A 114,711-nucleotide genomic window follows, 5' to 3' on the forward strand; every position below is an offset into this window, starting at 1 on the left:
TTTTGCTATCTGCGATTCGTGAAGGATTTGAACCTGCACAGGTTCGGGTTAAGCAAAGCGTAACAACCTTGCCTGCAACGACAGGAACCGCCATTCAGCGTCAATACGGTCTGAAGATGATACTTGCGTTAATTCTATTGAATGGATGGATAAAAAGAGTATCGTAAATGGTGTTAACCGGAGGTGAGCAACATGTTACGTGATTATTTGAAGATTAATGATAGCGATCGTTTAATCGAGCAGAGTGTGTTACAGCTCAAAAATCGTGGTCAGGAAGAAGTCACTGAGTGGTCGATTGTCAGTGCGAACGGCGAACAAAAAGGCCGTGTAGCGCTATTTGATAAGCTCAGTAACCGTCGTTCTTATCGTGTCAGTTACAGGATTGTGCAAACGGATCCACAGGGAAAAATTGTCGTCGATCATTTGACCGACATTCTGTAACCTTGCGTGGAATAACACACTGTCTCTGTCTTTCAGCTGAAAGGCCCGTTGCCTGTAAGGCTGAGTAGTCAGGTCAGGGAGTGTGAACCAGTATAAAGACGCCGTGAACCCCTCCAGGGGCTCAGCTGCGGCGTCTGTGCCGCAGCTGCTTTGCTTATCCGCCAACACTCAACGCTTCTCTTTGGCCGGTGCCAGATTTTTCCAGATATGCATCACCGCATAGCTGCGCCAGGGACGCCAGTCTTGCGAAAGACGCTCCGCTTCTTTCGCCGTCACGTTGCCCAGATTTTTCCTCACCACGATATCGCCACCGGGAAACGCGTCCGGCCAGCGCAGCGCCCGCATGGCAATGTACTGCGCCGTCCATTCGCCGATACCCGGCTGCGCCATCAGGATCTTAATGGACGCTTCTGGCTGCGTGGCGGCATCCAGCCTGATCTCCCCGTTATCGCAGGTCCGGGCAATAGCCAGCAGCGTGCGTGAGCGCGCACTGATAATGCCAAGGCTTGCTACCTCGTCCAGCGTGGCGGCTGCAACCCTGGCTGGCAGCGGCGTAAGCCTTGTCAGATCGGGGAAAGGTGTCTGAATGGGCTCACCAAAGGCTGCGGCGAAACGCCCCCCAAGGGTGGTAGCGGCTTTAACCGTAATCTGCTGGCCCAGTATCGCCCGGACCACCATCTCAAAGCCATCAAACGCCCCCGGCACCCGCAGGCCCGGATCTTTTTCCAGGCTTGGCTTCAGCAGCGGGTCTTGCTGTAGATGCGCAGCAATCAACTCCGGATGCGCATTCAGGTCGAACAAATTCCGCAAACGGCGAAGTAATGCTGGAAGTACCGCCGTCAGGGAGTGGGTGAACGCCACATTCAGGCCGTGCTTATGGCTGGCCTGCGTAACGCGAATCCAACCCGTATGCTCCCCCAGCCGTACGGTGCGGGCATAACTCCCCTCATCCACATGTTCCACGCCCTTAATGGCACGAAGCCGGAGAAAGGAGAGCAGGGCCGTCCAGTTAAAAGGGGGACGATAGCTCAGCAGCAGCGTGGAGGTTTCGCTGCCAATCGGCTTACCTTGTTCACTGACTGTTTTGCGTAACCTGCTGGGCGGCATGCGATACTGTCGGCTGAAGACTTCATTAAAGCGCCGCAGGCTGGTGAAACCGCTGGCATAGGCAATCTCAGTAACCGACAGAGTAGTCTCGGTCAGCAGCTGCTTGGCCAGCAACAGGCGGCGCGTTTGCCTGAGTTCAAGTGGCGAAACGCCAAGTTCCTTATGCACAATGCGTCGAAGCTGACGCGAGCTGAGAGAGAACTGCGCGGCAATCTCCTCAAGGCTGTCAATATCTTCTATCAGCCCCTCTTCAATCCGCTGAATAAGCAAATCGGCTATGCGGTGGCTACTGTCGACCGGAGCATTGCCAGGGGCCAGCTCCGGGCGGCAGCGCAGGCAGGGGCGAAAAGCGGCTTTCTCGGCCGCTTCGGCGCTGTCAAAAAACAGACAGTTTTCCAGATACGGAGGTTTGACCGGACAAATCGGGCGACAGTAGATCCCTGTTGAGGTCACGCCGACATAAAATACCCCGTCAAAACGCGCGTCACGCGAGGTCATCGCCCGGTAAGCAATCTGTTTATCAATCATTATCTGTTCCTGACTCGCTGGCTTTCTTGCCAGGTTAAGGGCATTTTGTTATCGCCGCTAGCCATTTTCGGACGGCTAACTTCTTTAACCTGATGTCCGAAAACGGCTAGCTTACCACTCCCCGATACGGATAATAGGCCAGACCTTTGCAACAGATCGTGATACAGGAAGGAAACTGATGAGCTATTTCTGCAAAATAATGCCTTCACCCGTAGGCGCACTGACCCTGATCGCCAGTGATAACGGACTGGCTGCCGTGCTCTGGCCGGATGAAAACCCTAACCGCGTTGTCCTGCCGGAACTAAAGGAAGATCCTGCTCATCCGGTGCTGGTTGAAACCGAGCGGCAGCTGAATGAATACTTTGCCGGAGAGCGGACGGAATTCACCCTCAAGCTGGATTTTGTCGGTACAGCGTTTCAGAAAAAAGTCTGGCAGGCGCTGGTGGCGATCCCCTTTGGCGAAACGCGCAGCTATGCCGATATTGCCCGCGAAATCGGTAATCCCAGGGCGGTGAGAGCCGTCGGCGCGGCCAATGGTAAAAATCCGATCTCCATTATTGCTCCCTGCCATCGGGTGATCGGATCTAACGGTAAGCTGACCGGCTTTGCCGGTGGTCTGGAGGCCAAAGCTTTCCTGCTGAAGATTGAAGCGGGTGGGGAAGGCGAAAGGGAATTTGTCCTGAAGTGATCCGGGTCACATCCTGATAACGTCGTGAGAAATTTAGCGACAGAGGCGACTATTTCGACTATCGTGTTTAGCATATAAAACAAACCGGCGCATAAGTCGGCGCGGAAGAGGCTGTTTCCGCTAATTTGGTTAAGTTAAAGAAACGAGAGTTGCACTATGAGCCTGATGTTCGATCCTGAAACTGCCGTCTATCCCTTCCCGCCGAAGCCTGCCCGGTTATCCGCCGATGAAAAGCAGGTTTATCGGGGAAAAATCAAAAGGTTGCTGAAAGAGCGCAATGCGGTGATGGTCGCCCATTATTACACCGACCCTGAGATTCAGGCGCTGGCGGAAGAGACCGGCGGCTGCGTGGCGGATTCGTTAGAGATGGCCCGCTTTGGCAGCCAGCATCCGGCCAGCACGCTGCTGGTCGCTGGCGTGCGCTTTATGGGCGAGACGGCCAGCATCCTCAGCCCGGAAAAAACTATTCTGATGCCAACGCTTCAGGCGGAGTGTTCACTTGACCTGGGCTGCCCCATCGACGAATTCAGTCGTTTTTGCGATGCGCACCCCGATCGTACCGTGGTGGTGTATGCCAACACCTCTGCCGCAGTTAAAGCGCGTGCGGACTGGGTGGTGACCTCCAGCATTGCCGTCGAACTGATCGAGCATCTGGACAGCCTGGGTGAGAAAATTATCTGGGCGCCGGATCGCCATCTGGGCCGGTATGTCACCCGTCAGACCGGTGCCGATATCCTCTGCTGGCAGAGCGCCTGTATCGTGCATGACGAGTTCAAAACTCAGGCTTTGCAGCGCATGAAGGCGCTCTATCCGGATGCGGCGGTGCTGGTGCACCCGGAATCGCCTCAGGCGATTGTCGATCTGGCCGACGCGGTCGGTTCCACCAGCCAGCTTATTCAGGCTGCCAAAACGCTGCCGCATCCGCAGATGATCGTCGCTACCGATCGCGGCATTTTCTACAAAATGCAGCAGGCCTGCCCGGAGAAGGAGCTGCTGGAGGCGCCCACGGCTGGCGAAGGAGCAAGCTGCCGGACCTGCGCGCACTGTCCGTGGATGGCGATGAATGGCCTGAAGGCGATAGCGGAAGGGCTGGAGCACGGCGGCAGCAGGCATGAGATCCATGTTGATGCCGCGCTGCGCGAAGGGGCGTTGATCCCGCTGAATCGTATGCTAACCTTTGCTGCAAGTTTAAAAAGGTAACGTCGGACTCTTACTGCACAGGACAAAGGTGCCAACATGGATTTTTTTAGCACGCATAACATTCTGGTTCATATTCCCCTCGGCGTCGGCGGTTACGATCTCTCCTGGATCGAGGCCGTCGGCACCGTGGCGGGGCTGCTCTGCATCTGGCTTGCCAGCCTTGAGAAAATCAGCAACTACGCCTTCGGCCTGATTAACGTCACCCTCTTTGCCATTATTTTCTTTCAGATCCAGCTGTATGCCAGCCTGCTGCTGCAGGTGTTTTTCTTTGTCGCCAATATTTATGGCTGGTATGCCTGGAGCAGGCAAACCACGGATAACCAGAACGTGCTGCAAATCCGCTGGATGACGTTGCCGAAAGCGCTGGGCTGGCTGGCCGTCTGTGTGGTGGCGATTGGCCTGATGACACGCTATATCAACCCGGTCTTTGCCTGGCTGACCTCGGTAGCCGTCAGCCTGATGCAGGGCGTTGGGCTGTCGGTAGCGATGCCGGAACTCCAGCCGGATGCGTTTCCGTTCTGGGATTCGTGTCTGATGGTGTTATCGATTGTGGCGATGATCCTGATGACGCGGAAATACGTCGAGAACTGGCTGCTTTGGGTGATTATCAACGTGATCAGCGTGATGGTCTTTGCGCGTCAGGGTGTTTATGCCATGTCGCTGGAGTATGCGCTGCTGACGCTGATTGCCCTGAACGGCTGCTGGCTGTGGATGAAAAGCGCCCGCGAACAGGGTTCACGCGCGCTGTCTTAAGGTTAATGATGGTGGCGGGAATTGAACACGTTCATTCCCGCCTTTTCTCTGGCTCAGCGCGCCTTCATCGACATCATGCGATGAAACCTGAAGAGATTGAAGTATCTGAGCAATCAATTCTCTTTCCGGTATACATTTACATTCCGTTGGCTCTCAAAAACCACCCCTCATTTTTTTGTCGGAGTGAGTAACCATGTAAAACATGCCAGGAACAGGAATATTCCGGCATCAAGCCAGTAAATATCATTCAGTGAAAGCAGTTTACTATGAAAACTGATTTGATCTCTGATGTACAACAACGTTTCCTGCTGATTTAATCCCAGTAATTTAAATTTTTGATAAAAATTTTCGTATTCTAAAGAGCCAGCGTAAACTTTTTCGCTGAGTCTCGATGTATGAAAAAAAAGCCTGTTATTCCAGAGTTCAGAGGTCAAGATTGTCCCGAAGGCTGTGGAGAGTGTTCTGCAAAGCTGTCTCAATGTCGTGGCTGCGGTTAAGTCATCTTTTGAAATGTCAGAAAATAATTTTTCTGTTAAAGGAATATAGAATAAGGTTGAGGCGATACCGATAAAAAATTGAGAGGAGGCAAACATCAGAGGTGTCATACCCAGTGAAAAATAGCAGGCTCGCCAGTAATAGCACATCGCAAATATCAAAAAAGAGATCGATATCAGAATCCGGGAGTCTACATATTTACACATTCGTCCTGATAATTTAGATAAAAATAAAGGTGCAATGCCTGCTGGTGAGCACAGTAAGCCAATGGTAACAAGGTCGTAGTTATAGATATTAAATAAGGTAGAGGGAACCAGTGAGCCGAAATTAATAATGTATGAGAAAAAAATGCAAAGTGTACCTATAGCATAATTTCTGTTCAGAAAAAAAGATAAATCCAGTAACGTGTTTTTACGACACATTTGCGATATCAGAAAAAATAACAATAATAGCAAGGATATTATAACAAGAAAGCCGTTATCATTCCCTGAGTTTTTCCTGAAGGAGATATATTGCCACAGGGCCACAAGCAAACAAATTAACAGGTATCCTGTGAAATCAAATTTCTTATCCTGCGTATTTTTGCTGGTATTTGATATCGTCTTTCTACACATAACGACGACCAGTATGCCTAAAGGGAGATTAATCAGAAAAACGAAATTCCATGCATAGTAACTTGTTATTATGCCTCCGATAACAGGGCCAATAACAGGAGCGACTACGGCTGTCATCGACCATATTGCTAAAGCATCACGTTTTTCATCACTTTTATAAAGTTTAAGAAGGAGAGACTGAGAAAGTGGAATAATAGGGCCGGCACTTATCCCCTGAATTACTCTAAAAAATATCAGCATCAAAAAATTGGTAGAAACACCACATCCGCACGAGGATAGCGTAAAAACAGATAACGCAGCAATAAACAAGTGGCTCTCACCGATCCGCAAAGCCAGCCAGCGTGTAAGAGGAACTGATAATGCGCAAGCCGCGACAAATGAGGAGATGATCCACGCACTTTGAGATTGAGATGCACCAATATTTCCTGCAATCGCGGGCAGTGCAACATTCGCTATCGTGGAATCCATAATAACCATAAAAGCTGATAAGGGTAGACAGAATCTCAACGGTTTCATGTTTTTTCCATGGATCATAAAATTCATCCTTATGATGGTTCTGACTTATTATATTTATTCTTCAATACGCATGATGATAATGATCCTGATTAGCAGGATAGGCGCTTTCAATGTAAAGCCGATAGCTTTCTTATTGCTGTTGACGGAGGTCAAACCTGGTATTTATGGGCGATCGTTATGGCGGGTGTTTGCGGTGCGTATTAATATGTCGTCACAACATCCAGGCAGATTTATCGCTACAGACACCTGCTTTATCATGATGTCTTTTTTTATGACATAATTTATTCCTTTTTAGTTTTGACGTTACTCCTCATAAAAATCTGATTATATTTATTTAATAATCTTATTTCAGACAACTTATCCTGAATGGCGGTGGAAATCAAATGGCTGCAATTAATTTTAAGAAAAAAAATCCTTAAATTTTATTCCTTAATGCCTGAACGTAGACGCGCCGTACGGCGGCGGCATTACGCTTGGCGTTCAGGAGGTGGGTGTTGACATTTTCTGCTGTGTTCATCATCGCAGTGTGTATCTTTGGAGGAAAGAAGGGCTGGCAGAAGGCTGGGCTCTCATTTTGCTGCCGTCAGGCAGCGCTGTTCTGTATTGCTTTCAGCTGATCGAATGCTTAACGAATTTTTTACGTTTACGGGAGCAGCTCAATACCGCAGACATGTGAATAATTGAGCTACAGCCGTACACACAGAGCATTGTCTTATGTAAGAACGAATCCGCAAACGCTATAATTAATGACCAGGAACGATGATAACATTGCCATCAGGCAGGATACCCCATGTCGTTCCCGCTGGACCCGCACAGGCAGATAACATAATTGCTACAATTACTATGAAAATTTTCATCTTAATGACTGCTCAATTTAAAGCGGGGATAATATTTGACCCGCTTTAAACGATGACCAAACAACTTCGCAAATAATGTGATGGCGTTCTGTCAGACAATAATTCAATGACGTAATTCCGAGGCTTAATCTGTCGGTGTTCAACGTCAGGCGGGCATCGACCTTCGCGTTTAAGCAGTGCAAGCGTACGGCCATAGGTGGGCGCTTTATCCGTGTTGATAAAACGGGGGAACTGCCACTCCTGCATCTTACGGTAGCTGTTGCAGTACCAACGTACCGCCCAGAGGAAGGATGTCACGCTGAAAATGCCGGCCTTTGAATGGGGTCATGTGCTGCTCCGTCAGCAAAAGGTGACGATGAGTTTATCACCTCCAGATTTTTGCAACAGTGCCGTGATCGGTTTGGGGTAGGTTGTGCAACTCTTAAATTTAATTAGATTTTCTTAAATTAATGATAATTAGTTTGAGTATTTCATTCAGACGTATACCATGCGTTATATGAATGGGTTTTTCTATTTGGTCTGAAAAAAGGAAATTTAATTACTTTCTTTTTTTTAAAATTTTCTCATCGGCGCTGTAATGAGTATGTCTAAATGATACAGTCTGGGGTTCTTTATGGTAGCTTCAGTATGCTGTGTTACTGAGGGTAGTATTCAAAGTCAATTTTTTTCATTTTTATGTACCGTAAAAAGAGTATTACCCACTCTATGATATATCTTTAATTTTTAAAAAATGGATACTACACCAGGCTAATCTCTGTCGCCCTTTCACTTAATGATTTAACTTACTCTGAAGCTAAAGGGCGTGCAGTGAGTGTTAATATTATTTTTTATAAAAACTTTGGCATCTTTTAACGAAAGAATGAAATAACATTATCTCCATCCTGCGTAAATTTACAACGCTTACCAGTTCCGGTTACAAGTAAAAACTGTAAATATATGGAAAACTCGTTCGTTTCCACCAGTGAAAAGTAAGTATAGAAAAAGGAAAAATAATGGAATATTCAGTTTATCACCAATGCCAGTCGATGAGGACGGCTATGAGGAATTCACAGAAAATACATGCCTGTTTAGCGGGATCATTGTTATCAGCGCTGCTGAGTGCTCTGCCAGTTTTTAGTGCGGTTGCTTCTGAGTGGCCGGTTGCTGGTAACGTGACTGAGAAGGTTTCCCAGTCATCACGTCCTGAGGGAAAAGAAACGGCCAGGATTCTTACAGAAAACTACAATCGGGTTGTGGAGGATTGTGGCAATGGAAAACCGGCGTATCTGTGTTCTGGTGTTACCCTGAGAGCAACAAGCCCTAAAGAAGGGCGTTTCGCACTGGATCCCAGTCCGGCATCAATAGAGTCTGGTGGCGTTTCCTTCTCCTGGCTGAGAAAGGATCAGAAACTTAATCAGCTTGTATGGAAGGAGGGAAACGGCTTTATTACCTTCAACCGCTCAAACACGCCTTCCGGTATTGATAATACGCTGGATTACATGTGTTTTTTCCCTGAGGACGCTGGTTCTGGATCCCGGCTGGACAAAGGATGTGGTGCTCATAAAAATTTTCCAGATACCAGTCAGCAATGCCAGCTTCAGGGAATCATGACGGCGGAACAGTGGGTTGAACATTTTAAAAAATCGTCCAACTTGCACAATCAGTGTGGCTTTATAATCAGTGAAAATCAGTCTGAGTATAATTCCGTAGACGGTTTTTATCAGGGGATACGGGCATCGATAATTGAACGGGGTAGCGGACTCAGTGGCCAGAATGAATTCAGGATTGCCACCTGGAAGACGTCAAAGGAAAGCGGCTATCCGGAGCGGTTCCCCGTTCAGTCTTTTTTTTATATCAACCAAAGCGACCTGAGATGGGCTCAATATGACCAGGCGTTCTTTTATAACAGAACGGGTCTGTGGATTCCGATTATCAAACTGACTCTGCCTAAGTCTACTGCGGATGATGCTAAATTTGAATATCTTTACTCGGATCAAAATTTGTCAGTGAAAGTACCAGAAGCAACCGGAGATAAGGGTAGCAAGCTGACACAAAAAGACTATTACCGGATGAATGAACTCGGAGTGGATACCGTTGTTCATTCCGGAATTAGCGAAGGCGATGAGGTGACCCTGAAATGGGATGCCCCCCGTAATCATTATGAGACAACGAAAAAAGCTACGAAGCAAACAGATAGCTTACACTTCACTGTGCCACGAGCAGAGTTTATTGATGCCATTGGCAGTCGTGTGAAACTGTCTTTTCAGGTAAAAAAAGCACATCAGGAAGAGCAAATGGAATCAGAAGTGACTTATTTGGACGTTGAGGGACAGCATCTTCAATTACCTGAACCGACGTTCAGTACAGAACTTAGAAAAATAACGGTCAGATACAGTGGAATGTCAGTGCATGACCGTATCTCCATTAGGGTCGAAGGAATAAATCTTCAGAACTCGCCTTTAATACCCGGCAAGGATTCAGGCGAGGTTACGTACATTGTCCCGGAAGAGTGGCTCAAAGAGAATAAAGGGAAGGAGATCTATATCACTTATGCTGTAGGTAATGATAAAGGCGAACAATATCAATTCTCGCAAGTTTTAAGATTAAAAACTCCAGATATAAAATGTCTGCGATTCTGTGAGTAATCAGTGAGTGCGGCTGTTTGCTATTTATCTCAAGGGTTATGTCGCGTTAACGGCAGCAGGTTGGTAAAAAGTGCATTGCCTGTTTTTCAGGCATCCAGCAGGTAAAACGGGTTTGCCGGGGATAATTCTTCCCCTTTGGGATGCTAATACTGCCCTTTGTGTAGTATGTGGACCAACTCAATGCCTGCCAGGACAGCCTGTGCGCACCTGAACGATTTGAACCCCGTGATCAGCTTTACCTGCCGTTTGATGTCGCGGTGGTCCTGCTCAACAAGATTGACTTGATTTCAGGTTTGACCGACCTGAAATCAGATCCTCATCTATTGTCAAAGGAGTGGTTAATAATGAATAGATACATGATAGCGTTAGGCATTATTCGGCCTCGATGGATGTAGGTTATTACGTCACCCCTAACTACCTGGAGCAGATACTCTCAGGGTAAAGGGGGGACGCAAATAATTGACCGTGTGAGTGGCGAATCGGGCCATGAACTATGGCAATGAGGAGCACCATGTGGTGCAACCTGTCGCGTGGTAATACGTATAAATGTCATTTTTGCTGTTTTTTTAAGCAAAATTGTAATTAAGTTATAAAATAGAATATACAATTTTTGTCGTTTGAGATAAAAAACAATCAATAAGGAAATTATATGCATCGTATCTCCCGGTTAAGCTTCCTGTGTTTAACGGTTATTACTGCTTCCTCAGCTACGGCAAAAAACTCATTCGAAATCCCGGCCATGGAAAATGTTCCAGGTCCGTTTGCGATAACTAAAACAGACATCGATATGTTCTCGCTTCCTTTACAGGGGGATAGCCGTAAATGGAAAATAACTACGAATGAATTTAAGGAGTTAACTGTAACCCTAAGTGACATTCTTTTACCAAAGGGAGCATGGATAGAAGTAAGTGATATTTCAGGGGAAAATAGTGAAATATATAATCAAAAATCACTTTATGATGGAAGTAAACCACAAATTATAACCTCTCCAATTAACGCTGAAGGTGTAGTCATAAAGCTTGTTACACCTGGTATAAGTTCAGGTAATGGTAGTTTGATTTTAAAGAATTATAGTTCAATTCAAATGAAGCCGAGAGCTATTATTGGTGCTAATCAGATGAAACAGGCAGCCTGCTATGAATCGATTAATCCAGCGTTTTTTTCAAAAAGTAATGCTGTAGTGAAAGCCAATGGCGCATCTGGATGGAATATTGCTGGTGGTCCTTATGTGATAACCAATCATCACGTTGCTGGCAATGTTGGTAATAAAATACATAGCCTTAATTACAATTATCAGTATCCAGAATGTGATAAAACTACACCGCTAAATATTTTGTCAATAAAGACGGAAAGTGTTGTTATTGCAGGAAACGGCGGAGACCAGGATTTAGCCGTCTATAAAGTCGATTCACTGGCCTATGAAGAGGCTGGTGTCGAGAAAATTTTTGGCACGTTGACGATTAATTCAAATAATACTAAAAATCAGCTAATTGAGAATGTGCCTGTATATATCGCGCAACATCCTTGGGGGGATTATAAACGTATTGCTTCCCTACATGATGATGGCGGTCCCTGCCATACCTTATCTGGTTACGGTAGCAATACTCTGGCGTATAATTGTGATACCGATGGTGGCTCATCAGGCTCCCCGGTACTGAGTCAGGATGATAACAGAGTTGTAGCTTTGCATCGTGCAGCGGGGGCAGCTAATATAGGTGTGTTAGGTTCATACCTTTACAGTTTTATAAAGGATCTATTGCCTTATTCAAATCAGGCTGAAACGGCAACTCCAGGTGAAGGAAAAGCTATGGTAAGAGAGCTAAAAATTTTCCCTTATATGCCGAATCCCCCTGTTAATCTGGATGTTTCTGATGCGATTACACTGTCATCATTGTACGAAAACAGATTAACCAATTATGAACACTACACGCTATTTAGGGCCAGAGGCCGTGTATCCGGAGGAGATATTGTTGATGTGAATTTTCGTTTCAGTCTGGCTTCCCCTTGTGGTGATATTAGCTTTGCGGAAGCGAAAAATTGTAGAATTCCGGGTAACTGGTATCTCAATAGCTCGGTTCTTGCTGAGGATAATCCTGAAATAAGTACTTCTTCAGGCTGGATAACTTTGCAAATAAGCAATGAAAAGGGTGAGCGCCTGCATAATCTTATTCTACCTTTTAATATCGTGAAGTATGATCCCTTTACTTCACCATTTGGTAACAGTAATGAGGTCAAACAATATGATTTTACAGGAGATAAAACCCTAATAACAGAGCAGGTAATGTATCACAGTAATTTTGGTTTTGTATCCTTGTATGGTGGTCAGGGGCCTGTTAATACAATAAACGGAGGCACTGGATACACAACATTGAAAGTTCAAGTAAAAAACCATAACGATGGCAATATTTACATTATGAATATACGAGGAAACAGGAAAACGACTTGTACGCCATCATTACGCCCAATAAACTCGATCACAGGTTGCGGTAGTACAAAACCAGCATCACTAGTTCTCGATTATGTAGCCGAAGATAATGAAGAATTACCAGAAGGCACCTATTCAGGTATACTCCCTGTCATGGCTACACGGGATAATAAAGCAATAGCGCCAATATTAATTAATATTAACATTAAAAAATAAAGCCAATAATAACTACTTTTTTAGTGGTGGCTGAATGAGCTGATTAATAATATGGTAAACAGGAGTATGTAGTTAATACGCCCCTCTTTGCTGAGGCCTGGCCTTTGTGTGGTACACGCATCACCTCAATACCTTCGATTGTGGCGTAAGCTGCCCAGAGGGTGATGTCACGCTAAAAATGCCGGCCTTTGAATGGGGTCATGTGCTGCTCCGTCAGCAAAAGGTGACGATGAGTTTATCATCTGCAGATTTTTGCAACAGTGCCATAATCACCGGGTGAGCATTTCCCTTCACTCTTCAGCAAAACCAGACATAAGCCCGTATTTCGGCGCTGTGTCAGGAGTTAATGATGGTGGTGGGAATGAGCATGTTCATGCCCGCCTTTTCCCCAGCTCAGCTCGCAGTCGCCATCATCGCAGTTCTGATACTCCATCTGCACCGTAGCGTGCTCAATCTGGTAACGTTCGTGCAGCCAGCCGTGAATGCGGTGGAGCAACGCATCGTGATCGTAGGGCGGAATGACGTGAACGTGCAGCGTGATCACCGGTTTTTCTCCGACCTGCCACAAATGGATATGGTGCACGTTGCGAACTTCCGGAATACCTCGCGTAAGCGCCCGTTTTAGCTTGTCGACGTCAAGCGACCCCGGCGCGCCCTCCAGCAGCTCATGAATGCTCTCTTTCATTAACGTCCAGGCGCTGCGCAGAACCAGCAGCGACACCAGAATCGACAAAATTGGATCGGCAGGCGTCCAGCCGGTAAACATAATGATCAGCGCGGCGACAATTGCCCCCACGGAACCCAGTAAATCCCCTAATACGTGCAGCGCCGCAGCGCGTACATTGAGGTTTTTCTCTTCGCTGCCGCGGTGCAGTAGCCAGAACGACAGCAGGTTAGCCAGCAGTCCCGCAACGGCAATCCCCAGCATCATCCCGCTGGCTACGGGTTCGGGGTGGCGGAAGCGCACGATCGCTTCCCAGACGATTAATACGGTAATAACCACCAGCGCGATGGCGTTAACGAACGCCGCCAGCGTCGTCAGTCGCAGCAGGCCGAAGGTGTGGCGGGCATTGGGCCTGCGCTGGGCGAACTGTACGGCAAGCAGGGCCATTAACAGCGCGGCGGCATCCGTCAGCATATGCCCGGCATCCGCCAGCAGCGCCAGTGAGCCAGAGAGTAACCCTCCGGCAATTTCCGCCACCATAAAGACGGCGGTGACAAGGAAAGCGGCCAGCAGGCGGGTGCGGTTGCCCGTTCCCTCAGAGTGGGTATGCGCCATAAGATTCCAGTTCAGTGAGTAAACTATCCGTTAATGATATCAATAAATTCAGGTTAGCAGCAGGCTGTTGCCGTTTCCGGCACTGCTCAATCATCTGCTGGCACAGCCGCTCGCCCGCGTCATAGCCTAACATCTGCCAGCTCCCCTTCAGCCGGTGGGCGGCTTTTTCGGCCTTTTCCCACTCCGCATCCTGTAGGGCGCGAGTCAACTGGTCCCGGTCATCCGCCAGCGTTTGCCGCAGCGTTGTCTGCAATTTGCTGAAAAAAGCCTGGTTTTGCCCGGACAGCTGCCAGAGGCGGGAAGCCAGATCCCTGAAGGTCGGATCGGCGGCGTGAGCGAGCAGCGGGCCAATCTCCCGCAGGGTGACTGGTTTGAGGAGTACCCTGTCGGTCAACGCTACAATCTGTGGTTTAGCCAGAATGTCGGCGTCCGCCGAGCACATCACAATGCGGCAGCGCTGCACTTTGCTGCGCTCACGGCGACGAATGATTTTCGCCACGGTCAGCCCGTCAGGATGCGGCATGCTGAAATCGATAAACAGCAAATCGTACAGCGTGCCGCTCGCCAACAGGGCTCTGCCGTCAGGGTAACTATCCGCCTCAATGCCAAACCAGGCAAGCTGCTGCTGCATCACCAGCAGATTGGTCGGGTGATCGTCTACTACCGCCACCCGCAGCGGGCTGGCCGCAAGAGCGCTAAAGCGGGCGGGAGCGTCTTCAGTGACGGCTGAATCTCGGGCTAGCGGCTTCAGCGGAAGAAGAACGGTCAGCGTCGTGCCTTTGCCTGGCATCGAGTCCAGCTGGATTTCCCCGTCCATCCTCGTGACGATCTCTTTGCAGATCGACAGGCCCAGGCCGCTGCCCTGCACCGAAAGCTGGCGGCCGGAAGGCGTCTGATACCAGGGTTCGAACAGCCGTTCTTGCTCCTGCCGGGGGATGCCGCTACCTGTATCGATCACCTGCAAACGTAGCCGCTCGTTTTCCGCGCCCAGCGTGACGCGGATCGCCCCGTGACGGGTAAATTTGATCGCGTTACTAATCAGGTTATTGGCTATCTGCTGGAGCCGCTGTCCGTCAATCAGCACCAGCGAGGGGAGCGGCGGGATAGCCTCAACGCTGAACACAGGCCCGTTTTTGCGCATCAGAGGATGATAGAAATCGGCCAGGCGGCTCAGCCATTTGGCTGGATCCAGCGGCTGAGGGAGTAGCGTAAAGCTGTTGCTCTCCAGCTTAGCGTGGTCCTGTAAATCGTTCAGCAGAGTAAGCAGCGTTGAGGCGCTGTTGTGAATGACGGTCAGGTTTTGGCTGGCCGGCTGGCGCGACACCTCAACCTCCAGCAGCCCGAGGATCGCCTGCATCGGCGTCCGCAGCTCGTGGCTGACGGTAGCCAGAAACTGGCTTTTCATCTGGTTAGCCCGCTCTGCTTCTTCCCGCTGCTGCTCAAGCTGTCGGCGCTGAAAGCGCTCGCGGCGCTGCTCCAGATAGCGTCGCAGCAGCAAAATCAGCAGGAAGACAATGGCAAACAGCGCAGCGACCAGCACAAACAGGGAGATAGGGCGCATCTGATTTTCCCTTTCCCCGCTAAGCGCCGAACTGTTGTTGCTCCAGGTCTCACGCATACGCTGCTGCGTATCGGCCGGAATCTGTTGCAGGCTGCTGTTAAGCAGGGTGCGCAGCAGGGGAAATGAGGGACTGACGCCGAGTGCGATCGGCCAGGCCGTATCGCTGGCGGCAAAAGCCAGGCGCAGCGCATCGCTGTAGCGTGACTGGATCAGCCAGCGCGCCGAGATGACGTTGTCGACCAGCGCCTCAATTTGCCCGTTCGCCAGCGCGTCATACAGCGTTTTACTGTCTTCAAAGGTCACCACCTCAATGCCCGCCGGCACCAGCTGTTGGGCGATATCGCCACGGCGGATACCCACTTTACGTCCTTTCAACTGCTGCCAGCTGGTCACCGGACGGGAGGTCTGGCTAACATACACGCCCCAAAGCGCTCGCCAGATTGGGAGGGTATTGCTACGCATGGCATCATCGCCGGTGAGCGGCAGCGTCAGCTGAATCATCGCCCGGCCCTGATCGACCAGCGCCTGAGCCTGTTGCGCATTACTTACCCACCAGGGCTGAAAACGCAGCCCGGTATTCTGGCCGATAATGTTCAGCAGTTCCACGCTGTAGCCGCTGGGCTGCCCGTTTGCCGCCCGGTAGCTCCAGGGAGAGTTATCGCTGATGGCGGCGTAGGTCACCACGGGGTGCTGCTCCATCCAGCTTCGCTCCATCGGCGACAGGTGGGCGGTATTGGTATCCTGATAGCGCGGCAGCTGGCTGCTCCAGCGTCCCTGAATCCCATTGACCACTTCCATCGGCAACTGGCGGATGGCGCTGTCGAGCTGCGCCGTCAGCGTCGGGCTGGTGGTGATGGCCTGGAGCTTTAGTTCGCCGGGCTCAAGCGGAGAAGCCAACTGATAGATTTGCCCCTGCTGGAGCTGGCTGAGCAAAAAACCGGCGCTGGTTTCATCGGCCACCACGTAATCGCTCTGATTGTTTAGCAGAGCGTAAAGCGCCTGTAGATCGTTATCCACAACCTGCCAGTGATGTCGCTTAGCAAAGTCCGCAGTGACAAGCGCCAGTGCGGATCGGCTAAGGGTAATGCGCGCATCGGCAGAGTTAAACATCACCGGGCGCAGGTTGTCGCGGCTGCGATAGATACGCAAAGGGCTGGTAAACCACGGCTGGGTGGCGCTCATTCCCTTATCCATCGTCTGCTGAGGAACGCCGAAAGCCATATCCAGCTGTCCCTGATGCAGCGCCTGCCGCAGCGCAGGCCAGTCGGCATAGGCCTCAACCTCAAATTTCATTCCGCTGGTCTGGGTGAGCGCCACCAGATAATCTGCATTAATACCGTAGAGGTCATTACCCACGACCATGTTCCAGGGCGTGCCGTTATCCCGCAGGATACCAACGCGCAGGGGGTTTTCCTGCCAGAAGACGGAGTGCTCCAGCGGCATCATTTCCTGCGGCAGCGTCACGCTGCTGATCGGTCTTAGCGCGGCACCGGCATGAAGGCAAAGCAGCAAAAGCAGTGAAAACAGCAGGCGGTACTTCACCGTTGGGACTTCCACAGCCCGGCCAGTTCCACTACGGAGCTGGCGCCGGTTTTATCCATGATATTTTTTTTATGGGTGCTGACCGTTTTATTGCTGATGTTCAGTTGCCCGGCGATTTGTAAATTCGACAGCCCTTTCGCCAGCAGCCCCAGAACCTGCAACTCTTTACTGGTCAGCGCGCTGGCAGGCTCTTCCTCACCGCTGGCAGGGGGAAATGCTTGCTGGCCGCCAAGCACGGCCAGGATCGCCGAGAGCAGTTGCGGCATTGGCTGCCGTTTAGCGACGTAGCCCGCCGCACCAGCCGCTGCCGCCAGTCGCTGATACAGCCGCTCTTCCTGAGCGGAATAGACGATCACCGGCAGCGCGGGGAAATGGCGGCGGATAAATTTCAGCAGTTGCAGGCCGTCGCTGTCGGGTAAACCGATGTCCAGCACCACAACATCTACAGGTTGAGAAGCAAGCACTTCACGGGCACGGTTTTCATCTTCGGCTGACAGCAGAAGGAAGGGGAAGGGAGCACGCGCCAGGGCCGCTTCCAGCGCGACCTGCACCAGCGGGTGATCGTCTATCAGCAACAGCGTTACCATGAATTTATCCGCGTAAAATCAGAGCGTTCAAGAATAGCGCAATGACCGTGGGAAGCAAAGGTGGACAAAAAAAGGAGAGCGGGCGCTCTCCTTATTCGTTACGCAGTCAGGCGGTAAATTATTGCGTTGTGCCGTCCGTTTTGGTTTTCGCGCCAGGCCCGACCTTCTTATTGATGTCAGGGCATTTACCGTCTTTACACTCGCTGTTTTTATGAATCTGCGAAGCGGTCATCTTTTTATGATGCTTCATCGTGGTACTGGTGTCACTGGTGGCATCGCCAGTATTGTTAATTTTACTGTTGCTGACGTTGTTCGGCGCAATTTTCTGCGCGGCGCCGCCAGAGGCCGCACCGGCATCAGCGGCCTGATTCGTCGTGCCATTGTTGCTACTTTCAGCCATTACCGCGCCGCTGCCCAACGTCATTGCTGCGGTCAGAAATACGATTGCAAACTTATTCATCATTATGCTCCGTTAACTTATGAATATTGCTCAACCAAACCACGATAAAAAAGCGGTTTGAATAAAATTCAAGAAAAAACGCAATACTGTCCCCGCACAAGGTTCACCCAATCTAAAGTGAGTGATCTTTATGCGTTTTTTTTAAGTGTTTACAAAATAAAGTGTAGTTCAGAATAGTAAAACAGCAACTCTGAACCGCAATTAAGTCAGCAAAGTCGATTTACAGCACGGTAAGCACAAGATAAATTGGAGGGGATGCGCCCGATGTGCAGAACGGCTTTTAAATACTGGAAAGATTATGAATTATCAGAATGACGACCTAAGAATCAAAGAGATAAAAGAACTTCTCCCCCCTGTAGCTTTGCTTGAAAAGTATCCTGCCACGGACGCGGCGGCGAAAACCGTTTCCCTTGCCCGTCAGGCTATTCACAATATTCTTAAAAAAGCCGACGATCGCTTATTAGTGGTGATTGGCCCCTGTTCCATTCACGATACTCAGGCAGCGAAAGAATACGCCGCGCGGCTGCTTAAACTGCGCGAAGAGCTTAACGATTCGTTAGAACTGGTAATGCGCGTTTATTTTGAAAAGCCGCGTACCACCGTGGGCTGGAAAGGGCTGATTAACGATCCGCATATGGACGGCAGCTTCCAGATCAACGACGGCCTGCGCATTGCCCGTAAGCTGCTGGTGGACATTAATGATACCGGTCTGCCTGCGGCCGGTGAGTTCCTTGATATGATCACCCCGCAGTATTTGGCGGATCTGATGAGCTGGGGAGCGATTGGCGCAAGGACCACCGAGTCGCAGGTCCACCGCGAGCTCTCTTCAGGCCTTTCCTGCCCGGTAGGCTTTAAGAACGGCACCGATGGCACCATCAAAGTGGCCATTGACGCAATCAACGCGGCCAGCGCGCCGCACTGCTTCCTGTCGGTGACCAAATATGGCCATTCTGCCATTGTTGAAACCAGCGGTAACGGTGATTGCCACATTATTTTGCGCGGCGGCAAAGAGCCGAACTACAGCGCCCATCACGTCAGCGCGGTCAAAGCCGGTCTGGAAAAGGCCGGACTGGAGGCTCAGGTGATGATCGACTTCAGCCATGCCAACAGCAGCAAGCAGTTCCAGAAACAGCTGGAAGTCTCTGATGACGTGGCGCAGCAGATTGCCGGAGGCGACAAAGCGATTATCGGCGTGATGATTGAGAGCCATCTGGTAGAAGGAAATCAGAGTCTCGACAGCGGCGAACCGCTGGTTTATGGCAAGAGCGTAACCGATGCCTGCATTGGTTGGGAAGACACTGAGAAAGTTCTTCGTCAGCTGGCGGAAGCGGTAAAAGCGCGTCGCGGTTAGGTGCAGGGAATTTATTCCAGCCGCTGTCGCCAAAGTCAGCATAAAAAAATCCGCCGAAAGGCGGATTTTTTTATGCTCAGCGTTCAGTTGCCTTCAAATGGAAGGCGAGCGAATTACTTCGCTTTGCCCTGGTTAGCTACGGCCGCCGCTTTCGCCGCGATCTCGTCAGCATCACCCAGATAGTAATGTTTGACTGGCTTGAAGTTTTCGTCGAACTCATACACCAGCGGCACGCCGGTAGGGATGTTCAGTTCAAGGATCTCGTCTTCGCTCATGTTGTCCAGGTATTTCACCAGCGCGCGCAGGGAGTTGCCGTGGGCGGCAATGATCACTTTCTCGCCGCTTTTCATCCGCGGCAGGATGGACTCGTTCCAGTAAGGCAGCACGCGATCGATAGTCAGCGCCAGGCTCTCGGTGGTTGGCAGCTGCTCAGCGGTCAGTGACGCATAGCGCGGGTCGTGGCCAGGGAAACGCTCATCGGCGCGATCCAGTTCTGGCGGGGTAACCGCGAAGCCGCGACGCCACTGTTTCACCTGATCGTCACCGTATTTCTGAGCCGTTTCGGCTTTATCCAGACCCTGTAGCGCACCGTAGTGACGCTCGTTCAGGCGCCAGGATTTTTCCACCGGCAGCCAGACCTGATCCACCTCGTCGAGGATGTTCCACAGAGTGTGAATGGCACGTTTCAGCACGGAGGTATAAGCGAAATCGAAGGTAAAGCCTTCTTTTTTCAGCAGCTGACCTGCGGCTTTCGCTTCGGTACGGCCTTTATCGGACAGGTCAACATCGTACCAACCGGTAAAGCGGTTTTCATTATTCCACTGGCTTTCGCCGTGACGTACCAGAACCAGCTTAGTTACAGCCATAGCTTAACTCCTTAATAATCTGACGTTTCTATGATAATGGTAAACCGCAAATTGCCCGTAACACCCTGGCGGCAATTTTATAGGCCATTACCATAGCGGAAATCTGCGCAGCGCGTAAGCCTGCGGCGTCTTTGATGCGCGTTTTTCATGCGCTGAATCAAACCGCCGTCAGGCGATAGCGCGTGACCGACTGATACGATTCACCTGGTTTAAGCCAGCAGTCAGGCTGCGGCCACTCGGGGTGATTCGGCGAGTCGGGTAAGAACTCGCTTTCCAGTGCGATCCCCTGAAAGGCAGTATAGACGCCCTGCTCGCGGGCTGGGGTACCCTGAAGATAATTGCCTGAGTAAAATTGCAGCGCCGGGGCGGAGGTAAACACGCTGAGCTTCAGCTTTCCATCCGCTGACCACAGCTCGGCGGCCGGTTTCTGCTCATCGCCCCCGTTCAGCAGGAAGGCATGATCATAGCCCTTCACCGCGCGCTGATCGTCATCCTGCAGAAACTCCTTCGCCACCGTTTTCGGCTGGCGGAAGTCAAAGCTGGTGCCCGCAACGGCCTTGAGATCGGCATCAGGGATGCCGCTGCTGTCAACTGGCAGGTAGCGATCGGCATTCAGTTGTAATTTATGACCGCGCGCATCGCCATGCTGAGCGTCAAGATTGAAGTAAGCATGGTTTGTCAGGTTCACCGGACAGGCCTGGTCGGTGCTGGCGTGATAGTGGATCGACAGCGTGTTGTCGTCTTCAAGCCGGTAGAGCAAGGTAACCAGCAGGTTGCCCGGATAGCCCTGATCGCCATCCGGCGAGTCCAGCCGGTATTCCACTTCCTGTTCCGCCTGGCGAACGATCTGCCAGCGGCGGTTATTAAACCCTTCCGGACCGCCGTGAAGCTGATGCGGCCCCTGATTGGCCGCCACGCTGAAGGTTTTCTCCCCGGCGCTAAAGGTAGCGTTCGCAATACGGTTGGCATAGCGGCCGACGGTGGCGCCCAGGTAGGCAGACTGGTGTAGATAATCAGATGGGGTGGCGCAGCCGAGCAGCGCCTCCCGCACATGGCCGTCTTTCATCGGCACGCGAGCGGAGAGCCAGGTCGCCCCCCAGTCCATAAAGGTTACCACCATGCCGCCCGCGTTACGCAGCGTGGTGATATGCCACGGCAGGCCATCTGGCGCATGGGAAGTCTGTTCTGTTAGCATTGACCCGCTCCCGCCGAAGCTTTGCAGACGTAAAAGGTTTCTTTGATGCCGGACTTCGCCTGGTACTGCTGCGCGACGGCAGCCTGCACGCTGTCGACCAGATCCAGCGGCATCAGCGCCACGATGCAGCCGCCGAAGCCGCCGCCGGTCATGCGTACACCGCCACGGTCGCCAAGCGTCTCTTTAACAATCTCCACCAGCGTATCGACGGGCGGTACGGTGATTTCAAAGTCATCACGCATGGAGGCGTGAGATTCCGCCATCAGCACCGCCAGTCGCGCTAAATCGCCTTTGGCTAACACGTCGGCGGCTTCGAGCGTGCGGGCATTTTCCGTCAGTACGTGGCGCACGCGTTTGGCAACGATGGGGTCCAGCTTGCTTTCGGCATCGCTGAACTGCTCCAGCCCGACATCACGCAGTGACGTTTTACCAAAGAATTTCGCCCCCGCCTCGCACTGTTCGCGGCGAACGTTATACTCGCTGCCCACCAGGTTGCGACGGAAGTTGGAGTTAATAATTACCACGGCAATGTCTTCCGGCATGGGAACCGGGCGAGTACTCAGCGTGCGGCAGTCCAGCAGCATGGCGTGATCTTTTTTGCCCAACGCGGAAATCAGCTGATCCATAATGCCGCAGTTACAGCCAACGAACTGGTTTTCCGCTTCCTGGCCGTTAACGGCAATTTCCGCACCGTCTAATTTTAGTCCATAAAGCTGCTGGAAAACGGTGCCGACCGCCACTTCCAGCGAGGCGGAAGAACTGAGGCCCGCACCCTGCGGCACGTCACCGGCAATCACCATATCTACGCCGCCAAACGTACTGTCGCGCTTTAGCAGATGTTTTACCACGCCGCGAACATAGTTCGACCACTGCTGATCTTTATGCGGTGCAATCGGCTCGTCCAGCGAGAAGATATCCTGCTGGTTTTCGTAATCGGCGGCAATCACGCGCACCTGGCGATCGTCACGCTTAGCGCAGGCAATTACCGTCTGATAGTCGATAGCGCAGGGCAGCACGAAACCATCGTTGTAATCGGTGTGTTCGCCGATTAAATTCACCCGGCCCGGCGCCTGAATCGTATGGTCAGCGGCGTAGCCAAATTTTTCGTTGAAAATCTTATGGGTAGAGGTCTGTAAAGTCATTGTTATGCTCCCGTCTCGCGGAAATGAATATCACTGACGGAACGCAGGCGCTCGGCTGCCTGTTCCGCTGTTAAATCGCGCTGGGTCTCGGCCAGCATTTCATAGCCAACCATAAATTTACGCACCGAAGCGGAACGCAGTAGCGGCGGGTAGAAGTGGGCGTGCAGCTGCCAGTGGTCGTTGGCCTCACCGTTGAACGGCGCGCCGTGCCAGCCCATTGAATACGGGAAGGAGCACTGGAACAGGTTGTCATAGCGGCTGGTTAGTTTTTTCAGCGCCAGCGCCAGATCGCTTCGCTGGGCATCGGTCAGATCGGTCAGGCGTTTGATGTGCGCCTTTGGCAGCAGCAGCGTTTCGAAAGGCCATGCGGCCCACCAGGGCACCACGGCCAGCCAGTGTTCGGTGTCGACTACGCTCCGGCTGCCATCCTGCACTTCGCGTGCGGTGTAGTCCACCAGCATCGGCGAACCGTGCCGGACAAAATAAGCACGCTGCAAATCATCTTCGCGTTTGGCTTCGTTCGGCAGGAAGCTGTTGGCCCAGACCTGGCCGTGGGGATGCGGGTTAGAACAGCCCATGGCCGCGCCTTTGTTTTCAAAAACCTGCACCCAGAGATAGTGCTGTCCCAGATCGGCGGTCTGTTCCTGCCAGGTTCTGACTACCTGTTCAAGGCCGGAGAGCGTCAGCTCAGGCAGCGTTTTGCTGTGATCGGGAGAGAAGCAGATCACCCGGCTGGTGCCGCGTGCGCTTTCGCAACGCATCAGGATATCGTCACTTTCCGGCGCATCCGGCGTGTCGCTCATCAGCGCGGCGAAGTCATTGGTGAAGACATAGGTGCTGGTGTAGTCGGGATTTTTATCGCCGGTGACGCGAGTATTGCCAGGACACAGGAAGCAATCCGGGTCGTGAGCAGGCAGTTTTTCCTGAGAGGCAGCTTCCTGCGCACCCTGCCACGGGCGTTTGGCGCGGTGAGGAGACACCAAAATCCACTGATCGGACAGTGGGTTATAGCGGCGATGCGGATGATCGACCGGATTAAATTTTTGCATGTTGAGTCCTGATAACCTTCTTTATGCGTCGATAGCCTGTCAGAAAAATAGCACAGAGCGGAGGAATAAAGCGTGATCAAGTTTGGATAAATGGAATCGTTTACACAACTTGAATAATCCGAACTCTCAGTAAAACCGCTAAATTAATCGATGGGGTTGTGGCGGGAGCGGGGTATTGGTGGTAACGGTTACATTACGTCTGGCGCGCGCAAAGAAGGTCCGCTGTCAGCCATACTCTGTGGCTGACGGGCCGGGCTACGGCGCAGCGATCTCTGCGCTGAAGGTGATGGCTGGCGCTCAGGCAAGAGCATCAAGCTGGTAGCGATAGCTGTCGCCTGCTGGCACAAAAGTCAGGCGATGGGTAATACATTGCGGTGCGTCTTCAGCATGGTGCGACACAAACAGCAGCTGGGTTTCTCCCTCGCTAATCAGCACATCGACAAAGCGGCGTACCAGCAGACGGTTGATCGGGTCCAGTCCCTGTAGCGGCTCATCCAGAATCAGCAGCGTCGGATGCTTCACCAGCGCGCGGGCAATCAGCACCAGACGCTGTTGCCCCCAGGAAAGGCCGTGGAATGGCGCATCCGCCATCCTCTCCATGCCCAGTAGCTTCAGCCACTGCCCGGCCAGCGCCTGCTGGCGATCGGAAACGGCCTGATAAATGCCGATGGAGTCGAAATAGCCGGAGAGAATGACGTTACGAACGCTGCTGCTGACGCGATAGTCCAGATGCAGGCTGCTGCTGACGTAGCCGATATGCTGCTTGATGTCCCAGATCGTCTCTCCGCTGCCGCGGCGGCGGCCAAACAGCGTCAGGTCGTTGCTGTATCCCTGCGGATGGTCGCCGGTCACCAGGCTCAGCAGGGTGGATTTCCCCGCGCCGTTAGGGCCGACAATCTGCCAGTGCTGGCCTGGATGCACTTCCCAGCTCAGGTCATTGAGGATCGGCCTGTCGTTATAAGAAACCCTGCCGTTGCGCAGCACGATCAGCGCAGCCCCAGGTTCTGGCTGCGGTTTTGCCGCCGGGTCATCCGACTCCGGCAGCGTCATGCCCGCCAGCTGCTCGCTGTGCGCCAGCTGGGCGACTAAGGCCTCGGCCAGGATCGCCTTGCGCGGGCCAACGTGGGTCAGCGTGCAGTCTGCCAGCACGCCAACCCGATCGATAAATTCCGGAATATCATCAAAACGGTTCAGTACCAGCACTACCGTGCAGTTTTGCTGGTGAAGTCCGGCCAGTACCTCCGCAAGGTTGGCGCGAGATTCGACGTCAAGCCCGTCAAAAGGCTCGTCCAGCACCAGCAGATCGGGCTGAGACATTAACGTCTGGCACAGCAGCGTTTTACGGGTTTCGCCCGTCGACAGGTATTTAAAGCGGCGATCCAGCAGCCGCGTGATGCCAAACAGCTCGGCCAACTGCTGGCAACGGGCGGCGTCCTGGTGATTTTCCTGCACGATCTCGGCGGTGGTACGGCCAGTATCGTCCTCGCCTGGGCTGAGCAGGTCGGTGTTGTTGCGTTCCCACTCCTCCGCCACCAGCTTCTGTAACTGTTCAAGCGAGAGGCGGGCAGGGCGGACGAAGCTGCTGGTCACCTGGCCTTTGGCGTTTTGCAGCTCGCCTGCCAGCGCGCGGGCCAGGGACGACTTACCGCTGCCGTTGGCGCCAACAAAGGCCCAGCTTTCGCCTGCCTGGAGTGATAACGCCTCAAGGGTCAGAGTATGGTTTGCGCTAAGGTGAAACGTGCCTTGCGAAATATGCAACGTTGACATTGTTCATTCCATTTTATGCATTGTACCCAAACTATTAATCCTCAACGCAGCCGATGTCAAATGTCGCGATCCGATTCAGAGCAGCGTGGCGATAATCACCTTGTCGGCATTAAAATGTGCTGTGACCGGCGCATTCAGCTGCAATTTTTGCTCTGCCACGCGCGCATTGCTCAGCGTGGCACACAGCGTCTCGCCGCCGGGCAGAGCGATCAGAACTTCACTCTGGCTTTCACCCTGCTCAATTTTGCTGAGCGTGCCGCTCAGCTGATTATCGGCGCTGGAGGACGCGGTGGTGACGTCGATCCAGGGAGCCTTAATCAACACCAGCACCTCTTTGCCGCTGGTCAGCGCAAGGCGGTTGGCGCTCTGTTCGGTCAGGGCCACTTTAATCCGGGTGCTGCCGTCGGCCAGCAGCACTTCGACATGTTGCACCACGGCCCGATCGTCGCGGGCGATAACGGTGCCGAATAGCTGGTTGCGGGCGCTGGTTTGCAGCGAGAAGCGCGCAATCGCGCCCAGCAGGCTGCCCAGGGGAACATCGTCCTGCAACACGTCAAAAGCTTTCTGCTGGATCTGCTCCATCAGCGCAAACAGTTGGATCAGCCGCTCGCCGTAGGGCGTGACCTGCGCGCCGCCGCCGCCTTTACCACCGGTCGCACGCTCGACCAGGGTACGGTCGGCCAGCGTATTCATCTCGTTAATAGCATCCCACGCGCTTTTGTAGCTGATCCCGGCGAGTCTGGCGCCCTGGCTGATCGAGCCGGTTTGCTTAACCTGCTTCAGCAGCTCAATGCGCCTTGGGTCGGCAAACAGCCGCTGCTGTAGTTTCAGGGTCAGGGAAAGTTCGGCCTGCATAATGCGTCGCTCCGGGAAAGGAAAGGGTTGGGTAAATTGTACACCTTTGTCGGCCCCGAGCGTAAAAACAGGTAAAACGCACATAAAGGCAGTGCACTTTTTTTCGCTGTGGATACAATGGTTTTTTTCATCAGCAACGAGGCTTTTATGCTGGAATTACTGATCGGCCTGGGTGAGGCGATCCTGATGGTCCCGGTGGTCATGGCGATTATCCTTGGCCTGATTTACGGCCTGGGTGAAGTGTTCAACATCATCTCGAAAATTGGTCATTCGAAAGACCAGCCGGCGAAAGATCGCCAGTAACCTCTCCTGATACGCCCGGCGCCTGCCGGGCGTGCGTTTTTTTCTTGCGTTAGCTCAACTTCTTGTCCCGCCTGACGATAAACTTCATGACACTGTTTTTGAACTCGTTATAGTATCAGCCACATAACGATCCCTCTGGAGAACATCATGTCTGTTAAATTGCGTTATTTCTTTGCCGGCGCCGTGCTGAGCGCCAGTTTCGCGGGCCATGCGCTGGCCGCTGAGAAGATTACCGTGTTTGCGGCCGCCTCATTGACCAATGCCCTACAGGAAATTGGCGATCAGTACCAGAAAGGCAAAGAGGTGCAGATCGTCTCCTCCTTCGCCTCCTCCTCTACTCTGGCGCGTCAGATTGAGCAGGGTGCGCCAGCCGATCTGTTCATCTCTGCCGATCAGCAGTGGATGGACTACGCCGTGCAGAAAAAGACCATCGATGACGCCAGCCGCTTCACGCTGTTGGGGAATGAATTAGTGCTGGTCGCGCCGACCGAGACTCACCCGCAGCAGGTGACGATTTCCAAAAGCACCGACTGGAAAAGCCTGCTGAAAGGGCAGCGTCTGTCGGTCGGCGATCCCGATCATGTCCCGGCCGGTATCTACGCGAAAGAAGCGTTACAAAATCTGGGCGCCTGGGATACATTATCCTCGCAGCTGGCGCCGGGAAACAGCGTGCGTGTAGCCCTGTCGCTGGTGGAGCGTAACGAAGCCCCTTACGGCATTGTTTACGGTTCCGATGCGGTAGCCAGTAAAAAAGTCACCGTTGTCGGCACCTTCCCGGAAGAGAGCCACAAGCCGGTCGAATACCCTATGGCGATGGTGAAAGATCGTAATTCTGCCACCGTCACCGCTTTCTATAACTATCTGAAAGGGCCCGAAGCCGCGGCCGTGTTCAAACGTTACGGATTCACGCCTGAATAATGATCCTCAGTGACCCCGAATGGCAGGCTGTTGCCCTGAGCCTGAAAGTTTCCTCAGTGGCGGTTTTTTGCAGTTTGCCCTTCGGGATCCTGATGGCCTGGGTGCTGGTTCGCTGTCGTTTCCCCGGTAAAACGCTGTTAGACAGCCTGATCCATCTGCCGCTGGTGCTGCCGCCGGTGGTGGTGGGTTATTTACTGCTGATTGGATTTGGCCGTCGCGGCTTTATCGGGGCGTACCTTTACGACTGGTTTGGTTTTACCTTCGCCTTCAGCTGGCGCGGTGCCGCGCTGGCTTCCGCCGTGATCGCCTTCCCGCTGATGGTCAGAGCCATTCGGCTGGCGCTGGAGGGCGTTGACGGCAGGCTGGAGCTGGCGGCCCGCACGCTGGGAGCCGGCCGCTGGCGAGTGTTCTTTACCATCACGCTGCCGCTGACCCTTCCGGGCATTATTGCCGGCACGGTGCTGGCGTTTGCCCGTTCGCTGGGCGAGTTTGGCGCCACCATCACTTTTGTCTCAAATATTCCCGGCGAAACCCGCACGTTGCCCTCGGCGATGTATACGCTGATTGAAACGCCCGGTGCAGAAAATGCGGCGGCGCGTCTGTGCGTCATCGCCATCGTGCTGGCGCTTTTGTCGCTGCTGATTTCTGAATGGCTGTCCCGCTGGGGTCGTAAAAGGCTGGGGATATAATGCTGGAACTGAACTTCACCCAACGGCTTGGCAACCATACGCTGACCCTCAACGCACAGCTTCCGGCGAAGGGGATTACCGCTATTTTTGGCGTCTCCGGGGCTGGGAAAACCTCGCTAATTAACGCGATTGGCGGGCTAACCAAACCGCAGCAGGGCAGCATTACGCTGAATGGGCGGGTGCAGAGCGACGCGGAGAAAGGTTTGCATCTGGCGCCGGAGAAACGTCGCATTGGCTACGTATTTCAGGACGCGCGTCTGTTCCCGCACTACCGCGTGCGCGGCAACCTGGAATATGGCATGGCGAAAAGCCTGCGGCCCGAGTTCGACACTCTGGTCCGGCTGCTGGGCATTGAGTCGCTGCTTTCGCGTTTCCCCGCCTCACTTTCCGGCGGTGAAAAACAGCGCGTGGCGATTGGCCGGGCGCTGCTGACCGCGCCGGAAATTCTGCTGATGGATGAGCCGCTGGCCTCGCTGGATCTGCCGCGCAAGCGTGAGCTGTTGCCCTACCTGCAAACCCTGGCAAAGACGGTAGAAATCCCTATTCTGTACGTCAGCCACAGCCTGGATGAAATTTTGCAACTGGCGGACAACGTGCTGGTGCTGGATAACGGCCGCGTGAAGGCGCTGGGCACGGTTGAGAAAGTGTGGGCAAGTAGCGCAATGCGTCCCTGGCTGCCGCGTGCGGAGCAGAGCAGCGTGCTGCGGGTACAGGTGCTCGATCAGCATCCGCATTATGCGATGACCGCGCTATCGCTGGGCGATCAGCATATCTGGGTCAGCCGGGTGGATGCGCCCGCGAAAACGCCGCTGCGCCTGCGTATTCAGTCCGCCGACGTCTCGCTGATCCTGCAACCGCCGGTGAACAGCAGCATTCGCAACATTATTCCCGCGCAGGTGGCGGAACTGCTGGAAATAGAGGATCAGATCGAGGTGAAGCTGATGGTCGGACAGAGCGAGCTGTGGGCGCGCATCACGCCCTGGGCACGCGATGAGTTGATGATTAAACCAGGCATGTGGCTCTATGCCCAGATTAAAAGCGTTTCGATTATCGCGCCAACTCACAGCACTTCGCGGTAGATTGTTTCGGCAATGCCCGGCTCAAGATTGGTGCCGATAACCCGGCCCGCACGGGCTTTGATCGCCTCGTCGGCATTACCCATCGCCACGCCAAGCCCGACCGTTTCCAGCATACTCAGATCGTTATAGTTATCGCCAAACGCCAGCACGTCGCTCATCTGATAGCCTTCCGACGCCACCCACTGTGCCAGACGCTTGCCTTTGCTGTTGCCCGCTTTGGCAATGTCGACCTGATCGTGCCACGACCATTCGCAGGCCAGCCCCATATCGTTTTCTACTCGCTCAGCGAACTGCTGTAATGCGCGGGTGTCAGGATGGGAAAGGGCAAACTTCCAGATAGAATCCGCTTGTTGCGCGGCCTGGGCCAGGCTGTCGACCTTGTTGATTACCGGACGCTGATGCTCAGGCAAAGAGAGGCCCCAGTTGATGGAGCGGGTGACATGACCGGTTTCGGTCTGGTAAAGCATCGCATTGTCGACGTACAGCAGGCCATGAATCGCCGCTTCGTCCAGCATTTCAATTACCCGCAGCGCCTGCTCTGTGGGGAGCGGATCGGCCTGAAGAACCTTTTTTGCCTGATAATCATACAAATAGGTGCCATTACAGCAGATTGCAGGTGTATCTAACGCCAGCGCCTGATAAAAAGGGTGGATGGCGACATGATGACGGCCGGTGACGATAGCGATCTTCACACCGGCCTGCCGGGCTTTTTTCAGGGCTTCCAGCGACTCAGGAAGAATGGTTTTTCCCGGCGTTAACAAGGTGCCGTCCAGGTCCAAAGCAATGACGCGATAACTCATACACAGTTCCGAAAGTGGCTAAATGAGAACCGGAGAGTGTACACCCTGTGACGGGGTTAACAAAATGACCCGTCACAAATCCCCCGTCGTGGGAAAGAAAAACAGGCTACGCTTTGCCACAGGTCAGCTTATGCAGAAAAAGGAGTATTCATGAAACAGGTTGTTTATACCGCCAGCCCCGAAAGCCAGCAGATCCACGTATGGGATCTGACCGATACCGGTGCGCTAACCCTGCTACAGGTAGTGGATGCTCCTGGCCAGGTTCAGCCGATGGTGGTCAGTCCTGACAAACGTTTTCTTTACGTCGGCGCGCGGCCCGATTTCCGCATTGTCGCTTATCGCATTGATGAGGAAGGCAAGCTGAAGGAAGCCGGACACGCTTCGCTGCCAGGCAGCCCGACCCATATTTCGACCGATCGCCAGGGGCGCTTTATTTTTGTTGGCTCTTACAACGACGCCTGCGTTAGCGTCAGCCCGATTGGTGCCGATGGCCTGCCGGGCGAGCCGCTTCAGGTGATCAACGGCCTGGACGGCTGCCACTCGGCTAATATCGACTTCGGCAACAAAACGCTGTTCGTCCCGGCGCTGAAGCAGGATCGTATCTGCCTGTTTGACCTCCAGCAGAGCGGCAAACTGCTGCCGCATAAGCAGTCGCAGGTGACCACCGTTGAGGGCGCAGGCCCACGTCATATGGTGTTCCACCCTAATCAGCAGTACGCCTACTGCATTAATGAGCTGGACAGCACCGTAGACGTATGGAACCTGAAGAACGCCCACGGAGAGGTTGAGCGGGTGCAGAGCCTGGACATGATGCCTGCCGGTTTCAGCGAGACTCGCTGGGCGGCTGATATTCACCTGACGCCGGACGGCCGCCATCTGTACAGCTGCGATCGCACCGCCAGCATTCTCAGCGTGTTCAGCGTCAGTGAGGATGGCGGGCTGCTGACGCTTGAAGGGCATCAGCCGACGGAGACTCAGCCGCGCGGCTTTAATATCGACAGCACCGGTCGCTACCTTGTTGCCGCCGGGCAAAAGTCGCACCACGTTGAAGTGTATAAAATTACTGGCGAGCAGGGGTTACTCCAGCCGCTGGCGCGCTATGCGGTCGGTCAGGGACCGATGTGGGTAGTGATTAACCCGCTATAACCGTTTGGATTTTTTCCGCAAAAAAAGGGGCGAGAAATCGCCCCTTTTCGATCGTTTAGCTGTACATCGCGGTTAGCGAAGCGCTGCCCAACTGATGGAAATGGACGTTAAAGCCGAGATAAGCGCCGCTGGCGTTTTCATCGACGTCCAGCTTTTCCACGTCGATGGCATACACGGTAAAAATATAGCGGTGGCTTTCGCCAGCTGGCGGTGCTGCGCCGCCGTAGCCGCTGCTGCCAAAATCTGTCCGGGTTTGTACCGAGCCGGCGGGCAATTCAGCCTTGCCTGACCCGGCGCCCTCTGGCAGGGTGCGGGCGTCCGCTGGCAGGTTTGCCACGCCCCAGTGCCACCAGCCTGATCCGGTCGGCGCATCAGGATCGTAACAGGTGATCACGAAGCTTTTGGTGCCCGGCGGCACGTCGTCCCAGGCTAAATGGGGAGATAAATTCTCACCCTTGTATCCCATTCCGTTGAATACCTGGCGTTCGGGAAGCTTATCGCCGTCGTTAAAATCCTGGCTAAACAGTTTCATTCCATCTCCTGAAGTGATTATTGATGAAGCAGTTTCAGCAGCTCTTCGGCTGCGGCTGCGGAGGAGGCCGGATTTTGTCCTGTCACCAGATGGCCGTCGGTCAGGACAAAAACGCCCCAGTCATCGGTTTTCTCGTAGTCGGCGCCCAGTGACTTCAGCACATCCTCAACCAGAAAAGGTACCACATCCGTAAGCCCAACGGCTGCCTCTTCGCTGTTACTGAAGCCAGTCACGCGTTTTCCGGCAACCAGCGGCGTACCGTCAGGCTTTTTCACATGGCGTAACACGCCGGGAGCATGGCACACCGCGCCGACTGGCTTGCCGTTGGCAAAGAAGTTTTCAATCAGATCGATGCTGACCCGCTCTTCGGCCAGGTCCCACAGCGGGCCGTGGCCTCCGGGATAAAACACCGCGTCAAACTGCGTGCTGTCGATATTCTCCAACTGCTGAGTGTTTGCCAGCGCTTGCTGCGCAGCAATATCCTGGCGAAAGCGTTCGGTGTCCGCCGACTGGGCGTCCGGCTCGTCGCTTTTAGGATCGAGCGGAGGCTGCCCGCCCGCGGGCGAGGCCAGCACCACATTAATACCGGCATCACGGAAGATATAATAAGGGGCGGCAAACTCTTCCAGCCAGAATCCCGTTTTTTTGCCGGTCTCGCCCAGACGGGCGTGTGAGGTCAGCACCATAAGCAATTTCATTAGCCAGGCTCCTTCAGGGTTTATCGCCAGCGACCCGAATCAGGACTTTACCGAAGTTGCGGCCTTCCAGCATTCCGATAAAGGTTTCCGGTGCGTTATCCAGTCCGTCAATGCAGTCCTCGCGGAAAACGAAGCGATCCTGTTCCACCCACTGGCTCATCTGACTGAAAAATTCGCCAAAGCGATGGCCGTAATCCTGGGTGATGATGAAGCCCTCCACCCGCAGACGCTTGCGTAAAATAGCGCTCTGGAACTGGGGCAGAAGATCCGGCCCTGGTGAGGATTCGGTGCTGTTATAGTCTGCAATCAACCCGCACACCGGGATACGTCCTTTGGTATTCATCAGCGGCAGAACGGCGCTAAAGACTTTACCCCCCACGCTTTCGAAATAGACATCTATCCCGTCGCGGCAGTAGCGTTTGAGCGCTTCGGCCAGATCGGCCGCACGGTGATTAAGACAGCGGTCAAAGCCCAGCACCTGTTCAGCGTAGCGGCACTTCTCCTCGCCTCCGGCAATCCCCACCACATAGCAGCCTTTCAGCTTGGCGATTTGCCCAACCATTGAGCCAACGGCTCCGGTCGCGGCTGCCACCACCACGGTTTCCCCTGGCTGGGGGGTGCCGATATCCAGCAGGCCCATATAGGCCGTGAAGCCGGTCATACCGAGCAGGCCAAGCGCCCAGGAGGGATGTTTCAGTACCGGGCCGGTCAGCTTGAAGAGATCTTTACCGTTTGATACGGCGAAATCCTGCCAGCCGCTCTGGCTGACGACCCAGTCCCCCGGCGTGAAGTTTTCATTATTTGACTGTTCGACAATCGCTACGGTTCCGGCTCCCATCACTTCATTGACGCCGACGGGCGCAACGTAGGATGGCGCGTCGCTCATCCGACCACGCATATAGGGATCTAACGATAGCCAGACGGTACGAAGCAGAACTTCGCCTTGACCAGCCGTTGGAACGTGTTGGCTCTCAAGGCGGAAATTCGCTTCGGTTGGCGCACCGTGCGGGCGTGAGGCCAGCACGATGCGGCGGTTAGTTTGTTTATCTTGCGGCATAAAATTTCTCCTTTACGAGATGTTGCCCCGTAAAAGAGTAGTGCATCAGCAGGCTTGCTGCTTTGTGGCGCTTCGCAAATGTGCAGCCAGAGCGGGCGAAGAGGCTTCGCCACTCTGATAAAAAATGGTCCTGGCGGTAGCGCGCTGCACTTACTCAGGCAGAAACAGTTCAGGGCGTTCAATGGCCCCGGCGATAGCATCGGTAAGCTGAGCCAGCGCCTCCGCCTGAATAATATAAGGCGGCATCAGGTAGATCAGCCTGCCGAAGGGACGTATCCACACTCCGCGCTCAACAAAGAAGGCCTGAAGCTCTGCCATCCTGACTGGACGTCGGGTTTCAATCACCCCGATCGCACCCAGCACGCGAGCATCGGCGACTTCCGGCCGCTCGCGCAGCGGAAGCAGTGCTGCTTTCAGCTGCGCCTCGATAGCCGGAACCTGCTGCTGCCAGCGATTTTCCTGAAGTATCGCCAGGCTTTCACTGGCGACGGCGCAGGCCAGCGGATTGCCCATAAAGGTTGGACCATGCATAAAGCAGCCCGCTTCGCCGTTGCTGATGGTGTCGGCCACCTCACGGGTGGTGAGGGTGGCGGAGAGCGTCATGGTGCCGCCGGTCAGCGCCTTGCCCACGCATAGTATGTCAGGGGAAATTCCGGCGTGCTCGCAGGCAAACAGCTTGCCCGTACGGCCAAAACCGGTGGCAATCTCATCGGCAATCAGCAGGATGCCGTGGCGATCGCACAGTTCACGAACCCGCTGCAAGTAAGTTGGATGATAAAAACGCATTCCTCCTGCACCCTGGACGATGGGCTCCAGGATGACGGCCGCCACCTCACCGTTATGACTGCCGATCAGCCGTTCAAACTCCTCCACGTCACGTTCCTGCCACTCTGCGGAAAAACCACAGGCTGGGGCCGGAGCGAAAAGATGGCTGGGTAGATAGCCCTGATAGAGGCTGTGCATGGAGTTTTGCGGATCGCACACCGACATGGCCGCAAACGTATCGCCATGATAGCCGTTGCGCAGCGTGAGAAAACGCTGGCGGCGTTCGCCCCTGGCCTGCCAGTACTGCAATGCCATCTTCATGGCAACTTCAACCGCCACCGATCCTGAATCGGCCAGAAACACACACTCCAGCCCCTGCGGCGTCATCTCAACCAGCTTACGACACAGCGCCACGGCGGAGGGGTGCGTAATCCCACCAAACATCACATGGGACATCCGATCGATTTGTTGCGTCATCGCCCGGTTCAGGCGGGGATGGTTATAGCCATGAATCGCTGCCCACCAGGAAGACATGCCGTCGACCAGGCTGCGGCCATCGGCCAGCTGGAGGGACGTATCCTGAGCGGCAACCACCGGATAGACCGGTAGCGGCTGGCTCATTGAGGTGTAAGGATGCCAGATATGGTCACGGTCAAAGGCAAGATCGGATGGCGTCATAAATTACTTGTAAACCAAATTCAAAAAATTTAGTTTACAAGTATAACCAGGCAAAGACCCTAAAACGACCTTTTTTTTGGAGCAAGCAATGGCAACTCAGTGGACTCTCTCGCAGGCTAATGCCCTGTTCGAAAAACCCTTTCTTGAGCTGATGTTCGAGGCGCAGCAGGTGCACCGTCAGCATTTTGACCCTCGCCAGGTACAGGTTAGCACACTGCTGTCGATTAAAACCGGCGCCTGTCCGGAAGACTGTAAATACTGCCCTCAAAGTTCACGCTACAAAACCGGGCTGTCCTCCGAGCGCCTGATGGAAGTGGAAGCGGTGCTGACCTCGGCGCGCAAAGCCAAGGCGGCAGGTTCGGACCGTTTCTGTATGGGCGCGGCCTGGAAAAATCCGCACGAGCGCGATATGCCCTACCTTGAGCAGATGGTGAAAGGTGTGCGGGCGATGGGACTGGAAACCTGTATGACGCTGGGAACGCTCAGCGAAGATCAGGCCCAGCGTCTGGCGCGCGCCGGGCTGGATTATTACAACCATAACCTCGACACCTCCCCGGAGTTTTACGGCAGCATTATCACTACCCGCAGCTATCAGGAGCGCCTGGACACGCTGGGTAAAGTGCGCGATGCCGGGATTAAAGTCTGCTCCGGCGGCATTGTGGGTCTGGGGGAGACCGTCAACGATCGCGCTGGCCTGCTGGTGCAACTGGCGAACCTGCCCACTCCGCCAGAAAGCGTGCCGATCAACATGCTGGTTAAGGTGAAAGGCACGCCGCTTGCCGATAACGAGGACGTGGACCCGTTTGATTTCATCCGCACGATTGCCGTGGCCCGCATCATGATGCCAGGCTCGCACGTTCGTCTCTCCGCCGGGCGTGAGCAGATGAGCGAGCAGACCCAGGCGATGTGCTTTATGGCCGGTGCCAACTCTATTTTCTATGGCTGCAAGCTGCTGACTACGCCAAACCCGGAAGAAGACAAAGATATGCAGCTGTTCCGCAAGCTGGGGCTGAATCCTCGCCATACCACCACGGAAACCGGGGACAACGAGCAGCAGCAGGCGCTGGCTGGGCAACTGCTCACCGCTGACACCGAACAATTCTACAACGCGGCCGTGTAAGTGAGCTGGCAGCAACGACTCGACGATGCGCTCGCCGCGCGTCGGGAAAAAGGGCAGTTTCGCCAGCGTCGTGTCAACGAGCAAAGCGAGGCGCGAACGCTACAAATCGGCGGATCGCGTTACCTGAATTTCTCGGCCAACGATTATCTCGGACTGAGCCGCGATCCTGACATCGTCAGCGCCTGGCAGCAGGGAGCCGAACGCTATGGCGTGGGGGCTGGAGGGTCTGGACACGTCACCGGTTATCACCTGGCGCAGGCTGAGCTGGAGCAGCAGCTGGCTGACTGGCTCGGCTATCCGCGCGCGCTGGTATTTATTTCCGGCTTTGCGGCGAATCAGGCGGTTATTGCCGCGCTGCTGGCGAAAAACGACCATATTTTCGCCGATAAACTGGCCCACGCGTCGCTACTGGAAGCGGCGGCGATGAGTCCCGCTACGCTGCGGCGTTTCGCGCATAATCAGCCCGCGGCGCTGGAGAAACTGCTGGCAAGCCCGGGAGAGGGTGAAACGCTGATCGTCACCGAAGGCGTATTCAGTATGGATGGCGACAGCGCGCCGCTGGCCAAACTCCATCAGCTGTCGCAGCTTCACGGCGGCTGGCTGATGGTTGACGATGCTCACGGTATCGGCACCACCGGCGAGCAGGGGCGGGGCAGCTGCTGGCAGCAGCAGGTGAAGCCGGAACTGCTGGTAGTGACCTTCGGCAAGGCCTTTGGCCTCAGCGGCGCGGCGATCCTTTGCGAGCAGCCCACGGCTGACTATCTGCTGCAATTTGCCCGACACCTGATTTACAGCACGGCAATGCCGCCAGCTCAGGCTTTTGCCCTTCAGGCCGCGTTGCTGCGTATTCAGCAGGGCGACGATCTTCGCCAGCGGCTACAGAACAATATCGCGCATTTTCGCGAGGGCGCTCAGGCGCTCGGACTGGACTTATTACCCTCTGCCACGGCGATCCAGCCGCTAATTGTCGGCGAAGAGCATCAGGCGCTGGCGCTGGCGGAGTCGCTGCGCCAGCGCGGGCTGTGGGTCACCGCCATTCGTCCGCCGACCGTGCCGCCAGGCACCGCCAGGCTGCGGATCACCCTGAGCGCGGCCCATCGAGCGGACGATATTCAGCAGTTGCTGGAGGGGTTGCATCATGCAAGCCGTCAATAAGCAGGCTATCGCTCAGGCCTTTGGCCGGGCAGCTCAGAGCTACAATCAGTATGCGGAGTTACAGCGCCTTTGCGGCGAAACGCTGGCTGGCTACGCCAGCAGGCAGCAGGGGCAGAGAGTGCTGGACGCTGGCTGCGGGCCGGGCTGGTTTAGCCAGCGCTGGCGAAGCGCAGGGAACCACGTCACCGCCCTCGATTTGTCAGCGGAAATGCTGAGTCAGGCCCGGGCGTCAGACACTGCCGATCGCTATCAGCATGGCGACATTGAAGGCTTGCCCTTCACAGAACCGCAATTTGATCTGTGCTGGAGCAACCTTGCGGTGCAATGGTGCAGCGATCTGCGGCTGGCGCTGACGGAACTGTACCGGGTGACTCTGCCGGGCGGTCAGATCCTGTTTTCAACGCTGTCCGACGGATCTTTACACGAGCTTGCCGAGGCCTGGAAACCGCTGGATTTATCCGCGCCGGTAAACCGCTTTTTGCCGCCCGAAGCCATCCGGCAGGCGGGAGAAAATCTTCTGCTGACCCTGACGCAGCAAACTCTGACCCTGGGGTTCCCTGACGTGCTCAGCGCCCTACGGTCGCTGAAGGGCATTGGCGCCACGCATCTGCATCAGGGACGCAGCGGCGGTCTGCTCAGCAGGCGGCATCTGCACCAGCTGGCGCAGTGCTGGCCGCAGGACCAGCGGGGCTATTTGCTCAGCTATCATCTGGTTTATGGAGTTATACACTGTGAGTAAACGCTGGTTTATTACCGGAACAGACACCGAGGTTGGCAAGACGGTCGCCAGCACGGCACTGCTACAGGCCGCCAGCGCAGCAGGATTCCGCTGCGTGGGCTACAAGCCGGTCGCGTCAGGCTGTGACATGACGCCTGAAGGTTTGCGCAATGAGGACGCGCTGGCGCTGCAAAAGAACAGCGTGCTTAAGCTGCCTTATGACAGCATCAATCCACTGGCCTTTGCCGAGCCTACGTCACCGCATATCATCAGTGCCGAAGAGGGCAGGCCCATCACCTTTGAGCGGCTCTCGGCAGGCCTGGCGGCGCTGACGCAGCAGGCGGACTGGGTACTAACCGAAGGGGCGGGGGGCTGGTTTACGCCGCTTTCTGCGAGCAGCACCTTTGCTGACTGGGCGCGGCATGAGCAATTGCCGGTGGTGCTGGTGGTTGGGGTGAAATTGGGCTGCATTAACCATGCGATGCTGACCGCTCAGGCCGTGCAGGCCAGCGGGCTGCGTCTGGCAGGCTGGATAGCCAATGGGATTCAAGCGCCGGGAAAACGTCACGCCGAGTATCTGGCGACGCTTAAGCAGCGCTTGCCAGCCCCCATGCTGGGTGAGATACCCTTTTTGACCCAGCCGCAGCAGTTTGAACGGCTGGGGCAGTACCTGCAGCTGCCTGAATAACCTTCCGCCATCGGGAAATGGCCCTGAAAAGGGCCGCTATCACTACACCGTCATCCAGGTATTGAGCATACTGTCGTCCAGCTGTGCGACCTTGCCGTGGGCCACATTGCGCCCGCGATGCAGCAGCAGGAAATAGTCGGCCACCTTACGGATAAACGAAATCCGCTGCTCAAGCAGCAGGATCGTCAGGCCGAAATCATGATTCAGACGATGGATCAGGTTACCCATCTCTTCTTCCAGCCATGGCGACATGCCTTCCGTCGGCTCATCAAGAATAAGTAGCTTAGGCTGTAGCACCAGCGCTCTGGCCAGCGCCAGCTGCTGCTGCTGGTCAAGCTGCAATTCGCCGCTGCGCTGATGCCGTAAAGAGTAAAGGGCAGGAAACAGGTCGTAGACCATTTGCGGAATGGCCCGGTGCCGCTCCATCCCCGCCCCCGCCAACAGGGCAATTTGCAGGTTTTCCTCCACGCTGAGCTGAGAGAAAATCTGTCGCCCCTGCGGCACGTAGCCAATGCCTAACGCCGCGCGCTGCTCCATCGGCTGTAGCAGCAGATCCTGCGGGGGGAGGTTAGCCTCCTGCCAAATCATCGAGCCGCTGTTGATCGGCAGGTGACCCATAATGCAGTTTACCAGCGTGGTTTTGCCCATGCCGGGTCGTCCAAGAACGCCGGTGCAGGTGCCTGGGGGAAGATCCAGATCGACATCCCACAGAATATGATGTTGTCCATAAAATTGGTTGATAGAACGTAAGCTGAGCATCTGACACTCTCCTCCAGACAGTTTTCGATCGCACCTGGTTGCATCCGCTCTACGTCGTGTGGCAAACAGTCGTCAACGTTTCTGATGAAACGCCTGCGGCTTCGTGCTCCTCGCTCTGGTGTTATGAAAGCGTGAGGCGGTTACTCCTGTCTTGCAATAGCCAGGCCAACCTGGCGAAACGCTGAGAAATTACCGCATGGCCTGGTGATTAGCACCAGTAATTAGTAACGAAAGTTAAACAATTGCACCGGGTAATATTCTTCTGCACTCTGGGGGTGCCAGGGAGTAATCGATTGTGGTGCAATTGCCTGCCGCGAAGGCAAATGGGCGCTGTCACGAGACTGTAAAAAACGCGGAAAAAATGCTAGCCGCGGCGGGTGAAATATGCCTTTCAGGTCCATGAATCCTCGGGCGTCAGGTTAAAATAATGCAAAAAAAATTATTTGCGCGGTCGATCGCAGGTCAGCGCTGATTTATACACATCAGACGGTTCGGGCGCTGAAATCAGTTATCCACCATTCCTGTGGATAACCATGTGTATGAACGTCTGAAAACTTACGTAAAGCTAGAGCGGGCGCGGCCTGAGCACGAGTTGCTGTGAAACTCGGCTTCCAGTGTAACTGTTAATAAATCAACACGTTAATGAAAATCAAGCGCAAGAAAATTCCCATATATGCTGGCCACCGCATTTTGTCTGTGGTGCTTGACAATTGTTAAAGTTCATCTCCTTTTGGGGATAACCAACACCGGCTGGCGACTGGCTTTCTTTCACGCTGGGCTGCGGAGGAGCAACGCTGCTGTCTTGCAACGCATCATGCAAAATAACTGTGATTATATCCAGTCTTTTTTGCTGGTAAAATCGTCTGGTACGGGTAAAATTAGAATCCTGTCCGCGCGAATCATTACCAGGTAGCCATGCAATGAGCAAAGTCTTTAAACTCAACTCCGAATTCAAACCCGCAGGCGATCAGCCTGAGGCGATCCGTCGGCTCGAAGAGGGGCTGGAGGACGGGTTGGCGCATCAGACGCTGCTCGGCGTAACGGGTTCTGGTAAAACTTTTACCGTCGCCAACGTGATAGCCGACCTTAATCGTCCAACGATGGTGCTGGCGCCAAATAAAACGCTGGCGGCGCAGCTGTACGGCGAAATGAAAGAGTTCTTCCCCGATAACGCGGTCGAGTACTTCGTCTCTTACTACGACTACTATCAGCCCGAAGCCTACGTGCCCAGCTCTGATACTTTTATCGAAAAGGATGCCTCGGTAAACGAGCACATCGAGCAGATGCGCCTGTCGGCCACCAAAGCGCTGCTGGAGCGACGGGATGTGATTGTGGTGGCTTCGGTCTCCGCAATTTACGGTCTGGGCGACCCGGATCTCTATCTGAAGATGATGCTGCACCTGACGCGCGGCATGGTCATTGACCAGCGCGCCATTCTGCGTCGGCTTTCGGAACTTCAGTACACGCGAAACGATCAGGCCTTCCAGCGCGGCACTTTCCGCGTACGCGGCGAGGTGATCGATATCTTCCCGGCAGAGTCGGACGACTATGCGCTCCGCGTGGAGCTGTTTGATGAAGAGGTGGAGCGCCTGTCGATCTTCGACCCGCTTACCGGCCAGGTTAGCTCGATTGTCCCGCGTTACACTATCTACCCTAAGACGCACTATGTGACCCCGCGCGAGCGCATCCTTCAGGCGATGGAGGAGATCAAGGTCGAGCTGGTCGAACGTCGCAAGGTGCTGCTGGACAATAACAAGCTGCTGGAAGAGCAGCGTATTTCTCAGCGTACTCAGTTTGACCTGGAGATGATGAACGAGCTGGGCTACTGCTCAGGCATTGAAAACTACTCGCGCTACCTTTCCGGGCGTGGGCCAGGTGAAGCGCCGCCCACGCTGTTTGACTATCTGCCGGCGGATGGTCTGCTGGTGGTTGATGAATCCCACGTCACCATTCCGCAAATTGGCGGCATGTATAAGGGCGACCGCGCGCGTAAAGAGACGCTGGTGGAGTACGGTTTTCGCCTGCCTTCCGCGCTGGATAACCGCCCGATGAGGTTTGAAGAGTTTGAGGCGCTGGCGCCGCAGACTATCTATGTCTCCGCCACGCCGGGCAACTATGAGCTGGAAAAATCCGGCGGCGAGGTGATTGATCAGGTGGTACGCCCAACCGGTCTGTTGGACCCGCTGATCGAAGTACGTCCGGTAGGGACGCAGGTTGACGATCTGCTCTCTGAAATTCGTCAGCGAGTCGCCATCAATGAGCGCGTGCTGGTTACGGTGCTGACCAAGCGCATGGCCGAAGACCTGACCGAATATCTGGAAGAGCACGATGAGCGGGTGCGCTATCTGCACTCGGATATCGATACCGTGGAACGGGTGGAGATCATCCGTGACCTGCGTCTGGGGGAGTTCGACGTGCTGGTAGGGATTAACCTGCTGCGTGAAGGGCTGGACATGCCGGAAGTGTCGCTGGTTGCCATTCTGGATGCGGACAAAGAGGGCTTCCTGCGCTCCGAACGCTCACTGATCCAGACCATTGGCCGTGCGGCGCGTAACCTGAACGGCAAGGCGATCCTCTACGGCGATAAAATCACGCCGTCAATGGCCAGAGCCATCAGCGAAACCGAGCGCCGCCGCGAGAAGCAGGAGATCTACAACGCGGAAAACGGCATCGTACCGCAGGGCCTCAACAAGAAAATTGCCGATATTCTCGAACTGGGGCAGGGCATTAACAAGAACAAAACCAAAGGGCGTGGCAAATCCTCTCGCAGCATTGTGGAAGACGATGCGCCGTATCTCGATCTGTCGCCGAAAGGGCTGCAGAAGAAGATCCACGAGCTGGAGGCCAAAATGCAGGAACATGCGCAGAATCTGGAGTTTGAAGAGGCCGCCAGTGTGCGCGACCAGCTTCATCAGGTTCGCGAGCTGTTTATCGCGGCATCCTGACCTGAGGCAGCAGAGGCGGGACCTGTTCCGCCTTACTTTATCGCCTGAATCGCGTGCTCCAGCGCAATATGCAGCAGCTGGCGATCGTGACGGTATTTTATGTCTGCGGCTTCCAGCGGCTCCTGAATAATCAGCCGATCGGTGACGTGGCTGGTATCGGCCGCTGGCCCGACGACGACGGCGTCAATCACCTTTTTACCGATGTATTTTTCCATCATCGCCAGCTTACCCGCCAGCGGCAGCTGCGCGGCGGCGGGGCTTAGCTCTTTACCCAGATTACCGATAAATACCATGGTGGCCGGCGTGCGGCGCAGCGCCTGCGCCATATCCGGCATCAGCAGCACGGGCATCAGGCTGGTATAAAAGCTGCCTGGCCCAATCAGGATCAGATCGGCCTCGGCCACCGCCTCGATCGCTTCGCGGGTCGCGCTGACGTTGGGGGAAAGCATCAGCTCCTGCGGCGGGAGCTGCATCTGGTCAATCTCCGTCTCGCCATAAACCTGATGGCCTTCGCTGTCGATCGCCACCAGATCGACCGGCTGTTCCGACATCGGGATCAGGAAAGCATCGACCTTCAGCAAGTTGCGGATCAGATTAATGGCTTCAAAGGGGCGAACGCTAAGATGATCCAGCGCTTTCAGCATCAGATTGCCCAGATTGTGCCCCGCCAGCTCGCCATTGCCGCTAAAGCGATATTCGAACATCGCGGAGGCCACGCTGGGTTCTGCAATCAGCTGGTTGAGGCAGTTACGCATATCACCCCAGGCAATGCCGCCTTCCGAGCGGCGGATGCGCCCCGTTGAGCCGCCGTTATCCGTGGTAGTGACAATGCCGGTCAGGCGAGAACCCAAAGGAGAAAGGGCAGACATCACGCGGCCAAGACCGTGTCCGCCACCTAAAGCCACCACTCTGTCGAGATCGGCTAACGTGCGATTACGCATAAAAATCCTTGATTGTGTTTAAGCCTGGTTAATACGAGACGCAACGCATTGGTACACGGACTATTTTAGCGTAGTCCACGACAAAGCCAGGGGTAAAAATCGTTATATATCATAATACATAGCGAAACTCAGTTCTGGTAAGACCCTTACTTTGGCGGTAGAATTCTACCACCAAGATTTACCGGCGTGCGGTAAATCACACTTAGCCCTGACGCCTACGTCTTTTGATACGGTGTCCTGGCCGCAACCTTGAGTTGCCAGGGTGCAGAAAGAAATGCCTGCATCTCCCGATTTGGAAAGGTGTCCTGGTGTCACAATTTACCGATAACTTCGACCGCAAGTTCTATTACCTGCGACTGTCGATCACTGATGTCTGCAATTTTCGTTGTAGCTATTGCCTGCCTGACGGCTACAAACCGCAAGGGGCGAATAACAAAAGTTTTCTGTCGCTGGATGAGATCCGGCGGGTTACCCGTGCCTTTGCCGCGGCGGGAACCGAAAAAGTCCGTCTGACCGGCGGCGAACCCTCCCTGCGCCGCGACTTTACCGACATCATTGCCGCCGTACGCGAAAACCGCGCCATCCGGCAGCTGGCGGTCACCACCAACGGCTATCGTCTGGCTCGCGACGTGGCGCAGTGGCGTGACGCCGGGCTGACCGCGCTCAACGTCAGTATAGACAGCCTTGACCCCCGTCAGTTTCACGCCATTACCGGCCAGGATAAATTCCATCAGGTGATGGACGGTATTGATGCGGCGTTTGCCGCCGGTTTCAGCAAGGTGAAAGTCAACACCGTGCTGATGCGCGACATTAATCATAACAGCCTGCACACCTTTCTTGAGTGGATCCGTACCCGGCCCATTCAGCTACGCTTTATCGAGCTGATGGAAACCGGCGACGGCGGCGATCTGTTCCGCACGCGCCACGTATCGGGGAAAGTGATCCGCGATCGTCTGCTCTCGCAGGGATGGGTGCGGCAAATTAGCGAGCGCAGCGCCGGGCCAGCGCAGGTGTTCTGCCACCCTGACTATCAGGGCGAAATTGGCCTGATCATGCCGTACGAAAAAGATTTCTGCAGCACCTGTAACCGCCTGCGGGTCTCGGCAACGGGCAAGCTGCATCTTTGTCTGTTTGGCGACGGCGGCATTTCACTGCGCGACCTGCTGGAAAGTGACGACCAGCAGGATCAACTCCAGGCCCGCGTTGCCGCCAGCCTGAGCAGCAAAAAGCAGACGCATTTCCTGCATCAGGGCAATACCGGCATTACGCAAAACCTCTCTTATCTCGGTGGTTAACATTAAGGACGTTAAAAATGGGTAAACCCTCAGCTGAATTTAAGTCGCTCAACGTAGCGGTACTCACCATCTCTGACAGCCGCGATGCGGCCAGCGACAGCTCCGGTGACTATCTGCGTGAGGCGGCAACCGAAGCCGGTCATCAGGTGCTGGACCATGTACTGATCAAAGACGATCGCTACCAGATTCGTGCTCACGCCTCCCGCTGGATCGCCAGCAGCGATGTTCAGGTGGTGCTGATTAACGGCGGCACCGGATTCAACAGCAAGAACAGTACGCCCGAAGCGCTGCTGCCGCTGTTTGATCGTGAAATTGAAGGATTCGGCGAGCTGTTCCGCATGATCTCTTATGAAGACATCGGCACCTCGACGATTCAGTCCCGCGCGGTTGCTGGCGTGGCCAACGGGACGGTGATTTTTGCCGTGCCGGGTTCAACCAGTGCCTGCCAGATGGCGTGGGAAAGGATTATCCAGGATCAGCTGGATGCGCGCACCCGTCCCTGTAATTTTGTCTCGCATGTGAAGAAGCCCTAACGTTATGTCGCAACTTACCCACATCAATGCCTCCGGCGAGGCGCATATGGTGGATGTTTCCGCCAAAAACGACACCGTGCGTGAAGCGCGTGCCGAAGCCTTCGTGAAGATGCATCCTGAAACCCTGAAGATGATTGTCGACGGCAGCCATCATAAAGGCGATGTTTTCGCTACCGCGCGGATCGCCGGTATTCAGGCCGCCAAGCGCACCTGGGAACTGATTCCGCTCTGCCATCCGCTGCTGCTCAGCAAAGTTGAGGTTTCGCTTTTTGCCGACGAGGCGAACAGCCAGGTGCGGATTGAGTCGTTGTGCCGCCTGACCGGCAAAACGGGCGTGGAGATGGAAGCGTTGACGGCGGCCTCCGTGGCCGCGCTGACCATTTACGATATGTGTAAAGCCGTGCAGAAAGACATCAGCATTGAGCGGTGCCGCCTGCTGAGTAAAAGCGGCGGCAAGTCCGGTGATTTTCAGGCGGTGTCCGATGATTAATGTGCTGTTTTTTGCCCAAATCCGCGAACTGGTCGGCACGGGAAGCGTGACCATGACGGAGGAGTACGCCACGGTCGAGGCGCTGCGTGCGGCGCTGGCCTCGAAGGGCGATCGCTGGGCGCTGGCGCTGGAGTCCGGCAAGGTGCTCTCTGCGGTAAACCAGACGCTGGTAGCTATGCAGTATGAGCTGAAGCCTGGCGATGAGGTCGCCTTCTTCCCGCCGGTAACCGGAGGATAAATAAATGGAAACGCGGATCAGAGTAGGGCAGGCCCCTTTTGATATGGGCGAAGAGTACCGCTGGCTGGCGGCCTGTGATGAAGATGGCGCGGTGGTGACCTTCACCGGTAAAGTGCGCAATCACAACCTTGGTGACAATGTTTCAGCACTGACGCTGGAGCACTATCCGGGGATGACGGAAAAAGCGCTGGCGGAGATTGTGGCCGAGGCGCGTGAGCGCTGGCCAATGCAGAGGGTGACGGTGATTCACCGCATCGGCGAACTGTTCCCCGGCGATGAGATTGTGATGGTTGGCGTCAGCGGCGCGCATCGCTCCGGCGCGTTTGCCGCCGCCGAATTTATTATGGATTACCTGAAAACCCGCGCGCCTTTCTGGAAGCGGGAAGCCACTCCGGAAGGCGAGCGCTGGGTCGAATCTCGCGACAGCGATCGCCAGTCCGCTGCGCGCTGGGAATAGCCCAAACCGGCAGCGGCTTTTTTTCCGATCCAGGCCGATTGCGGGCCGTTCCGATGGATTATTGCCGCTGCGCTCTGTACCCTCAGGCCATTAGCTTTATCATAAACAAGGAAAGCAATGACCGCCTGTAAACGTCTTTCTCTGCTGGCGCTGATGGTGCTGGCGGGCTGTACAAGCCAGCCTGAAAAGTCGATCCCCGAGCGCCGTCCGGCCGATGTTAAAGCGCAGATTGCCCAGTTGCTTCCCCCCAAGGTCAGCGATCGTCAGGGATGGAGTAACGATATCTTCGCTGCATTTAACGGCCAGGGGTTGGATCCTTCGCTCACCAATCTCTGCTCGGTGATTGCCGTCACCGATCAGGAATCTACCTTCAGCGCCGATGCTAACGTCCCCGGTCTGCCGGGCATTGCCTGGGGCGAGATCGATCGTCGGGCGGGCAAGCTGCATATTCCTTCCTTCCTGGTGCGCACCGCGCTGATGATCAAATCCCCTGACGGCAAAAGCTATGCGGCCCGACTGGACAGCGTGCGCAGCGAGAAAGAGCTGAGCGCAATCTTCGATGATTTTATTGATATGGTGCCGATGGGGCAGAAGCTGTTTGGCAATCTGAACCCTGTTCACACCGGCGGGCCAATGCAGGTGAGCATTGAGTTTGCCGAAGCCCATGCCAAAGGCTACCCGTATCCGGTAGACGGTTCGATTCGACGGGAAGTGTTCAGCCGTCGCGGCGGCGTCTGGTTCGGCACGATGCACCTGCTGGGCTACCCGGCAGATTACAGCCGACAGGTTTTCCGCTTCGCCGATTATAACGCCGGATGGTACGCCAGCCGGAATGCGGCCTTCCAGGCGGCAGTCTCAAAGCTTAGCGGAATAAAGCTGGCGCTGGATGGCGACCTGATTCTCTACGGCTCGGATGCGGCAGGCTCTACCGAGCTGGCGGTAAGGACGCTGGCTAAGCGTCTGGATATGAGCAATGGGGCGATCCGCAGCGCGCTGGAAAAAGGCGAAACGCAAGCGTTTGAAAAAACCGATCTGTGGCAGCAGGTTTTCGCGATGGCGGATAAAAATGCCGGCAGGCGCCAGCCGCGCGCGGTGCTGCCGGGTATTAAGCTGGAAAGCCCGAAAATCACCCGTAATCTGACCACGGCCTGGTTCGCCCAGCGGGTTGACGGGCGTTATCAGAATTGCCTGGCGCGCGGCAGATAACTCTTGCTCTGGCGCCAGGTTTCCAGCGCATTCCCTGGCGTGCTGTCAACGCTTCCGCTTGTGGGGTAAATCTGTCCGTCTCTCCCTGATAAGGCTGCCAGCCAGAGAGAGTGTCCCCTCTTTCTGACCCTGAAATGTGTAAAATATAAAATGACTGTTCAAAAATCAGGGTTATCCGTGAATCAATGTTAGGGTAATATTTGTACTTTAAATTTTATCTCCATGGAATGGATATGAGCTTCAGCTTACCGGGAACGGATTTATATTATCTTGCTGCTGATAACCTTGATCCCGAGCGTTATGAGTGGATCCTCCCCCCCTTCAGAGCCTGGTCCCGCATTGGTCGTGAATATGAATTTGACGATCGCCATACGTATACTGGTTACGTTGTTAACATGCGAAAGCGTGACGGGAGGACATATGCTTATCAGCAGCCGCCACATGGGCCACGGCAAAAAGAAAAACTCGAAAGAATGATTTTTTCTGGCGAGGTGGTGATGCTGGATGTCAGACAGTCACCGGGCGCGCTTTTTTATATTAACGAGGGTGGTTTGCTGATTTGCACGGATCGTCATGCGTTTCGTTTCAGCGGCGCGGAAAGAATTCTCCGCGAATATACTGCCTCGGTAAGGCGCAGAGACTATCGCAGCCGGGGAGGGAAACCACGACCAACGTCACTGAGTGTCGGAGGATATAGCGTCGCGCCAGAACAGCGCGAGCAGGCGACAAAAAAACCGGAAACCTTCGCTACCCTCAACAGCAAGGCTGTAGGGCGCTTGCTGGCCGCAGGTGGCATTTACCACCAGAATCCGGAGATGTTTGCGGATACAGCCCGTAAGCTGGGCGGAGAAGCGGCGGAGGGATTTGACCAGGTACTGAATCAGCAGACCGCTGGCTCTCTCATCGCATTAAGCTCACTGGCCGCTATCGGGCGCGGAGCGGTACATCCTGCCTCTGTTACTGAACTGGAAAAACTGAAAAGCTTTCTGGGAACGTACAAAGGAGAAAAAAAACTCCTTCAGAATATTGATATAGTAAAAATGGACTACGTTAAGCGGAGTAATTCTGATTTGGCTCTGATGCGACGTGAGTTCAATAATGGAATACGTCGAGACTTTGTTAACAATGTTGCGAATCATCCGGACGTAGTGGCCAGGGTAGACTCGTCACAATTACAAATCATGAAAACAGGTAGGGTACCTTCTGGCTACCAGGTTCACCATAAATTACCACTTGAAGATAGCGGGACTAATGATTTTTCAAACCTGGTTCTGATTAAGGACTCCCCTGAGCATCCTGTTTTTACGACAGTACAGCGGCAAATTAGCAGAAGCCTGACGCCAGAAGGAAGTAACATTGTACTGTGGCCTGTCCCTCGAGGCGTAATTTATCCGTGAGAAGCCAATGACAAACTTAGAAAAAGCGGTCTGTGAGTTTAATTGTATTAGTAAAAGCATGGGCTATGAAATCACTCCTCCCTATACCGGGGAGTTTATTCAATATGATTTTGGCCGGGGAATTGAACACGGACAGTCTGATTTTTGGCATCAATACTATGCTTTTGTGAGCATCAGCAATGGGCTCTTTGCTGATGGGCATACGTTTTATGGTGTTAACGATAGCGGCGATCCAGAAACTGGTAAATTAATTGAGTTTAATCAAGCTCTGGAAGTTATGGGACTTGAAGATGAAAGCATGATGGGCAGGATAGTCATAGGCGGCAACAATACCGATACTTTTTACTACGATACCCGCTCAGGAAAATGGGAATCCTGCGATCGTATCGGCACAAATAACATATGGGAGTCCTGCGACACCCTGGCTCAACTTATTGAAACACAGAATAATATGCTGAAAGATAGTCAATAACTCTGACATTTTTCTGGCAAGGCCGCTATTCTCCCGGCCGCCGTTTCCGCATTTTTCATTGCGGTTTCGGCGCGGCCAGGCATGAAGAATTCCCCGATGTAAAAAGATAACGTGTTGCTAACTTCCTGTGTAGAATTCTCCCTGTGCTGTTTTTATCGGCGAATCTGGCGCAAACTTTACCGACGGCCGAAACGATTTCGCCTGCCGTCAGCAACGCCAGGTAAACTGTCAGGCAAAAAGCGCGGGGCAGGGCTGGCTTATCTTCCCCTGACTGTGCCAGACTTAACCTTGAGCGGGCGACCTCCAGCGGCCTTCACTCCGCTGAGATCGCTTCATTTATTTGAGATTCAGGAGAGCATCATGGATCGATATCCACGTTCCAACAGTTCTATGGTTACAGGGGCCCGCACGGGTCTGCAAACCTACATGGCACAGGTTTACGGCTGGATGACCTGTGGACTGCTGCTGACCGCATTCGTCTCGTGGTTTGCCGCCAATACGCCAGCGGTGATGGAGCTGGTCTTTGCCAACCGTATCACCTTCTATGGCCTGATTATTGTGCAGCTGGGGCTGGTGTTTGTGCTCTCCGGCATGGTGCACAAGCTGAGCGGGGCGGCGGCGACCGGGCTGTTTATGCTCTATTCGGCGCTGACCGGTTTAACCCTGGCGAGTATTTTCCTCGTCTACACCTACTCCTCGATTGCCAGCACTTTCCTGGTCACCGGCGGGATGTTTGGCGCGATGAGCTTCTGGGGTTACACCACTAAACGCGATCTTAGCGGCATGGGCAGCATGCTGTTTATGGCGCTGATTGGTATCCTGCTGGCCTCGGTGGTAAACATCTGGCTGAAGAGCACGGCGCTGATGTGGGCGGTGACCTATATTGGCGTGGTGGTGTTTGTCGGCCTGACCGCCTATGACACGCAGAAGCTGAAAAATATTGGCGAAGGGATCAACGTTGAAGACAAAGAGAACCTGCGTCGCTACTCAATCATGGGGGCGCTGACGCTGTATCTGGACTTCATTAACCTGTTCCTGATGCTGCTGCGGATTTTCGGCAACCGCCGCTAACGGTGAGGGGGCGAACAGCGTCGCCCCCTGCCTTTATGGCGTTTTTGCCATTTTCTCTTCGTTCTTCTCCCTCAGCGTTTTCGCCCGTCCTTCCAGCCAGAGATAAAGCACCAGCGCCAGCAGCAGCGGGGCAATAAAGTAAATCACCCGGTAGGCGAGCAGCGCAGCGATAATGGCGCCGTGAGACAGATGTTCGCCGGCCAGCAGTGCCAGGAACACCGCTTCCAGCACGCCAATCCCGGCCGGAATATGAATAATCACCCCGGCAATACTGCTGATCAGCAGCACGCCCAGCACCTGGGGATAGTCCACTTTCTGCGCCAGCAGCAACCAGATAATGGCGCCCATCACCAGCCAGTTGGCGCTGGAAACGGTGAACTGGAGAAGGGCCATGCGCAATGAGGGCAGCGCCAGCTTGTGGCCTTTGATCGTCCAGCGGCGGCGCTTTGAGAAGGCGCACAGCGCCAGGTAGACCACGACAAACGCCAGCAGCGCCACGCCGATGATTCTCAAGGTTCCTTCGCCAATAAACCAACCTGAAGGAATCGGCACCAAGCCGACGCTGAAGACCACGCCAGACACCAGCACGTATCCCAGCCAGTTAGTGGCAATGCTCAGCGAAAAAATGCGCGTGATAGTGCGGCTATTCAGGCCGAGCCGGGAGTAGAGGCGGTAGCGCATGGCTACGCCGCCAACCCAGGTGCTGAGCGTCAGATTAAAGGCGTAGCAGATAAACGACACCAGCATCACCTGGCGCTTTTGCAGCTTGTGGCCGCAGTAGGCCTGGCCAATCAAATCGTAGACGCCGTAGGTCAGATAGCTGACGACCGCCAGCGCCACGGCGGCCAGGATGGCAAAGCGGTTGTAGTGGGTGATGACCTCGATAACGTCATGCCAGTTGACCTTACGGGCGTAGATCGTCAGCAGAACGGCGACGGCGATGAAAAACAGCCAGGTAAGGATCTTCTTTAGCCATTTCCAGCGTGAATGTGCAGCAGACATCAGGATTTTACTCGCTTTTTCTCAGGCTCAAGGCGATCCTGGGTTTCCAGTTCGGGCTGAACGGGGGGCGGAACCTGCGCCAGCTTTGGCGTATGCGCCGGAAGCCAGCCGGCAATCGCCGGGAAGTGACGGAGGAAATGAAAGACCAGCACGCTTTTCGCCAGCTGCCGCCAGTTTTGCTTCGGCAGATGGCTCTCTTCGACGCGCTGACAATCTTCTTTCAGCAGGCGGTTCAAATTTCCTCTTACCGTTTCGTTAAACGTCCGATCGTGGATCATCAGATTGGCTTCAAGGTTTAGCGACAGGCTGAGCGGATCGAGATTGCTGGAGCCAACGGTTGACCAATGGCTATCCTGTACGGCGATTTTGGCGTGCAGCGGGCGGCGGATATATTCATAAATCTCCACGCCGCCGCTCACCAGGTAATTATAGAGCAGCTCTGCGCCGACCTTAACGATCGGCATATCAGGCTCGCCCTGCACAATCAGCTTTACCGACACGCCGCGCTGAGCCGCGCTGCGCATCTCTCGCAGCAGCCTGTAACCGGGGAAGAAGTAAGCATTAGCGATAATCACTTCCCGCTTTGCGTCGCGCAGCATATCGATGTAGTGCTGTTCAATGTCGTTACGGTGCTCATCGTTATCGCGCCAGACCAGCAGCACCTGGGCATCGCCTGGCGTGGCATTCTTTGCCGGGCGGTGAGAGCTGCCGCCCCACCAGCGTCGGGTGATCTGCTGGCTGTTGATGGCCTGCTGCACATAGCGCGTAATATCCTCAACAATCGGTCCTTTCACCTCAACGGCGTAATCCTGCTTGGCCTGTGGCCCGTAGCTTGAGTTGTGCTCGCTGGAGTAGTTGATCCCGCCGACAAAGGCAATCTGCCCGTCACAGACCACGATTTTACGGTGCAGACGGCGGAAGATGTTGGTTCTCATGCCGAAGATCAGCGGGCGCGGATCGTAATAAAGAAAGCGGACGCCAGCCGACGTCAGGCTGTTAATGAAGCTGTCGGAGAGATCGTTCGAACCGTAGCCATCCAGCATCATTTCCACTTTTACTCCCCGGTTTGCCGCCTCCAGCAGCACCGTATGCAGCTCGTTACCCACCTCGTCCTCAAATAAAATAAACGTTTCCAACAGCACGTTCTCCCGCGCCCGCCGGATCGCTTCAAAGACGCGGGGGAAATATTCTTCCCCGTTTTCCAGCAGGTGCAGGCGGTTGCCGTCGCGCCATTCCATGTTCATAGGTGGATCTCCACGGCGAGAGGGGCGTGATCGGAAAGATGTGACCAGGGGCGCAACGGTATCGTCTGCGGATGGCTTATCGCGGCATTTTTCACGTAGATACGGTCAAGCCGCAGCAGCGGAAAACGGGCCGGGAAAGTACGCGCCGGGCGACCGGACTTCCGGCTGAACACTTCGTCCAGCGCTGCGCCTTTTTTAAGAATGGCGTTGGCCTTTTGCTGCCAGTCATTAAAATCACCGGCTACCACCACCGGCGCATCCGGCGGCAGGCTGTTGACCAAATCGCAAAGTAATTTCAGCTGCGCATGACGATGGGCATCACGCAGGCCAAGATGGACGCAAATAGCGTGCAGCGGCTGAGGCCGATCCGGAATGCTAACCTGACAGTGCAGCAGGCCGCGTTTTTCGGTGCCCTCAACGGAAATATCTAAATTGTTATATTCCACAATCGGTAAGCGCGACAGGACCGCGTTACCATGATGCCCTTCGGGATAAATCGCGTTGCGTCCGTAAGCGTAATCATTCCACATGGTGTCGGCCAGGAATTCGTAATGAGGTGTGTCCGGCCAGTTCTCAATCTCCAGCTGATTGACGGCGTGGGTGCCCATCACCTCTTGTAAAAAGACCATATCGGCCGAGGTTGCCCTGACCGCATCACGCAGCTCAGGCAGGATAAAACGTCGGTTAAAGGCGGTAAAACCCTTGTGCGTATTGATCGTCAGGACTTTTAATGAAAATCCCTGCGCGTTTTGTGACATACTGTGCGCGCTCTCCTTTTCAACTGATGAAGAGTAAAGTGTAGTCTTTGTCACAAAAGAGTGCCCTGAAACGGCGTTCTTTGCGGCATTATCCGAAAATTGCGTTAGTCTGAGGAAATTCGTTATCACTTGCTGTGTTAACAAGGCTGGGCGACCTGTGTTGGGTCTGCCAGGAGAAGAAAATGAAATGGTCTAACCGTATTCAGATTGTCACCGGACAAACCTGTGTACATATCACGCTCCACCTCCTGCTGATTGCCGGGCTGGTGTGGGGATGGAAACACCAGGCGCTGCTCCAGGTCAGCACGGTATTTCTGGCGATGTATGCCAGCGTATTTGCCGCCATGCTGCTGACTCAGCGGATGCCGCGTCTGCGCCGGGTAGGCGACTTCTTAGAAGATGTCAGTACTACCTACTATTTTGGCGCGGCGATGCTGGTGCTGTATCTGCTCTCCCGCGTGATCCACAACAACCTGCTGTTAGGTTGTATTGGCGTGCTAATGCTGACCGGACCCTGTGTGGTCTCTCTGCTGGCTAAAGAGCCTGTTCGCGCTCGCCAGCGTCATCGCTAAGCATAACGGGCCACGCAAGTGGCCCGTTTTTTATAAAAACCCCCTCCGTTAGAACAAAACGAACTGAATAAAATCCCGCGCTGGCGTGTTAACCCTGTAATCACTCACGGGGAATTTCATCATGCGTCAGACCACCGCTTCTGCTCACTACGACTGGCTAACCATCACGCTGCACTGGCTGACGGCGCTCGACGTGATCTTTCTGTTTGCCAGCTTTCAGGTCTGGTCACGGCTGGAGAGGGGCACGCCGCTGCGCCATGACCTCCAGTCCCTGCACATCTCCTGCGGCATTTTGCTGGCGCTGCTGATGGTGGTGCGGATCTTCTGGCGCGTCAGCAAAGGCCGTCGCCTGCCGCCCGCCAGCGCATCGCGAGTGGTGCACATCGGCGCTAAGTCGGTACATGGCCTGCTCTATCTGCTGCTGATCGCGCAGGTTGCTTTAGGGTTTCTGTTCCGCTGGGCCCAGGGCGAACCCTTTGCCTTCTTCGGCTTTGGCGATTTATCCGATCTGGTCTATATCGAAGGTTCACTGCGTAAGTTGTTGGGATCGCTGCACTATTACAATGCCTGGCTGATTATCGCGCTGGCAGGCGGCCACGCCGTAGTGGCGCTGCTGCACCATTACGTGCTGCGCGACGGCACGCTGAAACGCATGATCCCAGGGGCCAAATAATCCTCAGCCGTACTCTACCGGAGTTGCAAAAATGAAGACAAAAATCAGTCGTGTGTTATGCCTGGCCGCGCTTTCCGTCGTGCTGGTGAGCGGGATGGCCCACGCAATGGGCGATGATGATGACAAGCCGCCAACCTGCCCAAAAGGGCAGATCTACGATAAAAAAGCCAAAAGCTGCGTGGCCGATAAAACCAGTATGATTAACGACAGCGATCGCACCGATTATGCCTATGCGCTGGCGAAAGCCGGGCGCTATGATGAGGCGCTGCAAACGCTCAATCAGCTGAAGCAGCCCAACACCGCGAAGGCGTGGAACTATCGCGGCTACGCTACCCGCAAGCTGGGGCGCACCGACGAGGGGATTGGTTACTATCAAAAATCTATCGCGCTGGACCCGCACTACGCACAGGTCCGTGAGTATCTTGGCGAGGCGTACATGATCAAACGGCAGCCCGATCTGGCGCGCGAGCAGCTAACGATTATTAAAGGCATTTGCGGCACCGGCTGTGAAGAGTACCGCGATCTTTCGGCAGCCATTAACGGCCACCCGGAGTCCTGATTAAGGTGAGAGACAGACAGGCTAAGGAGCACGGATGAGCCACAGCGTGGATCTTCGCGGCGAACTCCCTCTCTATCTGGCGCGCTTGTGGCGCTATGGGTTGGTGCTGTCGCGAAAGCGGGATGTGGCGGAAGATTTAGTGCAGGCGACCTGTCTGCGGGCGCTGGAAAAGAGCAGCCAGTTTGTGCCGGGTACCCGCCTGGACCGCTGGCTGTTCACTATCCTGCATTCGGTGTGGATCAATCAGGTCCGCGCCACGCAGTTAACCCAGCAGCAGAATATCGACGAGTCAGACGAACTGGCCTTTCAGGTGAGCGACAGCGATGCCGATCACCTCTGGGCGCAGCAGGTTCGCGAGCGAATCAACCGGCTGCCCGAAGCCCAGCGTAACGCCGTCTTTCTGGTCTATGTCGAAGGGTTTACCTATCAGGAAGCCGCGGAGACGCTGGCGGTGCCGGTCGGCACCATCATGAGCCGACTGGCTAACGCCAGACAGGCGCTGGCGAAGGCGGTGGTTCCCGGCGTCAGGCAGACCAGAAGGAGAGAACGATGAGCCAGTGGCAGAAGGGCGCACCGGTTTCCGACGAAATGCTGGTGGCCTGGCTTGATAATCAGCTGGACGAACGGCAGCATCGGCAGGTAGAGAAGATGCTAAAAGATGATCCCGAACTGAGCGAGCGTCTGGCCGAACTCGATCGTGCCAGCGTTGATTTCTCCGCGGCTTTCGCCCCGCTACTGGAAGAGGCGCCAACGGCTCGTTTGCAGCAAAAATTCTCTGCAGCAGTCGCACGAGCGGAGGCATCGCAGCCGCATGGCGTCAGTCGCAGGGCGCTGATAGCGGCGACCGTCTCGGCACTGGCGCTGGGCGTGGTGGGCGGGTTAAAGGGCAGGCGGCTGTTTGATAATGACGACGGCTGGCGGGATACGGTGGCGCAGTATATGGCGCTTTATACCCACCAGAGCTTTGAGGACGTTGATCCTGGTCCCGAGGCTATGCAGCAGCAGTTGGCCAGCGTCAGCAGCCATCTCGACCTGCCGCTGTCGGTCAGCGCGCTTACGCTCGCGGGCAGCGAGTTTAAGGGCGCGAGGATGCTGCGCTACGATGATAAATCCATTGCGCAAATTGTCTGGGACGACCCCCATTCCGGGCCGCTGGCGCTCTGTATCACCGCCTCGTTGCGGCCTGCCGAAGGCGGGTTAGCGCAAGAGAAGCGGCGGGGAATGAACGTGGTCTACTGGCAGCGGCAGCGGCACAGCTTTATGCTGATTGGTCACAAGCCTGCTGGCGCCCTGCTGGCGGTGGCTAAAGCGCTGTCGGCTTCGGTCTGACGGTCAGCGGATTGGGCTGGCCGTTACTCTGGGGGGTGTCCGATAAAAGAATAACTCCCGGTAACGACACAACATCTGTTATAATCCGCCACTTACGCACCGTGGTTTGTGCACCCTTTCAAACGTCAGGCGTAGCCTGGCGTCATATTCTCCCCCTGGAAACTACACCGCTTTACGCGGTCAGGGCGGACCCGGAGTCAGTCAACTTTATGTCATTTGATTCTCTCGGCCTCAATGCCGATATTTTGCGCGCTGTTGCAGAACAGGGCTACAACGAGCCAACGCCTATTCAGCGTCAAGCTATCCCGGTAGTACTCTCTGGCCGCGATCTGATGGCCAGCGCCCAGACCGGTACAGGTAAAACCGCAGGCTTTACGCTGCCGCTGCTACAGCTGCTGAGCAGTGCCTCGCCTCATCCCAAAGGTCGTCGCCCGGTTCGCGCGCTGATCTTAACGCCGACCCGCGAGCTGGCCGCTCAGGTCGGGGAAAACGTCCATGATTACAGCAAATATCTGGATATCCGGTCGCTGGTGGTCTTCGGCGGCGTCAGCATCAACCCGCAGATGATGAAACTGCGCGGCGGCGTTGACGTACTGGTCGCCACGCCGGGCCGTCTGCTGGACCTGGAGCACCAGAACGCGCTGGACCTTTCAAAGGTTGAGATCCTGGTGCTGGATGAAGCCGATCGTATGCTGGATATGGGCTTTATCCATGATATCCGCCGCGTGCTGGCAAAACTGCCGGCCAAACGTCAGAACCTGCTGTTCTCCGCGACCTTCTCTGACGAGATCAAAGGGCTGGCGGAAAAACTGCTGCACAACCCGCAGGAAGTTTCCGTGGCACGCCGCAACACGGCCTCAGAGCAGATCACTCAGCACGTTCACATGGTCGACAAAAAGCGTAAACGTGAGCTGCTGTCGTTCCTGATCGGACGCGATAACTGGCAGCAGGTGCTGGTTTTCACCCGTACCAAGCATGGTGCTAACCATCTTGCCGAGCAGCTGAACAAAGATGGTATTACCTCAGCGGCCATTCACGGCAATAAGAGCCAGGGCGCCCGTACTCGCGCGCTGAGCGATTTTAAAGACGGTAATATTCGGGTGCTGGTCGCAACCGATATCGCCGCGCGCGGCATCGATATCACCGAGCTGCCGCATGTGGTGAACTATGAGTTGCCAAACGTGCCGGAAGATTACGTGCACCGTATCGGCCGTACTGGCCGTGCGGCGGCGACCGGTGAAGCGCTGTCTCTGGTTTGTGTTGATGAGCATAAGCTGCTGCGTGATATTGAGCGCGTGCTGAAGCGGGAAATCCCACGTATCGCCATCGACGGCTATGAGCCAGATCCGACCATCAAAGCCGAGCCGATTCAGAACGGCCGCCAGCAGCGTGGTGGAGCGGGCGGCGGCGGTCGCGGTCGTACAGCGTCTGGCAGCGGTCCTCGCGGGCAGGGCGGCAACCGGGGTAACGGCGGCGATCGCAGCCAGTCTGCCGGCGGCCAGCGTCGTCAGGGCGACAGCGCACGCTCAGCGAAGCCGGAAGGCAGCAGCAGCGGCGCAGCTCGTAACAAAACTCGCCAGCGCCGCTCTAATCCAGCGTAAGATAACTTCTCTTCCGGGGGGCCGTCAGGTCCCCCTGCTCAACGCTACCAACAGGTTGTGACATGCGCGTTTTACTTGCCCCGATGGAGGGCGTGCTGGACTCTCTGGTGCGCGAACTGCTCACCGACGTTAACGACTACGATCTCTGCATCACAGAGTTTCTCCGGGTCGTCGACCAGCTTTTGCCCGCCAAATCCTTCTACCGCCTTTGCCCTGAGCTGCATCACGCCAGCCGCACGCCGTCCGGCACGCTTGTGCGCGTCCAGCTTTTGGGGCAGTACCCGGAATGGCTGGCGGAAAACGCCGCGCGCGCGGTAGAGCTGGGATCGTGGGGCGTGGACCTGAACTGCGGCTGCCCGTCGAAAACGGTTAACGGCAGCGGAGGAGGCGCGACGCTGCTGAAAGATCCTGAGCTGATTTATCGCGGCGCGAAGGCCATGCGCGAAGCGGTTCCGGCGCATCTTCCGGTTACCGTGAAGGTCCGGCTAGGCTGGGAGTCAGACGCGAAGCAGTTCGAAATCGCCGATGCCGTCCAGCAAGCTGGCGCTACCGAACTGGCGGTGCACGGGCGCACTAAGGAAGACGGCTATAAAGCCGAGCGGATTAACTGGGCCGCAATTGGTGACATCCGCCAGCGTCTCAGTATCCCCGTTATCGCCAACGGCGAAATCTGGGACTGGCACAGCGCGCAGGCCTGCCTGCAGGCAACGGGATGCGATGCGGTGATGATTGGCCGCGGAGCGCTTAACGTGCCCAATCTCAGCAGGGTGATCAAATACAACGAACCGCATATGCCCTGGCCTGAGGTGGTGGGGCTGCTGAAAAAATACGTCCGGCTTGAAAAGAATGGCGATACCGGACTTTATCACGTTGCCCGAATCAAGCAGTGGCTAAGCTATTTACGCAAAGAGTACGCTGAGGCCACCGACCTGTTTGGTCAGATTCGCGCGATGAAAACCTCGGCTGAGATTGAGCGGTATATTACTGCCTGTCCGATCTTAACCCGCTGAAACCCGCTTTTTTATCGGCCGACGCAAAAAAATTTTATCCTGATGCACCGTGCTGGCGGAGTGAAAGATAGTGCCTTTTCGCCCGACACTGCTACAGACAGGACGTCATTCGTGCCGATCCCTGCGGCGAAGATAACCTTTCCTGTTTATTGCCATTCTTCGCAGGATATCTTAGCTTGCTAAGGGTATGATGTGACTTACATCACACCTATTTTTTTGGCTCCGACATGTCCCCGACCCCCGCATTATCCAGTGCACAGCTCAACAAACGCATTATCTCTGTGGTGGTTTTCACCTTCTTTTGCTATCTCTCAATTGGCCTGCCGCTGGCCGTGCTGCCGGGCTATGTGCACAACCAACTGGGCTACAGTTCGTTTATGGCCGGTCTGATTATCAGCCTGCAATATTTCTCGACGCTGATCAGCCGTCCGCAGTCAGGTCGCTATGCCGACCTGCTGGGGCCAAAGAAAGTTGTGCTGGTCGGCCTGGTTTTGTGCGGGGCCAGCGGGCTATTCACCCTGCTGGCGGTGCTGTACCAGGCCAGTCCGCTCACCAGCCTGATTTTGCTGGCGACAGGCCGGGTATTTTTGGGGTTGGGTGAAAGCCTGACCGCTACCGGTTCGATCCTTTGGGGCATCAATATTGTTGGCACCGTTCAGAGCGCCAGAGTCATCTCGTGGAACGGCGTGGCGACCTATCTGGCGATGGCGGTCGGTGCGCCGCTGGGCGTGATGCTTAATTCGCTGGCTGGCATTCCAGGTTTTGCCGTGCTGATTATACTGATGGCCGCATTCGGCTTCTGGCTGGCGACCCGACGCGAAGGCGTACTGGTCACCGTAGGGCAGCGAATTCCGTTTAATCAGGTGTTCTCCCGCATCTGGCTTTACGGCCTGTGTCTGGGGCTGGGAACCGTCGGCTTCGGCACTATCGCCACCTTCATCACGCTCTATTTCTCCAGCCACGGCTGGAGCGGCGCCGCCTTCTCACTGACGTTGTTCAGCTTGGGTTTTGTGGCGATGCGGCTGGTGTTCAGCAACTGCATTGGGCGCTTCGGCGGCATTCGCGTCTCGCTGGTCTCTTTCGCCATTGAGTGCGCTGGGCTGCTGCTGATCTGGTACGGTGGTTCGTCATTGATGGTTGATTTGGGCGCATTCCTGACCGGGCTGGGCTTCTCGCTGATCTTCCCGGCTCTGGGCGTCGGGGCCATCAGGCAGGTTGCGCCGCAAAATCAGGGCTCTGCGCTGGGGCTTTACTCTGCCTTCCTTGATTTTGGCCTGGGAATTACCGGACCCGTCGCCGGTCTGCTGATTGGGCACTGGGGTGTGGATTCAATCTATCTGGCCGCCGCCGTGGTGGTGCTGTTTGCTTTTGCGCTGACGTTGAGATTACGGCTGACCACGCGCAGCCAGACAGCGGTTAGCTAACGCGGCAACCAGAAGGCGGGCGGAGAAGTCCCCGCCCGACAGGTTTAGTACAGTTCCGGTACGATCATATTTTCCGGCACCGGAGCGCGGTGATAATCTTCGTGATGCTCGCGCGGCGGCAGGGCGATTTTCTTCTCTTCCGCTTCCTCATAAGGGATTTGGCGCAGAAGATGACTGATACAGTTCAGTCGCGCCTTCTTCTTGTCCACGCCCTGTACCACCCACCACGGCGCTTCGGCAATGTGGGTTCTCGCCAGCATAATTTCTTTCGCTTCGGTGTAGTCCTCCCACAGGCGGCGGCTTTCCAGATCCATTGGGCTGAGCTTCCACTGCTTGAGCGGATCGTGAATGCGGCTTAAGAAGCGCAGCTCCTGCTCTTCGTCGGTGATCGAGAACCAGTACTTGACGATCTGAATGCCGCTGCGTGTCAGCATTTTTTCAAACTCGGGGACGCTGCGAAAAAACTCCTCCACCTCGTCAGTGTTACAAAAGCCCATCACGCGCTCGACGCCCGCGCGGTTATACCAGCTGCGGTCAAACAGCACGATTTCGCCAGCGGCAGGCAGATGCGCGATGTAGCGCTGAAAGTACCACTGCGTCCGTTCGCGATCGTTTGGCGCGGGCAGCGCCGCTACCCGACAGGTTCTGGGGTTCAGGCGCTGAGTGATACGCTTGATCACGCCGCCTTTACCGGCGGCATCTCTTCCCTCAAAAATGATCACCACGCGATGACCGGTGCGCATTACCCAATCCTGGAGTTTGACCAGTTCCCCCTGCAGGCGCAGCAGCTCGCGGAAATAATATTTTCGCCAGGCTTTTTTGTCGGGGTCCGGAGCGCGCTCGTCGCCAAAGCGAATATCATCAAGTTCCAGTTCCAACTCTTCATCATAGCTGTCGTAAAATTCCTGTAGCAGCCGCTCGTGGAAACGCTCATCTGCAAAATTATCGCTCTGCATAGCCATAAAAATCTCCCAATTACAGGTGCGTAAACAGCCAGTAAAGCGTGGCTGAAAGTAAAATAGAGACCGGCAGCGTCAGCACCCACGCCATCAGCAGATTGCGCAGGGTGGACATTTGCAGGCCTGAACGATTGGCGGCCATCGTACCGGCAACGCCAGAAGAGAGGACGTGGGTGGTGGAGACGGGCAGGCCGAAGGCGTCGGCCGCGCCGATAGTCGCCATCGCCACCAGTTCTGCGCTGGCGCCCTGCGCGTAGGTCAGATGCGTTTTGCCAATTTTTTCGCCGACCGTCACCACGATGCGCCGCCAGCCAACCATAGTGCCGAGACCGAGCGCGATCGCCACTACCACCTTCACCCACCAGGGGATAAAGCGGGTGGCGTTGTCCAGCTCGACCTTCAGCGCGTCGAGATCGTGCTGGGTTTGTGCGGGCAATTTAACCTGTTCGTCGCTCTTCAGATGCTTGATGGTTTCTGAGATCAGGTACATATCATTACGGGTATTGGAAACCGCCTGAGCAGGAATTTTTTCTACCGTGCCGTACTGACGGATCTGACCGCTGATTGCGCCGCTAAGCTGCGCCAGCGCGGGATAAACGTTGGGATGGAACGTGCCGGTACGAATATAGTCCGTCAGCACATTGTACGCATTCGCCGGAGGAGCCTCGCCGGGGGAGAGTTCCAGCAGATGCTGCTGCGTCACGGTGGCTAGCGCCGCGACGCGCGGGCTTTGATCTGCCGGAATCGAGCGGTTCAGGGCGTAGGCGATGGGCATCGTGCCGACCAGGATCAGCATAATCAGGCCCATCCCTTTTTGACCATCGTTTGAGCCGTGGGCAAAAGAGACGCCGGTACAGGTCAGGATCAGCAGTCCACGGATCCAAATTGGCGGTTTTTTATTGCCTTCCGGTGCGCTATACAGCTCCGGCTTTTTGATCGTCCGCTTCATAACCACCAGCAGGATCGCTGAACAGGCAAAGCCAATAATTGGCGAAAGGAGCAGGGCGTAGCCCACTTTAAGCGCCTGATCCCAGTCCACGCCGCTGGTGCCGGTGCGGCCGTGGATCAGCGCATTGGCAACCCCAACGCCAATGATCGAGCCAATCAGGGTATGTGAGGAGGAGGAGGGTAAACCGAACCACCAGGTGCCAAGGTTCCAGAGAATGGCTGAGAACAGCAGGGCATACACCATGGCAAAACCGGTGCCGGTCCCCGCCTGTAAAATCAGCTCCACCGGCAGCAGCGAGATGATGCCAAAGGCCACCACGCCGGTAGAGAGCAGCACGCCAAGGAAGTTAAAGAACCCGGACCACATCACGGCGATATTAGGCGTCATGGAGTGCGTATAGATGACCGTCGCCACTGCGTTGGCGGTGTCATGAAAGCCATTAACAAACTCAAAACCCAGCGCGATCAGCAGCGCCAGCCCCAACAGCAGAAAGGGAACGTAGCTGGTGAAGTCGCCGCCGGCATCGCTGACGTCGTTAAACAGGTTCACCCCGGCAAAGGCAATCCCCAGGATCACCAGCAGGATGAACAGCATAATGGAAAAGCGGCTATTGCTACCGTAGACAGGCGAGCGTGAGGCGCTGGCCTGGTTCTGCTGAATCGCTCCGTTGTGGCTCATAAAACCTCTTCATCTTTTAGCTAAGGCAAAGTGACCAGGTTGTGCTCTGAGAAGCACGTCTCATTGAGGGTGTACGCAGGTTTTATGACAAGGAGATGAAGTCGGGATAAGGCTCGGCCAGGCGGTGGCGCTGAAATCGACAGGCAGTTGCCAGTAAATTCCCGGTAAGTTCTCGCCATGAAGCCGCGTCAACTGTCTGTAATAGAATTGCGTTACGTTCTGGTGACATTTTCCTTACGGCAAGAGCACCTATGATCCAGCGGCAGCCCCTGACTATTCAGAAACCTGATTTTACCGATGATGTGGCCGGATTAATTTATGGCTACTTTTTCCAGAGCGGTGTGGCTCCTCAACCGCTTTCTGCCCAGCAGGCGTGCCGGGTCTGGCAGCAGAAGCCCGCTGACGAGGGGTTTCTCTGGCTGCATGTGAACCTCAGCCATGCGGCTTCTGCCCGCTGGTTGCAGAACAACTTTTCAGTCGATGAGCTGTTCTTTGACGAAATTCAGCAGGGTTCACACACTACGCGTATTGAGCGGCAGAATGAGGCGTTGATGGCGGTGCTGAACGACGTGATTTTCGATCCGCGCGAAAGCAGCGCGCAGAATGCCACTTTGTGGATCTGGTGCCAGGCTGGGCTGGTGGTCAGCGCCCGGTTTAAGCCGGTAGGGCTGATCGAGCGGCTGAAGGGCAAGCTGGATGAGCTGGCGCTTAACTCCTCTACCGAGCTGCTGACCAACCTGCTGGTGGAGCAGGAAACGGTGCTGGAGCAGATTGTACGACAGGCTAACCTGTATGTGGATCAGATCGAAGAACGCCTGCTCAGCCACCATATTAAAAGCAACCGCAGCGAATTGGGGCGTTTGCGGCGGATGCTGTTGCGTTTTCAACGTTTGCTGGCGCCGGAACCCGCGGCGCTGTTCCGGCTAATCAATCGTCCACCGGCCTGGCTGGATCGTGAAGTGGTGCAGGATCTTCGGCAGTTTACGGAAGAATTTACCGTGGTGCTGAACGATCTGACCGGTCTGACGGAACGCATCCGACTGCTACAGGAAGAGATTGCCTCCAGGCAGCTGGAGCAAAGCAACCGCACGCTTTTTACCCTGACGGTGATTACCGTGCTGGCCTTGCCGGTCAACATTATTGCTGGCTTCTTCGGGATGAACGTCGGTGGGATACCGCTGGCGAATAACCATCACGGCTTTATTCTGCTGGTACTGCTGGTGACGCTGTTCACCTGCGTGACCGGCTGGCTGGCCCTGAGGCGTCGCGATAAAATGTAATCCAGCGGGCTGATTTGCCAGAATCCCCTGCTGATTACCGCGAGAGACAGCATAAAAAAACGGGCCATAAGGCCCGTTTCTCTTCACTCAATCGACTCAGGATTGGGTGTCGGTTGCCGGAGCGGCAGCGGGTGCGGCGGCGGCCTTAGCCGGGACAGAGGCAGGCTTGGATTCATACACCGGTCCAGGCTGCTTAGGCACGACGAAGGTGCCGTCGTTTGGCGCGGCAGGCGCCGCTGGCGCAGGCTGCGCCTCCTGAGTCGCGGCAGGCGTCTGTTGCTGGTCAGCGTCACCCGTTTCCGGGTTGGCCGCTGGCGCGGTGGTATCGGCAGGCGCTGCATTTTGATCCACGTTAGCGCCCTGAGGCGTGACCGGCGTCATTGGCTCTTCATGCGGCAGCGCGCCTTCCTGCTCCTGTACAACCAGTGGAGCAGCAGGCCCGTTATCCGCCGCGCCGTTCACTTTGGTTGGCATTCCGGTGCGGTCCTTCAGCGCGGCTTCCAGCGCGGCGGTATCAACGCTGGCATCGCTAACCACTTTGTTCACCACTGGGGTGATGGTCAGAGGAACCGGCTCGCGAGAGTTAAACTGCTCTTCGGTCTGAGAAAGCGGGTTATGCACTTCCACCATGCGGGAACCATCCGGCTCAACCGAGGCCTTGATTGGCTGGTCGATAAACTGAACGCGCGTGCCGACCGGCACGTTGTCGAACAGCCATTTGATATCGTCAGCGCGCAGACGTACGCAGCCATGGCTCACGCGCAGGCCAATACCAAAGTTGGCGTTGGTGCCGTGGATAGCATACAGGCGGCCAATGTATAGCGCGTACAGACCCATTGGGTTATCCGGACCGGCAGGGAAGATGGCTGGCAGCGGAGAACCGGCGGCCACGGAATCTTCATGCATCTTCTTGGTCGGTGTCCAGGTTGGGCCATCTTTCTTCCGCTCTACGGCGGTGGTCCAGCTGATCGGCGTATCTTTGCCTAACTCACCGACGCCAATCGGCAGCACAACCACCGTTTTGGTGCCTTTCGGGTAGTAATACAGGCGCATTTCGGCGCTGTTGATCACGATGCCCTGGCGCGGCGCGTCCGGCAGAATCAGCTGTTGAGGAATGATCAGCTTAGTGCCGCCTTTTGGCAGATAGACGTCAACGCCTGGGTTGGCTTCCAGAATATTGCTCAGGCCCATCTGGTACTGCGCAGCAAAGGCTTCCAGCGGGAGTTTACTGTCCTCAGGCACGGTGATTTGTAGATTTTCACCGATCAGACGGCTGTTAGCCGCAGGCAGAGAATAGACAACGGCAAAGGCAGAGTGGCTGTATGCCGTCACGGCCAGGACTAAGGTGGCTAACGCGCGAATGCTTTTTTTCATATTCTTTAAAATGAAGCGCCTGTAACAGTGGATAAATGTGACTAAGCCGGTCAGGTTCAACCGGCTGCACATTATATGGTCATAATCGACCGGGAGGAAACCAGCATTTGTAACAGTTGAACTAACTTTACGCAAAATGATCTACAAAGCCGACGCTGACCGGGTAAATCGCACGTTTTGCCATCAGGGTTGCCATAGCGGATCCTCTCCGCTCAGCTTGCGATTAAGGAAAAAGGCCGCGCTGATCAGCGCCAGATGGCTCAACGCCTGCGGCGTATTGCCGAGCGCATAGCCCTGATGATCGAACTCTTCAGCATACAGGCCAAGCGGGTTGGCGTAGCTCAGCAGCTTTTCAAATTCAAAATGCGCCTCCTGCACCCGCCCCGCCCGGGCCAGACACTCCACGTACCAGAACGAGCAGGCGGTGAAGGCTCCCTCATTGCCTTCCAGTCCATCGGCTGGCGTCTCCGACAGGTTGTAGCGTCTGACCAGTCCATCACTGACCAGCTTCTCTTTGATGGTATCCAGCGTCGCCAGCCAGTCTGGATCGGTGGCGCCGACGAAGCGCACCAGCGGCATCAGCAGCATGGACGCATCGACAAAGTCGCCGTGGCGGGTGGCGACAAAGTGACCGCGCTCCTCGTTCCAGAAATTGCTCCAGATATCCTCCCGGATCTTATCTCTGGCCTGGCACCAGCGGTCATAGGGGAAGGAGAGCGAACGTTTCTCACCCAGGCGCACGGCGCGATCCAGCGCCACCCAGCACATCAGCCGCGAGTGCAGAAAGTGCTGCGGTTCACCCCGCATCTCCCAGATTCCCGCGTCGGGCTGGTTCCAGTTCTCGCTGACGTAATCAATCATCTTACTGACGTGCGTCCAGCCGCGATGGGAAATCGCTTCGCCATATTTATTGGCTAAATAGATTGCGTCCATCAGCTCGCCATAAATATCCAACTGCGTCTGCCGCCAGGCGTCATTGCCGATCCGCACCGGCTTCGAGTCGGCGTAGCCCGACAGGTTGAGCAGCTCGCTCTCTTGCAACTCGGTGCCGCTGTCCAGGCGGTACATCACCTGAAGCTTCTCCACGTCGTGATGGCTGTTCTCTACGCAGCGTCCCACCCAGCGGGTGAAGTGCCTGGCTTCTTCAACGTAGCCCAGGCGCATCAGCGCATAGATGCTGAAGGAGGCGTCGCGTAGCCAGGAGGCGCGATAATCCCAGTTACGCCCGCCGCCCAACTCCTCCGGCAGGCCGAACGTCGCCGCAGCCGCTATGGAACCGTGCTTGCGCGAGGTCAGCAGTTTCAACGTCAGCGCCGAACGGTTTACCATTTCCTGCCAGCGCCCGCGGTAGGTGCTTTGGCTGCTCCAGCGCCGCCAGTATTGCAGGGTCTGCTGGAAACACTGCCCGGCACTCTCCTCGTCCAGATGCCTGTCGTCGGCGCTGCCGAGGATAAATTCCTGCGACTCGCCGGATTTCAGCACGAAGCGTGATTCTGCCGCCGCGCCGTCCAGCGTAAATTCAACCTTGCCGCACAGGCGCAGGGTCGGCTGATCTTCAGCGCTGAACTCCACGCCGTGAGGGTGCAACCTGGCCTGGGTAGCGGCTCTGGCGTAGTCGTGAACTGGCGAGCAGCGCAGGGAGAAGGTGGCTTCGCCGTGAACCATCTTGATGCGGCGAATGATGCGCGGCCGATCCTCATCCTGATGGCAGACGGGCATGTAATCGGTGATCTCCGCGACGCCTTCCTTCGCCAGCCAGCGGGTTTGCAGGATCGGCGTGTCGGGCAGATAGAGCTGCTGGCGGCGGGCGTCCGGCCAGTCGGGGGCAAGGCTGAATACCCCGGCCTCATCGCCATCCAGCAGGGCGGTGAAGACCGAAGGGCTGTCCAGATTGGGCCAGCAAAAATAGTCCAGCGTACCGTCGTTGGCAATCAGGGCGCAGGTGCGTAAATCACCAATCACGCCGTGGTCCTCAATTCTCCGTTTTATCTGACTCATGTTTCTCCCCGGTGGTTAGTATAGAAACCTTCAGGTTTAACTATAGTCATGGACACCCAGCTTTACGCCCTGAGCGGGAAGGGGTTATTCGTCTTCCGGCTCACGATCGGAACGACGTTTAAAATACAGCCTGATGCCCCAGACCAGCACCAGGATCAGCACCAGCCAGAAGACCTGCTTGAGGTGGCGATCGATGGTGTGCAGCCAGGGAGCAATAACTTCCCCGCCCAGATAGCCGAGTGACACAAATATCGTTGCCCACAGCACGGCGCCGATAATGTTAAACAGCATAAATTTTTGCGGCTTCAGCCCGCTTGCGCCGATGATAATCGGGCCAACAATGCGCAGGCCGTACATAAACCTTACCCCGATAACAAACAGCACCGGCCTCTTACGAATCAGCCTGTTGGCTTTGGCAATCTGCTTCTGGTGCTTTTTGAAGCGTTTTAAAATAGCGTTGCCGTAATGACGGCCAACGAAGAACAGAGCGGTATCTCCCAGAATGCCGCCCGCAAGGGCAACCAGCACTACCCAGCCATAGTGGAGCAGGCCTTCATGGGCCGCTACGCCGCCCAGCAGGGTGAAAGTTTCCCCTTCGGCAATGCAGCCGATAAACAGCGCCCAGTAACCGTATTGTGAGATGAGACTGTTGACGTCCATATATTTACTCTCCTTCGGTTGATGCGCAGAAACACTTAAGTCTACTCGCTCTGGCTTAAACTGTGGGGAAAGATGCGGTGAAATGCTTTTTTTTCGCTGTAAATTTAAGCGATTAGCATAATTTTTTAACGGTTAAAAAACAAACGCCCTGCGACCACTTATACTTGAGGTTAACCCGCCCTGGCTGCGGTTTTCAGAGTAGAGGAGTGAAGATATGAACCATGTATGGGGACTTCTTGCGCATCCTGACCGCGAGATGCGTGACATCAAGCAGGAGAATGAAACCGTCTCGCACCACTACACCCACCATGTCCTGCTGCTGGCGCTGATTCCGGTGATCTGCGCGTTTATCGGCACCACTCAAATTGGCTGGGATTTGGGCGCTGGCCAGACAATTGCGCTGTCGATGCTTAACGCTTTTGCGCTGGCGGTACTGTTTTACGCGTTAATCCTGGGCGGCGTAGCCGTGATGGGGCGGGTCATTCACTGGATGGCGCGGGATTATCCGCAGCGTCCCAGCCTGCAACGCTGTACCGTTTTTGCTGGCTATACCGCAACGCCGCTGTTTATTAGCGGGATCGTGGCGCTTTATCCGCTGGTCTGGCTCTGCGTGTTTATCGGCACGCTGGCGCTGGTCTACACTGGTTATCTGCTGTACGTCGGCATTCCCCTGTTTTTAAATATTGACCGTGAAGAGAGCCTGCGTTTTTCCGGGTCTACCCTCGCAATCGGCGTACTGGTGCTGGAAGTTTTGCTGGCCCTGACCGTGGTGCTGTGGGGCTACGGTTATCAGCTATTCTGACACCTTCTGCCGCCGGGCTCCCGGCGGCTTCCCGTTCATCATCAGAAACGAATATCCTCTAGGAAAATACTGAGTCTCCAGCGTATTATGCGCTTGCCAGCCCCCGCGTGGCCTCACTTCTTGCGGTGGCGGCGTGCGGCTTATCCGCACCTGAATCACTTCCCGGTTAAGTTTTAATAAGATGCCTGCAAAAATTCGCTTGTCTCTTCTTAGTTTGGCGTTGCTTTTTACGACTCAGCTTCCCCTGAGTCAGGCCGTAGCCAGTACTCACCTGGCTGACGCTGCCCCGATCTCCCAGCCGCAGATTGCCTCCGGCAGCGCAATGATTGTCGATCTCAACACCAATAAGGTGATCTTCGCCAGCCATCCCGATCTCGTGCGCCCGATGGCGTCGATTACCAAGCTGATGACGGTGATGGTGACGCTGGATGCTCACCTGCCGATGGATGAGATGCTGAACGTCGACATCAGCCACACCCCAGAAATGCGCGGCGTCTACTCCCGCGTGCGCCTGAACAGCGAAATCAGCCGCAAAAATATGATGCTGCTGGCGTTAATGTCCTCAGAAAACCGCGCCGCGGCCAGCCTGGCGCACCACTATCCGGGCGGCTACGATGCGTTTATTCGCGCGATGAATACTAAAGCGAAAGCGCTGGGGATGAGCCATACCCGCTATGTGGAGCCTACCGGATTGTCGACGGAGAACGTCTCTACGGCACGCGATCTGACCAAACTGCTGATCGCCACCAGACGCTACCCGCTGATTGGCCAGCTTAGTACCACCCATGAAGATATGGCGGTGTTCAAAAGCCCGAACTACACGCTGCCATTCCGCAATACCAACCATCTGGTTTACCGCCCGGACTGGAATATTCAACTGACGAAAACCGGCTTCACTAATGAAGCAGGCCACTGCCTGGTGATGCGTACGGTGATCAACCAGCGTCCGGTCGCGCTGGTGGTCATGGACGCCTTTGGCAAATACACCCATTTTGCCGACGCTAACCGCCTGCGTAGCTGGATAGAAACCGGTAAGGTTTCCCCGGTGCCGGCTGCCGCCCTGAGCTATAAAAAGCAGAAGGCGGCAGAAATGGTCAGTACTGGCAGCAGCCGCGAGATCGTTGAGTAGCGTTTTCGTTAGTGAATCCTATAGTGTCGGGCCGGGCAAAAGCATAGACTGAGCGCAAGCTTTCTGGTGCCGGGAGTGCCCGGCCGTGTCTGATACCTGGAAATTTTCATGCCTACGTTGTTTACCTTTTTGCGCATCTGCCTGTTAGCCCTTATTCCGCTCTTCCCGGTGCTGGTGCAGGCTGCCGATGATGCTTCTCAGCAATCCAGCGACGCGCCGGTGAAGGTCAATGCCGCCGTTGAACTGCCGAATTTGCAGAAAGTGCTGGATAAAATTAAGCAGCAGGTTTCTGGCGAGAATAACGACAGCAAACTAAGCACGCTGAATGATATGGCGCTGGAGCTTTCTGGCGATGCCGATACCCTGATGCAGGGCATTATCCCACAGCGCGCCCAGCTACAGGCGCAGCTGGCGGTGCTGGGCCCGGCTCCCAAACCGGAGAGTGGGGTAAAAGAAACCGCCGAGGTTACCAGCAAGCGTAAAAGTCTGGAAAACCAGAAAGGCAAGATGGACGACCAGATCAAGCAGGCTGAGGCGATTAAAGGCGGGGCTATTAACCTTTCTGCCCAGATCGTCAACCTGCGCCGCGATGCCCTGAAAACGCAGCTGGCGCTGAACGCTGGCAGTATTTTCGGCCCGCGTTTCTGGGCGCCGATGTTTGACCCCCAAAGTGACGACAGCGATAAAGTCAGCGACTTTGTCGGGGAGCTGAAAGATACCGCCGTGCTCTCCTGGACGCCAGGCTGGCGGACAGGCACTGTCCTTTGGGTCGTGCTGGCGGTGCTGGTCGCTACGCTGGGACGCCGCTACCTGGAGCAATCCCTGGCCTGGGTGGGCATCCATCTGCTGCCTGAGGGGCGCCTGCGCCGCAGTTTCCTGGCGGCGGCCACCGCTATGACCACGCTGGCGGCCATTGTGCTGGCCTTTAATTTCCTCGATCTGGCCTTCACCCGGCATGATGAGGTGATGGACGAGGTGCGGACGTTTGCCGACAAACTGGTTGGCCTGAGTATCCTTTGCGGACTGATTGCCGGGCTGGGGAGAGCGTTCCTCTCCACGCGCCGCCCTTCGTGGCGGTTACCGAGTATCTCCAATGAAGTGGCGACGGCGCTAAAACCCTTCCCGCCACTGACCGCCGCGCTGGTGTTTGTTTTCCAGACGGTTGAAATCCTGAACAGCAGCGCAAACACCAGCGTCGGCACGACCATTCTGGCTAATGGCATGACGGCGCTGCTGATCGGTGCGACGGCGCTTTCCATCAGCCTGCGAACCAACCGCGTACGGCGGAAAATGCAGCATCAGGGGATACAGCCTGAAGCTAAATCAACGGTAGTCGGCCTGATACAGATGGCGATAACCCTGGTTGGTGTGGCCATTATGGTGACGCTGGTGATTGGTTACGTCACGCTGGCGCGCTTCCTGAGCTATGAACTGATCTGGATGGGGATCGTCTTCGGGTCGTTCTATATTCTCAGCCAGCTGGTGGTTGATGGCTGTGAAAGCCTTTTCTCGACCAATAATCCCTCCGGCAAAAGCATTCAGCGCTCGCTGAATATCGACGAGCGTCATCTGTCGCAGGTTGCTGCGCTACTGGCCGCCATCGGCAAGACCATCCTGGTGCTGGCCGCGGCAATGGCGCTGCTGAACGGTACCTTCGGCAGCTCGACGCCAATTGAGCTGGTGCAGAAGGCGATTGAGTTCTGGGGGGGCAAGGGCCTTGAAACGCTGAATATCGTTCCGGCCCATGTGCTGAATGCGCTGCTCTGCCTGGTGGTGGGGATTTACGTCCTGCGCTCGGTAACTCGCTGGCTGGATAAGGATTTTCTGCCGAAAACCACCATGGACGCGGGGATGCGCGTGTCGCTAATCACCCTGTTCAGCAATCTTGGCTACGTGCTGGTGTTCCTGCTGGGGCTGTCGATCATGGGACTGCAGTGGAATAAGCTGGCGTGGATCGTCAGTGCTCTGTCGGTAGGTATCGGTTTTGGTTTGCAGGAAATCGTGAAGAACTTTATTTCCGGTTTGATTCTGCTGACCGAACGCCCGGTGAAGGTGGGGGATCTGGTGAGTATCAGCGGGATTGAAGGCGATATCCGCCGTATTAACGTCCGCGCCACCGAGATTCAGCTCAGCGACAAATCAACGGTGATCGTGCCAAACTCACAGCTGATTTCGCAAAACGTGCGTAACGCGACGATGGGCAACGCGCAGGGTGTGGCGACTATCACGCTGACATTTCCGCTGGATATCGATCCAGAGCAGGTCCGCGATCTGCTGCTGGAGGTCTACAACGAGAACGAACGTATTCTGGAAAGCCCTGAGCCGTCGGTGTCGTTTAAGGATCTGACCTCTGCGGGCATTGTGCTGGCGGTGACGGGCAACGTTTCCAGTCCGCGTCAGGTATCAGGGGCGAAAAGCGATCTGCTGTTCGATATTCTGACCCGGCTGCGCAAAGAGGGGGTGGTGCTCTCCACGCCGCAAACCATGATTGTTGAACAGCGCAACGGGCAGAAAGTATTAGTGGAAAATGGTGACGTTCCTTCCTGACCAACGCGAAGGGGCGAGTAAAATTCGCCCCTGCAGACGCGGTAAGTGAAGCCGGAGATTTAGCGGGGTTTATCACCGTCTCCTTCGGCTCCCCAATTTTTCGCCTTGGTCGTTTTACCAATTCCGGGGTTGAAGCTGTTGGTAGGGTCCAGCTGCTGATAGAAAGCCTTGAGCTGCGGCCTGGCGGCATACAGGTGCCCGACGTTATGTTCAGCAGGGTATTCCGCGCCGCGCCCGGCCAGAATCGCCAGCATTTTCTCCTTCAGCGCATGGACATCCACACCTTTTTTCACGATGTAATCCTGATGGAAAACGTGACAGAAGAAATGGCCGTAATAGAGGCGGTGCACCAGCGCATCGTCAAACTCCGGCGGTAAGCGTTCGAACCAGTCGCGATCGTTGCGGCGCAGGGCAATGTCCAGCGCCAGAATGTCTTCAACCTCCTGGTGGTGCACCGCCTGATAGCGCACCGCCGCACCCGCCGCCGCAAAGCGATGCAGGAACGCTTTCGCGCCTTCTTCGGCCGTACACTCAAAAAACTCGCCCTCCGCCTGCTGAAAATATCCGGTCAGATAATCACGAGCTTCCGCAATGCCTTCACCAGACATCTTGATCATCAGATGATGTTCAAACCGATCGCGGTAGTGTTTCAGGCGTTTAGGTAGATGGGACGGCAAAAGCCTGCTTACCTTTTGCAGCAGCCGATCGCTGAAGTTTGGTTTCAGCAACGGGAAGGTGCTTAACAGCGCGTCCGCCCGGCCTTTGAGCGTGAAGAACAGCGGCATTTTGTCGGTGCCCAGTTTATCAATCATCACAAAGGTATCTTTGCCATACACCTCGGCGATATCAAAAATATCGCGGTGCAGATACTCCCCGGCGACCGGTAAATGGCTGAACGTTTGCAGCATATGGCGGCGCAGCGTGTCGAGCACCGCTGGATCGTTGGTGCCGAGATAAAAGACCTGCTGCTCTTTCTCGCTGACAAAGGTGTCCAGCCTTACGGCGAACACCGCCAGCTTGCCTGCGCAGCCGGAAGCTTCAAACAGCCGGCGGGCATCCGCATTAAAGCGGGAGGGCGTATCGGCTTCCACTTCCCGCACGCGATCGGCGTAGTCGCCATCGGAGGCTTGCCGCTGGTCAAACTTCACGTCTTCCGGCCGCCAGCTCTCATCATCCAGGCGGCTTAAAATTTGCTCCGGGGTGGTGCCCAGCTCAATCCCCAGATGGTTAACCAGCGTCAGCTTACCCTGCGCATCAACCTGCGCAAAAAGGGCCATTTCGCTGTAGGCAGGGCCGCGCTGGATCAGCGATCCTCCTGAGTTATTACACACGCCGCCCAGTACCGAGGCGCCAATACAGGAGGAGCCGATTACCGAATGCGGCTCGCGGCCGAGGGGCTTCAGCATCTTTTCCAACTGATAAAGCGTGCTGCCCGGAAACGCCAGCACCTGCTTGCCGTCGTCAATCGGCTGTATTTTATCCATTCGCAGGGTGCTGATAATGACGATATCGCGATCGTAATCGCTGCCGTTTGGCGTGGAGCCTTCCGTCAGGCCGGTATTGGCCGCCTGCATCAGAACGATGGCGTCGGCCGCCACGCAGGCCTGTAAAATTCGCCACTGCTCCAGCAGCGTGCCGGGGAAGACGACCGCCAGCGCGTCGCCCTGACCGGAGCGAAAGCCGGTGCGGTAGCGCGCCGTTTGTTGAGGATCGGTAAGAAGATGAGAACGGCCGACGATACGCAGCAGTTCAGCAATCAGCTTCTGGCTGCCTGAAGAGGGTGTGTTGTGCATTTCCTTTGTCCTTTTCTTTAACACGACCTTACTTTAGCACCTCTCAGGGCAGGCTGAAGCGGCAAAAATCAGATCCCGATCGCGGCAGTGCGTTGAAAACTATCTGCTAACCTCAAGTTATGGCACACTGCCGTCATTGTGACCCTGTCGCGCATACTCTGTTTTGTTTTGCCCCGCAGTTATTTGAGAGAAACCAACCCGATGAAATGGATTTACTCTGTCAGTCTCGCTGCCGCGTTAACTCTGCAACCAGCTTTTGCTGAAGACCTGTTTGGCCCGCATCCGCTAACCCCTGAAGCCCGCGATGCGTTTGTGACGGATTTACTTAAAAAAATGACCCTGGATGAAAAAATAGGGCAGCTCAGGCTGATTAGCGTCGGGCCGGATAACCCAAAATCAGCCATCCGCGAAATGATCCAACACGAGCAGGTCGGGGCGATCTTTAATACCGTGACGCGCAAGGATATCCGCGTGATGCAGGATCAGGTGATGCAGCTTAGCCGCCTGAAAATCCCCCTGTTTTTTGCCTATGACGTGGTGCATGGACAGCGCACGGTTTTCCCTATTCCGTTAGGTCTGGCCGCCAGTTGGGATCTCGACGCGGTGGCTGAGGTCGGGCGGATTTCGGCTTATGAAGCGGCAGATGATGGCCTGAACATGACCTGGGCGCCGATGGTGGACGTCACGCGCGAGCCGCGCTGGGGGCGGGTATCCGAAGGGTTTGGCGAAGATACTTATCTGACTTCGGCGATGGGCCGCACGCTGGTGGAGTCGATGCAGGGGAAAAGCCCGGCCGACCGCTACTCGGTGATGACCAGCGTGAAGCACTTTGCGGCCTATGGCGCAGTAGAGGGCGGTCGTGACTACAACACGGTCGACATGAGCCCGCAGCGGCTGGCGCAAGATTATTTGCCGCCATACAAAGCGGCGCTGGACGCGGGCAGCGGCGGCGTGATGGTCGCGCTGAATTCGCTGAACGGCGTTCCGGCCACGGCTGACGGCTGGCTGCTGAAAGATCTGCTGCGGGATCAGTGGAAATTTAAGGGCATCACCATCAGCGATCATGGCGCGATCAAAGAGCTGATCAAACACGGCGTGGCAAGCGATCCACAGGACGCGGTGCGTATTGCGATCCAGTCCGGCGTCAATATGAGCATGAGTGACGAGTTCTACAGTAAATATCTGCCGGGCCTGGTGAAAAACGGCGCGGTCAGCGAGAAAGAAATTGATGAGGCTACGCGTCATGTGCTGAACGTCAAATATGACATGGGGCTGTTCAATGATCCGTACAGCCATCTTGGCCCGAAAGAGAGCGACCCGGTTGATACCAACGCCGAGAGCCGTCTGCATCGTGCTGAAGCGCGTGACGTGGCGCGGAAAAGTATTGTACTGCTGAAAAACCGGCTGCAAACGCTGCCGTTGAAGAAGTCAGGCACTCTCGCACTTATTGGCCCACTGGCGGACAGCCAGCGTGACATTATGGGCAGCTGGTCGGCAGGCGGCAAAGCGGCGCAGTCTGTAAGCGTGTTGCAAGGGGTGAGAAACGCCCTCGGTGACAAAGCGACGGTGCTGTATGCTAAAGGCGCTAACATTAGCGACAGTAAAGGCATTCAGGACTTCTTAAACCAGTATGAGAAAAACTCGGTAACGGTAGACAGCCGTACCCCGCAGCAGATGCTGGATGAAGCGGTTGCCACCGCGAAGAAGGCCGATGTCGTCGTCGCTGTGGTAGGAGAGTCGCAGGGCATGGCGCATGAAGCCTCAAGCCGCAGCGATATCATTATTCCGCAAAGCCAGCTGGCGCTGATTGATGCGCTGAAAGCCACCGGCAAACCGCTGGTTCTGGTGCTGATGAACGGGCGACCGCTGGCGCTGGTGAAAGAAAATATGCAGGCTGATGCGCTGCTGGAAACCTGGTTCAGCGGTACCGAAGGGGGCAATGCGATTGCCGACGTGCTGTTCGGCGACTATAACCCATCCGGTAAACTGCCGATGTCCTTCCCGCGTTCGGTTGGTCAGATCCCCATTTATTATAACCATCTGAACACCGGTCGCCCGTATGATGCTGACAAGCCAAATAAGTACACTTCGCATTATTATGATGCGGCGAACGGCCCGCTGTTTCCGTTTGGCTATGGTTTGAGCTATACCACCTTCAAGCTCTCGCCGGTTAGCCTGTCGTCCGCCACGATGCCCCGCAACGGCACGGTAAACGCCAGCGTAACGGTGACTAACACCGGCGATCGCGAGGGGGCAACGGTCGTGCAGATGTACCTGCATGACGAGATGGCCAGCATCAGCCGTCCGGTTAAAGAGCTGAAGGGCTTTAAGCGGATTATGCTTAAAGCGGGCGAGTCGCAAACGGTCAGCTTCCCGATTGATGTGAATGCGCTGAAGTTCTGGAATGCAAGGATGCAGCAGGTTGCCGAACCGGGTAAATTCAGCGTGATGATCGGCCTGGATTCAGTGCGGACTGTGGACGCAGAATTCGACTATCTGTAACGCGCGGTCGAAGTAAACGGGCAGGGCAGAGGATTTCATGCTGCCAGCGCCGGAAGCCAGGGACGAATTTATTCGTCCCTTTTTTTTCATCAGAAAGGAATAATCAGCAGCCATTATGCCTTCGGTTCGCGATAAAATTCAGCAGCAGGTCTTTCGTTTAAACGGTCTGGCCCTGAACGAGTTCGATCTTTCCCAACCGCTGGGTGATGCCGGTCTGTACGGCCCTGACAGCGTGATCTGGCAGGTACACGGCGACTTCCCCTCCATGCTTTGCGGCGGGATCTCGGCGCTGCTGATGCAGATGCTCCATCCGCTGGCGCTGGCTGGCGTGTGGGATCACTCCACCTTTCGCCAGGATATGATGGGGCGGCTGCGTCGTACCAGCCAGTTTATTGCGGTGACCACCTTCGGTAATAGCGCGGATGCGCAAACGCTGATTGAGCGCGTAAAGCGTATCCACATCAAGGTCAGCGGCGCGGATGCTCAGGGGGTCGCCTATGCCGCCAGCGATCCCCGTTTGCTGACCTGGGTTCACGTCGCTGAAACCAGCCGCTTTCTTGCCGCGCATCTGCGCTATAAAAACCCCCAGCTCAGCCTCGCCAGACAGGACCGCTACTACGCCGAGGCCGCCGTCGTAGCCGAAGCGCTGGGTGCGGAAGCCGTGCCCAAATCGGTTCAGGCGGTGAACGCTTATCTGCTGGCGATGCAGCCGACGCTGCGCTGTGATGAGCGGACGCGTGAGGTGCTGTCGCTGCTGATGAACACCCCGGCGCCCAGTTGGCAGGCCCGTCCGGCGATGAAGGCGATGATGATGGCGGGCATCGAGCTGCTGCCGGAGTGGGCTCAGCAACAGTTTGGCTTTCGCTTTACCCCGCTTCGCCGCCGCGTTATCCGCCTGCGCGTCAGCCTGCTGGCAAGAACTCTGCGCTGGGCCATCCGTCGGGGGGCATACCACCGGGCAATGGAACGGATGGGGCGAACCGGCGCATAACAGGGGGATTTTCCCTGCCTGTGCGCAACGTGATTCTCCCCGAAATGGCCTATGCGGGGGGGATTTTGAGACTTTTACCCTTGCTCCGACATGGCACATCAGGACATTCTGCTCTATTCTCCGGGAAAAGGATCCCCCAACACCACCGTCGAGGCTTTATGACACAGTCGTACCGGATTGCTGAAGTTACCAATCAGCAACAAACGCTGATCGCCATGGTTGAGCAGGATGAACGTGCCGCCTATTTTTATCTCTGGCCTGCAGAAGCGTTCCGTAGCCAGTTTGCCGTTCGCGGCTGCTGGCTGCGTAATCTGTTGCCAGCTCCGGCTAATGAAGACTGGCAGGCGATGGAGCAGGGGATACCTCCGCTGCTCAGCGCGGAATTCTGCCGCACGCTGGAGGCGGAGCCAATGCTCGATCCTGCCGGACTGCAAATCCTTTGGGAACCGACCGACGACGGTGCCGCGCTATGGTATCAGGGCCAGCTGCTGGCGGTTATCCCCGGCTGGAGCCTTTATCAGAATAAGCAGGTGAGCTTTTCTGCGGGCTGCATCAAAGAGAATCGGCTGACCGCGCCGCTGGGTTCAGCGTCGACCAACGACTATTACGCCCAGGCTGAGAAACACCGCCACTTCTGGCGCGACTGGCATGATGGTCATCTGTGGGAGCCGATGCAGCGCGAGATGATTCAGCGCTACGAATCCCAGTTTGGCGATTCCCTCAAATATTATTCTATCGACCAGGGCAACTGGCCGCCGATGGCTATTTCTCAGCATTATCATCAGGGCTGCTGGTATTTCCTCACCCTCGGCATGAGCATCCGGCCGATGCCGTGCGTCGATTTCCTGTTTGAGGAGCTGGCTTCGCAGCATCGCCGTATTGAGCTGGCGATGGCGATAGATGCCGAAGTGATGACCGAAGAGAATGCGGTACAGATGGCCAGCGCGCTTGCCAGCTTTGCCCATTTCCCGTGGGCCCGTCTCAGCTGGCTGGGGGAAGGCCATACGCTGGAGTCTGCCGTTGCGCCGGTAGGATTCGCTGGCTTTTTGCTCTCCGCTGAGTTGTGCGGAGAAGAGGGGCAGTTCAGCCTGCCAAAGCGTGACGGTGAAAAGGTGAACCTGCTGTGGGCCTCGCCTGTCACCCTTGCGGAGCGTGAGCTGGCAGAAGCTGGAGAGAATGGCGGCAGCCAGCTGATTGAACGATTGCGCGAATCGGGCGCGAACCATATATTCCGCCCGCGTCATCAGGTTGTTGATTCATAACATTAAACCCGCTCAGGCGTTCGAGTCCGCACGCCGCTGAAAAGCATTTCTTTAAAATGCGAAGGCGATCATATCAAGTTTCCCTGTCGCGCGCCGAAAACCCGATCAGGCAATTGTGCCTGAATGAGTTGAGTGGGGCTCGTCATGTTGAAAACAACCCAGGCAAGATTTACCCTGCTGATCGTCGGCTTTTTTACGCTGTTGCTGCTGATCACGGTAGTGGTAATTAAGATGTTTGTTGCGCCTCAGCTCATGGCTAATGAGAGCCGGTTGGTGCGTTATGAAGTGGAAACTATCGGTTCAGGCATTACCGAAATGATGAACCGGATTCAGGCCCAGCAGCGTAGCATTACGGAAGCGGCCGCAGTGCTGGACAGCGCCGGGATCGACAGCGTGCTGCCTGCTTTAGTCAATCAGTATCAGGATGTTAACGTCTTCGGCGGCGGCATCTGGCCGCTGCCTAAATTGCGCGATCCGGCCAAAGATAAATTCAGCACTTTCTTCGCCCGCGACGGTAGCAATACCCTACAGGTCAACACCTTCTGGAATTCCGCCGAGTCGCCAAATTATTACGAACAGTCCTGGTATAAAGACGGCCTCGCGGCGGCAAAAGGGCAGTGCGCCTGGGCAAAAGCTTATCAGGACGCGGCCAGTCCTCAGCCCCGCACAAACTGCGCTATGGCTATTTATCGCAACGGCACGGCCTGGGGCGTGGCGACCATCGACGTGACCCTCGGCTTCTTCAACCATCTGGCAAAAGAGATGGGTGAAGCGGTGCATGGGCAGGCGCTGATTGTCGAAGCGGATGGCAAAGTGGTGGGGGATGCCAGCCTGATTGAGGGTACGCCAACCTTGCGGAATCTGAGCGAGTTGACTTCGCCGATGGCCGTTGCGTTGCGCTCCCTGTTGGGCACGGCGGGCAGCCAGCCAGCGCAGAGTACTTATCAGGGGCAGGACGGCAGCCACACGCTGTTTGTGCAGCATATTGCCGGCAGCCCGTGGTTTATCGCCAGCGATGTGCCTACCGCGCTGCTTTCCCAACAGACTAACTCAATCCTGACCCGCCTTGGGCTGGTGCAGATCCCGCTGGCGATCCTGCTGCTGCTGGTTCTGCTGGGCTTTATCCGCACGATGATGAAACGGCTTGGCGGGCTGAACAACAATATTCTGGCGCTCACCACCGGCGGCGCGGATTTAACTCAGCGCCTGCCCTTCAGCAGCAGTCCAGAATTTAATGCGGTAGCCCAGAGCTTCAACAGCTTTATCGAATATCTCCAGAGCCTGATGCGCCAGGTGGGGGAGAGCGCTCTGGCTATCACCTCGGCTTCTAAAGAGATTGCCAGCGGTAACCTGGATTTGTCTGCCCGAACGGAGGAGCAGTCCAGCTCGATTGTCCAGACTGCCGCCTCGATGGAGGAACTGACCGGTACGGTACGTCAGAACGCCGATAATGCCACCCATGCCAACCAGCTGGCGGGCGACGCGTCTCAGGTGGCCGCGCGTGGCTCCAGCGTGGTGAAACAGGTGGTAACGACGATGGGTGAGATCAACACCTCTTCCCGTAAGGTGGTTGATATCATCAGCGTGATCGACAGTATCGCCTTCCAGACCAATATTCTGGCCCTGAACGCTGCGGTTGAAGCGGCGCGTGCCGGTGAGCAGGGGCGTGGATTTGCGGTGGTTGCTTCTGAAGTTCGCAACCTGGCGCAGCGGTCGGCGAACTCTGCCCGTGAGATTAAAAAGCTGATTGAGGAGTCGGTTACCAATATCGATCGCGGTAGCCAACTGGTGCAGGAGGCTGGCAATACAATGGATGAACTGATGACCGGCGTCAGCAGCGTGACTACGCTGATGTCTGAGATCATGTCCGCCAGCCGCGAGCAGAGTATGGGAATCGATCAGATCAACACGGCGATTAACCAGCTTGATAGCACCACGCAGCAGAACGCCTCGCTGGTGGAGCAGGTTTCCGCCGCCGCTCAGGCGATGGAAGAGCAAAGCGTGCAGCTTGAGCGGGTGGTCAGCAGCTTCAGATTATAATTTTCAGGCCTCTGTCACTCAGGGCAGCGCTGGGCTGCCCTGTCATAATTTCGCACGATTTTATGCAGCATCCTGGCCCCAAGCTGTGCCACAATGCTTGGGATTAGTCCTAAGGAGCGCGCATGGCTGCAATCGAAGTTATCCTGGTCGATCGCTACGATCGTCCCACCGGCAGGATGGAAAAGCTTGAGGTTCACGAGAAAGGGTTACTGCATCGGGCGGTAACGGTTTACGTGTTTAACTCTCGACGTGAGCTGCTGCTGCAACAGCGCGCTAACGGTAAGTATCACTGTGGCGGCCTGTGGAGCAACACTACCTGCGGACATCCTTTCCCTCAGGAATCTACTCAACATGCGGCCGAGCGGCGCCTGCTTGAAGAGATGGGGCTGCGTCTGACGCTGCACCCGGTTTTTGAGCTGAGCTACAACCTGCCGATGGGCAACGGGCTGATTGAGCATGAGTACGGGCACGTCTACTTTGCCTTCAGCGATGAGCTGCCAAAGCCCGACCCGCAAGAGGCCGAAGGTTGGCGCTATGCTTCCCTTGGCGACATTCAGCAGGAGGTCCAGGCTCACCCGGAGCGTTTCACGCCCTGGTTCCTCTACACCTTTACGCGTATCCCTGCCGAATTTAAACAGTTCACCACGCAGCGACTCGCGGGCTAATCCACGCTTTCATCAATAAAAATCCCCATTCTGTTAACCAGAAAAAGAAATTCTTTCAGCACCGCTGGACTGGTGATTTTTTGCGTTTTGCCTTTGAGCCTCAGCGTGCCCTCGGGGATTCTGTCGCCAAACAGCAGGCAGGCGTTTCCCTCATGCTGGCGCGAAGGCCAGCGTAGCCCCTGAATATCCTGATACTGATGATGAAGCGCTTCTGCCCAGCGCTGGCTCAGGCCATATATCGTCGGATCGCCCTGAATAAGTTTTTTGTCCACCCTCATCCTGACCAGGGAGGGAAGATCCAGGCTGACCAGACGGAGATCTGCCGTGGTCTGCAGTTGGCTGTGGCGGAAGAGGACGAGCTGGTCGGCCGGATAGACGATAAAAGGCTGGCGGATGTCGACGTCATGCAAAATCACTTCACACAGCGCGACGCGCGTATTGTCACCGGCATAAAGCGTGGGGATGTTCAGTTGGTCAGCGGTAAAGACCGGACTGAAGCGGGCGTTGCCTTTCCCGCTCTGGTTAAATTCATCCCCGGCGTAATGGGAACGATGGATTCGATACAGCAGGCTACCTGCCGGTAAAGTCTCCCGATTGATTTTTATGTTGGCAGGAGGAAGAGAGAGGGAGAAAGGTCCTTTTTCAAAGCTCATCTCTTTAGCCATGCTGTGCTCCCTCTTTTGCCTGACGTGCGGCTTCTGCCACCCGATCCGGGGCCCGCTCCAGGAGATCTTTGGGTTTTTCCCCGGCCAGCCAGCCGTTGCCAGTACCAAACCAAATCGCCAGGGACCAGGGCGTACGGGTTCCTGCAAAAATTTCCAGAATACGTTTGATCACCGGAAGCGGTTGCCAGGCCTCATCGAAGGCATATTTCGGGTAACGATCGTGGCCTTCGACTGTAATAGCAAAGGTGCGGCCCCGTCGTTTCCACGCGTTAGGACCTGCGCTGCGGTTAGCGTTAGTAAAATGTGCCCGATCGGAGAGTTCGCTGGAGCTTAGCCAGTGCGTATCCTCCAGAATAAAGGCGCGAAGTTCCTGCTCCCGCTGGGCATTGCGCTGCTGATACGCCGGAAAACCATCAAACAGCGACGGTTTGCTTGCCTCTGACGTTGGTTGTAGCCAGCGTTGGGCCAGCTGCAGCAGGGCCAGCCCCACGCCAGGGTCCAGGCTGGGATTGTTCACCATTTCTTCAAGCTTTTTACGTAATTCGCGCTTCTGGTTCGCGGCGGCATGAGCGGGTTTCAAATGATTGACGTCAATCACCAGATACTCGGCCTGCTCTTCCGCGACGATATGGCGCAGCTGGTTACCGCTGAGCACGCGCATTCCCTCATGCTGGAAGGCAGTAACCTGACGGATGTTTTTCACTGGGATACCTCCTCATGTGAATATATTGCATATATTGAATATATAGCAGAGGAGGAGGTTTGTCTAAAAATTAAGCCAAACCAGGCGTTCTTTCTCCGATCGAGCCAGGCCAACGTCCCGATCGGAGAAGAGAGGGATTAGGATATTTGGGCGAAATCCTCAGCATCCACATCGTAACCTGAAGGCTCCCAGCGGATGGCGAGCAGCGCCACCAGTCCGGCTAAAGGCGCCAGCGCAATCACCCAAAACACGTTGGTGCCCAGCGCCGCCGAGAGCAGCGGGAACAGGAACAGCGACAGGGTTGAACTGCCGCGCATCAGGGTCTGATTAAAACCAACGCCTACGCCGCGTAGAGAAGTTGGATAGCTTAGCGAAGCAAAAGTCATGGTATGCGATCCCGGACCAAATCCCTGACCGAGCAAGAAGAGCGCCAGCATGGCGATGGAAATGGCGGCTTCCGCGCCGTCGGCCGGACGGCCAATCAGCGCCAGGCCAAGCAGCGCGGCAAACTGGAAACTGTAACCCAGCGTGGTCATTTTCCACGCGCCAAATTTTGGCACCAGCTTCACCGCCAGGATACCGCCGACAAAGGCAAACAGCAGGTTTAGCGCCAGCGACACCAAAATGGTGGTAAGCATAGATTGCGCGAGGAAGCTGGAGATGATCACCGGCAGGCCAAATGCTACGGCATTATAGGCAAAGGCTGAGGCGATGGCGGTCACGGTAGCCAACAGGGTCCGGCGCAGGTAAACGCCCTTCAGCAGCTCGCCATAGTTGCGCCAGCTGGCGCGCCTGGTGGCTGCTGCCGGGACAAAATCGGCGTCTTTCGCCACCTGAGCGTTGATGCCGTAAGAGCTGCGCAAAATAGCCGCGGCGCCGTGCAGGTCACCCTGATTGGCGGCCCAGACCGGCGATTCGCTCATGTAGCGGCTGCGGATACAGATAATCAGGATCGCCGGAACGGCGCCGAAGCCGAGGATAATTCGCCACAGCAGGCCCGAGTGCGCCTCAGGCAGCACCGAGTAGAAAAACAGCACCAGCAGATAGGAAATGGAGATAGCGGCATACCAGGTTGGGCACCACATGGCGATGCTGGCGGCTTTATTACCCCGGCCTTTCAGTTTTGAAAACTCGGCGAGGAACGCCATCGCCACCGGCAGATCGATGCCAACGCCCAGCCCCATCACAAATCTCGCGCCGGCCAGCACATACTCATTGGGCGCAAACGCGCAGGCCAGCGCCGCAAAGACGAAGAAAAACATATCGGCCATAAACACGCGGTAGCGGCCAATTTTATCGGTGAGGTAGCCGCCGATCAGGGCACCGATAATCGCGCCAAAAGCGATAGCGGAAGCCACCATCCCGGCGCCGGTCGGCGACAGGCCGAATTCTCGGGTAACGTCTTTCATCCCGAAGGCGAGCGCGCCAAGATCGTAAGCGTCAAGAAATACGCCACCCAGTGCGATACCAATTACGATTCGGGCATTGCTGCGGGCCTGAGTGCTGGTGTTGATCAGATGTGATACGTCAGCCGCACGATGAATCGTCACGGCTTCCCCCGTCGGGGTATTCCCTGTCACGGCGACGTGCGCCGAAGATGTTAAGTCAGTCATGATGTTGTGGTCTGTTTTCTAAGAATAAGTCGAAAGAATACTCCGGGCCGGGACAGAGTTAAATTCCTGCTGGTTATAAGTTAAAACTAAATCCCTGTTGAAAAAACGTCTGCCGACGTGTTCTTCTGCGCATCCTGTGCGATCGCTTTTTTGCCGTCTGGCTTTATCCGCTGATTTATTCGACTACGCTTGTTACTAACCTGACGAAAAGGAATGGAAAATGATGAAGAAAACAGGGCGTACGGCCTCACTGGTACTGGCGAGTTTACTGGCGCTGACGGCAACGTCTCAGGCGGCGGAACCGGTCAAGGTAGGCTCAAAGATTGATACGGAAGGATCGCTGCTGGGTAATATGATTCTGCTGGTGCTGGATAAGCACGGCGTGAAAACGGTGAACAAAGTTCAGCTGGGTACAACTCAGGTGGTCAGAGGCGCTATTACCTCCGGCGAACTGGATATCTATCCGGAGTATACGGGGAATGGCGCGTTTTTCTTTAACGATGAACAGGACGCCGCCTGGAAAAATGCGCAAGCCGGCTATGAAAAAGTGAAAAAGCTGGACGAAGAGAAGAACAAGCTGACCTGGCTTACGCCTTCGCCAGCCAATAACACCTGGACCATTGCCGTGCGCAGCGATCTGGCACAGAAAAATAAGCTTAATTCGCTGGACGATCTCAGCGCCTGGCTGAAAAAAGGCGGCGAGTTCAAACTGGCCGCTTCCGCTGAATTTATCGAGCGCGCCGACGCGCTGCCTGCCTTCCAGAAGGCTTACGGCTTTACGCTGAAGCAGGATCAGCTGCTGTCGCTGGCCGGTGGCGACACCGCCGTCACCATTAAAGCGGCCGCGCAGCAGACTTCCGGCGTGAACGCCGCGATGGCCTACGGCACCGACGGCCCGGTAGCGGCGCTGGGCTTGCAAACATTGAGCGATCCGAAAGGCGTTCAGCCTGTTTATGCGCCAGCGCCGGTGATTCGTGACGCTGTGCTGAAAGAGTATCCGCAAATTGCCGGCTGGCTTAAGCCGGTCTTTAGTTCGCTGGACGAAAAAACGCTGCAGGAGCTGAACGCGAAAATTGCCGTAGAAGGGCAGGACGCGAAGAAGGTTGCGGCGGATTATTTGCAGCAGAAAAAACTGTTGTAGTTCAGGCCTGGGCCGGATAAACCGGCCCGCTATCATAGCGGGAAAATTTTGCACCGTATCATTCACAATCGCGTGCTGCTGATGCTCTCAGTTCTGCTGACTCTGGCCGCGTTCAGCCTGCCTTTCCTCAATTATGCGCCGAACCGGCTGGTTTCTGGTCAGCCGCTGCCGCTGTATCACCTGCTGAACGGCGCGGAGTGGCTGCTACTCTTACCGCTGGCCAGTCTGGTCGTTCAGGCTTTCTTGCCGATCGGCCGTTGGAACCTCGCGCTGGTTGTGGTGCTGAGCGAACTGCTGTTTATCGCGTTGATTGCGCTAAGCGGTCATCAGGCGATGCTGCTTTCCCAGCAGGGGAGCCCGCTCGCCAGAACCTCCTGGGGCAGCGGCTTCTGGCTCAGCGGGGGACTTTGTCTGCTGCTGGCGGCGGACGCCAGTGCCCGCCTCAGCGCTCAGCCGCTCAGGAGACTGCTGCTCAACGCGCAAATCTGGCTACCGGTCATCGTTTTATTACTGAGCGGTCAGCTCGATCAGATGGCTCTGCTCAAGGAGTATGCCAACCGTCAGGAAGTGTTTGATCAGGCGCTCTCTCGTCATTTGCTGCTGCTGGCCGGTACGCTTGTGCCAACGATTATTATCGGCATCCCGCTCGGCTGGCTGTGCGCTAAAAAAACCTCGGTGCAGTCGTCGGTCTTCAGCGTGCTGAACGTCATCCAGACCGTTCCCTCTATTGCGCTGTTTGGCCTGCTTATTGCTCCGCTGGCCGGGCTGGCGAAGTCCTTCCCGCTGCTGTCAAAGTTGGGCGTCAGCGGTATTGGTATGGCCCCGGCGCTTATCGCGCTGGTGCTCTATGCGCTGCTGCCACTGGTGCGCAGCGTCGTTGCCGGTTTACAGCAGGTGCCAAAAGAGGTGATTGAAACCGCCAAGGGAATGGGCATGACCCGGGCGCAAATTTTCTGGTATGCCGAAGTGCCGCTGGCGCTGCCCGTGCTGCTAAGCGGGCTGCGGGTGATCGCGGTACAAACCGTCGGCATGGCGGTGATTGCCGCGCTGATTGGGGCTGGCGGATTTGGCGCGATCGTTTTCCAGGGGCTGTTAAGCAGCGCGGTGGAGCTGGTGCTGCTGGGCGTGATTCCGGTGATTGCACTGGCGGTGATCGTTGACGCCCTGTTCAAATTTGTTCTTTCCGTTATTGAGGCTAAGCGCCAATGATCAACTTTAACCAGGTGAGCAAACATTTTGCCGGGAAGGCTGCGGTCAGCGACCTGACGCTGAATATTGCCCAGGGCGAATTTACCGTGCTGATTGGGACGTCCGGCTCAGGCAAGTCCACCACGCTTAAAATGATCAATCGTCTGATCGAACATGATGAGGGCACGATTGAGTTCGCCGGTGAGGAGATCCGCAGCTTCAACGCGCAGGTTTTACGTCGCCGGATGGGCTACGCGATCCAGTCGATCGGGCTATTCCCGCACTGGACGGTGGAAAAAAATATCGCCACCGTGCCCGCCTTGCTCAACTGGTCAAAACAGCGGATTGCCGACAGGGTGAGTGAACTGCTGGCGCTGCTCAATCTCGATGAGCAGTTCCGCCATCGTTTTCCTCATCAGCTTTCCGGCGGACAGCAGCAGCGGGTCGGCGTGGCGCGAGCGCTGGCGGCGGACCCGGAAGTTCTGCTGATGGATGAGCCTTTCGGCGCGCTGGACCCGGTCACGCGCGGGACGCTTCAGCAGGAAATTGCGCGCATTCATCAGATCTCCGGGCGGACGATAGTGCTGGTGACTCATGACATCGATGAAGCGCTGGCGCTGGCTGATAAGCTGGTGCTGATGGACGGCGGCAGGGTGATTCAGCAGGGAACGCCAGTAGAACTGCTCACCCAGCCGAAAAATGATTTCGTGCGGGATTTCTTCGGGCGAAGTGAGCTGGGCGTGCGGCTACTGTCGCTCGGTAACGCCGGGTCTGCGGCGCGGCGGGGCGAATGGCTGGAGGAAGAGGCTATCCCGGATAAGATGACGCTGCGTGAAGCGCTGTCGCAGTTTATCGCCCGGCAGACCGACCGGCTGCCGGTGGTTGACGGGCAGCAGAAGCCGCTTGGCGTGCTGCACTTCACCGATTTGCTGCGGCAGAGGAGGGGATGATCGTGCGTTGGTTACGGGATCCTCTGCTGTGGCTGGTGGCGCTGTTTGTCGCGCTGTTGCTGTTGATGCCCTATAGCGGGCCGCTGTTTGCCTGGTTGTTTCCTCAGCTTGACAGGCCGCTGTATCAGCAGGAAACCTTCCTGCAACTGGCGCTGGCCCATATTGAGCTGGTTGCCATCTCCAGCCTGTTTGCGGTGATCATTGGCATGGGTGCGGGAATTCTGGTCACGCGTCCGGCGGGCAAGGAGTTTCGATCGCTGGTAGAAACGCTGGTAGCGGCAGGGCAGACTTTTCCCCCCGTCGCGGTGCTGGCGATTGCGGTGCCGGTGATGGGCTTTGGCGCACAGCCAGCCATCCTCGCGCTGCTGCTCTATGGCCTGCTGCCGATACTGCAAGGCACGCTGGCAGGGATTGGGGCCGTTCCGGCCAGCGCCAGAGAGATCGCTGAAGGGGTGGGGATGAGTCCATGGCAGATTTTGTGCAAGGTCGAACTGCCGCTGGCCGCTGCAGTAATCCTTGCCGGCGTCCGCACCTCGGTCATTATCAATATAGGCACGGCGGCGATTGCCTCAACCGTGGGCGCCAAAACGCTGGGGTCGCCGGTGATCGTCGGCCTCAGCGGATTCAATACCGCTTACGTTATCCAGGGCGCTTGCCTGGTGGCGCTGCTGGCCGTGGTTACCGACCGCCTTTTTGAGCGCCTGCAAAAACAGTTCAGGAACGGATAAGCAGGGTATAACCGGTGAGCATCACGCCGCCAATGCCGCCGAGCGCCATTAACAGGAAGATGAAAATTACGCCAATTTTTTGCCAGTTCATGCCGGAGTGTCCATGGGTCAGCCGCTGAAAGAAGGCGAAGTATAGCGCTGTTCACCCCCGCCGGTTAAGCCTTTGCTGGCTTTTTATTACGGGGAAACTCTCGCCTGTGCTAGCTCCGCCGCCGATTAACTGCCCGTATGGGTGACCGTGAACCCCTGTTCCTGCCAGTGCGCCATCTGTTCCTGTTGCCTGCGGGTAAGCGGTTTTCCAGTAAAGACAAAAAGCTGCTGGCCCGGGAAAAGCTCTGGGCGCGGCATCTCAAGCGGCTCAGCCAGCACGTCAATGCGCCATCCCTGCGGCGAGAGCCGCCAGGCTTCAAGCCATAGCCTGGTACGATCGTCCGTGGCCCAGCCAATCAGCAGCGCATCCTTGCCCGCTTTCTTACGGGAACCCGCTAAACAGAAGGCGACATAATCTATTAACGCGCCATCAAGCAGGCTACACATCGCTCGCGCGGTATTCTGGTCGAGGCCAAGACGCTGGCGAACGGGAATGAAAACGTGATCAATCAGGGCATCTACCGGATTTTCGCGCCCGACCGTCGCTATTTTCGCCCGAAGTTTGGCTGGTCTGACGTGGCGAAGCACCGTCATTATTTCTTCCTGTAGCGCGGTCCATCCGTCATGGAGATTGACGTTCTCGCCCTCCAGCAACGCCTTTACCTTTCCGACCGGTACGCCGCTTTCTACCCAGCGCTTGATTTCTTCTATGCGCTGAATATCCTCTTCATCAAACTGCCGGTGCCCGCCCTCGGTGCGCTGCGGTTTCAGTAAGCCGTAGCGACGCTGCCACGCCCGCAGGGTGACAGGATTTATTCCGCAACGAACGGCGACCTCGCCGATACTGTACAATGCCATTCACTTCCTCAGGATTTTCCCACCTTTCCTAACCGTAGCGAACTCTCCATGGCTGTACAACTATTTTTCTTTCTGTACAAGTTGATCGCAACGGTAAAATAGCGTAGATCTCACTTAAGAGAATTATTCCCTAATTTGAGAAAATCATGGAATCCCTTACCGCTACAGAGCGTCGCCTTGCCCAACGGCTGGCCGAATTGCGCCTTGAAAAAAACTGGTCTCTGGAGGCGCTTGCCGGGTTGACCGGGATCAGCAGAGCCTCGCTTTCCCGAATTGAAAGAGGGGAGAGCAGCCCCACGGCTTCATTGATGAATCGCCTGTGTATTGCCTATGGATTAACCATGTCCAGACTGCTCAGTGACGTGGAGCAGCACGGGCCTCAGTACTTACGTCCTGCCGAACAAACAGTCTGGCAGGACCGGGAAAATGGCTATCGCCGTCGCAGCGTTTCGCCTCCGGCCAGTAATTTTCAGGGCGAGCTGATTGAAGGGCGGCTGGAGGGCGGTGCGCTGATTGAATACGATGCGCCGCCGGTCGAGGGAATTGAACAACATATCTGGATGCTGGAAGGCGTGCTGATGTTCAGCATGAATGACCAGCAGTGGCGGCTGGAAAGCGGTGACTGCCTGCGCTTTCACCTGTTTGGCCGCTCCTCTTTCCACGCGCCGGAGGCCGAGGGGGCGCGCTATGCTTTGGTGGTCTGTCGTCCATGAGTGAATTTCAGTATCAGATCCTGAGTGCTGAGCAGGCAGCAGCGGAAACGTCAGCGCTGTATAACGTGCTTCACGCCTGCGTAGCTGAGGGGGCGAGCATCGGTTTCGTCTCTCTGGAGCCGTCGCCGATGCAGCGTTTCTGGCAAGGCGTGGTTGCCAGCCTTGCCAACGGTGACAAGCAGCTGATTGTGGCCCGCCAGCAGGGGGAAATTGTGGCAACGGTGCTGGTGGTGCTGGGCATGATGCCGAACGGCAGCCACCGTGCGGAAATCGCTAAGCTGCTGGTGCATCCAAAAGCCAGAAGGCAGGGAATAGCCCGCGAGTTGCTTGGTCTGGCTGAGCGGCTGGCGCAGCAGGAAGGTCGAACCCTGCTGGTGCTCGATACCCGTACGGGCGACGTGGCCGGGCAGCTTTACCTGTCACAAGGATGGCAGATTGCCGGGCAGATCCCCCAGTACGCGCGCTCCACCGCTGGCGCGCTGGATGCGACGACCGTCATGTATAAATTCGTGGAGGAAACATGATTGTTGTGGCCACAGCGGATATTGCCAGCGCCGAAGCGAAAAATTTACTGGCCCAGCTATCTGCTACGTTAGAACAAATTACCGGTAATGGCGGCCATACGAGCTTCAATGTGAGCGATGTGCAGCAGCAGGGAGGCTGTTTTGCCATTGCGCATAATCAGCAGGGAGAAGCCGTAGGCTGTGGCGCGCTGCGGCCGCTGGCCGAGCGGCCGGAAGTTGCTGAACTGAAGCGGTTTTTTGCCCGTGCTGGTACCAAAGGCGTGGGCGTGGCGCTGCTGCATTTTCTTGAGCAGGAAGCCCGGCGGATGGGATACCGTGAAATCTGGCTGGAAACGCGGCGTGTTAACCTGCGCGCGCTGCATTTCTATCAGCGCAATGGCTATCGGGTTCGGGAGAATTTTGGGCGCTATGTCGGCGTAGAGGGAGCGGTCTGTCTCGGGCGCTTGCTCTATAATGGTGCGTAGGGTCAGGCAATGCCCAGTGAATCCATAAACAGCTTTATGATCTGATTTATCTTGCGCCCTTTTTTAATAATCAGACAAAAAGGTGTCTGCATCTGTAGTTCGTCCGGGCCAACGGCCCTGATCTTTTTTTCCCGCACCCAGGGCGCAGCATAATGAGCGGGCAAATAGCCAATAAAATGGCCGGTGAGAATTAACATCGCAACCGCTTCAACCTGTACGGCCTGAATGTTGCTTTCATTAAAGGCAAAAAGCTTATTGCCATGACGATGTGTGACGTAGGTATGATTAATGATTTTTTGCTGTTTTAATAATTCAATAGTAATGTCATTGTTATTCATGGGAAATAGAAGGTGATCGCTGCCGCAATATAAAACTGAAGTCTCAGTATAGGCAGGGTAATAATCGAAATCGCTTTTTTCATCATAAACTGGCGCGATCGCGCAATTAAATCTTCCCTCAGTTAATCCTTTTTCAATATCGTCCAGATGGGCCGTTTGCAGCCGGATGTTTACTTTTGGTGCAGCCGTGTGCAGCAGCTGCACAGCTTTGGTGACTGGGGAAAGCGGGTCGGAGATGGTGTTATCCACCACGCTAATACTCAGATCGCCCAGCAGCTCATTGCGGCTGTTATGCAGGCGTTCGCGAAAGGTGTTCAGCGATGAGAACAGCTCAAGCGTGGCCTGATACACCGTGATGCCATACTCCGTAAGCTCAAAGCCTTCTCGCCCCCGGCTGCACAGGGTCATGCCGAGGCGGATCTCCAAATCGGAAACCTGTTTACTGATGGCGGCCAGGCCGATATTCAGCTCGTGACTGGCCGAAGTCAGCCCTCCTGCTTCCACCACGCACTTAAATACGCGCAATAACTTCAGGTCGACATTGTTAATGGTTACCGATGAATTATCCGTACGGGAATAATTCATGTTTCCCATGTTGGAAACCTTACTTTCCATATTAACTATTCAACCTCAGCCTGAATGCAGTGAAAGTAAGAGTGAACCTGAATTACCCGATAATTACCAGACGACAAGCAAAAATAACTTTTATTTATCGTTTGTGTCTCATTCAGAGGATTTTCTTATTTATCTGAATAAGGCGTGAACCCACGTAATCAGAGAGGAACCATGTCAGACAGTGCCGATCGTTTATGGGGCGCCCGTTTCAAAACGCCTCCAGCCGCCGCGCTTACCGCGCTGTCGCGCAGCCCTGAATATTATTTCGCGCTGGCGCCTTATGACCTTGCCGGCTGCCGTGCTCATGCCCATGAGCTTCAGCGCGCAGGGCTGCTGACTGAGGACGAAACCCGTGAAATGACCGCTGCCATCGACCAGCTTGACGCCGACTATCGCGCCGGGAAAGTCGATCCGATCGCGGCAGATGAAGATGTGCATACCTTCATTGAGCGCGTGCTGACCGAACGCCTTGGGGCGCTGGGCGGCAAGCTGCGCGCCGGGCGTTCGCGCAACGATCAGACGGTTAACGATCTGCGCCTCTACCTGCGTGACAACGTGCGTAAAATCGCCACGGCGCTGCTGGCGCTGCAACAGGCGCTGATCGGGCAGGCGGAGCGGCATATCAATACCCTCGCGCCCGGCTTTACCCATCTCCAGCAGGCGCAGCCGATTGTTTTTGGTCATCAGCTGCTGGCTCATGCTCAGTCGTTCTCCCGGGATATTGAGCGCATTCAGGACTGGGACCACCGCAGCGCCTTTTCGCCGCTGGGCGCTGCTGCCCTGGCCGGTTCGGCGATTGCCCGCCGTCCGGAACTGGCCGCTAAAGAACTGGGCTATCGCGCCCCCTGCGAGAACTCGATCGATGCCGTCGCCAGCCGCGATTACGTGGCCGAGTTTCTGTTTATCACCAGTATGGTTGGCGTGAACCTGTCGCGCATCAGCGAGGAGATCTGTCTGTGGACTTCCCGGCAGTTCCGCTGGGTGGAAATCAGCGACAGCTATGCCACCGGCAGCTCAATCATGCCGCAAAAGAAAAATCCGGATATTGCCGAGCTGACCCGCGGTCGCAGCGGTCGCCTGATTGGCAACCTGACGGCGATGCTAGCCACCATGAAGGCGATGCCGCTCTCCTATAACCGCGACTTAAGCGAAGACAAGCGCAGCGCCATCGATTCCGTCGAAACGCTGCTGTTGGTGCTGCCAGCGATGGCCGGAATGATTGAAACCATGAAGGTCAACGAGGCGGAGCTGCTGGCGCAGGCACCGGACGGATTTACGCTGGCGACGGAAGTAGCCGACTGGCTGGCGATGCGCGGCGTGCCGTTTAAAGAAGCCCACGAAATCACCGGCAAGCTGGTGCAGCTTTGCGAATTCCACGGGCAGGGCCTGTCCGATCTGACCGATGAGCAACTGGCTGGGGTTGACGTCCGCCTGACGCCGGAGGTGCGCAGCGCGCTGACGCTCGAAGCGGCCGTCCACTCTCGCGACGGCTTCGGCGGCACCGCTCCGGCGCGAGTCAGTGAACAGATCGCTCGCCTGAAAGAGCGCAGCCAGCAGCAGGCCGAATGGGTGGGTGCCTATCGGGGTCCTCGTCTGTAGTCCGTCAGCATTCAACCTTCGGAGCCGGAATGAATACTTCGCAAAACGTTAACGAGACGGGCAGCAAGGCAGCCGCAGATCGTTCGTACGATCTGAAAAATTACGAGATGGTGCCTAAGCGCTATTACGGGCGCATCACGGCGACGGTGGTGATTGTCCTGCTGCTGGCCGCGCTGGTGCACGCTTTCTCTCAGGGCAAAATCGAATGGTCGTTTGTCGGCCAGTTTTTCACCGCCCGCGCCATTCTCGACGGGGTAATCAACACGCTGGTGATGTCGATTCTGGCGATGGCGCTGGGCATTCTTTTCGGCGTGGTGGCGGCCATTATGTACATGTCGCCCAATCCGGTACTGCATTACATTTCCGTGGGCTATGCCTGGGTATTTCGCGGCACGCCGCTAATCCTGCAATTGCTGCTGTGGTTTAACCTGGCGCTGGTGTTCCCGGTGATCTCCATTCCCGGCGTGTTCAGCGTGGAAACCGTCAACGTCATGACGCCGTTCGTCGCGGCACTGCTGGGCCTGAGCATTAATCAGGGAGCCTATACCTCCGAAGTGGTGCGCGCCGGGCTGCTGTCGGTGGATACCGGACAGTATGAGGCTGCGAAGTCTATCGGTATGCCGCGTTTGCAGGCGCTTCATCGCATTATTCTGCCGCAGGCGATGCGCGTCATTTTGCCGCCGGTGGGCAATGAATTTATCAGTATGATCAAAACCACCAGCCTTGCCAGCATGATCCAGTACTCCGAGCTGCTCTATAACACGCAGAACATTTACTACGCCAACGCGCGAGTGATGGAGCTGCTGTTCGTGGCGGGCATCTGGTATCTGATTATCGTCACCGTGCTGTCATTTGGGCAGAGCCGCCTTGAGGGCTACTTCTCCCGCGGCCAGCGCCGCCGTAACTAAGGAGTCAACGCGATGAGAAATATCGTCAGAGCCGTTGAGGTGAATAAGTATTTCGACAATTTTCACGCGCTGAAGGACGTCAGTCTGGAAGTGAACTATGGCGAAGTGATGTGCATCCTTGGGCCGTCCGGCTCCGGGAAGAGTACCTTCCTGCGCTGCATTAATCAGCTGGAGAAGGTCGATCGGGGTGGGATCTGGATCGATAACGAGCTGGCCGGATACCGCATCGCCGGTAACAAACTGCATCCGCTGAGCGACAGGCAGATCGCTCGCCAGCGCCTGCAAACCGGTATGGTTTTCCAGCGGTTTAACCTGTTTCCGCATAAGACCGCGCTCGAAAACGTGATTGAGGGGCCGTGCCGCGTCCTGCTACGGCCTAAGCGCGAGGCCACTGAAGAAGCCATGGCGCTGCTGGAACGGGTGGGACTGTCGAACAAAGCCCACGCTTATCCACAAGCGCTCTCCGGTGGTCAGCAGCAGCGCGTGGCGATTGCCCGCGCGCTGGCCATGAAACCCAAGCTGATGCTGTTTGACGAGCCGACCTCGGCGCTTGATCCGGAAATGGTCGGCGAAGTGCTGGCCGTGATGCGGACGCTGGCAAAAGAAGGAACCACGATGATTGTCGTTACCCATGAAATGGGCTTTGCCCGCGAGGTAGCCAGTCAGGTGGTGTTCATGGATGAGGGGCGCATTATCGAACGCGGTGCGCCTGAAGACATCCTGCTGAATCCGCAAAATCCGCGGATGCAGAACTTTATCTCCGCCATTCTTCTTTAAACACCAACAGGGTAATTCAGATGAAAAAGATCGTACTTTCTGCCGTTGCTGCCGCTGTTCTGATGCATTCCGCCGCCTGGGCCGCTGAGCTGCCCGCGGCAGTCAAATCAAAAGGGGAACTGACGGTTGCCATTATGCCTAACTACCCGCCAATGGAGTTCAAAGATCCGGCTACCAATACCCTGAGCGGGGTGGATGTTGATCTCGGAAATGCCATTGGAGAGAAGCTGGGGATCAAAATTCACTGGCAGGAAATCGCCTTTGAGCAGATGGTCAACGCCGTAGCGACTAAGCGCGTGGATCTGGTGATGTCCGGGATGACCGACACCACCGAACGGCAGAAAGTGGTCAGCTTCATTGACTACTTCACCACCGGTCCGCAGTTCTATACCCTGGCAGCCCGCAAAGACATTAACACGGCCTCCGATCTGTGCGGCAAAAAAGTGGGCACCAGCCGCCGCACCACCTTCCCGCAGGAAATTGCCAAATGGAGCCAGGCTAACTGCGAAGCTAAAGGCAAACCGGCCATTGTCGTGGTGGGGGCGGAAGGGACGGCGGATGCGCGTACCCAGCTGCGCCAGCGTCGTCTTGACGGCGCCGTTCAGGGTAGCGAAACCCTGCCTTACGTGATGAACCTGGAAAAAAACACCTACAAGCCGCTGGATAAAGCCATTGCTTCGCAGCTTACCGGCATGGCGATTGATAAAAACGATCCGGCGCTGATCGCGGCGGTACAGGGCGCGGTGAATGCGATGATTGCCGACGGCAGCTATCTGAAAATCCTTAACAAATGGGGCCTGGCGGATAACGCAGTAAAAACGGCAACCGTTAACGGGAAATAACCATGATGACACCTGACGTTCGTCCACGCTGGCCGGAAGGTAAGCAGGGCTGTATGGCGCTGGCTTTCGATCTCGATGGGCCTACCGGCGATGCGATGCTGAACGGCACGATCTGGCAGAAGCCGGAGTATTTCACCTTCGGCGGCTACGGTCCGTTTCGGGCGCTGGGCAGGATACTGGATCTGCTGGAGCAGTTCAGCGTACCGGCGACGTTTTTTATCCCGGCCTGGATAGTTGAGCAGTGGCCGCAGCAGTGTGCGGCGATCGTGGAGAAAGGGCATGAGGTGGCTTATCACGGCTATCGCCACGAGTCCTTTTACGCGTTGAGCGGCGAACAGCAGCGTCAGGTGATGGCGAAATCCCGCGAGATTTTCTGGCAGCGCCTCGGCATTCGTGCCGAGGGTTTTCGCACGCCGTCAGGAGACTGGCATCAGGAGACCCCCGGCGTTCTGCTGGATGCCGGAGTAACCTATTCAAGCAGTATGCGCGGCGACGACCGACCTTACGCTATCGCCGTACCGGGCTACGAGCAGCCGCTGGTGGAGATTCCAGGCAAGTGGGAAATGGATGATTACGCCTCGCTGGCCTATACCCGCGAACCCGATTTTCCGAAGGGGCTGGACCGCACCGCCAGCTATGCGCTAACGCTGGACAACTGGTGCCGCGAGTTTGATGGGGCGATGGATGAAGGGCTGTGTCTGACCACGCTGTTCCATCCAAAGATCAGCGGAAAACCGGGCCGCGTTCTGCTGCTGGAACAGTTTATCGCCCATATGCGCCAACGCGATGTCTGGTTCGCGCGCTGTCGTGACGTCGCCAACTGGTATTTACAGGAGCAGCAGCATGACTGAACAAACCCACTGGCCCGCTGGTCAGCAGTCCGCCGTGGTGCTGACGCTGGATTTTAACGATATTCACGGCATTCTTACCCACACACCCGCCGTGGCCGGACGCGATAAAACGCTGTCCGTCTGGCGCTACGGCACGCTGCGCGGAGTCGATCGCCTGCTGGCTCTGCTGGCGGAGAAAAACGTGCGTGCAAGCTGGTGCCTGCCCGCCATTGTCGCGGAGGAAAATCCACAGGTGTTTGCGCGGATTGTCGCGGCGGGGCATGAGATTGCCTGTAGCGGCGATAGCCATCAGAATTTCGATACCCTGACGCTGGCTGAGCAAATTGCCAGCGTTAAAAAGGGCTGCGATCGGCTCGAAGCCGCCTGCGGTAAGCGTCCGGTGGGTTTTCGCACCCCCGCCGGACAGTGGAAACCGGGACTGGCCGAAGCGCTGAGTGAACAGGGGATTCGCTGGTCCTCCGGCTGGCGCGGTGACGATCTGCCTTATTTCCACCCGGGCACGCGGCTGGTTGAGCTGCCACTGCACTACGAGCTGGAAGATGAACCCTATTTTGCCTTCAACCTCAGCCCGGCGGTTCCTCCGGGACAGTCCCGCATCGCTTCTTATCAGCAGACGCTGGAGAATATGAAGCTCGATTTTCAGGGTTTTCACCGTTTTGGCCTGTGCTATGTGCTGCGCCTGCATCCTGAAATTATTGGCACGGCGGGGAGGATTGGTCTGCTGGCCGGGCTGCTGGACTTTATCGCCAGCCACGAGAAAGTGTGGCTGGCCACTGCGGGGGACGTCGCCGGATGGTGGCTGACGCAGCCCGAAAATGTGGCTGAACATCCGGCTGAGATATTTCAGCGCCAGCTTCGGGAGCAGAACGCATGAGTCAGGCGATGAACGAGCTTGCCCGGTTTGTGGCGGAAACCCGCTTCAGCGATCTTCCCGATGCGCTGGTTTCCCGCGCTAAGCGGCATATCCTTGATACCTTCGGCGCTACGCTGGCGGGTAGCAACAGCCCGATAGCGCGGTCGGTACAGCAAACCGTTATCGCCGAGGGTTGTGCGCCCGTGGCCAGCATTTGGGGAAGTGACCGGCAAACTTCGCCTCGCAATGCAGCCTGGCTTAACGGCGTTGCGGCGCATATGTATGAACTGGATGATACTGGCGGTTGCGATCACTCAGGGGCCGTGGTGCTGCCAGCGGTGATCGCCGCTTTACCGCTTTGCCAGGAGAGAGTATCCGGGGAAGCGCTGATTACTGCCGTGGTGCTGGGCTACGATATTGGCCGTCGGGTGCTTGAAGCCTGCGGTGGCTATGCCCCGCACAATGAAGCTGGCTGGCACTCCACCTCAACCTGCGGCGTGTTTGGTGCGGCGGCGGCGGTCTGCTCGTTACTTAAGCTTAATCAGAACCAAACGGCGCAGGCGCTGGGCATCGCCGCCAGCTTTAGCGGCGGCCTGTGGGGATTTATCCACGACGGCTCACAAAGCAAAAAGCTTCATGCTGGCCGGGCTGCGGAAGGTGGGGTGCTGGCCGCGATGCTGGCGCAGAAAGGTCTGAGCGGGCCGTCACAAACCTTTGAAGATGTCTGGGGGGGCTTTCTGAAAACCCTCGCGCCGCACAGTCGTCAGCCGGAAGCATTGATCGCAGGGCTGGGACAGGTATGGAAACTCAACCGCTGTTCGATTAAGCCCTATGCCTCCTGCCGTGGAACGCATTCGGCTATTGATGCGATAGGCCTGCTGATGGCTGAACATGACTGTTGTGCTGCCGATATTGCCCAAATTCGTGTATACCTGAATCCGTTCCTGCTGGATATGTGCGGCAATACCAATCTGGAAAGTCTGGCGGCGGCGCAGATGAGCCTGCCTTATGCCCTTGCCGCACGAGCCCTGTTTGGCCATGCGGGGCTGGAGGCTTACGACGGCGATAAACGCACCAGCGCTGACCTTGCCGTTATGCTGGATCGTATTGAACTGCATGTGGACAGCCAGCAGGCCAGCAGCGACGAGCCGGTGGTGGAACTGGAAACTTTGAGCGGCGAGCGCTGGCGCAGGCAGGTGACTGTGCCACTGGGATCGCCGCAAAATCCGCTGAGTGATGAGGATTTGCTGCTTAAGTTCCGGCAGCTGGCGCACCGGGTGTTGTCAGCAGAGCAGGTGTCGAAGCTCCAGGACTATTGCCTGACGCTGGAGGGGCAGACAGACGCGACAGATCTGGTCAACTTGTTGATTAACAGATAATGACCCTTTCGGGTGGATGGACGACGGAACTATGGTCTGGTTAAAAGTGATAACGGTGGGTTTTCTCTGCGTGATGCTGCTCTCCTTCGGCCAGAGCTACCTGAGAGCCGCTCACAGCGGGGTGGCGCTCACCGGGCAGAGCTGGTCTGACGCCAGGCGTGATTCTGCGCAGCTGGCGCCAGATCCCGTGGCGTTGAGCCAGACGGCTATCGTACAGGTCTACGTTGCCCCCACCTTCGGCTGGCGCGGGTTGTTTGCCGTTCATCCGTGGATCATTTTTAAGAAGGCGGGAGAAACACGCTTCAGCCGCTATGAAGTCGTCAGTTGGGGAAGTGACAACGTGATCCGCGAGGATTACACGCTGCCGGACGGCTACTGGTTTGGCGCAAAGCCACAGCTGATTGTCGACCATCGTGGCTCGGCGGCGGCGGCAATGATTCCGGCGATTGAGGCGGCGATAAAAAGCTACCCCTGGCCGCACACATACCGCGTCTGGCCGGGTCCAAACAGCAATACTTTCCTGGCCCATATTGGCAGGGAAGTCCCGGCCCTCAGGCTGGATCTGCCTGCTAACGCCATCGGCAAAGATTTTCGTCCGTTGAGCAACCCGCTTGGATTGCCACCTTCAGGGCGGGGTGTCCAGCTGTCGATTTTAGGCGTGCTGGGGCTAACGCTGGGTGCAGAAGAGGGGATAGAAGTGAATATTCTGGGCCTGAACATGGGAATCGATGTGAAATCCCCCGCCCTGAGGCTGCCGTTTATCGGACGGCTGGGACCTGGCAAGGTAGAGACCGATCTGGCTGGTTAAGGTGTGCGGATAAAATTTTCGAGGCGCTGCGCAATCCTGTCCTGAAAGGGGTGACAAGGTGGCTTTACCCGGGCAGTCTCTTACATCAGGTTAGCTTGATGAAGCGTGACAGGAGGGTGAAGAGTGAGCATAATGACAACACGTTTGACACCATTGGAAGGGTTCATTATGAGCACAATTCACTTCAGGATTGATGAAGAGATTAAGCGTCTGGCTATGCAGGCGGCCGAGCGCAAAAGGATGACGTTAACGGAGTTAATGCGTCAAAGGGCAGAGGAACTGGCAGCAGAGGAGCTGAAAATGCAGGGTAGCGCACAGGATGAATGGCTTGAGCAGGAAATTCAGCAGGCGTTTACGCGTTATGACGCCGGGAAAACGGTGTTCATCAGCGATGACGAAATGACGGATTCTATGGATGAGCTAAAGGCGAAGGCGGCTCGGGGGGAACTGTGACAAGGAAAGTACGCTGGGCAAGGCAGGCACGGGCCGACAGGGAAGCCGTTTTTCGTTATCTGTTAAAGGAAGCTGGGCTGACGGTAGCCAGCGCGGCGGATGATAAGTTTGCGACGCTGATTTCCCTGCTGGAGGCGCATCCTGAAACCGGAAGGGCTGCGGGGCGCAAGCCGAATCAGCGTAAGATGACCCTGGCGCGTTTTCCCTTTATTTTGATCTACGTTATCGAGCCTGACTGGATCAGCATTCTGCGGATCCTGCACACTTCGCGCAGGATCGCAGGTCAGTATAGCGACTGATATTTAGCCGATCGCTATTACAGGGTGGTAGCCAGCGTTTCCACGCGGGCTATCGCCTGATACAGCTCTGCCTCCGTCACCGGTTCGGCCATGTTCTCCATATCCGGCGCATGTACCGATTCACGCACAATGACCCCAAGCTCTTCCTCCGTCAGCTGTGCAATGGCCGTCAGACTGAGCGGCACGCCGCACTGGTGGGCCAGCGCCATTTCACGCCGTAGCTCTTCATCGCTGCGATTTTCCAGCGCCAGCAGGCAGAGATTGCCGTAGCCGACCAGCAGGCCGTGGCCGTATTCGCGGGTTTTATCACAGAAGGTAAAGCCTTCATAAATTGCGTGCGCCGCCGCCGCGTGGGCGCCGTTACTCATCAGCGACGTCAGTCCGGCAAAGGTAAAGATCGCATCCAGCGCCTGGTCGAGATGATAGTCAGGCAGATTTTTACGCACGGCCTCACAGGCTTTTGGTCCGTGCGTGGCAATCACTTCATAGCAGATCAGACTGTGGGCCAGCGAGGAGCGGGCGCTGGCGTCCAGCGCCGGATGACGCTGGCTGACCGCGCGAAACTCATACCACTTGGCCAGCGTATCGCCCAGTCCGGCAGCCAGCCAGCGCAACGGAGCCTGCGCCAGCAGCTGACTGTCGATAATGACCGCAGCCGGTGCCTGAGGCAGCGGAAAGATATCGTGGAAATTGCCGCTGTCATCGTAGCGAATGCTCAGTGGCGTAACGGCGGAACAGGTGGCTGCAATTGTCGGGATGGTGATCACCGGAATGTTGTGTTCCGCGCCAACGGCTTTACAGGTATCCAGCGATTTCCCACCGCCAGCCGCAATAATCACCTCGGCTTGCAGCGAAGTGGCTAGCTCGCCCAGACGGGCAATGTGCTTTAACGAAGTTTCCCCGCCAAACCATTCGCTCCCGAGCAGCTCAACGTCGGCATCTGCCAGCTGGTTACGAACCTGTGGCTCAACGGCTTTCAGCGCCTGATGGCCGCCGATCAGTAGGGCGCGCCGTCCCAGGTTGCGACAGACTTCACCCAATTGATTAATAACGCCTGCGCCACGCAGTATGCGGGCAGGAAAAACCAAGTTTTGTTCAGACATACCAGACCTTTTCACTGTCCCGACGCTCAGCGCCTTTCGTTGTATTTCACTCCGGGTAATACACAGAGCATTTCATAAAGAATATTGGCCGCCAGCTGCGAAGTGGTGCCGCTGATATCGTAAGGCGGCGAAACCTCCACCAGATCGGCGCCAATCAGGTTCAGCCCCCGGCAGCCGCGCACAATTTCCAGCCCCTGGATGGAGGTCAGCCCCCCCACTTCCGGCGTCCCTGTTCCTGGCGCCCAGGCCGGATCGAAACTGTCAATATCGTAAGAAAGGTATACCGGGCCGCTGCCCATCTGGGTGCGAACGTCTTCCATCAGAGGAACCATTGACCGGTACCAGCATTGCTCTGCGGGGACCAGCCGGAAACCCCGATCCACTCCCCACTGGAAGTCGCCGGAATCGTAGCCCTGTGCTCGTTGGCCTATCTGGATGACGCGCTTCAGGTCCAGCAATCCTTCTTCCAGCGCCCGGCGGAAGGTGGTGCCATGGGCAATCTTTTCGCCAAACATTTCGTCATTGGTGTCGGTATGAGCATCGACGTGGATCAGGCCAACCGGGCCATGTTTTTTCACCAGCGCGCGCAGCACGGGCAGCGTCAGCGTATGGTCGCCGCCCAGCGTCAGGGGAACCAGTGGATAGGCGTTCAGGTCAGTATAATAGTCTTCGATAATCTGCACCGACTTATGCAGATTATAGGTGTTGATTGGCACATCACCCAGATCGGCTACCCGCAAAGAATCAAACGGTGCCGCGCCCGTAGCCATGTTGTAGGGTCTGATCATTACCGAGTCCGCCCGAATAGCGCGCGGGCCATAGCGGGTGCCGGAGCGCTGAGAGGTGCCAATATCCATTGGGATGCCGACAAACGCCGCATCCAGCCCGGCCGGGCTGTCGGCAGCAGGCAGGCGCATCATTGTACCTCGCCCGGCAAAGCGGGGCATTTCGTTGCCGCTCTGCGGCTGCGGGAAGTTCTGGTCGTCAGCGTGCTGCATTGAATTATCCCTGGTCTGTAAACAATCAAGAGAGCCATCATCCGTCGGACGGGCTTGTGAAAAAATCCCTCAGAGCAAATAATCAGTTCACTGATTCCTGAACTAACTTCCTGTCGATCGAAAGGACCTGCCGTGAGCACTCACCGCCTGCCAAACCTTAAATTGCTGACTATTTTTGCCACGGTAGCTCGCTGCCAGGGCTACGCCCGCGCTCAGCAGGAGCTGAATATGACCATGCCGGCGATCAGCGGCTATATGAGCGAGCTGGAGCAGCGGCTGGGCTTTGTCCTCTGCCAGCGCGGCCGGGGGGGATTTTCGCTTACGCCTCGCGGTGAGCAGTTTCTACAGTACAGCCTGCAACTGCTGGGCACGCTGTCTGATTTCAATCGTCAGGTCGAAGGCCTGAAAACCGAGCAGGGCGGCGTCTTTTCGCTGGGGGTGGTTGACTCGGTGTCAACCGACGGTCGCCTTGGCCTGGCGGAGAGCATCCATCAGTTCAGCGAGCGCTACCCGGCAGTCTATCTCAACCTCTCGGTACGCGATCCGAATGAGCTCCAGCAGAAAGTGCTGGATAACCGTCTCGATCTGGCAATCGGCCACTTCCCGGTCAACGTTAATAATCTGGTGACGGTGCCGTTGCATCATGAGCAGCACTGGCTTTATTGCAGCGACAGTCACCAGCTATTCGACCTGCCGGAGCACGAGGCGGGCGATCTGCATCACTACGGTTTTGTCACCCGCAGCTACTGGAATCAGGCGGAGCTGGCGCGCCGCGGGTTTAAGGCCAGCGCGGCCTCGGTGGAGAGCATCGAGGCGCAGCTCATCCTGATCCTTTCCGGGCGATATATTGGCTACCTGCCCGAACACTGCGCTCTGCCCTGGGTAGTACAGGGGCGGCTGAAAAAATTATCGCCACAGCAGTTCAGCTATCAGGCGCCTTTCTCACTGATTTTTCGCCGTGGACGCAGCCGGGAGACATTGATCAGAGCGTTTCGCGACCTGGTCAAAATGCGGGCCGCCACGACACAATAATGTAAGAAGGCTGACGCCAGCCGGATACTGTGTAAAAATACAGGCTGTTTCAGTAAAAAGTGGTTGTCATGGCGTTATCTGCCGCGTTAAAAGCGCAAATTGCGGAGTGGTATAAAACCCTTCAGCAACAAATTCCCGACTTTATTCCCCGCGCTCCGCAGCGGCAGATGATTGCCGAAGTGGCGAAAACGCTGGCGGGTGATGATGGTCGTCACCTGGCGATTGAAGCGCCGACCGGCGTTGGAAAAACGCTCTCCTATCTAATCCCCGGCATCGCGGTGAGCCGTGCTGAGCAGAAACCGCTGGTGGTCAGTACCGCTAACGTGGCGCTTCAGGACCAGATTTACAGCAAGGATCTGCCGCTGCTGAAGAAGATAATCCCCGATTTGCAGTTTGCCGCCGCTTTTGGCCGTGGGCGCTATGTCTGTCCGCGCAACCTGTCGGCGCTGGCGACGGATGAGGAAAAGCAGGGCGATCTGCTGCTGTTTCTGGATGAGCAGATGACCGCCAGCAAGGATGAGCGCGCGCTCTGCACCACGCTGGAGAAAACACTTAATCGCCATCAGTGGGACGGCCTGCGCGATCGCTGCGATGAGTCGATTGAAGATTCACTGTGGCAGCGGCTGAGCACGGACAAAGCCAACTGCCTGGGCAGCAACTGTCACTGGTTCCGCGAGTGTCCTTTTTATGTTGCCCGCCGCGAAATTGAGCACGCGGATGTGGTGGTGGCAAACCATGCGCTGGTGATGGCGGCGCTGGAGACGGAGTCGGTGCTCCCGCCGCCGAAAAACCTGCTGCTGGTGCTGGACGAGGGCCACCACCTGCCGGACGTGGCGCGCGATGCGCTGGAGATGAGCGGGGAGATAACCCCTGGCTGGACGACCCTCCAGCTCGATCTTTTCTGCCGCCTGGTCGAGCAGTGTCTCGCGCAGTTCCGCCCTAAACGGCCGCCGGGGCTGAGCAATCCTGAGCGGCTGAAGGCACACTGTGAAGAGGTGCGCGAACAGCTCCAGCAGCTGTCGCAGATTCTTGCTCAACGGCTGCCGCCTGACAATCAGGAAGGGGAATACCGTTTTGAAATGGGGCTGCTGCCGGAAGAGGTGCTGACGCTTTGCGCTCGCCTGTTCAAGCTAAGCGACGGGCTGCGCGGGCTGGCGGAAGCCCTGTTGAACGATCTCAGCGAGAAATCCGGGCAGTTTGATGTGGTCAGACTGCACCGGACGTTGATTCAGATGAACAAGGCGCTGGGCTGGTTTGAAGCCAGCAGCAAACTGTGGCGGCTGGCAGCCATGGAAAAAGCCTCTGGCGCGCCGGTTTCCAAATGGGCCACGCGTGAGGTACGTGACGGCACCGCTCACCTGATGTTCCACTGCGCCGGTATCCGCGTCAGCGATCAGCTGGAGAAGCTGATGTGGCGTAAAATTCCGCATGTGGTATTAACGTCGGCCACGCTGCGCTCGCTGAGCAGCTTCCAGCGATTGCAGGAGATGACCGGGCTGACGGAGGAAGTGGGCGATCGTTTTGTCGCGCTGGACTCACCGTTTAACCATAGAGAGCAGGGGAAGCTGGTCATCCCCCAGATGCATTTTGAACCGATACTGGCGAATGAGGTGAAGCACCTGGCGGAAATGGCGCACTTTTTCCGCGAGCAGATAAAGCAGGCAAAGCACAAAGGGGTGCTGGTGCTGTTTGCCAGCGGCCGCGCGATGCAGCAGTTTCTCTCTTATCTGCCAGAGCTGCGGCTGATGATGCTGGTTCAGGGGGATAAACCCCGCCCGGCGCTGGTTGCGTTACATCGTCAGCGCGTCCAGCGGGGGGACACCAGTGTTCTCGTCGGCCTGCAATCCTTCGCGGAAGGCTTGGATTTGAAAGGAGATTTGCTGTCGCAGGTGCATATCCATAAAATTGCTTTCCCCCCGGTGGACAGTCCGGTTATTTTGACCGAGGGAGAGTGGCTGAAAAGCCTGAAGCGCTATCCTTTTGAAGTGCAAAGTCTGCCGAGCGCCTCCTTTAACCTGATCCAGCAGGTGGGCAGGCTGATCCGCAGCCACGACTGTTTTGGCGAGATTGTTATTTACGATCGTCGCCTGCTGAGCAAGAGCTACGGCGCGAGGTTGCTGGGCGCGCTGCCGGTCTTTCCTATTGAGCAGCCAGCCATGCCGACAGGGGAGCTACCTAAACCCAGTCCGGCCGTCGGTGGGAAGAGAACCCCCTCCCGTCGTCGTCGTTAACTACCGAACAGAGCAGAAGCATGGAATATAATAAGATCATCAAAGAAGTGGGCCGTGGCAAAAATCATGCCCGCGATCTGGATTTTGACACCGCCCGCGAGTTGTACCGCCGTATGCTGGCCGGGGAAGTGCCGGATCTTGAGCTGGGCGGTATTCTGATCGCGCTGCGTATCAAGGGGGAAGGCGAGGAAGAGATGCCCGGCTTTTACCAGGCGATGCAGGAGCGGGTAATACAACTGACGCCGCCCGCAAATTTGCCGATGCCGGTGGTGATCCCTAGCTATAACGGCGCACGCAGGCAGGGAAACCTGACGCCGCTGCTGGCCCTGCTGCTCAGCAGACTGGGTTTTCCCGTGCTGGTGCACGGCGTCAGCCATGACCCGACCAGGGTGACCAGCGAGGCGATATTTCAGGCGCTGGGCGTGCAGGCGGTGCAGAGTGCCGAACAGGCCCAGCAAAAACTTGAGCAGGGCGAACCGGTGTTTATGACCGTCGCCACGCTTTGCGCGCCGTTGGACAGGCAGCTTGCCCTGCGTTGGAAGATGGGCGTGCGCAACAGCGCGCACACGCTGGCGAAGCTGGCGACGCCGTTTGCCGAACAGGCCGCGCTGAGGCTCTCCAGCGTTTCCCACCCGGAATATATTCCTCGCGTCGGCAAGTTTTTTCAGGCCGTTGGCGGGCGCGCGCTATTGCTGAATGGCACCGAGGGTGAAGTGTATGCCAATCCTCTGCGCTGCCCGGCCATCAGCCTGATAGCCGCAGGCGAGCCAGAAGTGCTGCTGCCACGGCAGGAAGAAACCCCAATGGATCGCGATGCCTTGCCGGCAGCGAAGGATGCGGAAACTACTGCCGCCTGGACCCGCCGTTGCCTGCAAGGAGAGATCGCGGTGCCGGAATCGCTGCGCCAGCAGATTGCCTGTTGCTATGTGGCAACCGGGCGAGCAGCGGACATCGCTAATGCGCTGGCGCAGATTGAAAGCGCCGGATTCTGAGAGCGCGGCAGGGGGGACTGACTGGCCGCCGGATTTACGGTCGGCCAGAATCAGGCTAAAGGGCAGGGCCTGATGAGGCTGGCAGCGGTAATAAACGTTCGGCAAGCGTGGTCCATAGCGCAATCCCATCGCCGATAAGACCATCGTTAAAGTCATAGTGCGCATTGTGCAGCGGCCGCGACGGCGTAGCCCCGTCGGCGCCGATCCAGAAGTAAGCCCCAGGGCAAGCTTCCAGCATACAGGCAAAATCCTCTGAAGCCATTGAAGGGCTCACCTCCCAGTGCACCTGCTGCTCAGGCAGTAACGTCAGCGCGCAGTCGCGCACCTTCTGCGCCTGTTCAGCATTATTTTTGGTCACAGGGTAATCGGTCAGATAGTCGATGCTACCTTCAATGCCCAGCGGGCCGGTAAAGGTGGTGACAAACTCATCAATCATCTTCCGCACTTTGCTTCTGACTTCTCCCTGCAGGCAGCGTAGCGTTCCGCGCAGCACCACATTTTCCGGGATGACGTTAATTGCTTCACCGCCGTTGATTTGCGTGATGCTCACCACCGCAGAGGCCAAAGGCGACAGACGTCGTGCCGGGATAGTTTGCAGAGCGAGGATCAGCTGCGCGGCAGCGACGATGGGATCGGCACCGTTTTCCGGCATTGCGGCGTGGCAGCTTCTGCCGCGCAGCGTAATTTCAAAGGCGTCCAGCGAGGCCATCATCGCGCCGCTATTGACGGCAATATGCCCAATGGGAAGGCCGGGCCAGTTATGCAGCGCGTAGATGGCATCCATGGGAAACAGCTCAAAGAGGCCGTCCGCCACCATCTTGCGCGCGCCGCCCAGATTCTCTTCGGCAGGCTGAAAAACAAAATGCACGGTGCCGCTGAAGCGGCGGGTCTGGCTCAAATATTTCGCGGCGGCAAGCAGCATCGCGGTATGGCCGTCATGGCCGCAGGCGTGCATCACACCCGGCCGCGTTGAGCGCCAGGCCGCATCGCCGAGTTCGGTAATGGGCAAAGCATCCATGTCGGCCCGAAAGCCGATAGTCGGGCCAGGCCCGTTTTCCAGCGTGCCCACTACGCCAGTTCCGGCCAGGCCGGTATGGACCTGCAGTCCAAACGTCCGCAGTTGTTCAGCAACCCTGCGTGAAGTGTGATGTTCCTGATAGCCCAGCTCCGGCAGGGCGTGCAGCTCTCTGCGCCAGACGGTGGCTTCTTCAATCAGCGAAACGGGGATTGCCATAGCGTCCTCTCCTCTGCAGGCAGTAATTCCTGATATCTGGCTGAATTAAGGTAGCATAAAAAGAAGGGGAGCAGCGCTGCGCTGGTGCGGTCGGTGAAAAAATCAATCTGGCCGGGCGGGGCGCCCGGCCAGAGGCCTTACTTCAGCATAGGCAGGTTCAGCTCATGCTTCACCGCACACTCCTGGGCCAGCTCATAGCCCGCATCTGCGTGACGCATCACGCCGGTTGCCGGGTCATTCCACAGCACGCGGCCAAGGCGCTTATCGGCTTCGGCCGTGCCGTCACAAACGATCACCACACCAGCATGTTGTGAGAAGCCCATTCCGACGCCGCCACCGTGGTGCAAACTCACCCAGGTCGCACCGCCTGCGGTATTGAGCAGGGCGTTCAGCAGCGGCCAGTCGGAAACGGCGTCGGAGCCATCCTTCATCGCTTCCGTTTCACGGTTAGGCGAGGCTACCGATCCACAGTCGAGATGGTCACGACCAATCACCACCGGCGCTTTCAGCTCGCCGTTGCGCACCATTTCGTTAAAGGCCAGACCGGCAATATGGCGCTCGCCAAGGCCAAGCCAGCAGATGCGCGCGGGCAGCCCCTGGAAGGCGATGCGCTCCTGCGCCATATCCAGCCAGCGGTGCAGGTTTTTATGGTCAGGGAACAGTTCTTTCAGCTTGGCATCGGTTTTGTAGATGTCTTCGGGATCGCCCGACAGCGCCACCCAGCGGAACGGCCCTTTGCCTTCGCAGAACAGTGGACGGATGTAGGCCGGAACAAAACCAGGGAAATCAAAGGCATCTTTCACGCCTTCATCCAGCGCAACCTGACGGATGTTATTACCATAGTCAACGGTCGGCACGCCCATATGGCAGAAGTCGAGCATCGCCTGGACGTGAACGGCCATTGAGGCGCGCGCGGCTTTCTCAACGGTTTTCGGCTCACTCTTGCGGGCTGTTTCCCACTGCTCCACGCTCCAGCCGATTGGCAGATAGCCGTTGATCGGGTCATGGGCGGAGGTCTGGTCGGTGACGATATCAGGCTTCATGCCGCCCGCTTTAGCACGCCTGACCAGCTCCGGCAGAATTTCAGCCGCATTGCCCAGCAGGCCGACGGAAATCGCGCGTTTTTCTTTGTTGGCTTTATCGATGGTAGCCAGCGCTTCATCAAGGCTGGTGGCCTTATAGTCCACGTAGCGGGTGCGCAGGCGGAAATCGATGCGTGACTCCTGGCACTCAATCGCCAGCACTGAAGCGCCAGCCAGCACGCCAGCCAGCGTCTGCGCGCCGCCCATGCCGCCCAGGCCAGCGGTGAGGATCCATTTGCCGCTCAGGTCGCTGTTGTAGTGCTGACGGCCCGCTTCGGCGAAGGTTTCAAAGGTGCCCTGCACAATGCCCTGCGCGCCAATGTAGATCCACGATCCTGCGGTCATCTGCCCGTACATCATCAGGCCCGCTTTATCCAGCTCGTGGAAGTGATCCCAGGTCGCCCAGTGGGGAACCAGATTGGAGTTAGCAATCAGCACGCGCGGGGCGTCAGCGTGGGTGCGGAAGACGCCAACGGGTTTACCAGACTGCACCAGCAGCGTCTCTTCCGGCTGTAGCGCCTGTAGCGAGCGCAGGATCTGCTCGAAGCACTCCCAGTTACGGGCCGCCTTACCGATGCCGCCGTACACCACCAAATCTTCAGGGCGTTCGGCCACGTCCGGGTCCAGGTTGTTCTGAATCATGCGCCAGGCGGCTTCAATCAGCCAGTTAGCGCAGTGAAGCTCGCTACCATGAGGGGCACGCACTTCACGGGCCACGGCTTTGCTTACGTTGTCACTCATCATCCGATCCTTAATTTGGGGGGTTGCTTAACGTGCTGCACTGGGTAACAGGGCGGCGACCGGCGCGGGCCAGGCATCGCCGCTTGCCCATAAACGCATTTGCTCAATATCGGGTGCCATCAGGCGATCTTTGTCGAGAAAAGCGACGCGCTCACGCAGCGAGGCCAGCACCTGTTCAATCAGCGTGGAGCTTTGCAGCGGGCGGTGGAAATCAATGCCCTGCGCGGCGGCCATCGCCTCAATACCGACCACCGCCGCAGTGTTGAAACACATAGCGCCGAGGCGGCGTGCGGCCCAGGTCGCCATTGAAACGTGGTCTTCCTGATTGGCTGAGGTCGGCAGGCTGTCGACGCTGCCCGGGTGAGCAAGAGATTTGTTCTCCGAGGCCAGCGCCGCCGCGGTGACCTGGGCAATCATAAAGCCGGAGTTCACGCCGCCATCGTTGACGAGGAAAGGCGGCAGGCCGGAAAGGCCGGTATCGAGCAGCAGCGCCATCCGGCGCTCGGAAATCGCGCCGATTTCGGCGATCGCCAACGCGAGGATATCGGCAGCGAAGGCAACGGGCTCCGCATGGAAGTTGCCGCCGGAAATCACGTCGCCGCTTTCGCTGAACACCAGCGGATTATCCGAGGCGGCGTTGGCCTCAATTTGCAGCACTTTAGCCGCATGAGTCAGGTTATCCAGACAGGCCCCCATCACCTGAGGCACGCAGCGGATTGAGTAGGGGTCCTGCACGCGGCCGCAGTTGGCGTGGGAGTGCAAAATATCGCTGCCTTCAAGCAGTGAAGAGACGGCGGCGGCTACGGCAATCTGGCCGTGCTGGCCGCGCGCTTGATGGATTCGGCTGTCGTACGGCTTAATGGAGCCTTTGATCGCTTCGAGCGACAGGGCGCCGGCAACCAGTCCTGCGGCGAAAACCTTTTCGCCCTCAAACAGGCCGCGTAAGGCCAGCGCGGTAGAGACCTGGGTGCCGTTCAGCAGGGCTAATCCCTCTTTCGGCCCCAGAACGAAAGGTTCGAGCCCGGCCAGCGCCAGCCCTTCGGTCGCCGGGATCAACCTGCCGTTGACCCTGACCTCGCCTTCGCCCAGCAGCATCAGCGAGAGGTGCGCCAGCGGAGCGAGATCGCCGGAGGCGCCAACCGAGCCTTTCTCCGGAATGCAGGGCATCACGCCCGCGTTGAACAGCGCCAGCAGGCCGTCAATCAGCTCCATGCGCACGCCGGAGTGACCGCGGGCCAGGCTAATAATTTTGGTAGCCATAACAACCCGCACCACATCATCCGGCAGCAGTTCGCCAAGTCCCACGCTGTGAGACAGCACCAGGTTGCGCTGCAACTCTGCCAGACGCTGGGCAGGGATGGAGGTTTGGGCCAGCTTGCCAAAACCGGTGTTGATGCCGTAGGTCACTTTGCCAGCGCTAACGATGGCCTCTACGGTTTCACGAGCCTGCAAAACGCGGTGTCGGGCGCTTTCGTCCAGCGCGAGCTGAACCTCTCCGTGATAGATGCGTTTTAGCATCGCCAGCTCAACCTTTCCGGGGAGCAGCTGGCAGAGATGCGGGGTAGCTGACATGGTATACTCCTGTATAGACAAGTTGGTGTGCTGTGAACCCTTTCAGGGTAGCCGATGCCATCGGGCAACGGAGGTAAACAGATCACTTTCTGCAGTGAAGCAGATGTGTATAGTCTTGTCTATACAATTAGCAATGCTTGTGCCAGATCGATCACAAAACTTTTCAACGCCAGTCAATATCGGGCAACAACCTGATAGCAGACACCTTTGGGGCTATGCCATGTCAGGGCATGTAGGCTATCACCCCCGCAGAGATAGACTGAGGCGTGCGCCATTCTGAAGCAGATTGCTCACTAACGGTGCAGGGAATGCCCCGCAGATGTATATACATTCAGGGGGGTTGACAGTAAACTGGCGAAAGTATCTTAACCAGGAAGCTTTTTTTATGGTCGACCAGACTGCCATTTCGCAACTCTCCGCTGCCATGAGCGATCAGCCTGCGCCCATCTATCAGCGGGTAAAGCAGGCGATTATCAGCCAGATTTCAGAAGGCGTGTGGAAACCTAATCAGCGAGTTCCGTCGGAGAGCGAGTTGGTGAATGAGCTGGGCGTCAGCCGGATGACCATTAACCGCGCCCTGCGCGAGCTGACCAGCGAAGGCTACCTGATCCGTATGCAGGGCGTAGGCACCTTTGTGGCCGAATCCAAAGGCTATACGGCGATGCTGGAAGTACACAACATTGCGGAAGAGATTGCCCAGCGCGGGCATCGTCACGCCTGTAAGGTGCTGGAGATGCGGGAAATCAAGGCCGACCCGGAGCAGGCTTCGGTACTGGGGCTGACTACCGGGCACGCGGTATTTCATTCGGTCATTGTGCATTTTGAGAACGATCTGGCGGTACAGCTTGAGGACCGCCTGGTCAATCCGCTGGTGGCGCCGGATTATTTGCAGCAGGATTTCCAGAGGCAAACCCCGTACACCTATCTGATGCGCGTAGCGCCGCTGACCGCTGGCGAGCATATCGTTGAATCCGTCCTGCCAAATCGTCAGCAGTGCGGCTCGCTGGCGATTGAGGCCAATGAGCCTTGTCTGTTAATCCGCCGCCAGACCTGGAGCGATGCGAAGATTGTGACCTACGCGAAACTGCTCTATCCTGGCTCACGCTACAAGCTGCTGGGGCGGTTTAAAGGGCACGGCTAGCGCGGTTTTATCGCTCAACAATTTCCGCCAGCAGCAGCAGGGCATCTGACGAGGCTGGCGCCAGCGGCTGAGCGCTCTTTTCCCACCAGACGCCCTGACCCTGCCGCAGCCTCAGCTCGCCGGTAATCCACTCGCCGGCCAGCACGTAGACTACGCCAGCCTCTTCAGTGCGCGGAGAGAAACCATCGCTGATGACGCGCACCTCAGCGCGATGGGTTTCGCGCCGGGTCATCACGTTAAAATCCTTGCTTACTCCTCCGGTCAGACGACAGTCGATCTGCTCCTCCCCGCTAAAGGCAAACGGCTGATTGCGAATCAGCCTGTGGGCAGACTTACTCTTGGCCGCCAGCTCCACGCCTTCCCCTTCAAGGAGCGTAATCACCCGATCGACGCCGGGAAAGAGTGAAAAAGCGCCGTCGGCGGCAAGGGTAGCGATACTGATACGCCAGCTGAAGGGGTCGGCGGCGGAAGGGAAGCTGATAATTTCCCGCGTTTCTCCGCCGCCGTTGCGCCATCTGCTGACGGCCAGGCTGCTGCTGTCATAGAAATGGATCATTTCAGCGCCTCAACCACGTCACGGAAGGCCGCGTCAATATCACGCTGTTGCACATGCTGGCCCTGATGTATCACCTGTTGGCCCGCCACAAAGACGTCCTGGATCTGCCCGCGATGCCCGGCAAACAGCCAGCGGTTAAGCAGCGAGGCGTCCGCCGTGCAGCCCAATAGCGCATCATCAGCCAGCACCAGCCAGTCGGCGCGGTAGCCAGGCGCCAGACGGCCCATTTTTACGCCGCAGGCCTGAGCGCCTCCCTCCAGCGCCTGAGCATAGAGCAGATCGCCTACGGAAGTCTGCCCGTCAGTGACGATGCGGTTACGGCGGCGGTCGCGCAGGCGCTGACCGTACTCCAGCAGGCGAAGCTCCTCCACCACGTCCAGCGAGACGTGGCTGTCTGAGCCAATTCCCCAGCGTCCTCCCTGCGCGATATAGTCGGTTGCCGGGAATATTCCGTCGCCCAGATTGGCCTCGGTGGTCGGGCAGAGGCCAGCAATAGCCCCGCTGGCCGCCAGACGCGAGATCTCGCTGGCGTCCAGATGGGTGGCGTGAATCAGGCACCAGCGCGAGTCCAGCGCAAAGCGGTTTAACAACCAGCTGACCG

General features: G+C 56.3%; 105 protein-coding genes, 3 pseudogenes and 1 riboswitch (1 of these 109 only partly in view). Of the genes and pseudogenes, 65 read left to right on the forward strand and 43 right to left on the reverse strand.

Going from position 1 to position 114,711, the window contains the following annotated elements; translation table 11 throughout:
- The first annotated feature begins 192 nt into the window (after positions 1-192).
- Positions 193-441 (forward strand): hypothetical protein, encoded by a 249-nt coding sequence (locus tag NG99_RS18865; RefSeq protein WP_034896330.1) that lies wholly within the window; start codon positions 193-195, stop codon positions 439-441.
- Positions 442-609: 168 nt separating this feature from the next.
- Here NG99_RS18865 and NG99_RS18870 read toward each other — a convergent pair whose 3' ends face one another.
- Complete coding sequence (locus tag NG99_RS18870) at positions 610-2,076, reverse strand: AlkA N-terminal domain-containing protein (protein WP_034896332.1); 1,467 nt, start codon at positions 2,074-2,076, stop codon at positions 610-612.
- 178 nt (positions 2,077-2,254) lie between these two features.
- Here NG99_RS18870 and NG99_RS18875 point away from each other — a divergent pair, with 178 nt between their 5' ends.
- The 3 genes from NG99_RS18875 (at position 2,255) to pnuC (ending at position 4,717) form a co-directional block, all read left to right on the forward strand.
- Complete coding sequence (locus NG99_RS18875; RefSeq protein ID WP_034896335.1) at positions 2,255-2,764, forward strand: methylated-DNA--[protein]-cysteine S-methyltransferase; 510 nt, start codon at positions 2,255-2,257, stop codon at positions 2,762-2,764.
- Between the two features lie 156 nt (positions 2,765-2,920).
- A complete protein-coding gene (nadA, locus tag NG99_RS18880) occupies positions 2,921-3,964 on the forward strand; it encodes a quinolinate synthase NadA (protein ID WP_034896337.1) in 1,044 nt (347 codons plus the stop codon).
- 36 nt (positions 3,965-4,000) lie between these two features.
- Positions 4,001-4,717: a nicotinamide riboside transporter PnuC gene (pnuC, locus tag NG99_RS18885; protein ID WP_034896339.1), complete on the forward strand. Its 717-nt coding sequence runs from the start codon at positions 4,001-4,003 to the stop codon at positions 4,715-4,717.
- Positions 4,718-4,884: 167 nt separating this feature from the next.
- On the opposite strand, the gene NG99_RS18890 is transcribed toward pnuC, so the two are convergent.
- Positions 4,885-6,342, reverse strand: a complete 1,458-nt coding sequence (locus NG99_RS18890; protein ID WP_052130786.1) for a DHA2 family efflux MFS transporter permease subunit — start codon at positions 6,340-6,342, stop codon at positions 4,885-4,887.
- Positions 6,343-7,301: 959 nt separating this feature from the next.
- Positions 7,302-7,527: pseudogene (locus tag NG99_RS28925) on the reverse strand (hypothetical protein); the annotation flags it as partial.
- 664 nt (positions 7,528-8,191) lie between these two features.
- Between NG99_RS28925 and NG99_RS30505 the strand changes: the two are divergent.
- A complete protein-coding gene (locus tag NG99_RS30505) occupies positions 8,192-9,823 on the forward strand; it encodes a hypothetical protein (RefSeq protein WP_052130787.1) in 1,632 nt (543 codons plus the stop codon).
- A gap of 143 nt (positions 9,824-9,966) precedes the next feature.
- On the opposite strand, the pseudogene NG99_RS28400 reads toward NG99_RS30505, so the two are convergent.
- Positions 9,967-10,101 (reverse strand): annotated as a pseudogene (locus tag NG99_RS28400) (DDE-type integrase/transposase/recombinase); the annotation flags it as partial.
- A gap of 89 nt (positions 10,102-10,190) precedes the next feature.
- Here NG99_RS28400 and NG99_RS30025 point away from each other — a divergent pair.
- Together NG99_RS30025 and NG99_RS18905 are read left to right on the forward strand one after the other, a co-directional pair.
- Positions 10,191-10,305 (forward strand): annotated as a pseudogene (locus NG99_RS30025) (protease); the annotation flags it as partial.
- 167 nt (positions 10,306-10,472) lie between these two features.
- Complete coding sequence (locus tag NG99_RS18905) at positions 10,473-12,464, forward strand: trypsin-like serine peptidase (protein ID WP_034896342.1); 1,992 nt, start codon at positions 10,473-10,475, stop codon at positions 12,462-12,464.
- 343 nt (positions 12,465-12,807) lie between these two features.
- On the opposite strand, the gene zitB is transcribed toward NG99_RS18905, so the two are convergent.
- From zitB to NG99_RS18925, 4 genes are all read right to left on the reverse strand, one after another.
- Positions 12,808-13,743 carry a CDF family zinc transporter ZitB gene (gene zitB, locus NG99_RS18910; RefSeq protein ID WP_034896344.1) on the reverse strand — a complete coding sequence of 312 codons (936 nt, stop codon included), beginning with the start codon at positions 13,741-13,743 and terminating at the stop codon, positions 12,808-12,810.
- On the reverse strand, positions 13,724-16,861 hold the full coding sequence (locus NG99_RS18915) for an ATP-binding protein (RefSeq protein ID WP_034896346.1): 3,138 nt from the start codon (positions 16,859-16,861) through the stop codon (positions 13,724-13,726). Before NG99_RS18915 ends, zitB begins: the two co-directional genes overlap by 20 nt.
- Positions 16,843-17,433 (reverse strand): response regulator, encoded by a 591-nt coding sequence (locus NG99_RS18920; protein WP_034896348.1) that lies wholly within the window; start codon positions 17,431-17,433, stop codon positions 16,843-16,845. Before NG99_RS18920 ends, NG99_RS18915 begins: the two co-directional genes overlap by 19 nt.
- 118 nt (positions 17,434-17,551) lie before the next feature.
- Positions 17,552-17,896 carry a YbgS-like family protein gene (locus NG99_RS18925; protein WP_034896350.1) on the reverse strand — a complete coding sequence of 115 codons (345 nt, stop codon included), beginning with the start codon at positions 17,894-17,896 and terminating at the stop codon, positions 17,552-17,554.
- 295 nt (positions 17,897-18,191) lie between these two features.
- Here NG99_RS18925 and aroG point away from each other — a divergent pair, with 295 nt between their 5' ends.
- Entirely contained in the window at positions 18,192-19,244 is a 1,053-nt protein-coding gene (gene aroG, locus NG99_RS18930) for a 3-deoxy-7-phosphoheptulonate synthase AroG (protein ID WP_034896352.1), read from the forward strand.
- A 113-nt stretch (positions 19,245-19,357) separates the two neighbouring features.
- Here aroG and gpmA read toward each other — a convergent pair whose 3' ends face one another.
- The 6 genes from gpmA to modE form a co-directional block, all read right to left on the reverse strand.
- Positions 19,358-20,110, reverse strand: coding sequence for a 2,3-diphosphoglycerate-dependent phosphoglycerate mutase (gene gpmA / locus NG99_RS18935; RefSeq protein ID WP_034896355.1), 753 nt, complete (start codon positions 20,108-20,110; stop codon positions 19,358-19,360).
- A gap of 157 nt (positions 20,111-20,267) precedes the next feature.
- Positions 20,268-21,305, reverse strand: a complete 1,038-nt coding sequence (gene galM / locus NG99_RS18940; RefSeq protein ID WP_034896357.1) for a galactose-1-epimerase — start codon at positions 21,303-21,305, stop codon at positions 20,268-20,270.
- The gene (galK, locus tag NG99_RS18945; RefSeq protein ID WP_034896358.1) at positions 21,299-22,447 is read right to left on the reverse strand and encodes a galactokinase; all 1,149 of its coding nucleotides are present in this window, start codon (positions 22,445-22,447) and stop codon (positions 21,299-21,301) included. The genes galM and galK overlap by 7 nt, the downstream gene beginning before the upstream one ends.
- A 2-nt stretch (positions 22,448-22,449) precedes the next feature.
- Positions 22,450-23,496 carry a galactose-1-phosphate uridylyltransferase gene (gene galT, locus NG99_RS18950; protein ID WP_034896360.1) on the reverse strand — a complete coding sequence of 349 codons (1,047 nt, stop codon included), beginning with the start codon at positions 23,494-23,496 and terminating at the stop codon, positions 22,450-22,452.
- 297 nt (positions 23,497-23,793) lie between these two features.
- Positions 23,794-25,263, reverse strand: coding sequence for a molybdate ABC transporter ATP-binding protein ModF (gene modF, locus NG99_RS18955; RefSeq protein WP_034896361.1), 1,470 nt, complete (start codon positions 25,261-25,263; stop codon positions 23,794-23,796).
- A gap of 75 nt (positions 25,264-25,338) precedes the next feature.
- Complete coding sequence (gene modE / locus NG99_RS18960) at positions 25,339-26,118, reverse strand: molybdenum-dependent transcriptional regulator (RefSeq protein WP_034896362.1); 780 nt, start codon at positions 26,116-26,118, stop codon at positions 25,339-25,341.
- A 147-nt stretch (positions 26,119-26,265) separates the two neighbouring features.
- Between modE and NG99_RS18965 the strand changes: the two genes are divergently transcribed.
- From NG99_RS18965 to modC, 4 genes are all read left to right on the forward strand, one after another.
- Complete coding sequence (locus NG99_RS18965; protein WP_034896675.1) at positions 26,266-26,421, forward strand: AcrZ family multidrug efflux pump-associated protein; 156 nt, start codon at positions 26,266-26,268, stop codon at positions 26,419-26,421.
- Between the two features lie 147 nt (positions 26,422-26,568).
- Positions 26,569-27,339, forward strand: coding sequence for a molybdate ABC transporter substrate-binding protein (modA, locus tag NG99_RS18970; protein WP_034896363.1), 771 nt, complete (start codon positions 26,569-26,571; stop codon positions 27,337-27,339).
- Positions 27,339-28,028: a molybdate ABC transporter permease subunit gene (modB, locus tag NG99_RS18975; RefSeq protein WP_034896366.1), complete on the forward strand. Its 690-nt coding sequence runs from the start codon at positions 27,339-27,341 to the stop codon at positions 28,026-28,028. Before modA ends, modB begins: the two co-directional genes overlap by 1 nt.
- Entirely contained in the window at positions 28,028-29,107 is a 1,080-nt protein-coding gene (gene modC / locus NG99_RS18980; RefSeq protein WP_034896370.1) for a molybdenum ABC transporter ATP-binding protein ModC, read from the forward strand. Before modB ends, modC begins: the two co-directional genes overlap by 1 nt.
- Here the strand turns inward: modC and NG99_RS18985 are convergent.
- Entirely contained in the window at positions 29,089-29,907 is an 819-nt protein-coding gene (locus tag NG99_RS18985; RefSeq protein ID WP_034896372.1) for a pyridoxal phosphatase, read from the reverse strand. The two genes, modC and NG99_RS18985, sit on opposite strands and share 19 nt — an antisense overlap.
- 150 nt (positions 29,908-30,057) lie before the next feature.
- Here NG99_RS18985 and pgl point away from each other — a divergent pair, with 150 nt between their 5' ends.
- The gene (gene pgl, locus NG99_RS18990) at positions 30,058-31,053 is read left to right on the forward strand and encodes a 6-phosphogluconolactonase (RefSeq protein WP_034896375.1); all 996 of its coding nucleotides are present in this window, start codon (positions 30,058-30,060) and stop codon (positions 31,051-31,053) included.
- 55 nt (positions 31,054-31,108) lie between these two features.
- On the opposite strand, the gene NG99_RS18995 is transcribed toward pgl, so the two are convergent.
- From NG99_RS18995 to bioA, 4 genes are all read right to left on the reverse strand, one after another.
- Complete coding sequence (locus NG99_RS18995; protein ID WP_034896378.1) at positions 31,109-31,585, reverse strand: kinase inhibitor; 477 nt, start codon at positions 31,583-31,585, stop codon at positions 31,109-31,111.
- A gap of 17 nt (positions 31,586-31,602) precedes the next feature.
- Positions 31,603-32,283, reverse strand: a complete 681-nt coding sequence (locus NG99_RS19000; protein ID WP_034896380.1) for a type 1 glutamine amidotransferase domain-containing protein — start codon at positions 32,281-32,283, stop codon at positions 31,603-31,605.
- Between the two features lie 13 nt (positions 32,284-32,296).
- On the reverse strand, positions 32,297-33,340 hold the full coding sequence (locus NG99_RS19005) for an NADP-dependent oxidoreductase (protein ID WP_034896383.1): 1,044 nt from the start codon (positions 33,338-33,340) through the stop codon (positions 32,297-32,299).
- A gap of 150 nt (positions 33,341-33,490) precedes the next feature.
- A complete protein-coding gene (bioA, locus tag NG99_RS19010) occupies positions 33,491-34,783 on the reverse strand; it encodes an adenosylmethionine--8-amino-7-oxononanoate transaminase (RefSeq protein WP_034896387.1) in 1,293 nt (430 codons plus the stop codon).
- Positions 34,784-34,871: 88 nt separating this feature from the next.
- Between bioA and bioB the strand changes: the two genes are divergently transcribed.
- The 4 genes from bioB to bioD are packed head-to-tail and all read left to right on the forward strand — an operon-like array spanning position 34,872 to position 38,464.
- Positions 34,872-35,903, forward strand: a complete 1,032-nt coding sequence (bioB, locus tag NG99_RS19015; protein WP_034896391.1) for a biotin synthase BioB — start codon at positions 34,872-34,874, stop codon at positions 35,901-35,903.
- Positions 35,904-37,058 (forward strand): 8-amino-7-oxononanoate synthase, encoded by a 1,155-nt coding sequence (gene bioF / locus NG99_RS19020; protein ID WP_034896394.1) that lies wholly within the window; start codon positions 35,904-35,906, stop codon positions 37,056-37,058. It abuts the gene before it with no gap.
- The gene (bioC, locus tag NG99_RS19025) at positions 37,039-37,797 is read left to right on the forward strand and encodes a malonyl-ACP O-methyltransferase BioC (RefSeq protein WP_034896397.1); all 759 of its coding nucleotides are present in this window, start codon (positions 37,039-37,041) and stop codon (positions 37,795-37,797) included. Before bioF ends, bioC begins: the two co-directional genes overlap by 20 nt.
- Positions 37,790-38,464: a dethiobiotin synthase gene (bioD, locus tag NG99_RS19030; RefSeq protein WP_198138810.1), complete on the forward strand. Its 675-nt coding sequence runs from the start codon at positions 37,790-37,792 to the stop codon at positions 38,462-38,464. Before bioC ends, bioD begins: the two co-directional genes overlap by 8 nt.
- A 42-nt stretch (positions 38,465-38,506) precedes the next feature.
- Here bioD and NG99_RS19035 read toward each other — a convergent pair whose 3' ends face one another.
- Entirely contained in the window at positions 38,507-39,223 is a 717-nt protein-coding gene (locus tag NG99_RS19035; protein ID WP_034896403.1) for an ABC transporter ATP-binding protein, read from the reverse strand.
- Between the two features lie 920 nt (positions 39,224-40,143).
- Between NG99_RS19035 and uvrB the strand changes: the two genes are divergently transcribed.
- On the forward strand, positions 40,144-42,168 hold the full coding sequence (gene uvrB / locus NG99_RS19045) for an excinuclease ABC subunit UvrB (RefSeq protein ID WP_034896409.1): 2,025 nt from the start codon (positions 40,144-40,146) through the stop codon (positions 42,166-42,168).
- A 32-nt stretch (positions 42,169-42,200) separates the two neighbouring features.
- On the opposite strand, the gene NG99_RS19050 is transcribed toward uvrB, so the two are convergent.
- The gene (locus NG99_RS19050; protein WP_034896410.1) at positions 42,201-43,109 is read right to left on the reverse strand and encodes a gluconeogenesis factor YvcK family protein; all 909 of its coding nucleotides are present in this window, start codon (positions 43,107-43,109) and stop codon (positions 42,201-42,203) included.
- Between the two features lie 188 nt (positions 43,110-43,297).
- Positions 43,298-43,428, forward strand: a riboswitch (molybdenum cofactor riboswitch).
- Between NG99_RS19050 and moaA the strand changes: the two genes are divergently transcribed.
- The 9 genes from moaA (at position 43,415) to NG99_RS19095 (ending at position 50,268) form a co-directional block, all read left to right on the forward strand.
- Positions 43,415-44,404 (forward strand): GTP 3',8-cyclase MoaA, encoded by a 990-nt coding sequence (gene moaA, locus NG99_RS19055; protein ID WP_157032657.1) that lies wholly within the window; start codon positions 43,415-43,417, stop codon positions 44,402-44,404. (Overlaps the previous riboswitch by 14 nt.)
- A gap of 17 nt (positions 44,405-44,421) precedes the next feature.
- Positions 44,422-44,937, forward strand: a complete 516-nt coding sequence (moaB, locus tag NG99_RS19060) for a molybdenum cofactor biosynthesis protein B (RefSeq protein ID WP_034896414.1) — start codon at positions 44,422-44,424, stop codon at positions 44,935-44,937.
- Between the two features lie 4 nt (positions 44,938-44,941).
- Positions 44,942-45,427: a cyclic pyranopterin monophosphate synthase MoaC gene (moaC, locus tag NG99_RS19065; RefSeq protein WP_034896416.1), complete on the forward strand. Its 486-nt coding sequence runs from the start codon at positions 44,942-44,944 to the stop codon at positions 45,425-45,427.
- Positions 45,420-45,665 (forward strand): molybdopterin synthase sulfur carrier subunit, encoded by a 246-nt coding sequence (gene moaD, locus NG99_RS19070; protein ID WP_034896418.1) that lies wholly within the window; start codon positions 45,420-45,422, stop codon positions 45,663-45,665. Before moaC ends, moaD begins: the two co-directional genes overlap by 8 nt.
- 4 nt (positions 45,666-45,669) lie before the next feature.
- A complete protein-coding gene (moaE, locus tag NG99_RS19075) occupies positions 45,670-46,122 on the forward strand; it encodes a molybdopterin synthase catalytic subunit MoaE (RefSeq protein ID WP_034896420.1) in 453 nt (150 codons plus the stop codon).
- Between the two features lie 153 nt (positions 46,123-46,275).
- Positions 46,276-47,328, forward strand: a complete 1,053-nt coding sequence (locus tag NG99_RS19080; RefSeq protein WP_408606419.1) for a DUF1615 domain-containing protein — start codon at positions 46,276-46,278, stop codon at positions 47,326-47,328.
- Positions 47,329-47,561: 233 nt separating this feature from the next.
- Positions 47,562-48,725 (forward strand): HNH endonuclease signature motif containing protein, encoded by a 1,164-nt coding sequence (locus NG99_RS19085; protein ID WP_034896424.1) that lies wholly within the window; start codon positions 47,562-47,564, stop codon positions 48,723-48,725.
- A 7-nt stretch (positions 48,726-48,732) separates the two neighbouring features.
- Positions 48,733-49,197 carry a YrhA family protein gene (locus tag NG99_RS19090; protein WP_034896426.1) on the forward strand — a complete coding sequence of 155 codons (465 nt, stop codon included), beginning with the start codon at positions 48,733-48,735 and terminating at the stop codon, positions 49,195-49,197.
- Between the two features lie 360 nt (positions 49,198-49,557).
- Positions 49,558-50,268, forward strand: a complete 711-nt coding sequence (locus NG99_RS19095; RefSeq protein WP_034896427.1) for a Bax inhibitor-1/YccA family protein — start codon at positions 49,558-49,560, stop codon at positions 50,266-50,268.
- A gap of 33 nt (positions 50,269-50,301) precedes the next feature.
- Here NG99_RS19095 and NG99_RS19100 read toward each other — a convergent pair whose 3' ends face one another.
- From NG99_RS19100 to NG99_RS19110, 3 genes are read right to left on the reverse strand one after another with little or no spacing between them, the layout of a single operon-like run.
- Entirely contained in the window at positions 50,302-51,270 is a 969-nt protein-coding gene (locus NG99_RS19100; protein WP_034896429.1) for a lysylphosphatidylglycerol synthase domain-containing protein, read from the reverse strand.
- Positions 51,270-52,514, reverse strand: coding sequence for a cardiolipin synthase ClsB (gene clsB, locus NG99_RS19105; protein WP_034896431.1), 1,245 nt, complete (start codon positions 52,512-52,514; stop codon positions 51,270-51,272). The genes NG99_RS19100 and clsB overlap by 1 nt, the downstream gene beginning before the upstream one ends.
- A complete protein-coding gene (locus NG99_RS19110) occupies positions 52,511-53,272 on the reverse strand; it encodes an endonuclease/exonuclease/phosphatase family protein (protein ID WP_034896433.1) in 762 nt (253 codons plus the stop codon). Before NG99_RS19110 ends, clsB begins: the two co-directional genes overlap by 4 nt.
- Before the next feature lie 182 nt (positions 53,273-53,454).
- Here NG99_RS19110 and NG99_RS19115 point away from each other — a divergent pair, with 182 nt between their 5' ends.
- The 8 genes from NG99_RS19115 (at position 53,455) to NG99_RS19150 (ending at position 60,440) form a co-directional block, all read left to right on the forward strand.
- Positions 53,455-53,844 carry a YbhQ family protein gene (locus tag NG99_RS19115; RefSeq protein WP_034896435.1) on the forward strand — a complete coding sequence of 130 codons (390 nt, stop codon included), beginning with the start codon at positions 53,455-53,457 and terminating at the stop codon, positions 53,842-53,844.
- A 121-nt stretch (positions 53,845-53,965) separates the two neighbouring features.
- Entirely contained in the window at positions 53,966-54,517 is a 552-nt protein-coding gene (locus NG99_RS19120; protein WP_034896436.1) for a cytochrome b, read from the forward strand.
- A 31-nt stretch (positions 54,518-54,548) separates the two neighbouring features.
- On the forward strand, positions 54,549-55,076 hold the full coding sequence (locus NG99_RS19125) for a tetratricopeptide repeat protein (protein WP_034896438.1): 528 nt from the start codon (positions 54,549-54,551) through the stop codon (positions 55,074-55,076).
- A gap of 34 nt (positions 55,077-55,110) precedes the next feature.
- A complete protein-coding gene (locus tag NG99_RS19130; RefSeq protein WP_034896440.1) occupies positions 55,111-55,629 on the forward strand; it encodes an RNA polymerase sigma factor in 519 nt (172 codons plus the stop codon).
- Entirely contained in the window at positions 55,626-56,405 is a 780-nt protein-coding gene (locus NG99_RS19135; protein WP_034896443.1) for an anti-sigma factor family protein, read from the forward strand. Before NG99_RS19130 ends, NG99_RS19135 begins: the two co-directional genes overlap by 4 nt.
- Positions 56,406-56,614: 209 nt before the next feature.
- Positions 56,615-58,006 carry an ATP-dependent RNA helicase RhlE gene (gene rhlE, locus NG99_RS19140; protein ID WP_034896445.1) on the forward strand — a complete coding sequence of 464 codons (1,392 nt, stop codon included), beginning with the start codon at positions 56,615-56,617 and terminating at the stop codon, positions 58,004-58,006.
- Between the two features lie 62 nt (positions 58,007-58,068).
- Positions 58,069-59,016 (forward strand): tRNA dihydrouridine(16) synthase DusC, encoded by a 948-nt coding sequence (gene dusC / locus NG99_RS19145; protein ID WP_034896446.1) that lies wholly within the window; start codon positions 58,069-58,071, stop codon positions 59,014-59,016.
- Between the two features lie 227 nt (positions 59,017-59,243).
- Positions 59,244-60,440, forward strand: coding sequence for an MFS transporter (locus tag NG99_RS19150; RefSeq protein WP_034896448.1), 1,197 nt, complete (start codon positions 59,244-59,246; stop codon positions 60,438-60,440).
- Positions 60,441-60,484: 44 nt separating this feature from the next.
- Here NG99_RS19150 and ppk2 read toward each other — a convergent pair whose 3' ends face one another.
- Entirely contained in the window at positions 60,485-61,396 is a 912-nt protein-coding gene (gene ppk2, locus NG99_RS19155) for a polyphosphate kinase 2 (RefSeq protein WP_408606420.1), read from the reverse strand.
- A 19-nt stretch (positions 61,397-61,415) separates the two neighbouring features.
- Entirely contained in the window at positions 61,416-63,026 is a 1,611-nt protein-coding gene (locus tag NG99_RS19160; RefSeq protein ID WP_034896454.1) for an inorganic phosphate transporter, read from the reverse strand.
- Positions 63,027-63,277: 251 nt separating this feature from the next.
- Between NG99_RS19160 and NG99_RS19165 the strand changes: the two genes are divergently transcribed.
- A complete protein-coding gene (locus NG99_RS19165; protein ID WP_034896456.1) occupies positions 63,278-64,306 on the forward strand; it encodes a CorA family divalent cation transporter in 1,029 nt (342 codons plus the stop codon).
- 96 nt (positions 64,307-64,402) lie between these two features.
- Here the strand turns inward: NG99_RS19165 and NG99_RS19170 are convergent, their stop codons facing one another.
- The 3 genes from NG99_RS19170 to NG99_RS19180 all read right to left on the reverse strand — a co-directional run bounded on the left by NG99_RS19170 (position 64,403) and on the right by NG99_RS19180 (position 68,338).
- Positions 64,403-65,680 carry a L,D-transpeptidase family protein gene (locus NG99_RS19170; protein ID WP_034896459.1) on the reverse strand — a complete coding sequence of 426 codons (1,278 nt, stop codon included), beginning with the start codon at positions 65,678-65,680 and terminating at the stop codon, positions 64,403-64,405.
- A gap of 183 nt (positions 65,681-65,863) precedes the next feature.
- Complete coding sequence (locus NG99_RS19175) at positions 65,864-67,678, reverse strand: glycoside hydrolase family 15 protein (RefSeq protein WP_034896462.1); 1,815 nt, start codon at positions 67,676-67,678, stop codon at positions 65,864-65,866.
- An 84-nt stretch (positions 67,679-67,762) separates the two neighbouring features.
- On the reverse strand, positions 67,763-68,338 hold the full coding sequence (locus NG99_RS19180) for a DedA family protein (RefSeq protein ID WP_034896465.1): 576 nt from the start codon (positions 68,336-68,338) through the stop codon (positions 67,763-67,765).
- Between the two features lie 214 nt (positions 68,339-68,552).
- On the opposite strand from NG99_RS19180, the gene NG99_RS19185 reads away from it, so the two are divergent.
- From NG99_RS19185 to NG99_RS19195, 3 genes are all read left to right on the forward strand, one after another.
- Positions 68,553-69,140 (forward strand): Yip1 family protein, encoded by a 588-nt coding sequence (locus NG99_RS19185; RefSeq protein ID WP_034896467.1) that lies wholly within the window; start codon positions 68,553-68,555, stop codon positions 69,138-69,140.
- A 181-nt stretch (positions 69,141-69,321) separates the two neighbouring features.
- Positions 69,322-70,269 carry a D-alanyl-D-alanine endopeptidase gene (gene pbpG, locus NG99_RS19190; RefSeq protein ID WP_034896469.1) on the forward strand — a complete coding sequence of 316 codons (948 nt, stop codon included), beginning with the start codon at positions 69,322-69,324 and terminating at the stop codon, positions 70,267-70,269.
- Between the two features lie 108 nt (positions 70,270-70,377).
- Entirely contained in the window at positions 70,378-72,816 is a 2,439-nt protein-coding gene (locus NG99_RS19195) for a DUF3772 domain-containing protein (RefSeq protein WP_034896471.1), read from the forward strand.
- A 59-nt stretch (positions 72,817-72,875) separates the two neighbouring features.
- Here NG99_RS19195 and dld read toward each other — a convergent pair whose 3' ends face one another.
- On the reverse strand, positions 72,876-74,609 hold the full coding sequence (dld, locus tag NG99_RS19200) for a D-lactate dehydrogenase (RefSeq protein ID WP_034896473.1): 1,734 nt from the start codon (positions 74,607-74,609) through the stop codon (positions 72,876-72,878).
- A 201-nt stretch (positions 74,610-74,810) separates the two neighbouring features.
- Between dld and bglX the strand changes: the two genes are divergently transcribed.
- The 5 genes from bglX to idi all read left to right on the forward strand — a co-directional run bounded on the left by bglX (position 74,811) and on the right by idi (position 82,069).
- Positions 74,811-77,111: a beta-glucosidase BglX gene (gene bglX / locus NG99_RS19205; RefSeq protein ID WP_034896476.1), complete on the forward strand. Its 2,301-nt coding sequence runs from the start codon at positions 74,811-74,813 to the stop codon at positions 77,109-77,111.
- Between the two features lie 115 nt (positions 77,112-77,226).
- On the forward strand, positions 77,227-78,102 hold the full coding sequence (locus NG99_RS19210) for an oxygenase MpaB family protein (protein WP_034896479.1): 876 nt from the start codon (positions 77,227-77,229) through the stop codon (positions 78,100-78,102).
- Positions 78,103-78,260: 158 nt separating this feature from the next.
- The gene (locus NG99_RS19215; protein ID WP_034896483.1) at positions 78,261-79,364 is read left to right on the forward strand and encodes a suppressor of fused domain protein; all 1,104 of its coding nucleotides are present in this window, start codon (positions 78,261-78,263) and stop codon (positions 79,362-79,364) included.
- A gap of 144 nt (positions 79,365-79,508) precedes the next feature.
- Positions 79,509-81,404, forward strand: coding sequence for a methyl-accepting chemotaxis protein (locus NG99_RS19220; protein WP_034896487.1), 1,896 nt, complete (start codon positions 79,509-79,511; stop codon positions 81,402-81,404).
- 122 nt (positions 81,405-81,526) lie between these two features.
- On the forward strand, positions 81,527-82,069 hold the full coding sequence (idi, locus tag NG99_RS19225; protein ID WP_034896489.1) for an isopentenyl-diphosphate Delta-isomerase: 543 nt from the start codon (positions 81,527-81,529) through the stop codon (positions 82,067-82,069).
- Here idi and NG99_RS19230 read toward each other — a convergent pair.
- The 3 genes from NG99_RS19230 to NG99_RS19240 all read right to left on the reverse strand — a co-directional run bounded on the left by NG99_RS19230 (position 82,066) and on the right by NG99_RS19240 (position 85,050).
- On the reverse strand, positions 82,066-82,734 hold the full coding sequence (locus NG99_RS19230) for an RES family NAD+ phosphorylase (protein WP_052130789.1): 669 nt from the start codon (positions 82,732-82,734) through the stop codon (positions 82,066-82,068). The genes idi and NG99_RS19230 overlap by 4 nt on opposite strands.
- Entirely contained in the window at positions 82,727-83,437 is a 711-nt protein-coding gene (locus tag NG99_RS19235) for a hypothetical protein (protein ID WP_052130790.1), read from the reverse strand. The genes NG99_RS19230 and NG99_RS19235 overlap by 8 nt, the downstream gene beginning before the upstream one ends.
- Before the next feature lie 137 nt (positions 83,438-83,574).
- Positions 83,575-85,050, reverse strand: a complete 1,476-nt coding sequence (locus NG99_RS19240; RefSeq protein ID WP_034896491.1) for an MFS transporter — start codon at positions 85,048-85,050, stop codon at positions 83,575-83,577.
- Positions 85,051-85,270: 220 nt separating this feature from the next.
- Between NG99_RS19240 and osmF the strand changes: the two genes are divergently transcribed.
- From osmF to NG99_RS19260, 4 genes are all read left to right on the forward strand, one after another.
- A complete protein-coding gene (gene osmF, locus NG99_RS19245; RefSeq protein ID WP_034896494.1) occupies positions 85,271-86,191 on the forward strand; it encodes a glycine betaine ABC transporter substrate-binding protein OsmF in 921 nt (306 codons plus the stop codon).
- 81 nt (positions 86,192-86,272) lie between these two features.
- Positions 86,273-87,400, forward strand: coding sequence for an ABC transporter permease (locus tag NG99_RS19250; protein ID WP_034896682.1), 1,128 nt, complete (start codon positions 86,273-86,275; stop codon positions 87,398-87,400).
- Positions 87,397-88,329: an ABC transporter ATP-binding protein gene (locus NG99_RS19255; RefSeq protein WP_034896497.1), complete on the forward strand. Its 933-nt coding sequence runs from the start codon at positions 87,397-87,399 to the stop codon at positions 88,327-88,329. Before NG99_RS19250 ends, NG99_RS19255 begins: the two co-directional genes overlap by 4 nt.
- Positions 88,330-88,331: 2 nt before the next feature.
- Positions 88,332-89,057 carry an ABC transporter permease gene (locus tag NG99_RS19260; protein WP_034896685.1) on the forward strand — a complete coding sequence of 242 codons (726 nt, stop codon included), beginning with the start codon at positions 88,332-88,334 and terminating at the stop codon, positions 89,055-89,057.
- Here NG99_RS19260 and NG99_RS28410 read toward each other — a convergent pair.
- Complete coding sequence (locus tag NG99_RS28410; RefSeq protein ID WP_034896499.1) at positions 89,044-89,148, reverse strand: protein YohO; 105 nt, start codon at positions 89,146-89,148, stop codon at positions 89,044-89,046. The genes NG99_RS19260 and NG99_RS28410 overlap by 14 nt on opposite strands.
- Positions 89,149-89,273: 125 nt before the next feature.
- On the reverse strand, positions 89,274-90,005 hold the full coding sequence (locus NG99_RS19270) for a MerR family transcriptional regulator (protein ID WP_034896501.1): 732 nt from the start codon (positions 90,003-90,005) through the stop codon (positions 89,274-89,276).
- 146 nt (positions 90,006-90,151) lie between these two features.
- On the opposite strand from NG99_RS19270, the gene NG99_RS19275 reads away from it, so the two are divergent.
- Genes NG99_RS19275 through NG99_RS19285 form a run of 3 tightly spaced genes read left to right on the forward strand, consistent with a single transcriptional unit; the run spans position 90,152 to position 91,706 of the window.
- Positions 90,152-90,718 (forward strand): helix-turn-helix domain-containing protein, encoded by a 567-nt coding sequence (locus tag NG99_RS19275; protein WP_034896503.1) that lies wholly within the window; start codon positions 90,152-90,154, stop codon positions 90,716-90,718.
- Positions 90,715-91,242 (forward strand): GNAT family N-acetyltransferase, encoded by a 528-nt coding sequence (locus NG99_RS19280; protein ID WP_034896505.1) that lies wholly within the window; start codon positions 90,715-90,717, stop codon positions 91,240-91,242. Before NG99_RS19275 ends, NG99_RS19280 begins: the two co-directional genes overlap by 4 nt.
- Positions 91,239-91,706 (forward strand): GNAT family N-acetyltransferase, encoded by a 468-nt coding sequence (locus NG99_RS19285; RefSeq protein WP_034896507.1) that lies wholly within the window; start codon positions 91,239-91,241, stop codon positions 91,704-91,706. Before NG99_RS19280 ends, NG99_RS19285 begins: the two co-directional genes overlap by 4 nt.
- A 2-nt stretch (positions 91,707-91,708) precedes the next feature.
- Here NG99_RS19285 and NG99_RS19290 read toward each other — a convergent pair whose 3' ends face one another.
- On the reverse strand, positions 91,709-92,659 hold the full coding sequence (locus NG99_RS19290; protein WP_034896509.1) for a LysR family transcriptional regulator: 951 nt from the start codon (positions 92,657-92,659) through the stop codon (positions 91,709-91,711).
- Between the two features lie 171 nt (positions 92,660-92,830).
- Here NG99_RS19290 and argH point away from each other — a divergent pair, with 171 nt between their 5' ends.
- From argH to NG99_RS19340, 10 genes are all read left to right on the forward strand, one after another.
- Positions 92,831-94,258 (forward strand): argininosuccinate lyase, encoded by a 1,428-nt coding sequence (gene argH, locus NG99_RS19295; protein WP_034896511.1) that lies wholly within the window; start codon positions 92,831-92,833, stop codon positions 94,256-94,258.
- Positions 94,259-94,287: 29 nt separating this feature from the next.
- Positions 94,288-95,166, forward strand: coding sequence for an amino acid ABC transporter permease (locus NG99_RS19300; RefSeq protein WP_034896513.1), 879 nt, complete (start codon positions 94,288-94,290; stop codon positions 95,164-95,166).
- Positions 95,167-95,178: 12 nt separating this feature from the next.
- Positions 95,179-95,943 (forward strand): amino acid ABC transporter ATP-binding protein, encoded by a 765-nt coding sequence (locus tag NG99_RS19305; RefSeq protein WP_034896515.1) that lies wholly within the window; start codon positions 95,179-95,181, stop codon positions 95,941-95,943.
- Between the two features lie 20 nt (positions 95,944-95,963).
- A complete protein-coding gene (locus tag NG99_RS19310) occupies positions 95,964-96,785 on the forward strand; it encodes an ABC transporter substrate-binding protein (RefSeq protein ID WP_034896516.1) in 822 nt (273 codons plus the stop codon).
- Positions 96,786-96,787: 2 nt separating this feature from the next.
- Positions 96,788-97,636 carry a polysaccharide deacetylase family protein gene (locus NG99_RS19315; protein WP_198138811.1) on the forward strand — a complete coding sequence of 283 codons (849 nt, stop codon included), beginning with the start codon at positions 96,788-96,790 and terminating at the stop codon, positions 97,634-97,636.
- Positions 97,629-98,510: a polysaccharide deacetylase family protein gene (locus NG99_RS19320; protein WP_034896518.1), complete on the forward strand. Its 882-nt coding sequence runs from the start codon at positions 97,629-97,631 to the stop codon at positions 98,508-98,510. Before NG99_RS19315 ends, NG99_RS19320 begins: the two co-directional genes overlap by 8 nt.
- Complete coding sequence (locus NG99_RS19325) at positions 98,507-99,868, forward strand: MmgE/PrpD family protein (RefSeq protein ID WP_034896520.1); 1,362 nt, start codon at positions 98,507-98,509, stop codon at positions 99,866-99,868. Before NG99_RS19320 ends, NG99_RS19325 begins: the two co-directional genes overlap by 4 nt.
- 31 nt (positions 99,869-99,899) lie before the next feature.
- The gene (locus NG99_RS19330) at positions 99,900-100,676 is read left to right on the forward strand and encodes a DUF3750 domain-containing protein (protein ID WP_034896522.1); all 777 of its coding nucleotides are present in this window, start codon (positions 99,900-99,902) and stop codon (positions 100,674-100,676) included.
- A gap of 168 nt (positions 100,677-100,844) precedes the next feature.
- A complete protein-coding gene (locus NG99_RS19335; protein WP_034896524.1) occupies positions 100,845-101,129 on the forward strand; it encodes a damage-inducible protein J in 285 nt (94 codons plus the stop codon).
- Positions 101,126-101,428: a type II toxin-antitoxin system RelE/ParE family toxin gene (locus tag NG99_RS19340; protein ID WP_034896526.1), complete on the forward strand. Its 303-nt coding sequence runs from the start codon at positions 101,126-101,128 to the stop codon at positions 101,426-101,428. The genes NG99_RS19335 and NG99_RS19340 overlap by 4 nt, the downstream gene beginning before the upstream one ends.
- A gap of 17 nt (positions 101,429-101,445) precedes the next feature.
- On the opposite strand, the gene NG99_RS19345 is transcribed toward NG99_RS19340, so the two are convergent.
- Both NG99_RS19345 and speB read right to left on the reverse strand, forming a co-directional pair.
- Positions 101,446-102,531 (reverse strand): iron-containing alcohol dehydrogenase family protein, encoded by a 1,086-nt coding sequence (locus NG99_RS19345; RefSeq protein WP_034896528.1) that lies wholly within the window; start codon positions 102,529-102,531, stop codon positions 101,446-101,448.
- A gap of 26 nt (positions 102,532-102,557) precedes the next feature.
- Positions 102,558-103,529, reverse strand: a complete 972-nt coding sequence (speB, locus tag NG99_RS19350; RefSeq protein WP_034896531.1) for an agmatinase — start codon at positions 103,527-103,529, stop codon at positions 102,558-102,560.
- Positions 103,530-103,661: 132 nt separating this feature from the next.
- Between speB and NG99_RS19355 the strand changes: the two genes are divergently transcribed.
- The 3 genes from NG99_RS19355 to ybiB all read left to right on the forward strand — a co-directional run bounded on the left by NG99_RS19355 (position 103,662) and on the right by ybiB (position 107,784).
- Positions 103,662-104,561: a LysR family transcriptional regulator gene (locus NG99_RS19355; RefSeq protein ID WP_034896533.1), complete on the forward strand. Its 900-nt coding sequence runs from the start codon at positions 103,662-103,664 to the stop codon at positions 104,559-104,561.
- A 68-nt stretch (positions 104,562-104,629) separates the two neighbouring features.
- Positions 104,630-106,792, forward strand: a complete 2,163-nt coding sequence (dinG, locus tag NG99_RS19360; protein WP_034896534.1) for an ATP-dependent DNA helicase DinG — start codon at positions 104,630-104,632, stop codon at positions 106,790-106,792.
- A 20-nt stretch (positions 106,793-106,812) separates the two neighbouring features.
- The gene (ybiB, locus tag NG99_RS19365; protein WP_034896536.1) at positions 106,813-107,784 is read left to right on the forward strand and encodes a DNA-binding protein YbiB; all 972 of its coding nucleotides are present in this window, start codon (positions 106,813-106,815) and stop codon (positions 107,782-107,784) included.
- A 55-nt stretch (positions 107,785-107,839) separates the two neighbouring features.
- Here the strand turns inward: ybiB and NG99_RS19370 are convergent, their stop codons facing one another.
- The 3 genes from NG99_RS19370 to hutH form a co-directional block, all read right to left on the reverse strand.
- A complete protein-coding gene (locus NG99_RS19370) occupies positions 107,840-109,018 on the reverse strand; it encodes a M20 aminoacylase family protein (protein ID WP_034896538.1) in 1,179 nt (392 codons plus the stop codon).
- 137 nt (positions 109,019-109,155) lie between these two features.
- A complete protein-coding gene (gene hutU, locus NG99_RS19375) occupies positions 109,156-110,841 on the reverse strand; it encodes a urocanate hydratase (RefSeq protein WP_034896540.1) in 1,686 nt (561 codons plus the stop codon).
- 27 nt (positions 110,842-110,868) lie between these two features.
- Positions 110,869-112,413 (reverse strand): histidine ammonia-lyase, encoded by a 1,545-nt coding sequence (gene hutH, locus NG99_RS19380; protein WP_034896542.1) that lies wholly within the window; start codon positions 112,411-112,413, stop codon positions 110,869-110,871.
- A 385-nt stretch (positions 112,414-112,798) separates the two neighbouring features.
- Between hutH and hutC the strand changes: the two genes are divergently transcribed.
- Positions 112,799-113,554 carry a histidine utilization repressor gene (gene hutC, locus NG99_RS19385; protein ID WP_034896545.1) on the forward strand — a complete coding sequence of 252 codons (756 nt, stop codon included), beginning with the start codon at positions 112,799-112,801 and terminating at the stop codon, positions 113,552-113,554.
- A gap of 7 nt (positions 113,555-113,561) precedes the next feature.
- On the opposite strand, the gene NG99_RS19390 is transcribed toward hutC, so the two are convergent.
- Positions 113,562-114,110 carry a HutD/Ves family protein gene (locus NG99_RS19390; protein ID WP_034896548.1) on the reverse strand — a complete coding sequence of 183 codons (549 nt, stop codon included), beginning with the start codon at positions 114,108-114,110 and terminating at the stop codon, positions 113,562-113,564.
- Positions 114,107-114,711: the 3' portion of a formimidoylglutamate deiminase gene (locus tag NG99_RS19395; protein WP_034896690.1), read on the reverse strand. It continues 751 nt past the right edge of the window; 605 of the gene's 1,356 nt are visible here — the last part of the coding sequence; its start codon lies beyond the right edge, outside the window — the gene reads right to left on this strand; the stop codon is at positions 114,107-114,109. Before NG99_RS19395 ends, NG99_RS19390 begins: the two co-directional genes overlap by 4 nt.

Origin of the sequence: Erwinia typographi, assembly GCF_000773975.1 — a bacterium.
In the GTDB taxonomy this organism is placed as follows: domain Bacteria; phylum Pseudomonadota; class Gammaproteobacteria; order Enterobacterales; family Enterobacteriaceae; genus Erwinia; species Erwinia typographi.

Coding starts and splice junctions, on each gene's coding strand:
- NG99_RS19120 (WP_034896436.1), top strand. CDS start 53,966: ATGCGTCAGACCACCGCTTCTGCTCACTACGACTGGCTAACCATCACG.
- NG99_RS18985 (WP_034896372.1), bottom strand. CDS start 29,907: ATGAGTTATCGCGTCATTGCTTTGGACCTGGACGGCACCTTGTTAACG.
- NG99_RS19285 (WP_034896507.1), top strand. CDS start 91,239: ATGATTGTTGTGGCCACAGCGGATATTGCCAGCGCCGAAGCGAAAAAT.
- NG99_RS18965 (WP_034896675.1), top strand. CDS start 26,266: ATGCTGGAATTACTGATCGGCCTGGGTGAGGCGATCCTGATGGTCCCG.
- NG99_RS19310 (WP_034896516.1), top strand. CDS start 95,964: ATGAAAAAGATCGTACTTTCTGCCGTTGCTGCCGCTGTTCTGATGCAT.
- modE (WP_034896362.1), bottom strand. CDS start 26,118: ATGCAGGCCGAACTTTCCCTGACCCTGAAACTACAGCAGCGGCTGTTT.
- modA (WP_034896363.1), top strand. CDS start 26,569: ATGTCTGTTAAATTGCGTTATTTCTTTGCCGGCGCCGTGCTGAGCGCC.
- NG99_RS30505 (WP_052130787.1), top strand. CDS start 8,192: ATGGAATATTCAGTTTATCACCAATGCCAGTCGATGAGGACGGCTATG.
- NG99_RS18890 (WP_052130786.1), bottom strand. CDS start 6,342: ATGAAACCGTTGAGATTCTGTCTACCCTTATCAGCTTTTATGGTTATT.
- NG99_RS19305 (WP_034896515.1), top strand. CDS start 95,179: ATGAGAAATATCGTCAGAGCCGTTGAGGTGAATAAGTATTTCGACAAT.
- NG99_RS19150 (WP_034896448.1), top strand. CDS start 59,244: ATGTCCCCGACCCCCGCATTATCCAGTGCACAGCTCAACAAACGCATT.
- NG99_RS19345 (WP_034896528.1), bottom strand. CDS start 102,531: ATGTCTGAACAAAACTTGGTTTTTCCTGCCCGCATACTGCGTGGCGCA.
- osmF (WP_034896494.1), top strand. CDS start 85,271: ATGATGAAGAAAACAGGGCGTACGGCCTCACTGGTACTGGCGAGTTTA.
- NG99_RS19100 (WP_034896429.1), bottom strand. CDS start 51,270: ATGTCTGCTGCACATTCACGCTGGAAATGGCTAAAGAAGATCCTTACC.
- NG99_RS19370 (WP_034896538.1), bottom strand. CDS start 109,018: ATGGCAATCCCCGTTTCGCTGATTGAAGAAGCCACCGTCTGGCGCAGA.
- NG99_RS19210 (WP_034896479.1), top strand. CDS start 77,227: ATGCCTTCGGTTCGCGATAAAATTCAGCAGCAGGTCTTTCGTTTAAAC.
- gpmA (WP_034896355.1), bottom strand. CDS start 20,110: ATGGCTGTAACTAAGCTGGTTCTGGTACGTCACGGCGAAAGCCAGTGG.
- NG99_RS19090 (WP_034896426.1), top strand. CDS start 48,733: ATGACAAACTTAGAAAAAGCGGTCTGTGAGTTTAATTGTATTAGTAAA.
- hutC (WP_034896545.1), top strand. CDS start 112,799: ATGGTCGACCAGACTGCCATTTCGCAACTCTCCGCTGCCATGAGCGAT.
- NG99_RS19180 (WP_034896465.1), bottom strand. CDS start 68,338: ATGGACGTCAACAGTCTCATCTCACAATACGGTTACTGGGCGCTGTTT.
- dinG (WP_034896534.1), top strand. CDS start 104,630: ATGGCGTTATCTGCCGCGTTAAAAGCGCAAATTGCGGAGTGGTATAAA.
- galT (WP_034896360.1), bottom strand. CDS start 23,496: ATGCAAAAATTTAATCCGGTCGATCATCCGCATCGCCGCTATAACCCA.
- NG99_RS19270 (WP_034896501.1), bottom strand. CDS start 90,005: ATGGCATTGTACAGTATCGGCGAGGTCGCCGTTCGTTGCGGAATAAAT.
- NG99_RS18875 (WP_034896335.1), top strand. CDS start 2,255: ATGAGCTATTTCTGCAAAATAATGCCTTCACCCGTAGGCGCACTGACC.
- NG99_RS19195 (WP_034896471.1), top strand. CDS start 70,378: ATGCCTACGTTGTTTACCTTTTTGCGCATCTGCCTGTTAGCCCTTATT.
- moaE (WP_034896420.1), top strand. CDS start 45,670: ATGGAAACGCGGATCAGAGTAGGGCAGGCCCCTTTTGATATGGGCGAA.
- NG99_RS18905 (WP_034896342.1), top strand. CDS start 10,473: ATGCATCGTATCTCCCGGTTAAGCTTCCTGTGTTTAACGGTTATTACT.
- NG99_RS18925 (WP_034896350.1), bottom strand. CDS start 17,896: ATGATGAATAAGTTTGCAATCGTATTTCTGACCGCAGCAATGACGTTG.
- dusC (WP_034896446.1), top strand. CDS start 58,069: ATGCGCGTTTTACTTGCCCCGATGGAGGGCGTGCTGGACTCTCTGGTG.
- NG99_RS19280 (WP_034896505.1), top strand. CDS start 90,715: ATGAGTGAATTTCAGTATCAGATCCTGAGTGCTGAGCAGGCAGCAGCG.
- NG99_RS18870 (WP_034896332.1), bottom strand. CDS start 2,076: ATGATTGATAAACAGATTGCTTACCGGGCGATGACCTCGCGTGACGCG.
- NG99_RS19005 (WP_034896383.1), bottom strand. CDS start 33,340: ATGCCGCAAGATAAACAAACTAACCGCCGCATCGTGCTGGCCTCACGC.
- pgl (WP_034896375.1), top strand. CDS start 30,058: ATGAAACAGGTTGTTTATACCGCCAGCCCCGAAAGCCAGCAGATCCAC.
- NG99_RS18995 (WP_034896378.1), bottom strand. CDS start 31,585: ATGAAACTGTTTAGCCAGGATTTTAACGACGGCGATAAGCTTCCCGAA.
- pnuC (WP_034896339.1), top strand. CDS start 4,001: ATGGATTTTTTTAGCACGCATAACATTCTGGTTCATATTCCCCTCGGC.
- clsB (WP_034896431.1), bottom strand. CDS start 52,514: ATGAACATGGAATGGCGCGACGGCAACCGCCTGCACCTGCTGGAAAAC.
- argH (WP_034896511.1), top strand. CDS start 92,831: ATGTCAGACAGTGCCGATCGTTTATGGGGCGCCCGTTTCAAAACGCCT.
- NG99_RS19290 (WP_034896509.1), bottom strand. CDS start 92,659: ATGGAAAGTAAGGTTTCCAACATGGGAAACATGAATTATTCCCGTACG.
- NG99_RS19160 (WP_034896454.1), bottom strand. CDS start 63,026: ATGAGCCACAACGGAGCGATTCAGCAGAACCAGGCCAGCGCCTCACGC.
- NG99_RS19215 (WP_034896483.1), top strand. CDS start 78,261: ATGACACAGTCGTACCGGATTGCTGAAGTTACCAATCAGCAACAAACG.
- NG99_RS19115 (WP_034896435.1), top strand. CDS start 53,455: ATGAAATGGTCTAACCGTATTCAGATTGTCACCGGACAAACCTGTGTA.
- NG99_RS28410 (WP_034896499.1), bottom strand. CDS start 89,148: ATGAACTGGCAAAAAATTGGCGTAATTTTCATCTTCCTGTTAATGGCG.
- NG99_RS19000 (WP_034896380.1), bottom strand. CDS start 32,283: ATGAAATTGCTTATGGTGCTGACCTCACACGCCCGTCTGGGCGAGACC.
- NG99_RS19135 (WP_034896443.1), top strand. CDS start 55,626: ATGAGCCAGTGGCAGAAGGGCGCACCGGTTTCCGACGAAATGCTGGTG.
- speB (WP_034896531.1), bottom strand. CDS start 103,529: ATGCAGCACGCTGACGACCAGAACTTCCCGCAGCCGCAGAGCGGCAAC.
- modC (WP_034896370.1), top strand. CDS start 28,028: ATGCTGGAACTGAACTTCACCCAACGGCTTGGCAACCATACGCTGACC.
- NG99_RS19275 (WP_034896503.1), top strand. CDS start 90,152: ATGGAATCCCTTACCGCTACAGAGCGTCGCCTTGCCCAACGGCTGGCC.
- pbpG (WP_034896469.1), top strand. CDS start 69,322: ATGCCTGCAAAAATTCGCTTGTCTCTTCTTAGTTTGGCGTTGCTTTTT.
- modF (WP_034896361.1), bottom strand. CDS start 25,263: ATGTCAACGTTGCATATTTCGCAAGGCACGTTTCACCTTAGCGCAAAC.
- bioA (WP_034896387.1), bottom strand. CDS start 34,783: ATGACGCCATCCGATCTTGCCTTTGACCGTGACCATATCTGGCATCCT.
- modB (WP_034896366.1), top strand. CDS start 27,339: ATGATCCTCAGTGACCCCGAATGGCAGGCTGTTGCCCTGAGCCTGAAA.
- NG99_RS19240 (WP_034896491.1), bottom strand. CDS start 85,050: ATGACTGACTTAACATCTTCGGCGCACGTCGCCGTGACAGGGAATACC.
- NG99_RS19220 (WP_034896487.1), top strand. CDS start 79,509: ATGTTGAAAACAACCCAGGCAAGATTTACCCTGCTGATCGTCGGCTTT.
- NG99_RS19080 (WP_408606419.1), top strand. CDS start 46,276: ATGGTGCTGGCGGGCTGTACAAGCCAGCCTGAAAAGTCGATCCCCGAG.
- dld (WP_034896473.1), bottom strand. CDS start 74,609: ATGCACAACACACCCTCTTCAGGCAGCCAGAAGCTGATTGCTGAACTG.
- moaC (WP_034896416.1), top strand. CDS start 44,942: ATGTCGCAACTTACCCACATCAATGCCTCCGGCGAGGCGCATATGGTG.
- aroG (WP_034896352.1), top strand. CDS start 18,192: ATGAATTATCAGAATGACGACCTAAGAATCAAAGAGATAAAAGAACTT.
- NG99_RS18865 (WP_034896330.1), top strand. CDS start 193: ATGTTACGTGATTATTTGAAGATTAATGATAGCGATCGTTTAATCGAG.
- NG99_RS19175 (WP_034896462.1), bottom strand. CDS start 67,678: ATGAGTCAGATAAAACGGAGAATTGAGGACCACGGCGTGATTGGTGAT.
- NG99_RS19170 (WP_034896459.1), bottom strand. CDS start 65,680: ATGAAAAAAAGCATTCGCGCGTTAGCCACCTTAGTCCTGGCCGTGACG.
- NG99_RS19095 (WP_034896427.1), top strand. CDS start 49,558: ATGGATCGATATCCACGTTCCAACAGTTCTATGGTTACAGGGGCCCGC.
- NG99_RS19255 (WP_034896497.1), top strand. CDS start 87,397: ATGATCAACTTTAACCAGGTGAGCAAACATTTTGCCGGGAAGGCTGCG.
- NG99_RS19125 (WP_034896438.1), top strand. CDS start 54,549: ATGAAGACAAAAATCAGTCGTGTGTTATGCCTGGCCGCGCTTTCCGTC.
- NG99_RS19330 (WP_034896522.1), top strand. CDS start 99,900: ATGGTCTGGTTAAAAGTGATAACGGTGGGTTTTCTCTGCGTGATGCTG.
- NG99_RS19325 (WP_034896520.1), top strand. CDS start 98,507: ATGAGTCAGGCGATGAACGAGCTTGCCCGGTTTGTGGCGGAAACCCGC.
- NG99_RS19390 (WP_034896548.1), bottom strand. CDS start 114,110: ATGATCCATTTCTATGACAGCAGCAGCCTGGCCGTCAGCAGATGGCGC.
- NG99_RS19035 (WP_034896403.1), bottom strand. CDS start 39,223: ATGCTCAGCTTACGTTCTATCAACCAATTTTATGGACAACATCATATT.
- moaD (WP_034896418.1), top strand. CDS start 45,420: ATGATTAATGTGCTGTTTTTTGCCCAAATCCGCGAACTGGTCGGCACG.
- NG99_RS19085 (WP_034896424.1), top strand. CDS start 47,562: ATGAGCTTCAGCTTACCGGGAACGGATTTATATTATCTTGCTGCTGAT.
- NG99_RS19315 (WP_198138811.1), top strand. CDS start 96,788: ATGATGACACCTGACGTTCGTCCACGCTGGCCGGAAGGTAAGCAGGGC.
- hutH (WP_034896542.1), bottom strand. CDS start 112,413: ATGTCAGCTACCCCGCATCTCTGCCAGCTGCTCCCCGGAAAGGTTGAG.
- ybiB (WP_034896536.1), top strand. CDS start 106,813: ATGGAATATAATAAGATCATCAAAGAAGTGGGCCGTGGCAAAAATCAT.
- rhlE (WP_034896445.1), top strand. CDS start 56,615: ATGTCATTTGATTCTCTCGGCCTCAATGCCGATATTTTGCGCGCTGTT.
- idi (WP_034896489.1), top strand. CDS start 81,527: ATGGCTGCAATCGAAGTTATCCTGGTCGATCGCTACGATCGTCCCACC.
- bioB (WP_034896391.1), top strand. CDS start 34,872: ATGGCAACTCAGTGGACTCTCTCGCAGGCTAATGCCCTGTTCGAAAAA.
- NG99_RS19320 (WP_034896518.1), top strand. CDS start 97,629: ATGACTGAACAAACCCACTGGCCCGCTGGTCAGCAGTCCGCCGTGGTG.
- NG99_RS19335 (WP_034896524.1), top strand. CDS start 100,845: ATGAGCACAATTCACTTCAGGATTGATGAAGAGATTAAGCGTCTGGCT.
- moaB (WP_034896414.1), top strand. CDS start 44,422: ATGGGTAAACCCTCAGCTGAATTTAAGTCGCTCAACGTAGCGGTACTC.
- galM (WP_034896357.1), bottom strand. CDS start 21,305: ATGCTAACAGAACAGACTTCCCATGCGCCAGATGGCCTGCCGTGGCAT.
- NG99_RS19250 (WP_034896682.1), top strand. CDS start 86,273: ATGCTCTCAGTTCTGCTGACTCTGGCCGCGTTCAGCCTGCCTTTCCTC.
- nadA (WP_034896337.1), top strand. CDS start 2,921: ATGAGCCTGATGTTCGATCCTGAAACTGCCGTCTATCCCTTCCCGCCG.
- NG99_RS19185 (WP_034896467.1), top strand. CDS start 68,553: ATGAACCATGTATGGGGACTTCTTGCGCATCCTGACCGCGAGATGCGT.
- NG99_RS19165 (WP_034896456.1), top strand. CDS start 63,278: ATGATCCAGCGGCAGCCCCTGACTATTCAGAAACCTGATTTTACCGAT.
- NG99_RS18920 (WP_034896348.1), bottom strand. CDS start 17,433: ATGGTAACGCTGTTGCTGATAGACGATCACCCGCTGGTGCAGGTCGCG.
- NG99_RS19110 (WP_034896433.1), bottom strand. CDS start 53,272: ATGTCACAAAACGCGCAGGGATTTTCATTAAAAGTCCTGACGATCAAT.
- NG99_RS19050 (WP_034896410.1), bottom strand. CDS start 43,109: ATGCGTAATCGCACGTTAGCCGATCTCGACAGAGTGGTGGCTTTAGGT.
- galK (WP_034896358.1), bottom strand. CDS start 22,447: ATGACTTTACAGACCTCTACCCATAAGATTTTCAACGAAAAATTTGGC.
- bglX (WP_034896476.1), top strand. CDS start 74,811: ATGAAATGGATTTACTCTGTCAGTCTCGCTGCCGCGTTAACTCTGCAA.
- NG99_RS19230 (WP_052130789.1), bottom strand. CDS start 82,734: ATGGCTAAAGAGATGAGCTTTGAAAAAGGACCTTTCTCCCTCTCTCTT.
- hutU (WP_034896540.1), bottom strand. CDS start 110,841: ATGAGTGACAACGTAAGCAAAGCCGTGGCCCGTGAAGTGCGTGCCCCT.
- NG99_RS19300 (WP_034896513.1), top strand. CDS start 94,288: ATGAATACTTCGCAAAACGTTAACGAGACGGGCAGCAAGGCAGCCGCA.
- ppk2 (WP_408606420.1), bottom strand. CDS start 61,396: ATGCAGAGCGATAATTTTGCAGATGAGCGTTTCCACGAGCGGCTGCTA.
- uvrB (WP_034896409.1), top strand. CDS start 40,144: ATGAGCAAAGTCTTTAAACTCAACTCCGAATTCAAACCCGCAGGCGAT.
- NG99_RS19130 (WP_034896440.1), top strand. CDS start 55,111: ATGAGCCACAGCGTGGATCTTCGCGGCGAACTCCCTCTCTATCTGGCG.
- zitB (WP_034896344.1), bottom strand. CDS start 13,743: ATGGCGCATACCCACTCTGAGGGAACGGGCAACCGCACCCGCCTGCTG.